This is a genomic window from Cellvibrio fibrivorans, from assembly GCF_031457055.1.
Lineage (GTDB): Bacteria > Pseudomonadota > Gammaproteobacteria > Pseudomonadales > Cellvibrionaceae > Cellvibrio > Cellvibrio fibrivorans.
In genome coordinates this window covers 115,343-230,685 of the sequence record NZ_JAVDVX010000004.1, presented here as the reverse complement: position 1 = coordinate 230,685, position 115,343 = coordinate 115,343, and the positions used below count along the sequence as shown (strand labels likewise).

The 115,343-nt window shown below is 49.1% G+C and carries 95 protein-coding genes (2 of these 95 running past the window's edge); 58 read left to right on the top strand and 37 right to left on the bottom strand.

Annotation, left to right across the window (positions count from 1 at the left end):
* A protein-coding gene (locus J2X05_RS12295; protein ID WP_310072849.1) for a TMEM43 family protein crosses the window boundary here: on the bottom strand, positions 1–855 show its 5' portion. The gene continues 330 nt to the left of window position 1, outside the view; only the first 855 of its 1,185 coding nucleotides appear in the window; its start codon is at positions 853–855; the stop codon falls past the left edge of the window.
* A 176-nt stretch (positions 856–1,031) separates the two neighbouring features.
* Here J2X05_RS12295 and J2X05_RS12290 point away from each other — a divergent pair, with 176 nt between their 5' ends.
* The 11 genes from J2X05_RS12290 to J2X05_RS12240 all read left to right on the top strand — a co-directional run bounded on the left by J2X05_RS12290 (position 1,032) and on the right by J2X05_RS12240 (position 10,617).
* A complete protein-coding gene (locus J2X05_RS12290) occupies positions 1,032–1,787 on the top strand; it encodes a thermostable hemolysin (RefSeq protein WP_310072847.1) in 756 nt (251 codons plus the stop codon).
* Positions 1,777–3,318, top strand: a complete 1,542-nt coding sequence (locus tag J2X05_RS12285) for an AMP-binding protein (protein ID WP_310072845.1) — start codon at positions 1,777–1,779, stop codon at positions 3,316–3,318. The genes J2X05_RS12290 and J2X05_RS12285 overlap by 11 nt, the downstream gene beginning before the upstream one ends.
* Positions 3,305–3,976 carry an iron-containing redox enzyme family protein gene (locus tag J2X05_RS12280; protein ID WP_310072843.1) on the top strand — a complete coding sequence of 224 codons (672 nt, stop codon included), beginning with the start codon at positions 3,305–3,307 and terminating at the stop codon, positions 3,974–3,976. Before J2X05_RS12285 ends, J2X05_RS12280 begins: the two co-directional genes overlap by 14 nt.
* Before the next feature lie 31 nt (positions 3,977–4,007).
* Positions 4,008–4,853, top strand: a complete 846-nt coding sequence (locus J2X05_RS12275) for an SDR family oxidoreductase (RefSeq protein ID WP_310072841.1) — start codon at positions 4,008–4,010, stop codon at positions 4,851–4,853.
* A gap of 10 nt (positions 4,854–4,863) precedes the next feature.
* Positions 4,864–5,550 carry a tetratricopeptide repeat protein gene (locus J2X05_RS12270; RefSeq protein WP_310072840.1) on the top strand — a complete coding sequence of 229 codons (687 nt, stop codon included), beginning with the start codon at positions 4,864–4,866 and terminating at the stop codon, positions 5,548–5,550.
* Between the two features lie 15 nt (positions 5,551–5,565).
* A complete protein-coding gene (locus J2X05_RS12265) occupies positions 5,566–6,225 on the top strand; it encodes a response regulator (RefSeq protein ID WP_310072838.1) in 660 nt (219 codons plus the stop codon).
* Positions 6,222–7,649 carry an ATP-binding protein gene (locus tag J2X05_RS12260; RefSeq protein ID WP_310072836.1) on the top strand — a complete coding sequence of 476 codons (1,428 nt, stop codon included), beginning with the start codon at positions 6,222–6,224 and terminating at the stop codon, positions 7,647–7,649. Before J2X05_RS12265 ends, J2X05_RS12260 begins: the two co-directional genes overlap by 4 nt.
* A 13-nt stretch (positions 7,650–7,662) precedes the next feature.
* A complete protein-coding gene (locus J2X05_RS12255) occupies positions 7,663–7,965 on the top strand; it encodes a cupredoxin domain-containing protein (protein ID WP_310072835.1) in 303 nt (100 codons plus the stop codon).
* Between the two features lies 1 nt (position 7,966).
* Complete coding sequence (locus J2X05_RS12250; RefSeq protein WP_310072833.1) at positions 7,967–8,788, top strand: FTR1 family protein; 822 nt, start codon at positions 7,967–7,969, stop codon at positions 8,786–8,788.
* Positions 8,781–9,479 carry a hypothetical protein gene (locus tag J2X05_RS12245; protein ID WP_310072831.1) on the top strand — a complete coding sequence of 233 codons (699 nt, stop codon included), beginning with the start codon at positions 8,781–8,783 and terminating at the stop codon, positions 9,477–9,479. Before J2X05_RS12250 ends, J2X05_RS12245 begins: the two co-directional genes overlap by 8 nt.
* Before the next feature lie 67 nt (positions 9,480–9,546).
* Positions 9,547–10,617, top strand: coding sequence for a polysaccharide deacetylase family protein (locus J2X05_RS12240; protein ID WP_310072828.1), 1,071 nt, complete (start codon positions 9,547–9,549; stop codon positions 10,615–10,617).
* Between the two features lie 93 nt (positions 10,618–10,710).
* On the opposite strand, the gene J2X05_RS12235 is transcribed toward J2X05_RS12240, so the two are convergent.
* From J2X05_RS12235 to J2X05_RS12205, 7 genes are all read right to left on the bottom strand, one after another.
* Positions 10,711–11,943: a DUF1552 domain-containing protein gene (locus J2X05_RS12235; RefSeq protein ID WP_310072827.1), complete on the bottom strand. Its 1,233-nt coding sequence runs from the start codon at positions 11,941–11,943 to the stop codon at positions 10,711–10,713.
* A gap of 41 nt (positions 11,944–11,984) precedes the next feature.
* Positions 11,985–14,219: a DUF1592 domain-containing protein gene (locus tag J2X05_RS12230; protein ID WP_310072825.1), complete on the bottom strand. Its 2,235-nt coding sequence runs from the start codon at positions 14,217–14,219 to the stop codon at positions 11,985–11,987.
* A gap of 415 nt (positions 14,220–14,634) precedes the next feature.
* The gene (locus J2X05_RS12225) at positions 14,635–15,942 is read right to left on the bottom strand and encodes a hypothetical protein (RefSeq protein ID WP_310072823.1); all 1,308 of its coding nucleotides are present in this window, start codon (positions 15,940–15,942) and stop codon (positions 14,635–14,637) included.
* Positions 15,932–16,492, bottom strand: coding sequence for a hypothetical protein (locus J2X05_RS12220; RefSeq protein WP_310072820.1), 561 nt, complete (start codon positions 16,490–16,492; stop codon positions 15,932–15,934). Before J2X05_RS12220 ends, J2X05_RS12225 begins: the two co-directional genes overlap by 11 nt.
* Positions 16,493–16,545: 53 nt before the next feature.
* Positions 16,546–17,340: a glucosaminidase domain-containing protein gene (locus J2X05_RS12215; RefSeq protein WP_310072819.1), complete on the bottom strand. Its 795-nt coding sequence runs from the start codon at positions 17,338–17,340 to the stop codon at positions 16,546–16,548.
* Positions 17,341–17,382: 42 nt separating this feature from the next.
* On the bottom strand, positions 17,383–18,069 hold the full coding sequence (locus J2X05_RS12210) for a replication protein P (RefSeq protein WP_310072818.1): 687 nt from the start codon (positions 18,067–18,069) through the stop codon (positions 17,383–17,385).
* The gene (locus J2X05_RS12205) at positions 17,981–19,153 is read right to left on the bottom strand and encodes a DnaT-like ssDNA-binding domain-containing protein (protein ID WP_310072816.1); all 1,173 of its coding nucleotides are present in this window, start codon (positions 19,151–19,153) and stop codon (positions 17,981–17,983) included. Before J2X05_RS12205 ends, J2X05_RS12210 begins: the two co-directional genes overlap by 89 nt.
* A gap of 573 nt (positions 19,154–19,726) precedes the next feature.
* Between J2X05_RS12205 and J2X05_RS12200 the strand changes: the two genes are divergently transcribed.
* Positions 19,727–20,077, top strand: coding sequence for a hypothetical protein (locus J2X05_RS12200; RefSeq protein ID WP_310072814.1), 351 nt, complete (start codon positions 19,727–19,729; stop codon positions 20,075–20,077).
* Positions 20,078–20,129: 52 nt separating this feature from the next.
* Entirely contained in the window at positions 20,130–20,924 is a 795-nt protein-coding gene (locus J2X05_RS12195; RefSeq protein ID WP_310072812.1) for a hypothetical protein, read from the top strand.
* Between the two features lie 82 nt (positions 20,925–21,006).
* Here the strand turns inward: J2X05_RS12195 and J2X05_RS12190 are convergent, their stop codons facing one another.
* Both J2X05_RS12190 and J2X05_RS12185 read right to left on the bottom strand, forming a co-directional pair.
* Positions 21,007–22,371 (bottom strand): sensor histidine kinase, encoded by a 1,365-nt coding sequence (locus J2X05_RS12190; RefSeq protein ID WP_310072810.1) that lies wholly within the window; start codon positions 22,369–22,371, stop codon positions 21,007–21,009.
* Positions 22,372–22,385: 14 nt separating this feature from the next.
* Positions 22,386–23,924 carry a DUF3369 domain-containing protein gene (locus tag J2X05_RS12185; RefSeq protein ID WP_310072807.1) on the bottom strand — a complete coding sequence of 513 codons (1,539 nt, stop codon included), beginning with the start codon at positions 23,922–23,924 and terminating at the stop codon, positions 22,386–22,388.
* Positions 23,925–24,179: 255 nt separating this feature from the next.
* On the opposite strand from J2X05_RS12185, the gene J2X05_RS12180 reads away from it, so the two are divergent.
* From J2X05_RS12180 to pepN, 9 genes are all read left to right on the top strand, one after another.
* Positions 24,180–26,225 carry a TonB-dependent receptor plug domain-containing protein gene (locus J2X05_RS12180; RefSeq protein WP_310072805.1) on the top strand — a complete coding sequence of 682 codons (2,046 nt, stop codon included), beginning with the start codon at positions 24,180–24,182 and terminating at the stop codon, positions 26,223–26,225.
* A 68-nt stretch (positions 26,226–26,293) separates the two neighbouring features.
* Positions 26,294–27,151, top strand: coding sequence for a MipA/OmpV family protein (locus tag J2X05_RS12175; protein ID WP_310072803.1), 858 nt, complete (start codon positions 26,294–26,296; stop codon positions 27,149–27,151).
* Between the two features lie 14 nt (positions 27,152–27,165).
* On the top strand, positions 27,166–27,603 hold the full coding sequence (locus tag J2X05_RS12170) for a DUF3019 domain-containing protein (protein ID WP_310072801.1): 438 nt from the start codon (positions 27,166–27,168) through the stop codon (positions 27,601–27,603).
* A 2-nt stretch (positions 27,604–27,605) separates the two neighbouring features.
* The gene (locus tag J2X05_RS12165; RefSeq protein WP_310072800.1) at positions 27,606–28,322 is read left to right on the top strand and encodes a response regulator; all 717 of its coding nucleotides are present in this window, start codon (positions 27,606–27,608) and stop codon (positions 28,320–28,322) included.
* A gap of 2 nt (positions 28,323–28,324) precedes the next feature.
* Positions 28,325–29,593, top strand: a complete 1,269-nt coding sequence (locus J2X05_RS12160) for an ATP-binding protein (RefSeq protein ID WP_310072798.1) — start codon at positions 28,325–28,327, stop codon at positions 29,591–29,593.
* Positions 29,594–29,823: 230 nt separating this feature from the next.
* Entirely contained in the window at positions 29,824–32,079 is a 2,256-nt protein-coding gene (locus J2X05_RS12155; protein ID WP_310072796.1) for a PDC sensor domain-containing protein, read from the top strand.
* Between the two features lie 40 nt (positions 32,080–32,119).
* Positions 32,120–33,073 (top strand): ligand-gated ion channel, encoded by a 954-nt coding sequence (locus J2X05_RS12150; protein ID WP_310072794.1) that lies wholly within the window; start codon positions 32,120–32,122, stop codon positions 33,071–33,073.
* Positions 33,074–33,379: 306 nt separating this feature from the next.
* Positions 33,380–34,240 carry a PEP-CTERM sorting domain-containing protein gene (locus J2X05_RS12145; protein ID WP_310072793.1) on the top strand — a complete coding sequence of 287 codons (861 nt, stop codon included), beginning with the start codon at positions 33,380–33,382 and terminating at the stop codon, positions 34,238–34,240.
* 166 nt (positions 34,241–34,406) lie between these two features.
* Positions 34,407–37,082: an aminopeptidase N gene (gene pepN / locus J2X05_RS12140; RefSeq protein WP_310072792.1), complete on the top strand. Its 2,676-nt coding sequence runs from the start codon at positions 34,407–34,409 to the stop codon at positions 37,080–37,082.
* Positions 37,083–37,198: 116 nt separating this feature from the next.
* On the opposite strand, the gene J2X05_RS12135 is transcribed toward pepN, so the two are convergent.
* Positions 37,199–38,008: a sulfurtransferase gene (locus J2X05_RS12135; protein ID WP_310072790.1), complete on the bottom strand. Its 810-nt coding sequence runs from the start codon at positions 38,006–38,008 to the stop codon at positions 37,199–37,201.
* 59 nt (positions 38,009–38,067) lie between these two features.
* Positions 38,068–39,087, bottom strand: coding sequence for a small ribosomal subunit biogenesis GTPase RsgA (gene rsgA / locus J2X05_RS12130; protein WP_310072789.1), 1,020 nt, complete (start codon positions 39,085–39,087; stop codon positions 38,068–38,070).
* 99 nt (positions 39,088–39,186) lie between these two features.
* Between rsgA and orn the strand changes: the two genes are divergently transcribed.
* Entirely contained in the window at positions 39,187–39,732 is a 546-nt protein-coding gene (orn, locus tag J2X05_RS12125; protein WP_310072788.1) for an oligoribonuclease, read from the top strand.
* 105 nt (positions 39,733–39,837) lie between these two features.
* Here the strand turns inward: orn and J2X05_RS12120 are convergent, their stop codons facing one another.
* From J2X05_RS12120 to J2X05_RS12110, 3 genes are all read right to left on the bottom strand, one after another.
* Positions 39,838–40,152: a peptidoglycan-binding domain-containing protein gene (locus J2X05_RS12120; RefSeq protein ID WP_310072786.1), complete on the bottom strand. Its 315-nt coding sequence runs from the start codon at positions 40,150–40,152 to the stop codon at positions 39,838–39,840.
* Positions 40,153–40,501: 349 nt separating this feature from the next.
* Positions 40,502–40,768 carry a hypothetical protein gene (locus J2X05_RS12115; RefSeq protein WP_310072785.1) on the bottom strand — a complete coding sequence of 89 codons (267 nt, stop codon included), beginning with the start codon at positions 40,766–40,768 and terminating at the stop codon, positions 40,502–40,504.
* A gap of 176 nt (positions 40,769–40,944) precedes the next feature.
* Positions 40,945–42,093: a diguanylate cyclase domain-containing protein gene (locus tag J2X05_RS12110; protein WP_310072783.1), complete on the bottom strand. Its 1,149-nt coding sequence runs from the start codon at positions 42,091–42,093 to the stop codon at positions 40,945–40,947.
* A 208-nt stretch (positions 42,094–42,301) separates the two neighbouring features.
* Here J2X05_RS12110 and J2X05_RS12105 point away from each other — a divergent pair, with 208 nt between their 5' ends.
* Positions 42,302–43,180 carry a transporter substrate-binding domain-containing protein gene (locus tag J2X05_RS12105; RefSeq protein ID WP_310072782.1) on the top strand — a complete coding sequence of 293 codons (879 nt, stop codon included), beginning with the start codon at positions 42,302–42,304 and terminating at the stop codon, positions 43,178–43,180.
* A gap of 158 nt (positions 43,181–43,338) precedes the next feature.
* Here the strand turns inward: J2X05_RS12105 and nudK are convergent, their stop codons facing one another.
* Positions 43,339–43,920, bottom strand: coding sequence for a GDP-mannose pyrophosphatase NudK (gene nudK / locus J2X05_RS12100; RefSeq protein ID WP_310072780.1), 582 nt, complete (start codon positions 43,918–43,920; stop codon positions 43,339–43,341).
* Between the two features lie 200 nt (positions 43,921–44,120).
* On the opposite strand from nudK, the gene J2X05_RS12095 reads away from it, so the two are divergent.
* The 4 genes from J2X05_RS12095 (at position 44,121) to J2X05_RS12080 (ending at position 48,659) form a co-directional block, all read left to right on the top strand.
* Positions 44,121–45,227, top strand: a complete 1,107-nt coding sequence (locus J2X05_RS12095; RefSeq protein WP_310072779.1) for an XdhC family protein — start codon at positions 44,121–44,123, stop codon at positions 45,225–45,227.
* On the top strand, positions 45,224–45,850 hold the full coding sequence (locus J2X05_RS12090) for a nucleotidyltransferase family protein (RefSeq protein WP_310072777.1): 627 nt from the start codon (positions 45,224–45,226) through the stop codon (positions 45,848–45,850). The genes J2X05_RS12095 and J2X05_RS12090 overlap by 4 nt, the downstream gene beginning before the upstream one ends.
* A 131-nt stretch (positions 45,851–45,981) precedes the next feature.
* Complete coding sequence (locus J2X05_RS12085) at positions 45,982–46,446, top strand: (2Fe-2S)-binding protein (protein WP_310072775.1); 465 nt, start codon at positions 45,982–45,984, stop codon at positions 46,444–46,446.
* The gene (locus J2X05_RS12080) at positions 46,446–48,659 is read left to right on the top strand and encodes a xanthine dehydrogenase family protein molybdopterin-binding subunit (RefSeq protein WP_310072774.1); all 2,214 of its coding nucleotides are present in this window, start codon (positions 46,446–46,448) and stop codon (positions 48,657–48,659) included. Before J2X05_RS12085 ends, J2X05_RS12080 begins: the two co-directional genes overlap by 1 nt.
* A gap of 70 nt (positions 48,660–48,729) precedes the next feature.
* Here J2X05_RS12080 and J2X05_RS12075 read toward each other — a convergent pair whose 3' ends face one another.
* The 5 genes from J2X05_RS12075 to J2X05_RS12055 all read right to left on the bottom strand — a co-directional run bounded on the left by J2X05_RS12075 (position 48,730) and on the right by J2X05_RS12055 (position 55,658).
* Positions 48,730–49,800, bottom strand: coding sequence for an SGNH/GDSL hydrolase family protein (locus J2X05_RS12075; RefSeq protein WP_310072773.1), 1,071 nt, complete (start codon positions 49,798–49,800; stop codon positions 48,730–48,732).
* A gap of 79 nt (positions 49,801–49,879) precedes the next feature.
* On the bottom strand, positions 49,880–50,758 hold the full coding sequence (locus J2X05_RS12070; protein WP_310072772.1) for a sugar phosphate isomerase/epimerase family protein: 879 nt from the start codon (positions 50,756–50,758) through the stop codon (positions 49,880–49,882).
* Positions 50,759–50,938: 180 nt separating this feature from the next.
* A complete protein-coding gene (locus J2X05_RS12065) occupies positions 50,939–52,672 on the bottom strand; it encodes a GMC oxidoreductase (RefSeq protein ID WP_310072770.1) in 1,734 nt (577 codons plus the stop codon).
* 63 nt (positions 52,673–52,735) lie between these two features.
* Positions 52,736–53,341 carry a gluconate 2-dehydrogenase subunit 3 family protein gene (locus J2X05_RS12060; protein ID WP_310072768.1) on the bottom strand — a complete coding sequence of 202 codons (606 nt, stop codon included), beginning with the start codon at positions 53,339–53,341 and terminating at the stop codon, positions 52,736–52,738.
* A gap of 286 nt (positions 53,342–53,627) precedes the next feature.
* A complete protein-coding gene (locus tag J2X05_RS12055) occupies positions 53,628–55,658 on the bottom strand; it encodes a glycoside hydrolase family 97 protein (protein ID WP_310072766.1) in 2,031 nt (676 codons plus the stop codon).
* A gap of 214 nt (positions 55,659–55,872) precedes the next feature.
* Here J2X05_RS12055 and J2X05_RS12050 point away from each other — a divergent pair, with 214 nt between their 5' ends.
* The 4 genes from J2X05_RS12050 (at position 55,873) to J2X05_RS12035 (ending at position 63,360) form a co-directional block, all read left to right on the top strand.
* Complete coding sequence (locus tag J2X05_RS12050; protein ID WP_310072764.1) at positions 55,873–56,907, top strand: LacI family DNA-binding transcriptional regulator; 1,035 nt, start codon at positions 55,873–55,875, stop codon at positions 56,905–56,907.
* 336 nt (positions 56,908–57,243) lie between these two features.
* Entirely contained in the window at positions 57,244–60,141 is a 2,898-nt protein-coding gene (locus tag J2X05_RS12045; RefSeq protein ID WP_310072762.1) for a TonB-dependent receptor, read from the top strand.
* Positions 60,142–60,305: 164 nt separating this feature from the next.
* Positions 60,306–61,823, top strand: a complete 1,518-nt coding sequence (locus tag J2X05_RS12040) for a tryptophan halogenase family protein (RefSeq protein ID WP_310072761.1) — start codon at positions 60,306–60,308, stop codon at positions 61,821–61,823.
* Positions 61,816–63,360 (top strand): tryptophan halogenase family protein, encoded by a 1,545-nt coding sequence (locus tag J2X05_RS12035; protein WP_310072760.1) that lies wholly within the window; start codon positions 61,816–61,818, stop codon positions 63,358–63,360. Before J2X05_RS12040 ends, J2X05_RS12035 begins: the two co-directional genes overlap by 8 nt.
* On the opposite strand, the gene J2X05_RS12030 is transcribed toward J2X05_RS12035, so the two are convergent.
* The 4 genes from J2X05_RS12030 to J2X05_RS12015 form a co-directional block, all read right to left on the bottom strand.
* Positions 63,340–64,068: an alpha/beta fold hydrolase gene (locus J2X05_RS12030; RefSeq protein ID WP_310072758.1), complete on the bottom strand. Its 729-nt coding sequence runs from the start codon at positions 64,066–64,068 to the stop codon at positions 63,340–63,342. The genes J2X05_RS12035 and J2X05_RS12030 overlap by 21 nt on opposite strands.
* A gap of 59 nt (positions 64,069–64,127) precedes the next feature.
* Positions 64,128–65,225, bottom strand: coding sequence for a DUF2817 domain-containing protein (locus J2X05_RS12025; protein WP_310072755.1), 1,098 nt, complete (start codon positions 65,223–65,225; stop codon positions 64,128–64,130).
* Between the two features lie 130 nt (positions 65,226–65,355).
* Positions 65,356–68,688 (bottom strand): ligand-binding sensor domain-containing diguanylate cyclase, encoded by a 3,333-nt coding sequence (locus J2X05_RS12020; protein WP_310072753.1) that lies wholly within the window; start codon positions 68,686–68,688, stop codon positions 65,356–65,358.
* A gap of 206 nt (positions 68,689–68,894) precedes the next feature.
* On the bottom strand, positions 68,895–70,799 hold the full coding sequence (locus J2X05_RS12015; RefSeq protein WP_310072751.1) for a sigma 54-interacting transcriptional regulator: 1,905 nt from the start codon (positions 70,797–70,799) through the stop codon (positions 68,895–68,897).
* 303 nt (positions 70,800–71,102) lie between these two features.
* Between J2X05_RS12015 and J2X05_RS12010 the strand changes: the two genes are divergently transcribed.
* The 7 genes from J2X05_RS12010 to J2X05_RS11980 are packed head-to-tail and all read left to right on the top strand — an operon-like array spanning position 71,103 to position 76,969.
* On the top strand, positions 71,103–71,585 hold the full coding sequence (locus J2X05_RS12010; protein ID WP_310072750.1) for an MSMEG_0572/Sll0783 family nitrogen starvation response protein: 483 nt from the start codon (positions 71,103–71,105) through the stop codon (positions 71,583–71,585).
* A gap of 59 nt (positions 71,586–71,644) precedes the next feature.
* Positions 71,645–72,682 carry a Nit6803 family nitrilase gene (locus J2X05_RS12005; RefSeq protein WP_310072747.1) on the top strand — a complete coding sequence of 346 codons (1,038 nt, stop codon included), beginning with the start codon at positions 71,645–71,647 and terminating at the stop codon, positions 72,680–72,682.
* A 12-nt stretch (positions 72,683–72,694) separates the two neighbouring features.
* Positions 72,695–73,819: an MSMEG_0568 family radical SAM protein gene (locus tag J2X05_RS12000; RefSeq protein WP_310072745.1), complete on the top strand. Its 1,125-nt coding sequence runs from the start codon at positions 72,695–72,697 to the stop codon at positions 73,817–73,819.
* Positions 73,794–74,336 (top strand): MSMEG_0567/Sll0786 family nitrogen starvation N-acetyltransferase, encoded by a 543-nt coding sequence (locus J2X05_RS11995; RefSeq protein ID WP_310072743.1) that lies wholly within the window; start codon positions 73,794–73,796, stop codon positions 74,334–74,336. Before J2X05_RS12000 ends, J2X05_RS11995 begins: the two co-directional genes overlap by 26 nt.
* Positions 74,337–74,346: 10 nt before the next feature.
* Positions 74,347–75,396: a sll0787 family AIR synthase-like protein gene (locus tag J2X05_RS11990; protein ID WP_310072741.1), complete on the top strand. Its 1,050-nt coding sequence runs from the start codon at positions 74,347–74,349 to the stop codon at positions 75,394–75,396.
* The gene (locus J2X05_RS11985) at positions 75,383–75,670 is read left to right on the top strand and encodes an MSMEG_0570 family nitrogen starvation response protein (protein ID WP_310072739.1); all 288 of its coding nucleotides are present in this window, start codon (positions 75,383–75,385) and stop codon (positions 75,668–75,670) included. The genes J2X05_RS11990 and J2X05_RS11985 overlap by 14 nt, the downstream gene beginning before the upstream one ends.
* A 21-nt stretch (positions 75,671–75,691) precedes the next feature.
* Positions 75,692–76,969 carry an MSMEG_0569 family flavin-dependent oxidoreductase gene (locus J2X05_RS11980; protein WP_310072737.1) on the top strand — a complete coding sequence of 426 codons (1,278 nt, stop codon included), beginning with the start codon at positions 75,692–75,694 and terminating at the stop codon, positions 76,967–76,969.
* A gap of 95 nt (positions 76,970–77,064) precedes the next feature.
* Here the strand turns inward: J2X05_RS11980 and J2X05_RS11975 are convergent, their stop codons facing one another.
* The 6 genes from J2X05_RS11975 to queG form a co-directional block, all read right to left on the bottom strand.
* A complete protein-coding gene (locus tag J2X05_RS11975) occupies positions 77,065–77,664 on the bottom strand; it encodes a GNAT family N-acetyltransferase (protein WP_310072736.1) in 600 nt (199 codons plus the stop codon).
* Between the two features lie 194 nt (positions 77,665–77,858).
* A complete protein-coding gene (locus J2X05_RS11970; RefSeq protein ID WP_310072733.1) occupies positions 77,859–78,074 on the bottom strand; it encodes a DUF4287 domain-containing protein in 216 nt (71 codons plus the stop codon).
* A gap of 123 nt (positions 78,075–78,197) precedes the next feature.
* Positions 78,198–78,596, bottom strand: coding sequence for a fosfomycin resistance glutathione transferase (fos, locus tag J2X05_RS11965; RefSeq protein WP_310072731.1), 399 nt, complete (start codon positions 78,594–78,596; stop codon positions 78,198–78,200).
* A gap of 3 nt (positions 78,597–78,599) precedes the next feature.
* Positions 78,600–78,974, bottom strand: a complete 375-nt coding sequence (locus J2X05_RS11960) for a RidA family protein (RefSeq protein WP_310072728.1) — start codon at positions 78,972–78,974, stop codon at positions 78,600–78,602.
* Between the two features lie 146 nt (positions 78,975–79,120).
* Positions 79,121–80,572, bottom strand: coding sequence for a decarboxylating NADP(+)-dependent phosphogluconate dehydrogenase (gene gnd / locus J2X05_RS11955; protein WP_310072726.1), 1,452 nt, complete (start codon positions 80,570–80,572; stop codon positions 79,121–79,123).
* Between the two features lie 247 nt (positions 80,573–80,819).
* On the bottom strand, positions 80,820–81,938 hold the full coding sequence (gene queG, locus J2X05_RS11950) for a tRNA epoxyqueuosine(34) reductase QueG (protein ID WP_310072725.1): 1,119 nt from the start codon (positions 81,936–81,938) through the stop codon (positions 80,820–80,822).
* A 132-nt stretch (positions 81,939–82,070) separates the two neighbouring features.
* On the opposite strand from queG, the gene J2X05_RS11945 reads away from it, so the two are divergent.
* A complete protein-coding gene (locus J2X05_RS11945) occupies positions 82,071–82,793 on the top strand; it encodes an SIMPL domain-containing protein (RefSeq protein ID WP_310072724.1) in 723 nt (240 codons plus the stop codon).
* 18 nt (positions 82,794–82,811) lie between these two features.
* Here J2X05_RS11945 and J2X05_RS11940 read toward each other — a convergent pair whose 3' ends face one another.
* The 5 genes from J2X05_RS11940 to J2X05_RS11920 form a co-directional block, all read right to left on the bottom strand.
* On the bottom strand, positions 82,812–83,537 hold the full coding sequence (locus J2X05_RS11940; protein WP_310072722.1) for a LytR/AlgR family response regulator transcription factor: 726 nt from the start codon (positions 83,535–83,537) through the stop codon (positions 82,812–82,814).
* Positions 83,538–83,575: 38 nt separating this feature from the next.
* Complete coding sequence (locus J2X05_RS11935) at positions 83,576–84,634, bottom strand: sensor histidine kinase (RefSeq protein WP_310072721.1); 1,059 nt, start codon at positions 84,632–84,634, stop codon at positions 83,576–83,578.
* The gene (locus tag J2X05_RS11930; protein WP_310072719.1) at positions 84,631–85,542 is read right to left on the bottom strand and encodes an alpha/beta fold hydrolase; all 912 of its coding nucleotides are present in this window, start codon (positions 85,540–85,542) and stop codon (positions 84,631–84,633) included. Before J2X05_RS11930 ends, J2X05_RS11935 begins: the two co-directional genes overlap by 4 nt.
* Positions 85,543–85,703: 161 nt before the next feature.
* On the bottom strand, positions 85,704–86,054 hold the full coding sequence (locus J2X05_RS11925; RefSeq protein ID WP_310072716.1) for a PilZ domain-containing protein: 351 nt from the start codon (positions 86,052–86,054) through the stop codon (positions 85,704–85,706).
* A 62-nt stretch (positions 86,055–86,116) separates the two neighbouring features.
* The gene (locus tag J2X05_RS11920; protein ID WP_310072715.1) at positions 86,117–87,934 is read right to left on the bottom strand and encodes a DUF1631 family protein; all 1,818 of its coding nucleotides are present in this window, start codon (positions 87,932–87,934) and stop codon (positions 86,117–86,119) included.
* Positions 87,935–88,141: 207 nt separating this feature from the next.
* Here J2X05_RS11920 and J2X05_RS11915 point away from each other — a divergent pair, with 207 nt between their 5' ends.
* From J2X05_RS11915 to J2X05_RS11900, 4 genes are all read left to right on the top strand, one after another.
* Positions 88,142–89,641, top strand: coding sequence for an NAD(P)H-hydrate dehydratase (locus tag J2X05_RS11915; RefSeq protein WP_310072713.1), 1,500 nt, complete (start codon positions 88,142–88,144; stop codon positions 89,639–89,641).
* Positions 89,642–89,655: 14 nt separating this feature from the next.
* Positions 89,656–90,132 carry a tRNA (adenosine(37)-N6)-threonylcarbamoyltransferase complex ATPase subunit type 1 TsaE gene (gene tsaE / locus J2X05_RS11910; protein WP_310072712.1) on the top strand — a complete coding sequence of 159 codons (477 nt, stop codon included), beginning with the start codon at positions 89,656–89,658 and terminating at the stop codon, positions 90,130–90,132.
* A 124-nt stretch (positions 90,133–90,256) separates the two neighbouring features.
* Entirely contained in the window at positions 90,257–92,473 is a 2,217-nt protein-coding gene (locus J2X05_RS11905) for an EAL domain-containing protein (RefSeq protein WP_310072711.1), read from the top strand.
* A gap of 123 nt (positions 92,474–92,596) precedes the next feature.
* A complete protein-coding gene (locus J2X05_RS11900; protein ID WP_310072708.1) occupies positions 92,597–93,058 on the top strand; it encodes a hypothetical protein in 462 nt (153 codons plus the stop codon).
* A 59-nt stretch (positions 93,059–93,117) separates the two neighbouring features.
* On the opposite strand, the gene traF is transcribed toward J2X05_RS11900, so the two are convergent.
* Complete coding sequence (gene traF / locus J2X05_RS11895) at positions 93,118–94,470, bottom strand: conjugal transfer protein TraF (RefSeq protein ID WP_310072706.1); 1,353 nt, start codon at positions 94,468–94,470, stop codon at positions 93,118–93,120.
* Positions 94,471–94,737: 267 nt separating this feature from the next.
* Between traF and J2X05_RS11890 the strand changes: the two genes are divergently transcribed.
* The 14 genes from J2X05_RS11890 to J2X05_RS11825 all read left to right on the top strand — a co-directional run.
* Entirely contained in the window at positions 94,738–96,435 is a 1,698-nt protein-coding gene (locus J2X05_RS11890; RefSeq protein WP_310072704.1) for an N-acetylmuramoyl-L-alanine amidase, read from the top strand.
* A gap of 25 nt (positions 96,436–96,460) precedes the next feature.
* Positions 96,461–98,356 carry a DNA mismatch repair endonuclease MutL gene (gene mutL, locus J2X05_RS11885; protein ID WP_310072703.1) on the top strand — a complete coding sequence of 632 codons (1,896 nt, stop codon included), beginning with the start codon at positions 96,461–96,463 and terminating at the stop codon, positions 98,354–98,356.
* Positions 98,357–98,361: 5 nt separating this feature from the next.
* Entirely contained in the window at positions 98,362–99,363 is a 1,002-nt protein-coding gene (gene miaA / locus J2X05_RS11880; RefSeq protein WP_310072702.1) for a tRNA (adenosine(37)-N6)-dimethylallyltransferase MiaA, read from the top strand.
* 117 nt (positions 99,364–99,480) lie between these two features.
* Entirely contained in the window at positions 99,481–99,747 is a 267-nt protein-coding gene (gene hfq / locus J2X05_RS11875; protein WP_039912679.1) for an RNA chaperone Hfq, read from the top strand.
* Between the two features lie 36 nt (positions 99,748–99,783).
* Positions 99,784–101,118: a ribosome rescue GTPase HflX gene (gene hflX, locus J2X05_RS11870; protein WP_310072699.1), complete on the top strand. Its 1,335-nt coding sequence runs from the start codon at positions 99,784–99,786 to the stop codon at positions 101,116–101,118.
* Between the two features lie 50 nt (positions 101,119–101,168).
* Positions 101,169–102,299, top strand: a complete 1,131-nt coding sequence (hflK, locus tag J2X05_RS11865) for an FtsH protease activity modulator HflK (protein ID WP_310072697.1) — start codon at positions 101,169–101,171, stop codon at positions 102,297–102,299.
* Positions 102,299–103,171 (top strand): protease modulator HflC, encoded by an 873-nt coding sequence (gene hflC / locus J2X05_RS11860; protein WP_310072695.1) that lies wholly within the window; start codon positions 102,299–102,301, stop codon positions 103,169–103,171. The genes hflK and hflC overlap by 1 nt, the downstream gene beginning before the upstream one ends.
* A 201-nt stretch (positions 103,172–103,372) precedes the next feature.
* A complete protein-coding gene (locus J2X05_RS11855) occupies positions 103,373–104,545 on the top strand; it encodes an ATP phosphoribosyltransferase regulatory subunit (protein WP_310072693.1) in 1,173 nt (390 codons plus the stop codon).
* A gap of 44 nt (positions 104,546–104,589) precedes the next feature.
* Positions 104,590–105,888 carry an adenylosuccinate synthase gene (locus J2X05_RS11850; protein ID WP_310072692.1) on the top strand — a complete coding sequence of 433 codons (1,299 nt, stop codon included), beginning with the start codon at positions 104,590–104,592 and terminating at the stop codon, positions 105,886–105,888.
* A gap of 342 nt (positions 105,889–106,230) precedes the next feature.
* Complete coding sequence (locus J2X05_RS11845) at positions 106,231–109,758, top strand: TonB-dependent receptor (RefSeq protein WP_310072689.1); 3,528 nt, start codon at positions 106,231–106,233, stop codon at positions 109,756–109,758.
* Between the two features lie 144 nt (positions 109,759–109,902).
* Complete coding sequence (locus J2X05_RS11840) at positions 109,903–111,447, top strand: tryptophan halogenase family protein (RefSeq protein WP_310072686.1); 1,545 nt, start codon at positions 109,903–109,905, stop codon at positions 111,445–111,447.
* Positions 111,444–112,910 (top strand): tryptophan 7-halogenase, encoded by a 1,467-nt coding sequence (locus J2X05_RS11835; protein WP_310072684.1) that lies wholly within the window; start codon positions 111,444–111,446, stop codon positions 112,908–112,910. Before J2X05_RS11840 ends, J2X05_RS11835 begins: the two co-directional genes overlap by 4 nt.
* Position 112,911: 1 nt before the next feature.
* Entirely contained in the window at positions 112,912–114,411 is a 1,500-nt protein-coding gene (locus J2X05_RS11830; RefSeq protein ID WP_310072682.1) for a tryptophan halogenase family protein, read from the top strand.
* Positions 114,411–115,343, top strand: partial view of a tryptophan 7-halogenase gene (locus J2X05_RS11825; RefSeq protein WP_310072679.1) — the 5' portion only. It continues 549 nt past the right edge of the window; 933 of the gene's 1,482 nt are visible here — the first part of the coding sequence; it begins with the start codon at positions 114,411–114,413; the stop codon falls past the right edge of the window. The genes J2X05_RS11830 and J2X05_RS11825 overlap by 1 nt, the downstream gene beginning before the upstream one ends.

Here is a 115,343-nt window from a genome sequence, read left to right as displayed (position 1 = left end):
CAAAGTTGCATTGTCGCTTTTGGCTTTTTCAAACATGGCATCTGCGGTATGCATGCCCGCTTGCAATAAGGCAATTGAACGTCCATTACTAGCGATATGTTCCGTGAGCGTTGTCCCCACGAGATCGCCGATCACACTATAGGTTTGTGCGGGAATATAACTAAATGAGATTTGTTGGTCGCCAATCTTGGGTTGCCGCTCATCCTTCCCGTAATAAAAGCCATCGCTGTTTTGCGCCACACCTTTTGGTAATTCAATGTTGCGTGGGATTACCAGGGTTTGAAAATTATTGATCTTATTTTTATGGGTTTCCGATAATTGGTATTGGCCAATACTAATCTGATCAGCTGTCCAAAGCTCAGATTGGTAACGCCATTTTTCCGGGTTTTGGTGGCCGGTAGGTTTTTTAAAAGCGGATGAGTCGATGTATTTTTCGGACCACACTTTTTCATAGCTATAAGTGGTGATGGTTTCCGTATCGCCACCCATATTTTTTTTCTCTTCGCTGTGCGATGTTTCTTCCCACTGATAGGTTTCCACTTTTCGCTGCAATTTCAATGCTTGCACACTCACAGGCAAGAGATTGTCGCTGAGTGTTTGTGTGCTAGTGGCTTCACCGGTTAGATGCACCAACTTGCCATTCATCTGCGGCGCTGCCTCCTGCGCATTAATGGAAACAACCAGACCCTGCGACTCCACCAGTGCTTTGTGAGTTTTGACTGCACGCCCTTCATTCCAGAACAGCAGGCATACACCAATAACAATAAACAGGATGCCGAACAGCAACCCTTTAATTGATGATCCAATTCGGCTAAACCAGGATGTGTGAGTTATTTCGGTAAATCTATCGCCCATGATGTTCTCCTTGCTTTCGTTATTATTAAGACTGGTTAACGGCTGCGTATTGTTAACAGCTTGATTGGCTTCAGGCAATTATTTTTCTTTTCTGGCGTAATTTCCCTGGCTTAATTTTCCCTTAAGTTTCTTTCCCTAATCTACATCCTAAGAAATCCCAAATCCGAGGATGCAGTATGAAAGATCTGTCCGCTACCCTACCTGAAGCCTCCATAGCTAGCTGGCATATGCCGCGCCTGCCGCAGATCCGCATTCCCCGTTTTGGGTTGCATACTCCCAGCTCACCTGAACGTGCAGTGGTTGAAGCTTATATTCACGACCGCTTTGCCGGCGTGCATCACGCCGAGGTTACTCATTTTCTGCCCAACCTTATCAGCCTGCGCTGCGGCGGTGAATATTCAGCGGCCGTGGGCTTGGCGCCCGCCGGTAACGGCAAGGTGTTTGCTGAACAATATTTGAATGCGCCGGTTGAACAGGTAATTAGCGAAAAACTCAGCATGCAAGTCGCACGCGATCAAATTATTGAAGTCGGCAATTTAGTGTCCACCTGGAAAGGCAGCAGCTTATTACTGTTTATAGTGATTGGTGAAGTGATGGAGCGCCTGGGTTATAACTATGTGATGTTTACGGGCACTCGCGAAGTCAAAGCGCTGCTCGCACGCTTGCGTTATTCACCCATCGTGCTGGCCGAAGCTGACCCCGCGAGATTGCCCGATGGTGGCGCCAGCTGGGGCAGCTATTACACCAACAATCCACAAGTCATGTTTGGTGATAACCGCCCGGCGATGGCCGCCGCACGCAAAAACCCAATGTATCGCGCAACCGTTGCTGCTATCAGCCGTCCGATTGAAAAAATCTGTGCGCAACTGCGTGCGGCCAACCAATTAACAGCGCTGGACACTGCACATTCTACGGAGCTGAATGATGAATAAAATTCTTGCCGCTATTTACCAGCACGCTAGTAGCACACCAGAAAAAATTGCGCTAACGGGCCAGACAACACAGCTCACTTATGCACAACTCGCTGCGCAGATTGATGAGTTGGCAACCTGGTTGAGCACACAGAATATTGGTCGCGCCGGTTTATGGGGCGAGAATTCCATCGAGTGGGTTGTTGCCGACCTCGCTGCTTGGAAAGCCGGCATAACCTTAGTGCCGCTGCCACGCTTTTTTTCTCGCACACAATTGCAACATGTGATTGCACAAGCGCAATTACCTTGCCTGTTAGTGTGTGGCGATATAGAGCAAATAACCGACATCAGCGAACGAAAAAATTCACCGCTTGCGTCAATTTATCTCGATCAACTAAATGTAACTGATACCACGGCGGCAATTACGTCGGTTGCCAAAATCACTTTTACTTCAGGCACAACGGGAACGCCCAAGGGTGTGTGTTTATCCACCTCCGCACTGGAAAACGTCACGCTGGCTCTGGCTGAAAGAATCTACTCCGGAATAAACACCAGCGACCTAAACACCCATCTAAATTTATTACCCTTAAGTACATTGCTGGAAAATGTCGCAGGCGTTTATGTTCCACTTTATCTCGGCAAACGCGTTGTCGTCTTGCCCGGTGCTGCACTGGGTTTGACCGGCAGCTCGCAATTATCCTTGCCAACTCTTTTACAAACGCTGCATCAATACCAGCCAAATAGTCTGATTGTGTTGCCGCAAATTTTGCAGGGTTTTGTTGCCGCGAGTGCACAGGGTTTTGGTTTACCTGCATCGCTGTGGTTTATTGCAGTAGGCGGTGCGCGCACACCGGTAGTACTAATTGAACAAGCGCGCGCAGTGAAAATCCCTGTGTATGAAGGTTATGGTTTGTCAGAATGCGCGTCGGTGGTGAGTTTGAATTCGCCCGTTGCAGACAAGATTGGCAGCGTGGGTAAAGCGCTGAATCATGTCGATATAAAAATTGATAATGGTGTAATTAAAGTGCGTGGCAATGTGTTTAACGGCTATCTCGGTCAAGCTGCGCAGACGCGAGACGAATGGCTGGACACAGGGGACTTGGGCTACATCGATGGCGAAGGATTTGTTTTTATCACCGGACGCCAAAAAAATCTGTTGATCAGCAGTTTCGGGCGCAATATCTCTCCCGAATGGATCGAAGCGGAATTGTCGCTGTGCAGGTCAATCGCACAGGTAATGGTGATTGGTGATTCACAACCTTTTTGCAGCGCGATAATCGTGCCCGCCTCCGTAGAAATTATTGCTGAGCAAATTGCGCAAGATATCCGCCGCATTAATCAACACTTGCCGGATTACGCGCGCGTGCAAAAATTTATTGTCGCCGCTGACCCCTTTACACCAGCCAACCAATTGCTTACCGACAATGGCCGTTTGCGCCGTGCAGCCATTCTTGGCCAGTACCTGAATGCGATTGCGGCAATTTATTCCGACACCACTACTCAGCCATCCTCTTCACAACAACCCTCAGGAGTTGTTTATGACATTTTTTGAACGCTTGCAAAACGAAACACAAGCTGAGCGCAATTATTTGTTAAGCGCTCCGATTATTCAACGTTGCATTGGCCTTGGCCAATTTAGCCTGGATGAATACCGCGAATTTCTAACCCAGGCTTATCACCATGTAAAACATACAGTTCCGTTATTGATGGCAGTAGGTAGCCGTTTGCCATCAGAAAAAGAACATTATCGCGAAGCCATTGCGGAATATATTGAAGAAGAGTTGGGTCATCAGGAGTGGATCTTAAATGATATCGCTGCCTGTGATGCAGACAAAGAAGCCGTGCGCAATGGCCGCCCCAATGCAGCGACGGAATTGATGGTCGCTTACGCTTACGACACCGTAATGCGCAACAACCCTATGGCCTTTTTTGGCATGGTGTTTGTGCTTGAAGGTACCAGCATTAATTTGGCAAGTCAGGCAGCCGATATTATCCAGAAGCATTTAGGTTTGCCGAACAAAGCTTTCTCCTATTTGCGTTCACACGGCAGCCTGGATTTGGAGCACATGGTGTTTTTTGAGAAATTAATGAACGGCCTGACTGAGCAAAAAGATCAGGAGGATATAGTTCATGCTGCAAAAATGTTTTTCACTCTCTACGGCAATATTTTCCGGTCGATTGAGCAGCAAACCATTGCACAAGCAGCATGATGAAAACGCCACTCGTACAGAGGAGCACACAATGAAACTCAAAGGTAAGCTCATTTTATTGACTGGTGCCAGCGGCGGCATAGGGCAAGCAATTGCACGGCGACTGGCAGCTCAGGGCGCGCGCCTGATTTTGGTAGGCCGATCAACACAGCAGCTGAATGCACTTGCGCGTGAATTACATGTACTGGTAAATGAAGGCTTTGTACTGCAAGCCGATATTACCAGCCGCAGCGGGCGCGACACCATCCGCACCGCGTTGCTCGCGCTTCAAGAACCCTTGGATGCGTTAATTAATTGTGCAGGAGTCAATTTATTTGGTCTGCTGGAAGATAACGATCCGGAAGCCATTGAACAGTTAATCAATACCAACGTTACCGCAACTATTTTGTTAACCCAGTTGGCGCTGCCTTTTTTAAATAAAGATTCCGGGCGCATCGTTAATATTGGTTCCAGTTTCGGCGGTTTGGGTTACCCCGGGTTTAGCGCTTACTGCGCAAGTAAATTTGCACTGCGCGGCTTTAGCGAAGCACTGCGGCGCGAATTAAGCGACAGTCAAATTCAAGTTGCACATCTGGCACCACGCGCCACAAACACCAATCTCAATAGCGATGCGGTTTATGCAATGAATCGCGAATTGGGAACAGCAATGGATGAGCCGGAAGTAGTCGCTGCGCAGGTGGAATTCATGTTGTCGGCCAAACGCATGCATGACCGCAACATCGGTTGGCCCGAGCGACTTTTTTTGCGCATTAATAGTCTATTTCCGCGCGTTATCGATAACGCCTTGCGCAGCCAATTACCCATTATCCGCCGCCATGCACAACCTGTATCGGCTTCTGCAACCGCAGACAATAACATTTCCATTCATTTATCCTGAAGGTACCACCATGAAAAATTCAACGATGAGAACTTTCTTTAAAACAATCACTTTACTGAAAGTCACCACACTGAAATTCATTGCACTCGCGGCACTCTCTTGTCTCGCATTAACTGGTTATGCCGAAGAGGCTGCCGATATCCAGAAATTGCAAACGCGCTGGGCGGAAATTAAATATCAAACCCCGGAAGCCGAGCAGGAAAAAGCATTTGCCAGTCTGGTTGTGGAAGCGGAACAGTTGCGCGCTGCCAATACCCGTGCGCCCTATTTGATCTGGGAGGCGATTATCCGCTCGACTTATGCTGGCGCTAAAGGTGGTTTGGGTGCGTTAGATCAGGTTAAGCAAGCAAAAAAATTACTGGAGCAAGCAATTAAAATGGACCCTGCGGCGATGAATGGCTCGGCCTATACCAGCCTCGGCTCGCTCTATTATCAAGTTCCGGGTTGGCCAGTGGGTTTTGGCGACCATAAAAAAGCCAAAGAATTATTGTTAAAAGGCTTGAGCTATAATCCTGATGGCATAGACTCCAATTACTTTTACGGCGATTATCTGTTGGAACAGAAAGATTATAAGAAGGCAATTGCCGCGTTTGAAAAAGCACTTAAGGCCGCACCTCGCCCGGGGCGTGAATCTGCTGATGCGGGGCGCAAAGGTGAAATTGCCGCAGCCATGGCCAAAGCGAAAAAACATTTATGATGGATTAATAAATCAATGCAAATATTGTTAGTCGAAGATGATGAACTGCTCGCGGAAGGTATAGTCAGTGCTTTATCGCGAGCAGGTTTTGCAGTGAATTGGTTGTCCACCGGCAAAGCAGCCTGTACGCAGGTGGTGGCAGAGCCGCCGGATATTATGTTGCTCGACCTCGGTTTGCCCGATATAGATGGCATCGAAGTTTTAAAAGTCGTGCGGCAAAAAAAATTGCCCACACAAGTGCTCATCCTCACCGCGCGCGATAGCACAAACGCCAAAGTCATTGGTCTGGATTCCGGTGCCGATGACTATCTCACCAAACCTTTTGAACTGGATGAATTACTTGCACGCTTGCGTGTTTTGGAGCGCCGTCTGGGTAACTCGTCATCATCACTAATTAATATTGGCCCGCTGAGTTTAAATACGGCACATCATGAAGTCTTGTTAGATGGCGCTGCGCTCGTGCTATCACGACGCGAATATATGTTGTTAAAAGCGCTGGTTGAACATGCCGGAGTTATCCAAACCCGCGAAGGACTGGAGGCAAAGTTGTATTCCTGGGGCGATGAAGTTGCCAGCAATGCAATTGAAGTTCACATCCACAATTTGCGCAAAAAATTACCCCCTAATTTTATTCGTACCCTACGCGGTATTGGCTATATGGTGCCGCGCCAATGAAATCCATTCGTGGATTTTTAGTCATAGTGTTATTAGCGATAGTCACACTCGCTAATTTTGCAGCGGCGTTGCGCGGTTATTTAGGCAGTATGGATGAAGCTGAACGTTTGTTTAACCAACGAATGCTGCAGCAAGTGGATTTATTAAATTACACCTTTCCGCAATGGCGCGAACAAACTAGCGCGCGTGCGGATGTTTTACTCTTTCCTGCACGCACCTCAGACGCAGAAGCTTCATTGGAATTTCAATGGGTCACTCAGGATGGAAAATTGTTGGCGCGATCAGCCGCCATGCCTGAGCAAGTAGTAGTGCCTTTGGTGGAAGGTTTTCGTTTTGTTAATTTTCATCACTATCGCTGGCATGTATTGGTAGCACCCAGCGCAGATCAAAAAAGTTGGTTTATTGTCGCGGAGCGCGCCGACCAGCGTTACCGATTGGCAGAGTCGATGATTTTACAGGCCGTTTACCCTATGGTGTTGGCTATTCCAATTATTGGCCTGATTATCTGGTGGGTACTCGGCGTCGGATTAAAACCCGTGACAAATTTAGCGCGCGAACTACGTCAGCGCGAAGCAACGGATTTGCGCTCGCTCGACCAGCAGGATATGCCCGCAGAACTTGTGCAGCTGGCACAATCGGCCAATGATTTATTGCGCCGCCTCGATGCTTCCTTTGCGCGCGAGAAACGTTTCTCGGGCGATGCAGCGCACGAGTTACGCACACCTATAGCCGCGTTAAAAATCCACTGTGAAAACTTACTTCATGAATTGCAACCGGAGCCAGCATCGGTAATAAAGTTAAAGCAGGGAATCGAGAGGATGAGTTATTTGGTTGAGCAAATTTTATTGCTCAACCGCACCGCCCCTGATCATTTTATGGGAACCTTTGAAGCGGTTAATTTAACCCAATTGGCAAAACAGGCGATTGTTGAGCAGAGTGATACGCTGGAATTAAAACACCATCATATAGAATTCAATGGCGATGAATGTTGGGTTTCCGGTGACCGCGCTGCATTGGCCAGCCTGTTGAATAATTTATTGGGCAATGCGATTAAATATACCCCCGATGGGGGACGAATTGCTATCAATACCTGGTTGCGTGGTCGGGATGTAGTGCTGGAGGTAATGGATAATGGACCGGGCATTCCCGATGGCGAACGCGAGCGGGTGTTTGATCGCTTTTATCGCTTGGGTGGTGATCGCCACAACTCAAAAACACCTGGTTGTGGGTTAGGCTTATCCATTGTGCGCCAGGTTGTCGATCTACATGCTGCCCATATTGCCTTAACGCAGTCGCGCTACGGTCAAGGTTTGCTGGTGATGGTAACCTTTGTTGCCAGCGCTGTAACAGATGCCGATGCAAAAAAAGCGAATCATAATAAATCACTTGATCACAAGGCCGCGACCAATGAAACCAATAATTAACTGCATAGCATTCATGTGTCTAATTTTCTGCGCTATTGTTCGCGCAGAAGTGCCGACCTTTACGATTGAAATACGCGACCATTTATTTTTTCCGTCCCAGCTGATTATTCCGGCGAATACCAAAGTGAAATTGATTGTCATTAATCGCGATGCCACGCCGGAAGAATTTGAAAGTTATGAACTCAACCGCGAAAAGGTCATTATGGGCGGTGCCAAAGCCATTATCTTTGTTGGCCCATTAGTGCCGGGCGACTATCCTTTTTTTGGGGAATTTAATCCAAAAACAGCTCAGGGCATTATTCGGGTGGAGAACTAATATGCTCGATGCCGTTTTGCTGATATTGCGCGAAGTGCTTGAGGCGGCGCTGATTCTCAGTTTGCTTTTAGCGCTCAGCAATAAATTGCAACTGAGTTACCGCTGGAGCTTTTTTGCGTTACTTGTCGGTGTTGCAGGCTCATGGCTGCTCGCGCATTACGCCTATGGCATTGCTGACGCGATAGATGGTGCCGGGCAAGAACTATTAAATGCTGCGCTTTATTGCGCTGTGATAATTAGTGTGATCCTGCTTGGTATGCTGATTTTACCGCTTGCATTTGCTCCGGCGAAAAACATCTCGCCTTCCCGTAATGTCGCTCCCAATCAGCACAGATTGCTCTACCTGTTGTTTATTATCATCTTTAGCTTTTCGCTGATGCGCGAAGGCGCCGAGATTTGGATTTACCTTTCTGCTTTCGATCATAAAGCCGAAGCCATGTCGTCTGCACTTATCGGAGCTGCCGTGGGTGCAGGCATAGGTATGAGTTTGGGCGCTATTATCTACTATGTATTTGCCTTTTTAAGCAGGAACTATTTTTTACCTATTTTTATCACTGTTATCACTTTGCTGGCAGGTGGTTTGTCAATGCAAGTCGCAAAGCAATTAATGCAAATTGGCTTACTTGACTCTGATGCTCCACTGTGGGACAGCTCATTTTTAGTCAATGAACACTCTTGGTTGGGCGAGTTACTTTATGCATTGGTGGGTTACGATTCCCGCCCTACACCGATTCAGGGAATTTTTTATCTGTTAACAATCACACCTATTTTATTTGCTTCTATTTGGCATGCATGGCGTTTGCGGGGCAATGCACATGAATAAATATGTTATCAGTAGTGCTCTCTTATTAACCGCATTTGGAGCGACTCAGGTTCATGCGGAGATGAACCGTGTATATCACCCCTATGTAGAGCAGAATGAACGCGAATTGGAATATGGTTTTGTCTTGCGCGACCTTGGCGGTGACGAGGTTTTATTAAATCGCGCAGGAATGGGCTATGCGTGGAACGATAAGCTATTTACGGAGGTGTATTTGTTGACCGAATCCCTCACCCATGAAGGAGAACAAATTCGCGGCTATGAAGCAGAAGTGAAATGGCAAATCACCGAACAGGGCGAGTACTGGGCAGACTGGGGCTTATTATTGGAAGCCGGTACCGCCAGGGATATCAACAGCCATGAATTTGCAGCAGGAATTTTGTGGGAAAAAGAATTGGCAAGCCGTTGGGTGGCAACCGCCAACGCGATAGCCGAATACGAATATGGCAGCGATATTGAAGATGAGTTTGAAACTGCCCTGCGTGGCCAGCTGCGCTACCGCTACAGCATTGCGTTTGAACCCGCGCTGGAGTTTTATCTGGATGATCAGGATTGGGCCGCAGGCCCCGCCTTGCTGGGCACAGTAAAATTTTCTGGTCGTAAACAAATGCGCTGGGAGTTGGGGTTGCTGTTTGGCCTGGATGCAGACACACCGGAAACCAGTTTGCGTGGTGGAATTGAATTTGAATTTTAACTATGGCTTTGCATTATAATTATTTCAACTTTATCGCAAGTTACGTACACGGGGTTATTTTTCTTTTATGAAGATTATTTTTTATTTAATCCTGTTATTGCCTGCATTGCTGCTTGCACATAGTAGTCAGGCTGCAGTCGTGATTTTGTACCACCACGTCAGCGATACTACACCCAAATCAACCAGTATCAGCCCCGCACATTTTGAGGCGCAGATGGATTATCTGGAAAAAAATGATTTCAAGATTGTGCCGCTGCCGGAACTCACTGAAAAATTGCGCAAGGGCGAAAGCCTTCCCGATAAAACTGTCGCGATCAGTTTTGATGATTCTTATGTGTCAGTGTATGACTCTGCGTTCCCCCGCTTAAAAAAACGTGGCTGGCCGTTCACTTTTTTTGTGAATACCGATTCGGTTGGTACCGGTAAAGTATTTGTCACTTGGGATCAGCTGCGTGAGATGTCAAAACACGGCGTCACTATTGCTAATCACACCACCCGGCACAGTCATTTGCCGCGCCGCGAAAAAAATGAAACGCTAAAGCAATGGCGTACACGTATCGCTGAGGAAATTTCCAGCGCGCAACAGAAAATTGAACAGGAAATTGGTAGGGCTCCTAACATACTAGCTTATCCTTTTGGTGAATATGATGTAGATGTACAACAGATTGCCAAAGAGCTGGGTTATATCGCTTTTGGACAACAGTCGGGTGCGCTCTATGAAAAAGGGGATTTACAATCTGTACCACGTTTTCCTTTTGGCGGCAGTTTTACCGAGCTCGATGATTTCATTATGAAAGTCAACACGCGTTCGATGCCGACAAAAACAGTGAATTTTTATAGCGATAAAAAAACACCGCAAGAAAATCTGATTGTAAAAGCGGGTGCTAAACCCTGGTTGGTGTTGGAGTTAGAAGATCCTGGCTTGCTGAAAAAAATAAATTGCTTCGCCACCGGACAGGGAGCAATCACCACTGAAATTATTGACAATAAACTCTGGGTGCAAGTGAAGCAGCCGCTCAAATCCGGGCGCACTCGCTACAACTGCACTGCCTATGCGGGCGAAAAAGGGCGATTTTTTTGGTATACCCAGCAATGGTTGGCAACCGATAAAAATGGCGAGTGGAGCTACAGCGATTAATTAATATTGTGCATCTCTCTATCTGTTTAAAATCGTTTGTCTGCAAAAAAAACGGAACCTATCAGGTTCCGTTTTTTATCATCCCACTGTCAATCAGACCACAACCCCGGGGATTGGACCTTGGGAGCTATAGGGCGCAATAATTCCATAAGCCCCTACAGCGAGCGCAACCGTGTCCATAATTTGCGTATGTTCAGCTGCTCTCAGGACTTGCCCCTTACGAATAGAACTGCCACCACCGGCGAACATAAACGGCGCGTTGATGCCGGTGTTATCACTGGTGTCGGCCATATTGGTCACTTGCACTACCAATGTGGAGTCTAATAAGGGGGCTCCGTTGATATCCGTGTTGGTTTGTAGTTGTTGGATTAAATGGGTGAGTCTTTGGCTTAAATAGGCGCGATAAGCCGTGTATTCAGCCGAACCCGGAAAGCCATTTGCCGCCTGCGCGTAAGAATAATTAAAGCCGGTAGCAACAAAGTCTTCCTCATCATTACCCATCAACATAGTAACTACGTGCGTCAATCCACATTTTATCGCCGTAACAGCGTTGTTTGTTTGTAACTCCCACAGGCGGGTGAATTGCTGACCGTCGTTAGGATTTATACTTCCTGTTGGCCAACTTTGCTGTTGCAAGTCGCAGTCAGGCCCAAAACCGCCGGGCGAAAGTTCTGCCTGCAATTCTGCTATTGCATCCTGATTTGCCTGCAAGCGCGTGCTTGCAAAATTACTTAACTGCTGTTGTAGCTGTTGCACTGCCCTCAAGTTAATACTGAGTTGTTTCTGTTGCTGATCAAACCCGGTACCGTAAAGCGACGACCCGGTGCGCAAGATTTCAAATGCGCGCGCTGGATCGGTAATTACCGGTGTTCGTGTCCAGCTGTTGATGGCGGACACAGAGGTATCGCGCGATAGCACGCCTAATTGAATGGATTTAAAGGGGGTGCTGCCACCGAGTACATCCCCTAATGCCAGGTCGATCGTTTTTGGCGCTCTGGTTAAACCGCCAAGTGCCGTTTGAGCAAGGCCGTGGCCATGACCGTTCATATCAGCACCGAAAAACACGCACTCATTTTTTACCGGTTCGAGCGGTGCTGAAGCGGGTTTTAAATTGAATGCTGCATCGGGTGAGACGCTCGTAGCACCGCGTGGGGCACCACCCGGTATAAAAACAAAAATAACATTTTTAACGGATGTCGCCGCTCGAGCGGCATTGGCGAATCCAACGCCTGCGGTTATCAAGCCGGTATTGATAAGTGGTGCAGAAGCCATCATTTTTAACAGCTGGCGACGTTTGTTGTGAAAATTTTTTTCTTGGGTTTTCATGATTCAAACCTTCCTTAAGTCACAAAGTGAATGTGTGAAAATTATTGGCTGCGATCTTTGCGATGGCGCACGGCGTGCAAGCTTCCTAAACGTTTCAGCAGCGCGCGAACGTTATTGCCGTTGCTGGTTAGCGCGTAGTCCAGACGATCTTTTTCACAGGCATAATCAGATTGTTCGGCAGTTGATAACCTTGTTGCTCCTGCTTTGGTTGGATCAAAATATTGTGTCCCCGTGCCGAACGCAGCGCGGAAGTTGTGTTCGACAAAGCAGTAGCGAACTGCATCCAGAGTAGAGATTTTTTGTGCAAGGTCTTCGGCATTCGCAAACGCAATACTGGCTCCATCGGTAGGGCTGGTAATTCCGGTAAAGACGCCTGCGGAATTAATGGGGACGTCATACATGTTGTGTGTGCGTCGGCGGCTGCCCGCATCCAGATTTTGATAGGCATAACCCACTTGTAAGAAAGGATTGTCTCGCCACTCTGGCGTATCTTGTAAGTTGTAGCTGTAGGCATTCTGGCACAGCAAGCGGTTGCGGATTGCTAGCGCAAGAACGTGTGACGAAGGTTCTGTCATAGAACTTTTGCTAGCAATAAAAGCGCCGCTGGTTAACAGGCCACCCTGGCGGATGTTGCTGGGGAAATTGATTTTAGCGAACTTGTCCTGATTAACGATGACACTACCCAAGCCATAAAAATTCACCAGGGTTTCGTTAACTATGCCGTAATTATTCGCCAATAATTTACTAAATGGTCCCGCTCCATCTAACGCAATATGATTGAAATACTCCTGCATTTCCATACGCATGGATTCATCAACTTTGGCATTGAAACCGCTAACCGTCACCGGGAACAGGTTGTTATTGGTTGCGCCCGCCTCCAGCCACTGGCTCGCGAACCTGCCAAAATGCGCGCGCGCGCTGGTTTTGCTGAGTAAACGATTAACTTCTGCTTCAATCGCCGCATCTGTTGTCAATCCGTCATTTTTTGCTGCGCTGAGTAACTCTGCATCGGGTGTACTCCCAGTAAATGTGAATGCGAGGAACGAGGCCAATTCGTAGGGCGTAAGCACATAGCTATCGTTGTCAATTGTTTGCGTGGGTAAGGTTGCGCCGGTATTGCCAGCACGAATATCGCTCACCGCTATCCCGGTTTCTTGACGATACAAAAATTGCGGAGAGGACAACGCGGTACTTAAAGCCAATTGCAAAGCCTGAGTAATCTGCTCAGTGGTAGTGGCATCAGAAAACAGGGAGCGGTATTCCTGAATTTCTATCGTGGTAGCAGGGCGACGGAAAATGTTCGTAAGCTTTTCTTGTGTAAATATGTCAGCACATTGTTGCGCCGTTAATCCGGAGCAATTCAGGAATCCCGAAAAGTTGGTCGCCGCGGCCCGGCTGGAAATTCGATTGGCCAGGCTCACAAAATTTCGTTGCACAGCTTTACTGATGATTTCCTGTGTGTTGTTTTCAAATCCGTTGACGTAAGTGTTGGCCAACAAAAAATCCAGGCTGCCAGGTAAATCGGTTGCGATGTTTACACCGGTGAGGTCGCGCACACTATTGCTGTACTCAGCGCGGGTTAACACGCGCAGCAGACGCGGCCCGTAGGTAATTTCGTTCGTGCAATTTGCCAGCGGCGGAACGGATGACGAGCTGGAAGAAATACTGCTGGAAGATCGCACACTGCTACTGGATGACGATATAGAACTGGAAGACTTCCGGCTGCTAGAAAAAATAACGGAGCTTGAAGATTTTATACTGCTGGAAGAGATTACTGAGCTGGACGATTTCAGGCTGCTGGAGGAAATGACTGAGCTTGATGATTTCATACTACTGGATGAGCTCATACTGCTAGCGCTTTTATTGCTGGATGCGCTAGAACTGGTTTTTCCAAGGCATTTAACACCATTCAGCAAAAACTCAGTCGGTTTGGTTAGAGTAGTGCCGCCGGGAAAGGATAGATTAAAACCAAAGTTAATTGATTGATTGGTGTTAATGTTGCCATTCCATGCTGCATTTTTAACGCGCACCGATTGCCCAGTCTGGGTGTAGGCGCCATTCCATAGTTGGGAAATTTTCTCTACATTGGAAAAATTCCACGCCAGTTCCCAGGTGGTTTTTGGGGCGCCGTAATTGACGATATCTACGCTGAGTGTTGCACCATTGCCCCAGTTAGAGTTGATAGAGTATTTGACTTCGCACTGCGCGTTTACATTGACGGTGTATGTCATCAATATTCCCGCTGCTGATAAGAGCGATAAACTTTTTAAATTCACAATTAAGCTCCTTGTTGAACTGCAATAAAGTAAGCCATTTTTTTGGCACGACGAATCCCTACCAGAATTGGCATGTGATCGAAAAAAATAGCTAAATGTTGGTTGATGGGCCGATCTTGTTATAAGTGTGATGCAGGTTTTAAAACTGAAAAAATATTTCTATTTATTATTGTTGGTGTGAGTTTAGGAGATTATTTTTTCCCCTCGCATTCAATTTTTTGCAATTAAATTTTGCACATGAAATTGTTGTTTTATAGGTGCTTAAATTAATCGCCGAATTCAACATTTTTTACGAAGAATACCGTATTGATGATTTGTTGAGTGTTTATAGAGGGCGGTGCAGGAGTTGTCAACAGTGGGTAGAGCGGTAAGTTTGAGGAAAAAATAAGGGCGACTTTAAAGTCGCCCTTATTTTTTAGTTGGGATTAATAGTGATGTTAATTTCGTCTTCGACCCTCTCGCCACTAGGGTTGAGAATGACATTGCCGCTTCCATCGCGCACTTCGGCAATTACATAAATAATTGCGGCAGCAGTAAGGTTAAGGTCGGTGTTTACACTGAGTTCACCTGACGAAGATATAGTAACTTTACTATCGTCAGTAATGTTGTTGTTGCGGTCATCAATCTTCCATACAACGTTATTCGTGTAATCATCTTTGGTGGAGTTATCAATATAAGTAGCAGTAAGATTCAGATTCAATTTGCTACCTTCCGACAAAGATAAATTTGAAGTGCCACCATTTTCATTTTCAATTTCAACAGATTTAAGTCTGCGTTCCGAAATGGTCAAATTCTTTGTGCCCTCTTCACCTCCGCAAGTACCTTTAAGCGTAACAATTTTACCGTTGGCGATGCCATTTCGCGCAGTAATTTTGGTGCCCTCGATTAGCAGTAGATCGCTAGGAGATGCAGTAATCGTGGAGTTATCAGTGATATCTATTGGGTTTGCCGGATCTGTGTAAATACCACTGACCTTAACGGTTGCAGTTTCCCCATCGCGGAGTTCAGTCACTGCAGGAGTCGTTGCGACTACGATTGTCGCTAATCCGTCGTCGACAGTAACGTTGAACTGGGGTGATGGTATTTCTTTGTTGTTGTTGTCAATGCCAGTGGCAACCAATGTAATTGTGCCGCTGTTAATAGTGCTTAGTATTCCTTTGGTGGCGTCTTTGAAACTCCCTAGATTGGCACCGCTGACAACTTTCCAAGTAATTGCATAGGGCAGAACCAATGTTTCGTCAAACGTTGCCTTTGCTACAAGCGTAAGATTCTGGCATTCATTAACTACATTGGACGTGGTCTCTATGGCTACACTTGTAAGATTTGCATCGGATACGGTAATGTCTTTAGGTGTAGCTTTCAGGCCTGCATACTCGGCAACTAATGTGAAATTACCTTTAACTCCGGCGGCAGTAAAATAGCCGTCTTTAATCTTGCCGATATTTTCTACGTCGGAATCCGTTATTTTCCAGGTGGCTTTTTTGGTTAGATTGATTTCTTTCCCATCTTTATCCACACCAATCAGTTCAAATTGATAAAAACTTTTGAAATGAACATAGCCGAGGTTTTCGGTGATTTTTATTTCAGTTACGCCGTTTTTACTCGCATCGACCGTTTGCGCAACACGTGCGCTGTCGCCATCACCGCCGCCGCAACCGCTTAAGCTGAATGCGCCCATGCTTACTAACAGAGCGAGTGAAAAATGTATTCCTTTAGAACGCATAGGTAACTCCCAGGCCGAGGCCATCAACACGTAAATTGTCATCGTTGTAGTAGCGCAGGTAATCGAGCGTCCAGTAGAAAGGTTTGCCTTCTATGACCTGATCCTGCAAGGAGATGCCATAACTGAAGTCAGAAAAGGTATCTTTGTTACGCCCGCTTTCTCCTAAAGCCGGCAAGTAAGTTTCGATCTCGGTCGATGCATAACCGAGCAAAATACTCACTTTCAAATCTTCTGGCTGTGTATCAGGGTTGGTCAGCGTGAGATAGATCCCGCTCTGCTGAGCGATTTCCAGTGTTAACTCATTGGCCTTGTCATCACTCATGGGTGCCGCGACCATGCCTTGTAAGCCGATACCATCGAGCAATCCATCGGTAAATTCGACATCCGCTTTAAGCTGGAACAATGAGGGCGAAAGTTTTTCGCTCGATGCTTTGACTTGGGTATAAACCCCTTGCCCCGACAGGTGAAATGCCACTGGGACATCGGCCTGCGCGCCCAAGCTGGCGAGGCCGCTTATTGCGCTGATAACTAGTGCCAATCGTTTACACATAAGTATTCCTTGCTGTGTGATGTTGTAGTGATTATTAGCGGTTTGGCTGCGCATTATTCCAGATTGTTACTGCGAATAACGGTGCGCAATTCATGAATATAGGCACTGCCGCGCCCGGAGTACTTACCCAATTCGGCCACCATCGCACTGCCGGTAAATTGTTGCGGTGCATCGCGTAACTGCGCGCGCAGCTGCCGCCAGGGGCGATAGGCGTTATGGGTGTTGATATTGTTGAAGTATGCCGTAATCGACTCTTCCACATTGTTAAATTTCTTAACTTCGTGTTTGGCGCCAGCGGGGCGCTTGCTGGGGACTATGCCGCAGCCGGGCTTGTAGCACCAGTGGCCAAACAAATTGTGCGCCTCTTCAGCAAAGCGTGAGGTGCCCCAGCCGGATTCTACCGCCGCCTGCGCCATCACCATTGCCGGTGGAATGACATCCACACGCAGCAATAAAATCTCCACGGCTTTGGCGTCATCCGGGTAGGTTTCATAAGTCACGTGAAATTTCTCACGCAGTTTTTCGAGGTTGCGTTTATTCACCCCGGAGATAGTTTGCGACGCATCCCATTCGGCTTTTATTTTTAATAAACGTTCACGGGATTTTAATAATTTTGCATTTTTTTCCGCGATCATCGGGCGCAGCATGTCCAGGAATTGCGCTTTGCGCTCGGGTGTTTGTTCGATCGCGGCGAAGTCGGGTAGCAGGGTGCTGCTGGTGAGTTCATCCTGATCCATAAAAAGCTGTTGTGCAGGGATGCTCGCCAGCGCGAGTACCAAGACCAAAGTGGCGAGTGGAAAGGCGACCAGTAAAAAGCCCAGTAGCCACTGCGAAGCGTTCTTGTTCATAAAACGGGTTATCCAAAAATTAACAATAAAATAGCGGGTGAGTTACAAATCGAGTTGTTTGCGCAACTCTTCCATACGTTTTGCGTTTTCTTCTTTGCTGAGCGGTCTTTCAATTGTCTCAGGCAGTGCTGGTACATTCGGTGCTGGCAAGGTAGCGCCATTCATTACCTGCTCACACAGTTTTAAATAGTGTCGCTCAAAAATCGGGAAGGCGACTTTTTCGGCGTTGGTGGTTAAAAAATACCAATCACTCGCACAGCCAGCGTGATACACCGCCGGGTGGCTCCATGCATAGGCCGCTTTAGGGCTGGGTGCGCGGCAGGCTTCTACATAAGCTTGATGTGCATCGACCAAACCGAATTTGCCTGGTTCGCCTTGGCAGGCGCGAATCATACGGTGCAACGTGGGTAAATACTCTGACTCTTCAATCACTTTGCGCGCACCGCGCAAAATTGTTTCCGGCGCAAATTGCGCGAGTGAATTCAACCAGAGGCGGCGCGCCTGATTGAGCAGTTCATTATCTTTAAATGCCGCGTAATACTGGTTGTGATAGTTGATGCGAAACAACGCAAACACCTGATTGATCGCATCGATATGGCCTTCGCCCGGCGCAGGCTGCTCGCGTTGTGATTGCGTTGAATCAGCTTGCCCAGCTGCGGTCGTTGAGTTGTTCTGCGAGGCTGCTATCTCTTGTGCGACCTGTTGAATGAGGGAGTTGCTGTCCTGCATGATTAACCTGCTGCGAATTGACGGTTGTTAATGCGTGTTGTTTGGCCCAGTGATATTTCACATGCTGCAAAAATTTGGTATTCCAGCTTGCATAAACCTGGTTGCTATCGCGCCAGAATAAAACGAATTCGGTCACTTGCTGTTGCGCAAATTTTAAATCGATATTGGCGAGCTTGAGTACATCGTAAACATCTTTGCCCGGCTGCCAATTGTCGGGAATGCGTTTGGGTTCGGTGTCGTGCTCCAGTGCCGAGTTGTAGCGCATCCACTGGCGTTTAACGTGCTGGATAAATTTGCTGTTCCAGGTGCGGCCAACGTCGCCGCGCTCTTGCCAATAGACCACAAATTCCGGGATGGAATCCTCCACAAACGCGAGGCTGATGTTGGCGTGTTTCACCAGTACTTCAAGCGCGTCTTTGCTCGGCCGCCACTGGCTGTGCATTGCTGTTTCCAAATCGCGATTTAAAAATTCCGTATCGCGTTCGCGCACTTGTCGCTCGCTCTCTTCGCGCTTTTGACGGGCGATTTGTGTTTCATGGCTGCGCCATTTGTGCAGCACATCTTTTAAAAACTTTGCACCCCATGAGTGACTGGTCTCGCCGCGCTCGCGCCAGTAAGTCACAAACTCCGGCACCTGCTGACGGACAAATTCCGCCGGGATATTGTGCTGGGCGATCTGCCGCAGCAATTCCTGATCCGGCTGCCAGTAGGGTGCGATCAAATTAGCACCGGTATTGATCGCGGGTGTCGCAACCACTGCATCGCTGCTGCCTCGGCCTACTTCATCAAACGCCAGCGTCAGGCGGCGGCTTTCTACATAGGGTGCGGACGCCAGCACAATGATGCCCTTATCCTTGAGGTTGCGGCTGATTCGCTGCACATCGTAATCCGTCCAAAACGGCATAGCGCGGCTGACCCAGGTTTCATCCAAATCCAGCCACTCGCGCCCGTTGGACGCTACAAGCGGTAAATAGGTCGCCATATCGCCCAAAATCGACAACATACACGCCTCCTCCAGCCCGATAGTGGCGGCGAGGGAAGGGGAAATCAGCAGCGGGCGTTCGGGAATCAGCGATGAACTCATGGCTCTCAGGTCGCAGTTGACCAAGTAACGGCAAAGGTGGGAATTGTAGGCGGATAGGGGGCAGTGTTCCAGTGAAACTAGCGTATCGATCAACCCTGTTGTGCTATATCCACATAGCTCATCACTGGGCAAGTATCTGATCTGTCTAGTGGCAAGTGGCCATTTTTATGTAGGACATCGGCGCTGAATTACCATTCGGTGATGCATTTCAAAAGCAGGATAAATTAAGCAAATAGGCATGTTGACCATATGGAATGGGGGGGGGTAGGATGCCTGCGCCTAGGTTAGGTAAACGATTACATACACAAATGGAGTGTGAAAATGGAAGTTAAATTTAGGCCTTATCCAAAGTACAGACAGTATGTCTTTTTTCTAATAAGAGGCGCTTTGTGCTTGCTCCCCTTATCAATTGTTCTCACGGTGATGCCTGTCAATGCTGCTTGGGTTTGTAAGATGGGTGAATCTTGCGCCATGATTGATAGGACATACTATTGGGAGCGAGTGTGTAAACCAACACAGCAATGTAATTGGGTGCCTGATGCGACGCCACCGCCACCGCCACCAGCTCCACCCGTGCCAGCACCACCAGCCCCACCAATCAAAACTGTAGAAGAAATTGAGCGAGAGGCGCATGTGAAGTTTTGTAAGGAGTTTCCTGCTGAAATTACGTTGGCTGTAGAACGATGTGAAAATGCTGCTATTGGCAGATACAGTATGGTGTTATCAACTGCGTGTTCCTCAGGTGTATATGATTTTAGCTTTAATATAAAAGATCGAGCGACTGTTTCAGTATCTATGGGGGTGTCGCCATCAGATTGCCGGGCAACCGCTGAGGGTGCGATGATGTATGCACGTAGTAGTTGTAAGTTAAGCGGTAATGAATATCGGCATGCGCTCGCTAAAAATTGCCAAGATGTGAATTAAATTTTCAAAGTACAATTTTTTATTGCGCCTCCTTTTGATGAGAGTATGAAACATGAGCAAGGTGATTCTGAAAAAAATTCCTATTGTTATGGTGCTCATCCCGGTTGTTTTTTTTGCGGCACTATTTGTAAATAGTTATAAGTCTTTCTTTAAGGGCGACGAAGGCCATGACGTAAAAAAAATGCCTATTCCTAGTGGGTCGTCGTCGGATCAGGCTCGATCGAGCGAAGTGCAAAATGTAAATTCGTTTAAGCGTAACGAGCAGGAGAAATGGAACCCAATGGGATCTGCAGCAGATGCAGCAGAAATTAAAAACTGGTTTGCGCAACGTGGTAACTTTAGTTTCATGGGGGATGAAAAATTAAATGACTATGCAACATATGATGATGCTACTTTAAATCAGCTCGGTGATGCAGGTGATTTAAGGGCATTGCACACGCTTGCTGATAGATCGAAAAATATTAAAGATTTTAAAAGCACGTTATATAAAGCGTCGGTTTGGGGTTCCACAGAAGCTCTCATCCGAATGGGGGCAATTAGTGAAGCTGATGATTTGGATAGCATGAGTGCTGAAAGTAGAAAGCAGATGATTATTGATGCCCTATCTTATTACGATGCTGCTCAATTGAGAGGTGATTGGTGGGGCAATATTGTGCGAGGTCAAAGTCTTTTAACGCGATATTCCCATGACTTAACCCAGCATGATAAAAGTATAATTCAATCTAATGCAAAAAAAATATATGCTGACATTCAACGTGAAAGAAATGAATTAGGACTCGGCGAATTTGATAACAGTGTTCCTGAATCGGTTATCAAATTTTATGAAGAAATGATCCGGCCTCTATAAAAATTCCTTTGATATCTAAATTTGCCGGGCTTTTTTCCTGCCTTTTTATTGGAAATCTAATACTGATTCACAAGTGCGGCCATCAGGCGCGGCAGGGAATCCCAATACTAAACCCCGCCCCTTGGCTCTGGTCCGCATCTATCACAATGTCCCCACCCAATTTCTGCGTCAATAAATTATAAACAATCGACAAACCCAAGCCCGAGCCGCCAGTGCGGCGCGCGGTGGTGAAAAAGGGTTCGAAAATTTTGGGGCGAATATCATCGGCGATGCCGCAGCCATTGTCGCGGTATTGAATTGTGATCTGTTCAGGTGTTTGGTTAAGTTCAATGCGAATTTGTTTGTCGGCGGTGTGATGGAAGGCGTGGTGGATGGAGTTGGTGATCAGGTTGGTGACAATTTGGGCAATGGCGCCGGGGTAGCTGTTGAGCGTTATATCTGCGCCTGGCAAGAGCACGCAATTGATGTGGTTTTTTTTCAGCAGGGGTTGCAGGCTTTTTAAGGTGAGGTCGATACAGCTGCGCAGTTCAAATTGTTCTTCTTCGTTGGCGGTGTGGATGGAGCCAGATAATTTAAAATTCTGCACTAGCGTTGCGGCGCGGGTGAGGTTGGTATTAATTAAGCCTAACCCATCTTCTAACCCTGCTAAAAATTGGGCGAATTCTTCTTCATTGAGCGCTTCATCTTTGTAAAGTTTTTGCACGCGTTTTAATTCACTGGCGCAATGGCTCGATGAAGTGACAGCAATACCGAGCGGAGTGTTAATTTCATGGGCGAGGCCAGAGACCAAACGGCCGAGCGAGGCGAGTTTTTCGCTCTCGATCAGTTTTGCCTGGGTGTGGTTTAAATTGCGCAGTGCATCTTGCAGGACATTGGTGCGGTCGTTAATTTTTTGTTCGAGCTGTTCGTTAATCTCTTTTAATTGCCGCTCGTAATCATTGCGCTGGGCGGCGCTAATTGCGCGGCCATAGGTGTCGGCCAAGGCACTGGCGAAGGCGATCTCTTCATTGCTCCACGTACGCATTTCACCTTGATGTTCGCAGCAGATAATGCCGAGCATTTCACCTCTGTGGCGAATCGGCGCATCGAGCATGGAGGTAATCCCGAATGGGATTAAATAACTCGTGCGAAATTCATTGGTGTTTTCATCGTGCTGGGCGTCGTGGGCAACCACGGCGCGCTCACTGTCCAGACTATTGAAGTAGCGTGGGAAATCCTTGCGGGCGAGGCATAAATCCGTATCCAGTTTACAGTCGTCGCCATCAATCAACATTTTGCCGCAAATAGCTTGTTTGTCTTCCGAGAGCAACCAGATGCCTGCGCGGCTGATTTGCAAACCCTGTGTTGCAGCCGAAAGGATCAATAGGCCTGCAGTTTGCAAATCGCCTTCGTCAATCATTGATGATTTGGATACATCGAGCAAAATATCGTAGAGCGTATTTTCCATAGTGAACGGCTGTATCAATGCTGGGGGTGATCGGGAAAGTGGTGGCGAATATCGCGGAAGTTGTCAAACAGTGATAGCGCAGCTTCAACCAGTGCCGGATCAAATTGTTTGCCGCTGCGTTCGCTCACATATTGGATGATGGCATTTTCTTGCCAGGGCTTTTTATAAGCACGCTCCGATCCAAGTGCATCAATCACATCGATAATGGCGACTATACGCCCCTCCAATGGAATGTCTGCACCTTTTAACCCGGAGGGATAGCCATTGCCATCCCAGTGTTCGTGGTGGCTCAACGCAATACGCGCTCCCATTTTGGCGATAGTGCGGGTGGAATCTTTTAGTAATTCGTAACCAATTTGCGCGTGGGTTTTCATCACCTCCCACTCAGTGTCATTCAATTTACCCGGTTTGTGCAAAATAGTTTCGGGTATGCCAATTTTACCAATGTCGTGCAGTGGCGATGCATGGCGCAGCATCTCCGCATATTCACTGCTTTGCCCCAGCTTCAACGCCATGAGTTCACACATGAGTGCAACGCGCCGCACATGGGAGCCGGTTTCCTTTGAACGCTGTTCAATGGCATCACCCAGTACCAGCAGCAATTCTTTTTGGGTTTCCTGGATGTGTTCGCGGCTGTGCAGGTTTTGGAAAATCAGGGTGATATTGGCGGCAAATAGTTTCAGTATTTCATCTTGCACGGCATTGTGTTCTTCGCGAAAGCGGGTGTAGAGCACGCTGCGGGTATTTTCATCGGTGTGGTAGTAACCAATAAATACGTCTTCTGTCACAGTTGGTTGCTGGCTCTCCAGCGTATCGATAATGGCCTGTTTAACATCGGCGGGTAGTATATCGGTATCCCATTGGGTGTTGAGTTTGACTTCATCGCCAGTAGCAGCAAGTAAAATTAATTCGGCATCACCAAATAAATCCACGTGCTGGCTGACCAAATACATTTCTGCAGTTTTGATGCCGAGCAGTTGCACTGTGTGGCTGAGAATGGCGTTACCAAATTGATACAGCGTTTGGCTGCGCAATACAGAATCCGATGCGGCGATCACTTTTTGCATGCCGCGTTTACTGGCTTCAATAGTCACTATGTCGCGGTAGGAGCGAATGGAGGAATAGACACAGGTTTTTAATTTGGTATCGGTTAATTCGGTTTTGCTTTTGTAATCGTTGATGTCGTAGGTGCGGATCACCGTCTCTTCAGGTGCCGTGCCCGGCTGGCCGGTGCGCAACACAATACGCGTGGCATGGTTCTGCAGGTCGTTACGAATTTGATGGATTAATTCCAGCCCGGCGTTATCGGTTTCCATAATTACATCGATAAAAGCCAGCGCAATATCGGGGTGATCCTGAAACAGGCGTAGACCTTCCTCTGCACTATAGGCATTGAGGAACTCTAGCGGTTGCTCATCAACCTGGGTATTTTTCAGCACCATTTGCGTCACTGCATGCACCTGTTGCTCGTCATCGATAATCGCGACTTTCCAGGGTTTGATCTGTACGCTTTTATGGGGTGCCAAAGGGCTTGCTGGCTTTAGAAATTTCATTGTTGTCCTTCCCTATTATTTACAGAGTATAGGTGCTACCTGAATTCGAGTGGCCGCTTCTTTAGATCGTTTTGATAATTCGTTTTCACAACCAATGGCGCTTTTGCAATAACTCCATATGCGTTTTAGTTCTTGTTACAGACTGATACAGACGCATGCGCTCTGTTACACCCAAGCTTGTCACCCGGCGTTAGGCTATGCGCGCTCATTCTCCATCAATAATAGCCGCTGCTATACGTTAAAAAGGAAACTGTCATGCGCTTCTCGCCCAACACCCTCTATGTCTTGATCTGTTCCCTTGTCGCCCTGCCTGTTGCAGCAAGTGATACTGCGCCCGCGCGCGCTGACACTGATGTTGAAGAAATGATCGTGCAGGGACGCAAAAGCGATTACTCGGTGATTACCGAAAATGCACAAAAAATTATCGATGTGCCCGGCTCCCTCGGCGACCCGCTGATGGCGGTATTCAGTTTGCCGGGGGTGATCAGTGAGGGTGATGGGGGCGGTGCGCCGGCCGTGCGCGGTTCATCGCCGAGCGACAACCGCTATCTGGTGGATGGCGCGCCCGCTGCTTATGTCTTCCATGCGTTTTCTACGTCAATCTTCAATGAAAATATCATTCAGGATTTCGAATTATTTTCGGCCGGTTTTGGCCCGCGCTATAGCAATGCGATCGGCGGGATTTTTGATATCAAATTGCGCGATCCAAAAGCCGCAGATATTTACACAAAAGTTGATCTTTCCCTGTTGCGTGCAGGTGTGTTTGTTGAAGGTGAACTGAGTGAAAACTCGGCGTTTTATTTGTCGGGCCGCAGCAGTTTGCTGCAGTATTTTTTTGATGGCGATGAGTTGGAAGAAGAGGAAGGCATTAAGGTGCAGGACGCACCCGAAGACACCGACTATCAATTCAAATACCAATACCGTTTAGGTGACGATCACAAGTTGACGCTGAGTGCGAATGGTGCGAGTGACCTGGCCGCCGCTGAATTCACCGAATTTTCGACCGAGGTGTTGGAAGAGCCTGATTTTGCCGGCGACGCAAAAATTAAAAACACCTTTAACAACCAAAGTCTGCGCTGGCAGTTTGCGGCCAGTGGCAGTAGTGAGTTGGATGTACAAATCGGCCACTACCAAAAAAATGACGATACCTTTTGGGGTGGGGAAAAATATTTTTTTAATATGATAGCTGAGGATGTTTACGCCTTGGCAAACTACGATTTTCTCGCGGGAAAATCTCATAGTATTTCTGTTGGTGCAGAAACCCACAGTACCGAATACAGTTACGATGCGCGTTTTATCAATTATGTGTGTACCGAGTTTGATCCTGATTGCGAATTGCGGCGCGGCGAATTAATTGTCGCTGAAGACGCGGTAACGATCAAAGAGCATTCTGCCTATATCAATGACCACTGGGCTATTACCGATGCCTTGGCCTTGGATCTGGGCGTGCAAACTCACTATAACGATTTTACTGAAGAGACCTTTACCCATCCCCGCGTGGCAATTGCATGGGAATTTATCGACAACTGGACGCTCAGCTCATCGGCGGGCAGTTACAATCGCCTGCCGGACATTGATAAAACATTTCCGCAAATTGGCAATACTGAATTGCAGTCGCCAACATCCAATCACTATACGCTCGGCATTAAACAGGAGTTGGCCAATGAGTGGAGTTGGTCGGTGACAACCTATTACAAAACCATGGATGAGTTACCGCTTGCCAGCGATACCAACGATAACACCCAGCCGTTTTACACCAACAATATTGAGGGTGAAGCTTACGGCGTGGATTTATTTATCAACAAAGGTTTAACCGATCGCTGGTACGGTTGGCTGGCAATTAGCGCCTCGCGCAGTACGCGCACTAATAAACTCACCGGAATCGAACGCGACTATTATCTGGATACACCATTGGTGGTGAACTGGGTAATGAATTACCAAATGAACGAATTATGGACAGTCGGCACACGTTTGACGGCGCAATCTGGCCGTGCAATTACCCCGATCATTGGCATTCAGCCCAATCCCTGGTTTGAGAATCGCATACTGCCGGTATACGGCGAACCCTATTCAGAAAACTTACCGGTTTATGCGCGTCTGGATCTGCGTTTTAAGCGCGAAATGACACTTTGGGGTTACTCAGGTACTTACAATATTGATATCCTCAACGCCCTTAATCGCCGCAATGTCACTGACCGCAACCTGGATTACAAACGCACCCAATCGCCACAGGACGTTAAGTTGGAAGATGAAGTGGGCATGGGGATTATTCCGGCAGTGGGCATGTCGCTCACGTTTTAGATTCTATGTTTTAAATTCTGTTTTTAATCTTTTTGAGTACAGGTTGTTAAATAGTTATGTGGATCAGGTTGCGCAGATTTGTTATCGGCAGTGTGGCGGTGATTGCAAGCCATGCGATTACTTGTGTTGCGGGCGATCTCTCCAGCGATGTGCGCAAAGGTGCATCTGGTCCTGACTCTGGCAACGGTGGTTATGTTGAGGTGGGGGCTGGCCTTAACACTTATACCAGCCCCATAGTGGGGTTGCCGGAAGGCAATAAAAAAGGTGAAGTGCACACCGAGATTTTTTTAGATATCAATGCGCGCTACCAATACAACGGTTGGTTTATGGAATTGTTTTCGCAAAGCCTCGAACAATTCACTATGGGCTACAATTTTTTCAATGGTAGCAACGCCTATAATAATGAAGGCAATTGCGCGCTGGATTGGGTCGCGCTCGCTGAACACGATGAAATGAGCGCGGATGAAAGTAACGATTATCGCGGCTTAAAAACCCGGCGCAGTGATTTTATGTCAGGCCCGCGCGCGACGGTTTATCTCGATAATTATATTGTGCAGTTGCATGCGCTTACTGATATTAGCCGCACCCATTACGGCGAGCTGTACTCGTTAAAGCTTGCGCGTCACTGGCAGTATCGCAACTGGAATTTTCACGGCATTGTCGGCGCGACCTATCGCTCGCGCGAAATTGCCGATTATTATTATTCCATCGATGCGAGCGAGGCATCGGAAAAATATCCTGAATACAATGCGCCCGCGGGCATGTCATATGTGACCGAATTGGGCGCAACTTATCCGCTCAGCGAAAAGTGGGTGTTTCGCGGTTTTATCCGGCGCATTGATCTGGACAGAAATGCCAATGACAGCCCGCTGATTCTGGATGATCGTAGTGAAATGATCGCCACTGCGATCAGCTACGTGTTTTAGTGACGGAGTTGCAAATGGATAATTGTGCAATTCGCCCACGCCCACCTGCACTGCGTTTTTGTTTTCGTGTGTGCCTGATGATTTTGTTATTGCTGTCTAACCGACTATGGGCTGCTGACCCTGCGCCTGCGCAAAAAGCGCAACTGCAATCCAAACCCAACCGCTGCGTCGCCTTGCACCAGGGGCAGGTTTGCTATCAGGATGTAGTGTTGTCTTGGCAGGTTGATCAAGCGAGTGAATACTGCCTCTATCAACAACACGCAGAACAGCCACTCCATTGCTGGCAATCCGTATCCTCGGGGCAATATAGCTACGCATTTGCCAGCGACACTTCAGTTAAACTGCAGCTAGTCAACGCGCAAACTAAGACCTTGGTGGCAGAAACACTGGTGGAGGTGGCTTGGGTTTACAAAGCCAATACCCGCCGCAAAACCCATTGGCGACTTTTTTAATTATGAATACAGAAGCCCAAGCCAGCATTTTATTAGTGGAAGATGACGCCTCGTTAGCTGAATGGATACTGCAGTATTTGCGTGGCCATAATTACCAGTTACAACATATTGACCGCGGTGACCAGGTGCTCGCCAGTGTTAAACAACAGCCGCCGGAATTAATCATTCTGGATGTGATGCTGCCCTACAAAAATGGTTTTGATCTCTGCCGCGAATTGCGCGCGTTTTATTCCGGGCCTATTTTAATGCTCACTGCGTGCGGTGAAGAAACGGATGAAATTCTCGGTTTGGAATTGGGCGCTAATGATTATTTAACCAAGCCGGTGCGCCCGCGCGTTTTGCTCGCACGTATTAAAGCCTTGCTGCGGCGCGAAGCTGTCGAACCGGTAGACGCTTTGGCACAGGAAGGTCTGTTACAGTTTGGGCAACTAAAAATCCTGCGCGATGCCAAAAGTGTTTTTTATCGCAACGAATTGATTCCGGTCACTGCCAATGAATTTGATGTGCTCTGGTTGTTGGCAAGCCGGGCTGGGCAAGTGATTCGTCGCGAGGCCTTGGTGACACAATTGCGCGGCATTGAATACGATGGTTTTGATCGCTCTATCGACATCCGCGTTTCGCGCCTGCGCAAAAAATTATTCGATAACACCGAGCAACCCTTTCGTATCAAAACCATTTGGGCGAAGGGATATTTATTTTCGCCCGAGGCCTGGGAATAATTGTGCAGCGTTTAACCCTGTCGTTGTTGTTAGTGGTGCTCACCGCGGTGGTAGGCCTCGGCTGGGGTATTGATCGCTGGTACAGCGCGCAATTTGCGGACGTGGAAGATCCCGAACTCAGTGCCTACAAAAATCTGGGGCGCGAATTAGCGCAGCTGATTGATACCGGTGTGCAGACTAATCAATGGTTGACCGCTTCGCATTTGCAGCCGCAGCTCACTGCGTACAGCGATTTTCCGCTGCCGGACGATGTAAAAAAACAATTTGAAACTGGCGAGCCACTGCTGCTGGAAACGGGCGATCAGCTTACGTTGCATTTTTATCTCAATAATCAACAGCAGGTTTTGTCGTTCGCACTGCCGGATGAATTGCATCAGGAAAACAACAATGCACTGCGCTGGTTGTTGACGCTGCTGTTTTACGGCGGTGTTATTGCAATGGTGTTGATCTGGTTGTACCCCTTATTGCGCCGTCTGGCGCTCTTGCGCAAATCGGCGCAGGCCTTTGGTGCGGGCGATTTGCAGGTGCGCATCGCCGCCGACAAACATTCTTATATCCAAACTATCGAGCAAGATTTTAATCGTATGGCGCAGCGCATTGAGCAGTTGGTCGCTGACAATAAATTATTATCGCGCGGCCTGTCGCATGATTTGCGCACACCCCTTGCGCGTTTGCGTTTTGGTCTTGATGTGTTGGAGGAGGCCGAGTTAACGCTTGAACAGCAACAAAATCTCGCGCATTTAAATCGCGATCTGGTAGCGATGGAGTCCCTGGTGGAAGCATTGCTGAATTATGCGCGTCTGGAGCAGGCGACTATTAGCTTTACCGCGCAGCCAATCCTGCTCGCACAATTTGTGACGCAATTGTGCGAGGATTTTTATCGCGCGCAGGTGGAGTTATTTATCGCCGTATCAGCGCAGAGTGCTTATACACGAGGTGAGCCTGAATATCTCGCCATGTTGGTGCACAACCTGGTACAAAATGCGCTGCGCTATGGCCGTGGGCGCGTGCAGCTCAGTGTGCTGCTGGTGGATGGCCTGTTGCAATTGCAAGTCGCAGACAACGGCTCCGGCATTCCCCCTGCCGAGCGCGAAAAAGTGCTCAAGCCTTTTTATCGCAGCGAGGGCAGCCATCACCAGGGGCGCGGTCACGGTTTGGGTTTGGCGATTGTGGAGCGCATTGCCCAGTGGCATGGGGCAGAGTTGTCCTTGACCGAATCGGCAGAATTGGGAGGCTTGAATGTCAGTGTCATTTTCGCCGGTGAACAATAAACTTTTCGGATCTACGTAACTATTTTCATCATTAGCACCAATATGGTGCCGTCTCCGCTACCTTTTTACTGCCTTTAAAAATTCCGCGCGTGTAATCGCGAGTAATAAGGATTCATGCTAAATTGCACCGCACAAACAGCCCCCCACAGATAAAGAATTACGCCTGCAGTGCGGACGCAGCCCCCATACAATATCAATACAAGCTCAATACAATAATAGGTTAGATGAATATGGAAAAGTTCGAGGCGCGTCAATTTACGGCCCGTTACAACAAAATCATGCTGTACACCTTTCTGGCAGTATTACTGGTTTCAGCCTTGCTCATTAGCATCCAGGCAATCAGTGAAGCAAAAAATAAAAATACGCAGTTGATTGAACAATTTAAAACCGAAGCGATTGCGATTGATAACCTGATCGTGCGTGTTACGGTTCTACTGGACTTAATGCAAAATAATGCGGAAGATTTTTTTCTCAATCCCCGCACCACCGCGAGCATTTATTTTAATGGACTTGCCGATGTAGGGACGAACGAATATGGGCTGGACAATATTCCAGCACCTTATTCAGTAGTGGATGCAGGTAACTTGACCGGTGAAGGTCACCTGGCTGCATTATCACCGACGATAAAAAACGAAATTGAAATGGCTTTCAATCTGAATAGCGATTTCAAATCCACCTTGAAAAGTGTGCCCAATGCCGCCTGGGTGTATTACACCTCAAAAAATAGATTTATCAATATCTACCCCTGGATACCCTCCACAGAATTTAAATTCACCGATAAACTTTATAAAAAAGAATTCTATACACTCGGTATTCCTGCAGCGAACCCGGATAAAACTATTTTTTGGACTTCCGTGTATTTGGATGAGGCGGGCAAGGGGGTTATGGTAACTGCGGCCAAGCCTGTTTATAACCGCGATGAATTTCTGGGGACTGTCGCGATTGATTTCACCCTGGAAGAGCTGGGTAATTATGTCAAAGCTTTTCGTCCTGAGTTGGGTGAGTTATCCATTATCAATGCCGGAGGGCAATTGCTCGCTCATACCAGGCTACCACTGACTGAAACGTCGGTTTTTAAAGACGCAATACCCGCCGGGGTTAATCTCGATGCGGTTGCACCAACCTGCGCTGATCTGCAATTAGTACAGCTTAACCAAGGCTACCAAATGGTTTGCATCCAACTAAAAAATGCGCCCTGGAAGCTTCTGTATATTGAAAAGAACCAGTCTTTTTTAAGCCGTATATTTTCGTCAATCGGGACTGTGTTTGTGGTGTTGTTAACCTCCTTAGGCATTTTGCTCTACTTCATTAAAAAAATTACGTTCCGCGAATTTATCTACCCTGCGGCGTCTTTGGTCCGGCATATTTCTAAACAAGGTGTAGGCGACAAGGCACCTAATCGGCGCGTGCCTGCTGCCTGGTTGCCGTGGTTTGCAAAAATCAGTGAAACCTTCCAGCAGAATAGAAACCTGATTAATGAAATTAAACAAAAAAATACTGAGCTGACCGACCTCAACATCGCCCTTGAGCGCTATATGCCCAAATTTATTCTTTTGGTAAGTTTGGATGAAGGCTGTGGCGCTACCAATATAGGGAGTTATTTTGCCAGCAGCCTGGCGAAAAACAGCATCGACAAAAAAACAGTGTATATGGAGTATCCGGCCAACTCGCACATGAGTGCGGCATTTGGCTATGATGAAAGTGAGCGGGTGCACAAGCATATAAATGGTTTTGATATTTGGAATGACTTTGATCTAGGCGAAGTGCCGGAAGAAGCCGAGTCTTCATTGTTAATGACGAAAATATTAAACCAGTATGCCAATATTGTTATGCATGCGACGGTGAAAGGGGATATCGACCATTTTATTGATGTTTATCTTGAGCCCTTGTTTCGCTATACCAAAGCCATAGTGGTGATGGTACCCAATTCCGATACCGCGGGTGAAAAAACGGCGGCAGTGGTGAAGAGTATCCAGCGCCATGTGCGCCAGGATCAAACTACGCTCTACACTATTTTGAATCGCGTAAATGAAAATCTTGAACTTGATGTAAAAGTAAATTTCGACATTCCCTATATTGCTGACTTGTCACCTGTTACCAGTGCAGCGTTTAGCATCCCTGAACCTGCGGCAAAAGCCATCAATGAAATTGTTGAGCGCATTGAGCGCGTGCATCAAATTTGTATATTTATTCCCACCACGATTAATATTGACCAGCCGTTTGATTCCTCCATTTACGTTAATAGGACCATGGTGTTTCTGGGGGAAAAATTTGGCGGTGCTACATCTTCGCAAGCGCGTGGCGTATGGAACAGCGATGACTCCGGTATTGTCAACGAGGTTGTCCATCTGGTGGTGTCCTACACCACAGAAGATGACCTCAACCGGTTTGCCAATGAAGTGATTGAATTTATAAAATTACTCAAAGATGAGCTGCAGCAGGAAGCCATGGCGCTGGAAATCAATAAAAAAATGATCCTGGTATAAGTCTATGCAGAAATTTAGCCGATTATTTACCCTAGTCTTTATGCTTTTTCTGTCTTGCAGTGCGAGGGCGGAAGAAGTTACTTATGCGAATGATAAACGTATTGAAATCCCGGTGGGGATTTACATCACCTCCTTGTATGACCTGGATATTCCGGCCAAAAAATTTACGGTGTCAGCCTGGATCTGGTCAACCTATGACCCGGCCTTGATGCCTGAGGATTACAAGTTCTACAACAAAATTGAAATCACCAATGCACGTACCTGGTCGATTATCGAGAACGAAAATTTCTCGATCAAAAACAGTGATGGCACCGTGCATACCATGACCAAGTTTACCGCCGAAATTAATCAGGACTGGGACGTAAAATACTTTCCGTTCGATAAACAAGAAGTCGCGATTCATATAGAAAGTATTGAGTTGGATTCAAAACAAATCGAATTTGTGCCGGATACTACCAACAGTATGGTGGGCGATGAATTGACCTTAACCGGTTGGAATATATTACCTATTGAAATCCGCGCCTTTGATTACAAATACCCCACCACCTTTGGAATCCAAAGCGGTGCAAAGGGTATCTATCCGCGCATGTCGTTTGTGGTTCCGATCGAGCGCTACGGTCACCGGATTTTCTGGACCTACTTTTTAGGTTTCTTTGTTTCCTACATCATTATCTGCATTTTGTATTTCTTTAGCGGCGAGCTGATTGAAAGCCGGGTGGGCTTGATCATGACCGCCTTGTTTGCCTGTGTGGGTAACAAATACACGGTGGATTTATTACTGCCCTCCAATGATGTCTTTACCCTGTCGGACCTGATACAGGTGGCCTCCTTTGTCATTGTTGGCGTTGGCCTGCTGAGCAGTGTGATGCTGGTGGTGCTGATGAAAAAGGGAATGGAGGCGCTCGCACAAAAAATCGATATTGTCATCACCTGGCTCGTTACCCTGGGGTACCCCGCCGTTATGGTTTACGGTGTTTCCAAAGCTTTGCAATAAAAGGCTCTGCAATAAAAGACGCTCCGCTAGCGCGCTCTTCCGGGCAGCCATCCTGAATTGGCTGCCCTGTGTCCGATTGCCCCGTATCTGTTTGCCAAAGGCAGTGTCGAGACTATTTACACGCTTCAAATTTTGGCGATAACGAATGTGACCTAAATCACTGTTTTTACTCAAACTTCCCAAAATGGTGCAAAAATTGCTGATTTAAGCGTCGCCGTAATGGCCACTACTTATTAAAACAAAATCTCTTACATACAAATACTATAAATACGGCATGAGACCTGACAATCAAATAAAGGTAATCATGTGATTAAACAACTTTTTACAACAGCGGTGATGGCATGTGCATTAACGTCCAGCGCTGTGTTTGCACTGCCGGTGGATTTGGGTAATGCAGGCAACTACACCCTTCTGGCTACCGGCACCAATGTGCACCACGGCATCCCCATGTACGGCAATCTGGAGTTAGGTTCAGAGGCCTATATCCACGGCAACGTGGGTTCGCGCAATACGTTGAATATGGCGCACGGTGCGGTGATTTATGGCGATGCGGATTTTGGCGGCCTCTATCAAAACCCGGGCTCTTCCATTGAAGGTGATGCCACGCAACAAGACTCCGCATTTTGGGATTCCCTGTACACCAACCTGAAAAGTGCCTCTATGGCTGCCAAAGCTCTTGGCGGTGCACATGCGGGCTACATTAACTCCACCCAAACTTTTCATTCGCAGGGCGATCTATCGGTATTCAGTATCACCGGCTTGAATTTAAGCGCGGGCCATAGTCTGACCCTGAAGGGCGACGCCGACGATGTGTTTATTATCAACGTGGATTATTTTGGTTTTATGTTGGGTGGTGGCGCCGCGATTATTCTCGATGGCCTGAGCGCTGAAAACGTATTGTTCAATATGCACGGCGCATTGAATAACGGCCACGTAAACGTAGCGGCAGGCACCATGCAAGGTACTTACATTTCTCCTGATGCCTATATGCAATTGGGTGATGGTTTGAATCTGGATGGCGTGCGCTTTTTGGGTGCCGGCATTTCCGGTAATTTACAAGCTGTGCGAGGCTTAACTCCACCTCCAGTCAGCGTTCCCGAGCCATCGGCACTGTTATTGTTGGGTATTGCTTTAATCGGTTTGGGAGTGAAGCGCAGTCGTCAGTAAAACGATTGTGTGAACGCTCAAAATGTGAGACTTCAGTGCTAAAAACCCGGAACTGGCTTCCGGGTTTTTTTATGGGCGCCATAAAATCCGCTATTATCCATTCGGTTCATTGCTTGTTTTTGTTTTCCCTTCCCCCAGCTGTATAGCGACGGAGCGTTTGAATAATATGAACCCTGCTAGTATCAAAAAATCTTGCGCGGTAATTCTGCTATTGTGCCCCCTGCTATTGGCAGCGTGTAACCAAACGCGTCAATTAGCGCCAGTAGCTTTGCAGCCTATTGCCCGCGCACCCCAGGCATCGCTTGAACAAGCTTATGCCGCGCAGCGCGCACAACAAATCACTCATGTCGACTACGAGCTGGCATTTACGCTGGATGAAACCAATGCCTTCTTCAGTGGTAAATCGATTATTCATTTTGAGTTGGTTGATAACAATAAAGCCCCCGTCACTGTCGATTTTAATAGCGGCACTATTAAATCAGTGCGCTTGAATGGCGAAGCTATTGAATGGCGCTACGAGCAATGGTTTATCGAATTTGCGCCGGAACTGTTTCGCGCCGGAAAAAATACATTGGAAATTGAATACCAGCGCCCCTACGCGACAGCGGGTGATGGCTTGCATCGCTTTAAAGATCCAGCGACAGGGAGGGTTTACCTTTACAGTAATTGTGAGCCCTACAACGCCAACAAAATGTATCCGCACTTTGATCAGCCGGATATGAAAGCGACTTATAAATTACTAGTCAATGTCCCGGCAGATTGGCAAGTTATCTCGGCTTTGCGCGAGCAAAAAATTACCCGCAACGGCGCGCAGCAATTATGGGAGTTTCCGCAAACTGCACGCATTCCCTCCTACATTTTTCCGCTTCACGCTGGCCCCTATCGCGTGTGGGAAGATAATTCCGGCAGCGTGCCCCTGCGCTTGTTTGCCCGCCAGGAATTGGCACAGTACGTCAATCCGCAGGAATGGTTTTTATTTACGCAACAAAGTTTTGGATTTTTCAATCAATATTTTGAACAGCCCTATCCCTTTGTGAAATACGACCAATTGGTAGTACCGGATTTTAATAGCAGTGCCATGGAAAATCTGGGCGCAGTGACTTTTAATGAATTCTTTATTAGCCGCGGTGTAAAAACCCGGGTGGAGCGCATGCGCCATGGCAATGTGATCGCCCACGAAATGGCGCATATGTGGTTTGGTAATTTGGTCACTATGGAGTGGTGGAATGGTTTGTGGTTGAACGAAAGTTTCGCGACTTATATGGCCTATTTGCAGCAAGCCAAAGCGAGTGAATTTGGCGCAAGTGTGTGGGATATTTTTTATTTCAACTACAAGCAGTTGGCCTACACCATGGACCAACAAGTTATTACTCATCCGATTGAGTTACCTGTGCTGAATACAGCAGAGGCGTTTACCAATTTTGATGCTATCACCTACGGCAAGGGTGCATCAGTATTAAAACAACTGGCACAGTTGGTGGGTGAAGAAAATTTCCGCCAAGGTGTCGCCAGTTATTTAAAAAAATACGCGTATCAAAATACGCAGCAAGATGATTTTATCAATGAGATTGCGCGTGCATCGGGAAGGGATTTATCCAGTTGGAGCTACACCTGGTTAGCGCAGGCGGGATTAAATAAAATCCAGGTGCAATATCAGTGCGATTCTACCAATACTTCTATTACTTCGCTGAAGCTCCAACAATCTTCACCAGTTGATTTCCCCGTATTGCGCGAGCAGCGGGTGCAGTTGGGTTTTTACAAAATCGATGCGGGCAAGGCGCAGTTAGTGAAGCGCTTGCCAGTCACTTACAGTGGTGCAGCGACTAGTGTTGATGCAGCAAAAGGCCTCGCATGCCCGGATCTGGTTTTTGCTAATCTGGATGATTGGGGTTATGTGCGGGTGGAGCTGGATCAAAAATCCCTGCAAGTGGTACGTGAAAAAATTCATTTATTTGACGCGAGCCTGCGCATTATGCTCTGGCAAAATTTGTGGGATGAAGTGATTGATTCGCGCATTTCACTGATTGATTTTTTGTCACTAGCGAAGCGGCACAGTGTGCAGGAAGCTCAGGTAGAGGTGGTGGCAGCAATCACCGCCAAATTAAAATTAGTGCGCGATTACCTGCAGTTAATGAATACACCAGAAAAAAATCTAGCCAGCGCACAGCAGCAATTGGAGCAATTTGTTTTCGCCAATATGAATGCCGCAGCTGCAGGTTCCGATGTGCAAAAGTTGTGGTTCGATAGCTATGTGTATTCTGCATCCAGTAACGACGCTTTGCCTTGGATGCGCGTGCAATTAATCGGTGATAAACATAAAAAACTCCCCGGTTTGGTATTGGATCAAGACCGTCGTTGGGCACTGTTGGTACGCTTGAATCAATACGAATACCAGGATTATCTCGCGCTGACTGCTGCTGAACAGAAAAAAGACGGTTCGGACATGGGGGTACAAATGGCATTGGCGAGTGAAGCGGTGCGCCCGCAGGCAGGTGTTAAAGAACGATGGTTGAACAACATTATCGCTCCTGAGCAAGAATATAAACTGGCCACTATGCGGTTGGTGATGGCCAATTATTTGCCATTTTCACAGGCGCAACTGCGCAGTGTTTATGTGCCTAAATTATTAGCGGCCTTGCCTGAGATGAGTAAAAATCGCTATGAGCGTTTTATGGCAGGTTTTTTCCGTGGAATCTTTTTACGCGGTTGTAGCGATGCATCGGTTGCTCTGCTAACACAAACGCGCGACCAGTCACTGCAATTACATCCGCTGACCTATCGTATGTTGCGTGTGGAAGTGCAGGAGGATGAGCGTTGCGTGGAGATGAAAAAATTGTTGTAACGCATTTATTGTAATTAGATTAATTTTCTCGTTCCCAAGCTCCAGCTGGGGAATGCATAAAAAAAGCCGCTGTTATCAGCGGCTTTTTTGCACATCAAAAAGCAATTTTTTTTGCCTTACGCTTGCGATACCGGCGTGGTCGGGTGGTTGCCCCACTCAGCCCAGGAGCCGTGGTAACCGCGAATATTTAATCCCACTGCTTTGCCCACTAAATAAGTAAAGCCCGAGCGATGGTGGCTTTGGCAGTGGGTGACAATTCTTTTGTCGGCGGTTAAACCCAGCGATGCCAAATACTCGCGTGCATCAGTGCGGATACGCAAGGCATTATTGCGATCCATTAAATTTGTCCACTCACAATTAATCGCACCGGGAATGTGGCCATTCTTTTGCGCCGTAATGCGTTCGCCGGTAAATTCTGCCGGACTTCGTGCATCCCATACGACAAAATCCGCGCGATCCAATTCGCCGAGAATGTCGGTAATTTCAATCACTACAATAGGGTCAATTTTTAAATCAACTTTTGTGGGCGTGAGCACGGGAATTTCTTTGGTGAGTGATTGGCCGGATGCAAGCCATGCGTGCAAACCGCCGTTCAAATAGGAATAGTGTTTGTGGCCAATGGCGTCGAGTGTCCAAATCATTCTGCCCGCCCAGCCGCCGCCTTCATCGTCGTACACAACAACGTGAGTGTCGGGTGTTAAACCCAAAAAGGAAAATACCCGATTGAGTGTTTCAATCGGCGCGATCTTGCCTGGCACCGGCGGTTGGCCGCTGAGGATTTTATGCGGCGGTACATGAATTGCACCATCGATATGGCCCTGCAAATAAGTTTGTTCGGCGCACATATCAATAATTAATAACTTGCTCGTCGGTTGTGCTAAAAGTGCAGCAAGTTGCGTGGGCTCAATCACAAAGGGAAGTGCCATGGAGTTACTCCTTTATAAGTATTAAAAATAAAATCAAGACCGATGCTGCTTGTTACTAATTAAGTCTCGTTGAGCGTTCGCAAAATATAACGGTATGAATCCATACGTGTTGCACTGATTGTGCCATCTTCCAGCGCTTTTAAAATGGCGCAGCCAGGTTCGTGGCGATGGGAGCAGTCGCGGAATTTACAGTGGCCGATAAAGGGTTTGAATTCGATAAACCCTTCCAGCACATCGCCTTCTTCCATATGCCACAGACCAAATTCGCGGATTCCGGGCGAATCGATCAAATGGCCACCGCCTGGGAAGTGCAAAAGCGTGGCGCTGGTAGTGGTGTGAGTGCCCTGTTGTCGTTCGGACAAATCGCCCACGCGCAAGTTCGATTCAGGCAAAAGCGCATTTATCAGTGAGGATTTACCTACACCCGATTGCCCCACAAACACGCTGGTGTAGTCGGCCAGGTACTCGCGCAACTCATCCAACCCGGTCTCGGTTTTGGTGGATACCATCAACACCGTATAACCCAGCTTGCGATAAGTGGTTTCCAAATAGGTGACTTTTTCGCGCGTGGTGTCATCAATACGGTCGATTTTATTGATCACCAATACCGGTTCGATATCGATGGCATTGGCGGCGACCAGATAGCGGTCAATCAAATTCGCATGAGGTTCGGGGTAGGGCGCGACCACAATCATAATGCGGTCGATATTCGCGGCCACGGTTTTCATATCGCCGTGTGGATCCGGGCGCTGCAGGGCGGAGTCGCGCGGCATAACCGCAACCACCACACCCATCGGGTTACCGGTGCGCCAGACCACTCTATCGCCAGTCACTAAAGAGCCGAGGTTGCTGCGGAAGTGGCAGCGCTGGTGTTGCCCCGCTTGCTCACCTTCAGTCGCCTCGACCACCACTTGGGTGCCGTAGTGGGTGATGATCAACCCCAGCTGCTCAGGCCCCAAATCGCTCTCATGCATTTGTTCATCGGTGACTTTGTCGCGTTTCGCCACGCGGGCGGTGCGTTCGTCCTGAATTTTGTCGATGCGCCATTGCTGGCGGCGGGTCAATTTGCGTTTGGTCATGCGTTGGTGAACTTGCCTGTGAGGTGGGTGATGTTTGGCTAGACTGGGTAATTACTTTAAGCTGCGGGCAATTGTGCCCTATTTACCGAGGAAAAACCCATGCTGAATGAAAACAACCTGATCTGGATCGATCTTGAAATGACCGGCCTCAATCCGGATACCGACGTGATTATCGAAATCGCCACCATAGTCACCGATGCCGACCTCAACATCCTCGCCGAAGGCCCCGTATTTGCCATCCATCAGCCTGACAGCATCATGTTAAATATGGACGAATGGAACACCAACCAACACGGTAAATCCGGCCTCACCCAGCGCGTGCGCGAGAGCAAAGTCAGCATTGAACAAGCCGAAGCGGAAACCATTAAATTCCTGGAGCAATGGGTTCCCAAAGGCAAATCACCCATTAGCGGCAACTCCATCTGCCAGGACCGCCGCTTTTTAGTGCGCGGCATGCCCAAATTGGAAGATTATTTCCACTACCGCAATTTAGACGTAAGCACCGTAAAAGAATTAGCCCGCCGCTGGAGACCGGATGTAATCGCCGGCGTGAAAAAATCCGGCGCACATTTAGCGTTGGATGATATTAAGGACTCGATTGCGGAACTGCAGCATTATCGGGCTACGTTTTTTAAGATGGAGTAAGCAGAAATTTTGTAAAACGCAGGCGACTTTTTAGTCGCCTTTTTTTATTTGCGTAATTTTTTACTGTATTGACATGTTCGCTAATGTCAGAGATTAATCATGCAATTATCGTGCTTCTGATTTTTTAATCTGCGTTTGATACCGCGAGGCATTAAGGTGCGGTTGATGCGCTGTCAAATAATGCAAAGTTCTCCCTTGTGGGTCGATTCTGGCGCTTGGAATAGCAATGCCCACATGATTTTTCTGAAAATTAAATATCGCCTGTGTGGTTTTTTCACCACAAATCCCATCGATTTTTAATAAAAAAGTGTTGCTCGCATGTTTTTTTGCGTAGGCATTTAACGCTGATTGCACGAACAAAACATCTTCCTGATTATTTACTCCACATCTTCCCACAGATGCACTTATCCCCATTTTCATGTTGCCTCCTTCACATTCAGAATTTATTTGTAAAAGGAGAATACCATTCAATTTTGCGCGATGAGTGCCGGTTACCGCACATTAGTCGGTTAATTTGGATGACAATTGTCTCAAAGGATTTTAAATTGCTAACAATTATAATTTTATGTAGATTGAGATGTCTTGGGCGAGTGATGAGACCAAAATTTAGTGGGCAATAAGTATTAAGTAAAATTTAGAGTTCAATGTGGAGTTACTGTCTTTAGAGCTGCATTTTCTTAAATGCATAATTCGTTCTATCACCGTAATTTTTTGTAATAGGCTGATTCGTTATACGATTTTTTTTGAAAAATTTATTATTCTAGAGCCATTATTCTCCGCCGCCGTCCCCTCCACCATCTCCCAAATCCCTGTCACTGCTTTTTCCACTGGAGTGAAAAACATCGCCTGAATCCCCCGAGCCACCATCGCCTCTGCGATTACTGTGGAATCGACGCACAAGCCATATCAGCAATATCAATAAAGCGGCAGAAAATAACAGGGGAAACATCACGCCTTTGACGATGTCTTGCGACATGAGTTCGCTTTGTGAATAGGCGATTGCCATGATAATCAATAACAGGATGGGTCTACGCATTGATACTACTCCTTGCCACCTACTGCTGAGGCGGCGGGTAACTGCGCTTGGTGCGCCCTACGGTCAATGTTTGAGCGGTCCTAGATTATCACTAAATCTTGCACTGGGGTGAATTACGCGACATTAACTATCACTCAAGTGGCTGGAAAAGCCTGGGCATTGCAGAGTTGAATTGTTTAATTCCCCAGCACCTGAAATCCGCTCTTGCCATTTTTCTTCACTTCGTACATAGCTGTGTCGGCTAGTTGTAGTAGTTGGTGTAGGTCGTTGCTGTGGGTAGGATAAATACTTACACCGATACTGGCGCCCAGTTGGTAATTGCTGTGCCCTATCTCGACCGGGCTGCAGCATTGCTGCAAAATTTTACTGGCAATTTGATTGGCGTGTTCAGCGTTTTCCAATTGTGTTGCGATAACGACAAACTCATCGCCACCGATGCGCGCGCAAATATCGGTACTGCGTGTGTTATCGACCAAGCGCTTGGCAATAATTTTTAACACTTCATCGCCCACTGTATGGCCAGCGGTATCGTTGATGGGTTTGAAATTATCCAGATCGATATAAATAACGGCGAGCATTTGGTGTGGGCGGGTGGCGAGTATCAGTGCCTGATCAAACAGTGTGGTCATGTAACGTTTGTTATTGAGCCCGGTGAGTGGGTCGTGATAAGCGAGATCGAGCGCGTAAATTTCGGCATCTTGCAAACGTTTCTGAAATTGCAATAACACCGCCGAAATTAAACTTAAATACAGCAGTACCGCCATGGCTGTGCCCAGTAAGAAACCGGGCGCGAGCCAAGTATCGGTAAAGCGCAATACTGGATAAGTAAGCCAGTGCAGTGCAAAACAGGCGCAAATAATAGCGACCCAAAGCATGACTTTGTGCGGAATGGTGTTGCGCTCACGGTAGGCGATAACAGCAAAAAATAGCAGCGCTGCTGCATTGAATAGTCCAACCCCCACAGAAAATAGCAGACGGCTGAATTCGGCAAGCCAGCTGCTGGTAAGCCATAGCATTATCAGCGCAACAAGGATCAAATAAGGCCGGGTGTAGTGTGGCAAACTAAAAAAGCGGAATGCGCCCAACAACAAAAAACATTTTTCCAGGCTAATAAAAAACGCATAGAGATGTTCGGCGGCATTAATGGTAAAGAGCGAGCCGGAAAAAGACAGCGCCAGGCGCGCGCAAAATCCCAAAAAAATGGCAACTCCCCAGCAACCGGCCCCGGCATTGGTGCGCGGAATACGGCTAAGCCATAACAGCAGCACGGCAAAACCGAAGTAGAGCGTGTAGCCGATAATGTTGACTGTTTCAAAGAGTGACATGTTCAATCCAGGTGTAGACAGTAGCGCTACTCAGGTGGTCAGTATAATGTGCCTGACATTTGTTGTTTTATATCCTCCTGCCATGAAATCTTTTCTTTTAAGACAAAAAAAAGCAAGTGCCCACAAAAACTGTGGCGCCGTAATAAGCAACTGCTAGCATTGTTTATAGTGAGTATTAATAACTACACCCACAAAGGGGGAGGACGTTATGAACGTCCGTACAGCGGTATTTTTGCTAACTTACGCTCTTTGTTGGCTGATGCCCCCTGCATTGGCCGAGGAGCCCATGCAGGTCAAATACTTGGGCAATAATGTTGATCTGGTGAGTGAGGATTATTACCTCGCACTGATTACGGCTGCACTTAATGCCACTGAATCGAGTCATGGCGCCTATCAACTGGTGTTTACCCAAGAGCCGCTAAGCTCCGAACGTAAACACGAATTATTGGTGGCGGGCGAAAAAATGAATGTGGATCGGCTGGTTGGTTTTCCTACCCAAAAAGGCGCGCGCGTGGGTTTGATTCGTGTGCCAGTGCCAGTGCTCAATGGTTTTATGGGTTACCGTGTTTTATTGATCCGCAAAGAAGACCAGTCGCGTTTTCGCAGTATTAAAACCCTCTCCGAGTTAGCCCAATTACCCATGGGGTTTGGTAAGGGCTGGGAGGGGCATGTGTACAAACACAATGGATTTTCAGTGGCCGAGCCTCTCACTATGACATCGCTGTTAAAAATGCTTGCAGGAAAACGCTATTTTTTTGTGCCACTGAGTGTGATTGAAATTGATGACCATTATGAAATTGAAGGTGCACGGGTAGAGAATCTGGTGCCCGAGCAAACGTTGCTGATCTATATGCCCTTGCCGGTTTATTTTTATGTTAGCCCGGAATATCCTGCACTGGCAGAGCGGCTTACGGTGGGTTTAACCTATATAAAAGAAAGTGGAAAAATGGATACGATTTTCAAAGAGCATTTCGGTGCGCGGTTGCATCGCTTGCGTTTATCCGAACGGACGCTGATTGAATTATCCAATCCCGATGACGACGGTAGTTTAGGAACGCCCAACCACGCACTCTTGCGCGAATTCTGATTTTGTCTACAAAATGGTGCGGTGACCACCAATCATTACAGCCTAAATATTTTTTCTGTCTCTGTAGAATCAATCTCCGGCTTCACCTTGATGAAGGTTTTGATTATTTATCTATCCTACGGTATCCAATCCATGGGAGCGCCATTAGCTGGCGGATTTTATGAACACAGATTATGTAATTTTGCATATTGCAGCAGCATAATTGTTTTTCCATCCATGATTTCGCCTGACTCAATCATGCGGTAAGCGGCATTAAGCTCGAGTTCCAGCACCTGGATATTTTCTTGTTCATGCTCCAATCCTCCCCCATCAGATACTTTCATATCATCGCTGTATTCGGCAATAAAAAAATATAGGATCTCTGTCACCGAACCTGGCGACATATAGGCTTGGAATATTTTTTTCACCTGATTAATTTTGTACCCGGTTTCTTCTTCGGCTTCTTTTCTGATGCAGTCCTCTGCATTGTCCTTATCCAATAAGCCGGCACAGGTTTCAATCAGCATGCCATCTCTATTGCCATTGACATAGGTGGGCAACCGAAATTGGCGGGTCAGTATGACAGTGCCTTTGGAGGAGTTGTAAAGCAGTATGGTTGAGCCATTGCCCCGGTCATAGGCTTCCCGATGTTGCTGTTCCCAGTCGCCATTGGGTTTTTGATATTCAAATGAATATTTGTTCAAGGTGTACCAATTATTTGAAAGAAGGGTTTTGCTGATATTTCTGATTTTGTCGGTCATAAGGGGCTTCCGGTGATGATTGTTGTAGGTGGCATTATGGTTTTATGGCAGCCACTCATTATGCCCAAAGTTAACTTCTGTGGATGCCAATTGTCATAGTGCTGTTTAGTTTTGTTAATCCCGCTTTCATTATCACCGCGCTGGTGGGATTATCTGTCGGCTCAGTAGTCCGATAACTGTAACAATACGGATGCCTGTTTATGTCCAATCATTTTTACCATCTGCTCGCTTCCTGGTTGCCGCTGAAAGATGAGGCCAATTGGGTTTTGGGCGCAGTGATTCATACGCGCGGTTCGGTGTATCGCAAAACCGGTGCGCTCATGTTGCTCAGCGATGCGGGGCATCAGTTAGGGTTATTAAGCGGCGGCTGTATAGAATCAGATTTGCTATTGCAAGCGCGCAAGGTGGTAGCTTTGGGTAAGTCGCGCCGTGTGGTTTACGACGCGGCGGATGACAGCAATATTGCCTGGCGCCTTGGTATAGGTTGCGGTGGCGCAGCGGAAATTTTGTTGCACCCCTGCCATGCGCGCAATGATTTTCTCCAATTACCTGCGGTGCTCGCTTGTTTGCAACAGCATCAGGCGTGCAATTATGCATTGCAACTTGATCAGGCGTACGCCGGTTTTACGCCGTGCCAGCGAAAATTTTCACAGCGTCAACACGGTAGTTTGCAATCCCCCCCAGTAGTGCTTGATAGCGCTGGCAGTGAAGAAAAAAATCTTGTCACCTTAATTAATCCACTGCCGCATTTATTAATCCTTGGCAGTGGTGTGGATGTTATTCCCCTGTGCCATTTGGCGCTGGTGATGGGGTGGCGGGTGACTTTGGCCGACCAGCGTTTAAATTCCAGTAAGCGCGAAAATTTTCCAGCAGGCATTACTGCGCTGAATGAATCGGTGGCGGAATTATCAAGCGATTTATTGCACCAAATCGATGGCGTCGTGATTGCCCATCACAATTTGCGATTGGATGCAGCGGCAGTTGCGGCGCTACAAACGCGCGAGCTGGTAAATCCGTACATAGGTTTGCTCGGCCCTGCCAAACGTAAGGCAGAAGTATTGGCGACAGCAGGACTGAACGAAGCACAATTGCGTTACGCTATCGCAGGGCCTATGGGTTTGGCGCTGGGAGGAGATTTACCTGAGAGTATTGCGCTATCGGTATTGGCTGAATGCCATGCAAAAGTCTTTGGTAGCAATGCGTTGCCTTTAAGTGAAATGGCTCAAGACGAAATGCAGATGCATTCTATTGTTTCCCGCGAAGCAGATGCGCCCATTATTTTATCGAACATGAGGGCATCCTTATGATGGCTGACAAGATAACAATCGATTGCCTGATATTAGCGGCCGGTAGCGCGAGCCGTTTTGGCGGATGCAAACAGTTGGCGGATTGGCAGGGGCGACCGTTGCTGGCCACCAGTATCGCCACTGCACGCACGCTTGAACCCGAGCGTATCTTTGTTGTAGGTGGAGCCTTTTATCCCCAGTTATTACAAGCGCAGCCAGAGCTGGAGGCAAAATCAAAAAGATTTACTGATCGCCCGATCGAATTGCTGGAATTTCCCGCGTGGAAATTGGGCGTGGGAAATTCGCTCGCATTTGGCATTAAACATTTGCAAAACAGTAATCCGGTATTGGTATTGTTGAGTGACCAGCCGTTAATCAGCGCGCAGGATTTGCGCAACTTATATCGCACCTGGTGTAAAAACCCGGACAAGATAGCTTGCGCGAGTTTTGCCAATACCTTGGGCGTTCCCGCGATTTTTCCGGCGCGCTTTAAAGCGCGGTTGTATGAGTGTCGTGGCGATCGCGGTGCAAAAAATTTGCTGTTGGGTTGTACCAAGCAAATTGTTCCTGTTGCTATGCCCTCTGCTGAGTTTGATATAGATACACCAGCCGATCTCACTACCTATTTGAAAAAAGCGATTTAACGAAAACCATTTAGTAATTATTCAAGATGTTTTTGAATTGATCGTCATTCCAGCGAAAGTAGGAGCCGCCGATCAGCGCAGCTAAATGTAACCGTTGCTTGCCGACTGAATTTATTGCAAAGGAGTTACCCATGATTTCGCTTACGATTAATGGTAAAAAACGCAAATTGGATATGGATCCGAGTACGCCTCTGCTCTGGGTGCTGCGCGACAAATTGCACATGACCGGCACCAAACTAGGGTGCGGCATGGCGCTTTGTGGAGCTTGCACAGTGCACATGAATGGCAGCCCGGTACGCTCCTGCAGCTTGCCCATTTCCGCTGCAGAGGGTGCAAAAATTGAAACCATCGAGGGCATAAATTCACCCGCGTTTCAAGCGGTGCAGCAAGCATGGCGCGAGCTGGATGTGGTGCAATGCGGTTATTGCCAGTCAGGACAAATCATGTCGGCTACTGCGCTATTGCAGACCAATAAAAACCCCACCGATGCAGATATCGATACTGCTATGAGTGGTAATCTTTGCCGCTGCGCAACCTATCACCGAATCCGCGGTGCGATCCATCAAGCCGCTGACAAATTGGGAGGTAAAGCCTGATGAACTTCCTCAAACGGCAAACTATCCAAGCGCAACAAAATTCTAGATCTTCAGCTCTATCGCGCCGCACTTTTTTACAAGCAGTAAGTGCCGGTGGTGGATTATTACTTGGCAGCGGTTTTCTTATTGGCAGTGCATCAGTTGCAGCGGCAGATAAATCAATAGCGGCTGCATCGACAACAGCAGCGGATGCTCCGGTATTTAATGCCTTTTTAAAAATTACCCCCGACAGCAAAGTCACCATGGTAGTAAAACATCTGGATATGGGGCAGGGCGTGAGTACTGGTTTAACCTCATTGGTTGCAGAAGAGTTGGATGCAAGTTGGGAGCAAATGCAGTGGGAATTTGCACCTGCAGATAATCACCGCTACAACAATTTATTTTGGGGGCCAACACAGGGTACTGGCGGTTCATCATCAATCGCCAACTCCTGGATGCAATTGCGTGAGGCGGGCGCGGCCGCGCGTGCCATGTTAGTTGCCGCCGCCGCCGCAGAGTGGAAAGTACCTGCGGAAGAAATTCGTGTGAGTAATGGAATCATTTCCCACGGCACGCGCAGCAGTAACTTCGGCGCTTTCGCTGCGAAAGCATCACTCTTGCCTGTACCACAAAAACCTGCAGTAAAAGATCCAAAAGATTTTCAATTAATTGGCAAAACCATTCCGCGCAAAGACAGTAATGAAAAAACCAGCGGTAAAGCAATCTATACACAGGATATCCAACTGCCCGGTATGCTGACTGCATTAGTTGCTTATCCACCGCAAGTGTTTGGCAAGGTTAAAAAAGTCAATGCAGCAAAAGCCAAAGCATCGCCCGGAGTGGTTGCCGTAGTGGAGTTTCCGCGTGGTGTTGCGGTGGTGGCCGAGAATTTTTGGGCGGCAAAAAAAGCGCGTGAGTTGTTAAAAATTGAATGGGATTTATCGGCCTGTGAAACCCGTAGCAGCGATGAATTATTTAAAGCCTGTCATGATGCAGCGAGTAAAACGGGTATCAGTGTAAAAAATGCGGGGGATGCCATTGCAGCCTTGGCCAAAGCAAAACAGGTCATAGAGGCAAAATACGAATTGCCCTATGTTACTCACGCGGCGATAGAACCGATTAACTGTGTTGTTAAAGTGGAAAAGAATAGCTGTGAACTCTGGTTCGCCTGCCAAATGCCCACGATAGATCAACAGCAAGTGGCGGCGGCTACGGGCATTAAACCCGAGCATGTAAAAATTAATACCCTCTATGCTGGTGGTAGTTTTGGTCGTCGCGCCTGCCCGAGTGACTATGTGGTGGATGCGGCAAATATCGCAAAACAAATTCCGGGGCGCGCCGTAAAAATGCTGTGGACGCGCGAAGATGAAATCCTCAACGCGCGCTACAGACCGATGGCGGTTCATCATATCCGCGGGGCAGTTTCGTCCCGGGGTAAGGTTGTTGCCTGGCAGCATCATGCTGTTGCGCAAGCAATTTTGCGCGGCACACCCTTTGAAGGATTTATCCAGGGTGAGGTGGACGGCACAGTTGCAGAAGGTATTGAGGACATGCATTACACAATTCCCAATCTGCAAGTGCAGGCCACCGAGATTCCCATTAAAGTTTCCACGCTCTGGTGGCGTTCTGTGGGGCACTCGGGCAATGCGTTTGTTGTTGAGACTTTTATTGATCAGCTCGCTAAGGCAGCAAATAAGGACCCGGTTGTTTTTCGCCGAAAGTTACTTGCCGATACACCGCGCGCATTGGGTGTATTAAATCTCGCGGCGGAAAAAAGTGCTTGGGGAAATTCATTACCCGAAGGTGTAGCGCGTGGTATTGCGGTGCACAAATCCTTTGGTACTTGGGTTGCGCAAGTTGCCGAAGTGCGTGTGAAAGACGATGGTAGTTTTAAAGTCGAGCGTGTTGTCTGCGCAGTGGATTGCGGTGTTGCCGTAAACCCCGATGTGATCCGCGCGCAAATGGAGGGCGGTATCGGCATGGGCTTAAGCGCAGCACTGGGCGAAGCCATTACCCTCAAAAAAGGTGTAGTGGAGCAATCCAACTTTCATAATTATCCGCTGCTGAGTATTGATGCAATGCCGAAAGTGGAAGTACACATAGTTCCTTCAGCTGAAATGCCATCGGGCGTCGGTGAGCCTGGGTTACCACCAATTGCTGGTGCGGTGGCGAATGCATTGTTTGCCGCCACAGGGAAACCGCTGACGAAATTACCGTTGGGAAATAAAGTGTAATTCTTTTAACCGGGTAAATAAAAACGCCGCTGGTTTTGCTCGCGGCGTTTTTTATTTTTTGCTTACACAACTACCAAGCTTTGTTTTTGCTCAAGTAATCAATCAACAAATCAGCGAGTAGCTTGTCGTCTTTTGCCGAGGGGTGCCAGTGGCAGCCTTGATAATCCAATCCACTGAAAATAATTGAATCCACTTTCTTTAAACCATCAGCTTTAAGCGTGGCGACTACGTTGCCCACCTGCGCAGCCAATTCTCCTTCCATCTTGTCTGATGCCATCAAAATAAAATGCGCTTTCGGATTTTTCGTGTGCAGCGTTTTAACCAGCTGCGTATATTTTTTCACATAATCCTGCTGCAATTCCTCACGTGTTTTCCAGCGTTCTCCGTCATTGAGTTTGGTAGAGAAATCATTGGTGCCCAAACCTATGACGATCACCTGCGGCTGCCAATTGCTTGCGTAAATATAATGGTTATTGTGCAATGTAAATGGATACAGGCCAATCAGGTTTTTATCGGGCGAGTGGCCATTGTAATTGCGCACTATGCCAAAGCCCGACGAGGCATTTATTTGATAGTCCGCATTAAAATGTTTTGCGGTCAGTGGGCCGAAAGCGAGTTGCGAGTTGGTGGTATTGAACAGTTCTTCATTGGTACATTCACGGCTGCTGGATGTGTTGCCGTAACCCACAGTAAATGAATCGCCGATAAATTCAATTTGGCGTTTGCGCTCTGGAAGTTTTGCGGCTTTGTCGTCGCTGTAGAACCCGAGGAAGCGACCAGTGGATGATTGCGTCTCGCTGATTTTTTCCAGCCTTACTTGATGTTTGCCGGGGGTTAAGTTAGGTACAACATAATCCTGTTTGCCGGGCTTTTTGATTGCGATCGGTGTTTGGCTATCAATAATCAGGTGAAAATTGTTTTGGTCATCATCAAATTTTATCGTTAGTGAATCGCCGTTAAAAGCAGTTTCAAAATAGATGGCAGGCCATGAATATTCATAGGCTTTATTTCCTGCCTCGTCACTGGTCACCAATACGCGGCTGCTGGTATGGGTGGGCAATTGCTGCAGTTCGGCGCTGTGTGCGCTCAGGCTAATCCAAGAAAGGCTAACTAATGCGATAGAAAAACGTGTCAGGTTCATGTTTGCTCCACTTTTTTTATTGTGGTTTCTAAAATAGAAAACGCCGCATGGCGGCGTTTTAATAAAATAAAAGGCAAAATTATTTGGTATCGGCGATAATTTTTTGCAAGCCTTTCAGTGACGCTTCTACGCTTTGCATTGGCGTCATACCTTCTGGATAGACTTCTTGCTCCACCACCAACCAGAGTGTGCCACCGACGGTTTTATTGGCTTCAAGCAATGCCTTCCAGTCAGTGGTGTCTTTACCGAGGATCGGGTTTTCTTTATTGCCTTCATCTGGCGCGGCTGCTTTGTAGTGAGTGGTAATAGTGCGACCAGGGTAAGCCTTAACAAAATCCACTGGATTTTTGCCCGCCACTTCTGTCCAACCCACATCTTGCTGCAGAATTACGCCGTGCGATGTGCCTTTGCCGATCACATCCCAAGGTGTTTTACCCATGTCGCCGAGCATTTCTGGTTTGTGATTGTGGTAGCCGGTGTGCATGCCATGGGGCGCTAATTTTTTCTGGATCACTTCCAGTTCGGCGGCAACTTCTTTGGCACCTTCTGGGGTAAATGCGCGTTTGTCCATTGGGATAATTAAATATTTGCAATCGATCGCTTTGTAGAAGGCAACCGTTGCATCAAAATTTTCGGGCGACAATTTATCAAAATGTACGTGTGCGCCTGAGGCTTTCAATCCGGTTTTTTCCAAAAAGGCTTTCAAGCCTTTTGGATCTTTTTCATAAGCGCCGAAGTTGCCAGCGAATTCCACACCGTTAAAGCCCATGGCTTTGAGTTTTTTCAATGTGCCTTCAAAATCTTTGGCGACATCATCTTTAATTGACCAGAGCTGCACGCTCAACTGTGGTGAGGTGGGCGCAATATCGGCGGCGAAAGTCGCTACACTGATACTCGCAATCGCGGCCATAGTGATGGCTTTTATTGCGTTGGCCATTATTGTTTTGGATAGCTTCATAGTGGTTTCCTTTTTTTATAACGAACGGGTTATGTGTTTTATAGTGCTGTAGTCGTCGTACTTGTGGTGGTGCTTTTTTACTAGGAACTCGTCATTCCTGCGAAAGCTGGAATCCAGAATGTTGATTTTATGGATACCCGCGTTCGCGGGTATGACGAAAGTATATTTTTCAGGATTTTCCTAAATCTTTCCGAGCTTCAATTGCTGCACTGCATAATCAGCGGCGCGCGCAGTGAGCGCCATATAAGTCAGTGATGGATTTTGCGAAGCGCAGGATGCCATGGAAGAACCATCGGTGACAAATAAGTTAGGTACATCATGTGCCTGATTCCAGCCGTTGAGTACCGAGGTTTTGGGATCTTTACCCATACGCGCTGTACCCATTTCATGAATGGCAAGGCCGGGGTGCCAATCTTTTTTCGCATCGATTTTTTTCGTTATATCTTTCACTCCAATGCCTTCCAGAATTTCAGCACAGGTGTCGGCGATATCTTCAAACATTTTCCAATCGTTTTCTGACAGGTCGCACTCAATATGTAATTGTGGAATGCCCCATTTATCTTTCAACGTCGGATGCAGGGAAACCTGATTTTCATAGCGCGGTAGCATTTCGCCTGAGCCGCCCAGATTGAATATCCAACTGCCTGCACTGCGGATTGCTTTTTTGTAGTCTGCACCAAAACCGTCTTGCTGACTAAATGTGTCCCAGCCTTGACGCATAGCACTGCCGGTGATCTGGTAGCCGCGCAGGAACTTGGGATTCATTTCGCTGTAGTTGGTAAAACGCGGCATCACCAAACCGGTGGGGCGACGGCCGGAATAATATTCTTCTTCAAAACCTTCCACGCGTCCGGATGCACCCGCGCCGTACAAATGGTCCATCAAATAATGGCCAAGTGCGCCGGATGAATTGGCGATACCGGTAGGGAAACTTTCGCTTTTTGAGTTCAGCATGATTTGTGTTGTGCCGAGGGTAGATGCGCACAGGAAAATCACTTTGGCAAAATATTCGCGCGTCTCCAGCGTGTCTGCATCAATCACCCGCACGCCGGTTGCGCGATTGGTTTTGGGGTCGTAAATAACACTGTGCACAACACTGTTAGTCGCGATAGTTAAATTATTGGTGGCCAATGCCGATGGCAAGGTTGAACTTTGGGTAGAAAAATAGGCGCCGAAGGAACAGCCTTTTTGGCATTCATTGCGCGTCTGGCATTGGATGCGCCCCTGTGCGGTGTGGTGTGGGGCTGGCACTGATAAATGTGCAGTGCGACCCATAATGAGTTTGCGCGTTTTCCATTTCTTTTCGATGCGCGCTTTCATTTCTTTTTCGACCGCGTTCATTTCAAACGGCGGTAAAAATTTACTGTCGGGCAATATCTCCAGATTTTCGGCTGAACCGCTAATGCCCGCATGGATTTCTACGTGGTCATACCACTTCTCAATATCCTTGTAGCGAATCGGCCAGTCTACGCCGTGGCCATCGCGCGCGTTGGCAGTAAAGTCATGTTCACTCCAGCGATAGGATTGACGATGCCACAAGAGAGATTTTCCACCTAATTGATTGCCGCGAATCCAATCGAAGGGTTTATCTTTGGGCGTGCTGTAGGGATAGTCTTTGTCGTTGCCAAAAAAATGTTTGGTGGCATCGTTAAAGGCGTAGCATTTTTGTTGCACGTAATGCTGTTCATCGACAATCGCTTTTTCGACTTTGCCGCGAAAAGGCATTTGCCAGGCTTTAACACCTTCGCCGACATAATCTTTGCGGTGTTCTACCGGGCGGCCGCGTTCGACCATTAATGTTTTCAGCCCTTTTTCAGTGAGTTCTTTAGCGGCCCAGCCACCGGAAATACCAGAGCCGACAACTATTGCATCAAAAATTTCGGTGCTTTTGATGATGTAAATATTTTTATCCATGGAGATGACTTCTTAAGAAATTAACGGGGCAACGAGGTTAAAGGTGATCAGGGGCAATTCCTGTTAATACGGGAGCGCCCAGGCTTTGCCCGTTTCTTTGAATTTAACATTACCCTTATAGCCGCCGGGGATGGCGAGGTAAGCCAATTCTTGCGTTGCCCCAATTTCCGAGGTGTAGTAACCGAAGGTCACCAGCGCTTTTAATTGTTTGAAGAAGGTGCGGTCATCGGCCGTGAAACCATCGGCTGCCTTTTCCATGTTGGTGAGTAGTTCGATTTGCTGTGTTTTGTTCGCGCTGATAAACGGTTTGCTGAAGCGCGTTTGTGCGGAATCATCGATGCGTTTCAATCCCGCTAGCAGCCCTTGCTGTTCTTCTTTGCTCGCGCAATAAACGGCAAAGTGATTGATAAAATCGTGTACGCCAGCGGCGATGGCGCCGGGAGTGTCAGTAGTGGGGATAATGATTTCACCCAGTTCGCGCACCAGTGCTAATTGGTCGGTGTTAAGCAGGGTCTTTTTGCTGCGCGTTAAATCCGTTGGTGGTGTAAAAGCGGCCAGCGCTGAGAGTGAATTAGCCGAGAGTACCAGGCCACAGGCGAGTGCAAGTTGTTTAATAGCGTCGCGGCGCGAAACACCGGTTGCGCCATTCGGTAGAGCGGGTAGGGTCATGTAAGCCTCGTGCTTATTGTATTGTTTTGGGGTTGTGCGCGGCCTTGGCGGTTGCTTCACCCGTTCTCTCCTGGGTGGGTGTATGGCTTTCCCTGCTGGGAGATGTGCTTTGAAGTCTAGTTGCTGATCCGGTTAAGAGGGGTCAATATTTGTAAATATGTAATCGATTGCAGATGCTTTTTACGCGAATTTTCTGCTTATTTGCACGGGTTAGAAGGCTTTGCTCACAAGTGCAATCTAACCCGAAAAATTAGGCATAAAGAAAGTAATTCTGTCCGCTAATCGACTAGCGTTTTTTTAGCCGTATAGCGGTACCTCCGCCTGGCTTTAAATCCAGTTGGAGTTGAGTCTTCACATTCACGCGCAGGCGGACAATCTCGTAGGACTCAGGATTGGTTTCCCAATCTGCATCTTTGCCGTCGCGATAGATCTGTGCCTCATAGTCAGCATCGGGCTGGAGAAAATCGAGTTTTACGCTGAGCGCGCGCGCTTTTTGGTTAGTGATAGCGCCCAGGTACCAGTCGGCGCTGTTTTTATCTTGTCGGGCGACCACCAGATATTCACCTATCTCGCCCTGCAAGGCCCGGCTCTCGCGCCAGTCAGTGGGCACATCGTCGATAAATTGAAAGGCGGGATGTCCTGCATAGTTTTCCGGCAAGTCTGCCACCATTTGCAATGGGCTGTAGATCACCACGTAGAGCGCCAGCTGGTTGGCGAGCGTCGACGGAACCCGGTTATTGGGGCGATATTTTTGGTAGTCGAAATTGAAGATTCCGGGGGTGAAATCAATGGGGCCGGAGAGGCCGCGAGTAAAGGGAATGATGGTGGTGTGATCGGGCAGGTTGCCGCTGTCAGGGCTACCGCCGTTGTACTCCATACCGCGCACGCACTCCCGGGTCATCAAGTTGGGATAGGTACGGCGCAGGCCAGTATCGGTGACGGTTTCATGGGCGTTAACCATCACCTGATGGCGCGCGGCGGTATCCACCAGTCGCTGGAAATGGTTCACCATGTATTGGCCGTGGTGCCACTGGTCACCGTCGATACGCTTACCCACGTAGCCCATTTTTACGCTGTGAATGCCAAGCTTTTGGTAGTAACCAAAGGCTGACTCCATTTGCTGCTCGTAATAGGTAACGCCCGCCGCAGTTTCGTGGTGACCGATGATGGCTACGCCTTTTTCTTTGCCGTAGCGCACTACCTCTTCCAAATTCAGCCCGTCTACGGGTTGATCAAAGATAAATGTCGGCGGGCGCTGCCACCATTCACCTTCCCATCCTTTATTCCAGCCTTCGATTAACAGGCCACTAATGTCGTGTTGCGCGGCGAAGTCGATATATTGTTTGGCCCGCGCTGTGGTGGCGCCCTGTTTGGGGCCCGGGCTCCAGTCCTTTTCCCCTATGTGCATTTCCCACCAGATGCCCATGTACTTTCCCGGTTTCAGGTAGCGCTCGGTATTGGCTAGCGCCTCGGGTGTGGGCGCTTCATTCAGGTTCAGCGTTAGGTGAGAGTTCAGCAGATCTATGGCTTTGGGCGCGATTTGAATACTGCGCCAGGGGGATTTCATGGGGGTGGAGGTGCGCACCTTGTCGCCGTTAGGCCAGGGTACCAAATCCACTTTCAGGGTTTTGCTGTTATCCCCCTGCAGGCGCAGGGTCATGCTCGCGTAGTTGACCAGCGCCGCCTCGTGAATCGCCAGCGCGTAGTGGCGCGCCTCCAGAGTAATTGGGGTGAAGGCCACATCGACCGAACTGAGTGCCGATTTGAGGTATTGATATTCCGGGCCCCAGTTGCGATAGGCGGGAAGCCACCAGGTGTGGCTGTTTTCGGCCAATACGAACTCAGTCAGCTCGTCCTCGATCACGAAATTCTTCAGGTGCGGCTGATCAGGTAGCTCGTAGCGCAGGCCAATACCATCGTTAAACGCGCGCATCACCAGATATAATCGCCGGGGCTTGGCGCTGGTTTCGCTAAGTTCCAGACGAAGCTCACGATAGTGCTCGCTGATGGTCTGTTGTTCTCCCCAGGGTTGCTGCCATTGCTGGTTTACCTCCTGCTCGCTGTGTTTATCGACCTTGAGTGCGCCAGCCAGAGGTTCTTGCCCTTTAAGCTTGAGCCCCAGGCGAGAGGGCTTTACTACCGATCTGTGTTGGTAGTTTAGGCTGTAGAACACCCCCTCCGGGCGCACCTCCAGCTGCACATCAAGGGAGTTATCGGGTGACCGCAACAGGTAGCTTTGAGTAGTGTCCGCCTGGCCAGGCAAGATCAAAAGGATCAGGGCCAGCCCCATAACAAGGTTGGAATACAGGTGTTTCATCGGAGCCTCTTGCACTGCATCGCAGTTGCCGTAAAGTAAAACGAGCGGTTTTTGCCACTAATTAAACCAGTGTTATTAAGTTGGGGCAAGTGCTTGAGATTGGTTTTTGGTCCGATTTACAACCGGTTGTATGGTGATTGCCCGGAAAACAAACTATGATGCCAATTTGGTGTAGCGGCAGGTTTCCGCTGAATTGCTCAACGAGTGGCTGGCGATGAAAAAAGAAACTACAACGATAAAAAAAACCGCGTTGAAAATGGTGGATCTGGCGAAAATGGCGGGGGTCTCCAAGTCAACTGTTTCGCGTGCATTGCAAAACAGTGAGCTGGTCAATTTGGAGACCCGCGAGAAAATTCAGGCGCTGGCCAAGGAGCATAACTATCGCCTGAATACCCAGGCGCGCAATTTTCGGCTCAAAGAATCCCTCACTATCGGCGTTGTTATTCCCTCGGCGGATGAAGCCCGCTGGCAAATTACTGATCCATTTTTCCTGGAATTATTGGGTTCCATCTCTTTTAGCCTGATTGAGCAAGGGCACGAAATGCTCCTGTCTGGCTTGAGCTTGCATGCGGTAGCCAGCGGCCACGACGGTTTGCGCAGGATCAACTGCGACGGCCTGATTGTGGCCGGTCAGGCGGATTGCCATGAGGACCTAAACCGCATTGCGGATGGCAATACACCGGTAGTGGTCTGGGGAGCCAAGTTGCCGGATCAGCGCTACTGCACTGTGGGCGGCGATAACCACTTGGGCGGGGCGTTGGCCACTCGTCATCTACTCGAGATAGGCCGCCAGCAAATTGCCATTATCGGCGATTGGTCGACCCCCGAAGGCCGGTTGCGTTATGAGGGGTACCACCAAACCTTGATGAATACTGGTCTGGCCCCGAACCCGGCGCTGGAAGTGGCATTAGGGGTTGGTCGCGACAGCCACCGGGAGGCGGCGCAGCGTCTCATCGCCAGCGGGCACAAATTTGATGGATTGTTTTGCTTGAGCGATGCCATAGCCATGGCGGCAATTAACTCGCTTACCGAGCATGGCCTCCGCGTACCGACCGATGTCGCGGTAGTTGGTTATGACGATATTTCCCTGGCCCGCTTTTACACCCCTTCGATTACCACTATCCGTCAGGATCGGGAGCAGGGTGGCCGGTTAATGGTGGAAAAGTTGCTCGCAATGATTGATGGTGAGCGGGTGGATTCCGGATTCCTACCCACCGATATCATCGTTCGCAATAGTACCCTGAGCTAGATTTCCCCCTTCCTGGATACTAAACGGCGCAGTTTTTACTGCGCCGTTTTTCGTTGCTTTCCCCTCTTTTTCCATGTGCAACACCTGCCTTAAGTTGCTATGCGATTTATTCTCAAATGACAACTAATGTAACCAATGTTATTTAGTGGCGCGTATTGCAACCGGTTGTTTCTGTCGGTAGCAAATTTTGAGTGGCTGTATTTGATTAAAATGTAACCTTTGGTAGCGAGCGCAAAAAAAATGGAACTTTTTTTGGCTTTCGTCCCTGAGTGTTCTAAATTACAACCGGTTGCAGAGATTTTCTTACAGCCTAAAAAAGCACAACTGGAGAGAGACATGAAACACAACCCCATATTCAAGCCCGCGATTTTGTCGTTAGCCGTGGCGACGGCTGCCGGAAGCACTGGTCTGGTCCATGCACAAAATTCCGACAATGAAACCACCTCGGACGTTGAAGAGGTGATGGTGACCGGTATCCGCGCAAGCTTGATGCGTGCACAGTCAATGAAGATGGAAAACGCCTCCATATCAGAGGCATTGGCGGCTGAGGACATTGGTAAGCTGCCAGACTCATCGATCGCAGAATCTTTGGCACGTTTGCCCGGTTTGGCGGGTGAGCGTAAAGGAGGGCGCGTGAGCGGTATCTCCGTGCGCGGCTTTAAAGAGGATTTTGTTGGCACCACCCTGAATGGTCGCGAACTGCTCGGTATTGGCGATAACCGCGGTGCTGAATACGATTTATACCCCTCTGAAATTATGTCTGGTGCAGTCATCTACAAATCTTCCGAAGCCAAATTGACCACTACCGGAATTGGCGGAACCGTGGATTTGCGTACGGCGCGCCCATTGGACTCTGCGCCCACGGTTACCCTGAACGGGTCTTACGAAGTGAATTCCCAGGGCTCGGATAACCCTGAGTTTGATGACAACGGCAATCGCTACGCCATAGGTTTTTCGCAAAAGTTTGCCGATGACACTATAGGTTTGGCGATGGCCTATGCCTCTACTGAATCGCCTACCAACCAGCGCAAGTACGGTGTTTGGGGTTATGACAAAAATGCGGCCAGCGACCGCTATGTGCCTTCGGGTCTGGACATTATGGCGATTTCATCGGTGCTGGAGCGCGATACCGTATCCGCGATTTTCCAGTACCGCCCCAATGAAGACCTGGACATAGTAATTGATGCCCTGGACATCGATTACAGCGATTACGGTGTGATTCGCGGATTTATCGAACCCTTCTCGGTCGGCAGTATTACAGCGGGTTCGGGCGAATTTGATGCGACCGGGGTTCAGGTCAATGCCAACCCTGTATTGCGTACCGACCCCAAAGAAATCCTCGGTGATTTGCAAACGGTGGGCGTAAACCTCAAGTACAAATTCAACGAAATCTGGTCATTCCATTTGGATGCTGCCGACAGTGAATCCAGCAAAACCGATACCCGTGGCGAAAGCTATGCCGGTCTGGGCCGCTCCGGCTCCCTGACCAATGCGCAATTAGGCTCGCGCAACTTTGAAATGAGTCAGGGCGGTGTCTACTTCACCGGCATTTCGGGCATGGATTTCAGCGACTTTAACAGTATCAAGCTGACCGGCCCGCAAGGGTGGGGTGGCTCCTTGGCCGCCGAGGCCGATGTCTTTGCCTCTAACGTGCAAAAGGCAGCCGGTGGTGGTGTTTATACCTACGAAAACGCGCAGGACGGCTTCCTCAATGCAGGGCGTTTCAGCGAAGACCTGACTACCGTGAAGGTCGAGCTTGCCGTTGAATTGGATACGAGTTTCCTGAGTGGTGTAACTTTTGGCGCCTATTTCAGTGATCGTGAAAAATCCAAAATTAACGATGGCTTCTTCGCCACTTCGCCCACCTATCCCTACGGAAATGGCACCGGAAAAGTGGATGAAGTTATTCCCGAGAAATATCGCTTCGGCCTTGCGGATCTGAGCTGGGCGGGCTTGGGTAAAGTGGTTGCCTATGATGGCTATGCCCCTTACAAAGACGGTTATTACTACCAAACCTCAGCGGCCGAGCTTGAGCCGGATCGCTTGGGTGATTCCTATGTGGTCACTGAAGAAGTGACCACCTTCTACGTGCAAGCGGATATCAATGCCGAAGTGAGCGGAATCAATCTGGTTGGTAATGCCGGGGTGCAGGTAGTGGATACCGACCAGGCTTCTACCGGCTACACCGGTCTGGTGGATGAAACCTTCAGTGTGGATCCAACACGCACCGCCGAGGGTGGGGCGAGCTACACCAAGGTGCTGCCCAGCTTGAACCTGAGTGCGGAAGTGGCTGAATCCCAATTTGTGCGCTTTGGGGCGTCCAAAACGATTAGCCGCGCGCGTATCGACCAAATGAAAGCCTCCGGTTTTGTGAAGTACGATCAGAACATCGATATTTTGCTTTCTACGGATTACACCGCGGACACGCCCTGGTCCAAGTTCCAGGGGGCGCCCAGCTTGCGGCCGTTAGAGTCCAATAATTTCGATCTGGCCTATGAAAAATACTTTGCGGATGATGGCTATATCTCCCTGACCTACTTCTACAAAGATCTGGTCAACTGGACGCGCGAAGGTCAGACGGTTATCGATTTTTCTAACGATGCAACCAACGGCGGAGCCAACTACTACATACCGGCGTTCCACAACAAAACCGTGCAGACCGATGGCACCTACGGCCCCAATGATGTGTTCCTGACGGCGGGTACTGTGGTTGCTCCTGCCCAATTTATGGGTTATTCATCGTCCTTTGAAGATGGTCTGAAAGGCACTGTGGATGGCTGGGAGCTGACTGCTAACGTGCCCTTGGGCTTGGTGAGCGATGCACTGGAAGGTTTCGGTTTTGCTGCGTCCAGCTCACTCATTGACGCCAAACTGGATGATGGTTCCGCCATTCCCGGTCAGTCGGATGAGGTTCACTCCCTAACCATCTACTATGCGACCGGTGGATTTGAAGTGCGTGTCGCGGGTACGGACCGGAGTGATTTCGCAACCTATCAGCGCGGTGGCAGTAACAAAATTGAAAATGCCAATCGCAAGGGTGTGCAACTGATTGACGCCCAAATCAGCTACGATTTCTCTGATTCCGATTGGGAGTCGCTGCATGGCTTGCGTCTGTCATTGCAAGGTACCAACCTGACCGATGAAGACGAAGAAGATGTAGGCGATCAGGGCATAGTCACTGCGCGCCGCGAATTTGGTCCAACCTATATGTTGAACGCCAACTACTCGTTTTAAAGCGCGATGATTAAAAAGGCCTTCCGGAGGAATCCGGGAGGCTTTTTTGTTGATGGGTGAGACTATTGCGATCTGCTGCGATAAAAGCGGCTATCTTTAGTGTGACTGGCTTGGTATTAACCCATAGCGACGCCGTTACGCGCAGCCTAAGGAATTGCGAACCAATGAATAAACCAATCCAAAAAATAGTTGTTGCAGGTGGCGGTACAGCGGGGTGGATGAGTGCTGCACTGTTAAAAAAAATGTTGCAGCAGCGCGTTGAAATTGAATTAGTTGAATCAGAGGAAATTGGTATCATCGGTGTGGGTGAGGCAACAATTCCGCCGATACAAACCTTCAATGCGGTACTGGGCTTGAATGAGGCAGAGTTTCTGCGCGAGACCCGGGCCACCATCAAAATGGCCATACGTTTCGATAACTGGAAGCAGCGCGGCGACAGCTACTTTCACACCTTCGGTGCGCCGGGAACTACCCTTGGCTACAGTTCATTCCAGCACTATTGGTTGCGCGCGCGTCAGCAGGGTTTGAGCTCCGCTGCGCTGTGGGAATTCGATTTAAATTACCTGTGTTGTAACGCAGGTGTGTTTGGGAAATTTAATAGCAAAGATCCGCTCTACCAACTCCCTTATGCTTATCATTTTGATTCTGCCCTCTATGGCCGCTATCTGCGCAAGTTGAGCGAGCAGGCTGGTGTGGTGCGCACCGAGGGGAAAATAAGTTCGGTAAAAATCAATCCGGATTCCGGCTTTGTTGAATCCTTGCAGATGGAAAATGGTCAGCAAATTGCGGGCGATTTATTTATCGATTGCAGCGGTATGCGCGGCTTACTGATTCAGGGCGCGCTGCGTACCGGTTACGAAGAGTGGGGACATTGGCTCCCCTGTGATCGCGCGCTGGCAGTTCCCTCGCAGCGCTTTGAAAAAACCTTGCCTTATACTCGCGCCATCGCCCATAAGGTGGGTTGGCAGTGGCGAATTCCACTGACCCACCGCAACGGCAATGGATTGGTTTATAGCTCGCAGTATTTAAGTGACGATGAAGCTGCGCATATCTTAATGAACAACCTTGATTCAGTTGCGCTTGCCGATCCCAAACCCATTCAGTTTAAAACCGGGCGGACACTGCAACAGTGGAATAAAAATGTTATTGCCGTTGGCCTGTCGAGCGGATTTTTGGAACCACTTGAATCCACCAGTATTCATTTAATCCAATCAGCCATAGTGCGCCTCGCCAAAAATTTTCCCAATGCAGGTTTCAGCGCTGCGCAGGTTAATGAATACAATCAGGACTCAAAACGCGAATACGAAACCGTGCGCGATTTTATTATTTTGCATTACCACTTGAACGAGCGTGACGATAACGACTTCTGGCGGTATTTACGCAACATGCCGATTCCGGAACGGCTCGCACACAAAATGGCGCTGTTTCGCGAGACTGGCTCAGTGGTCAATGATGCAGGCGATATTTTTCTCGATTCTTCCTGGCTGCAAGTCATGCTGGGGCAGGGAATCGTGCCGCGCGATTATCACCCCAGTGCTGATTTGCCTCCCGCCAGTGAATTGAGCGCGATGCTTGAGCAAATTGCGACGGCCAAGCGCAAGCCTCTTGCGCAATTGCCAACCCATGACGATTTTTTATTTCAGTATGCAGGCGTCACGCGCGAGGTGACCCAAGGTGGATAAACCATGGCGCATCCTAATCCTCGGTGGTGGTACCGCTGGTTGGATGGCAGCGAATTTATTTGCTAAACAATGGCCGAGTGAACAAGTCCAGATAACCTTAATCGAAGCGCCGGAAATTCCTATTATTGGTGTGGGCGAGGGCTCTACCCCCTCGTTGAAACGTTTTTTTAAAACGCTCGACATTCCCGAGCGCGAATGGATGCCGGAATGTCAGGCGACTTACAAAACCAATATTCGCTTTGTTGACTGGAGCCCCGCCTCCGGCGTGAGCGATTATTCGCACCCCTTTTATTCCCAACCGGATGTTTTTAACGAGCGCGCATTTTTTACCAATTGCCGCACACGTCGTCTGGGTCTGAATGTGGTAACGGAGCCTGAGCGGTTTTTTGTTAATGGTGAATTGGCGCGGCAAGGCAAAGCGCCGGTTGCACCAAAAAGTTTTCCCTTTCACATGGAATACGGCTATCACTTTGATTCGCAATTGCTCGGACGCTATCTGGCGCGGGTTGCTGCAGCGCGCGGTGTAGTGCATCGCCAGGCAACCTTCGCACAGGTGCTGCGCAATAACGCGGGTGATATTAGCGCGCTACAAACCCGCGCTGGCGATGTGATTGACGGTGATTTTTTTATCGACTGCACGGGCTTTGCCTCGCTGTTAATGCAACAGGGTTTGGGCGTGCCGTTTCGCTCTTACGCACAGCAATTGTTTAACGATAGCGCCGTGGTTATGCCCAGTGCCGCAGCGCAACATTTTCCGGTGGAGACCCGCTCTACAGCATTAACTGCAGGTTGGTGTTGGCATATTCCGCTGATGCACCGCAGCGGAAATGGTTATGTTTATAGCAGTCAATTTATTAGTAAAGATCAAGCGGAAGCAGAATTTCGCGCGCACCTGGGGGTGAGTGATTCGGCGCAGGAGTGCCGTCATCTGAAAATGCGTGTAGGGCAATTGGAGCAACACTGGGCCTACAATTGCGTTGGCTTGGGATTGTCGCAAGGGTTTATCGAACCGCTGGAAGCCACCGCATTACATTTGGTGCAATTGACGATTGAAGCTTTAATCGATGCGCTGGACCAGCATCAATTCACCTGTGGTGGGCGCGAACAATTTAATCGCACAGTGAATAATCATTTTGAAGGCGTGCGCGATTACATTCTCGCGCATTACAAACTCAACACGCGTGGGTTGGTTAATGGCGCGGGGGACGACGCAGGTTATTGGCGCGCGAACCGCGACAATAAACACATGCCCGAATCCTTGCTGCAATTATTGGATGTGTGGTTTCGCTGCGGTGATCTGGAGGCGGAATTTGCGCAACGAAAAATCAAACCCGCCTTCAATGCCGCATCCTGGCATTGTCTACTGGCAGGCTACGGGGCTTTCCCGCCGCTTGCGCCTAATCAGCCCGGGCTGGGCAAAGGTGATCTTTATCGCGAATGCGAAGTCGCTAATTTTGTTGAGGGCTGTGCGCTGAATTTTCCGCTACATAAAGCGCTGTTGATGAATGACAGAAAATTAACTGAGCCAGGCTCCTAATGCTTGGCAGAGCCAATCGGGATCGTCTATTGGTAAGTCGTGACCCGCATCCGGATGCAGCTGCAATGGCCAATTAAATCGCTGTGCGAGGTCTTTGCTTGCGTTGCAATTAACAAAGCGATCACCCGCGCTGGCGATAATCAATCCGCGCACCGTGCAACCTTGCTGCGGGCGAAATCGCGCAGCGGCACCCAGCATGCTAATGATGGTTGCGCGCGAAACCGGATGTTGCGTTTGAATCGCAAGCCACCGCTGCAAATGGGTATTGAAATTCACACGGTTATTACTGACATGACGCAACACCAGGTGTTCGCGCCAGCGAATGGGTAATAAGAGCGCAGCGATAATCGCCGGCCAGGCGCGCGGGCGCAAACGCCAGTGCAGGGGCTGATCGCCCGCACTTGAATTAATCAGAACTGTGCCGGCAAGCTCTTGCGGAAATTGCTGGGCCCAATTCAGCGCGATCATTCCTCCCATGGAAATGCCGATCACATAAACCGGTTGGGATATGTGTAATGCGCTGATTTGCGCGCGCGCGTAGTCGGTCATCTGCTGGATTGACGCCAGCGCTGGCTGCTGAAACTGGCTGCCGCAGCCGGGAAAATCAATGCAATGAATAGTCCAGTCACTGCCCAGTTTCTGGGGAAAGTCCATCCAGTGCGCCGCTTCGCGCGCAAGGCCGCGCAATAAAACCAAATGTTTTTTCACAATTCGATGCTCATTCAAAACTGCACTTTTCAGAACCGCACTTTTCAAAACCGCACTTTTCAAAACCACAGGCTCTTGGCCGTTTGATTTAATATCCCGGTTTGTTTTTCATCGGGCAACCAGTTGTGGTGATTGAGTGTGGCAGCCAACATAAAATCCAGCAACACAATATGGCGGCGCAGCACCCGCGTATGGCGATGCTGAATTTGTGGGTTAAATAATCCTGCCATGTTGAATAATTGGCGCGGACTTTTTTTCACCCACAGCCAGGAACCCATCTCTAATGTGAGCGGTAAAAAGTGCGCTTGGTTTTGCGCGCGCGACTGATAATAAAAATAATCCCATAAATCGCCATGGGATAAATAATGAATCGATTGTGGTTCAAATAGATAGGTGTGGTTTGGGTAACTGCGCTCCCACAGCATTTTCAATGCAACATAGTCGGCAATATTGCCTATTGGTTTCTTGCGATAGGCGTGCGGAAACCAAAGCCGGTCTTGCATGCCCAATCCTGAATGCAAATCGAGTACTGCCGCAAAAGGTCGATTAAAAACTTGTCGCTGGATTACTTGTTCCAGTGCGATATTTTCTGCTTCCATTTGCCCGCGTTTGCGCCCGCGATACCAGGGCAGAAACGGTCCGAGGCGATGGCCACCACCGAGCAGGGGCACGGGGCCTTCGGCGTCAATCGGCGCGTTGCGGTTTAGATCTACCCCATTACCATTGGCGCGCTGATTTAAATACATGCCAACCGGATTCATAATCGGCACAATTACTAATTGCAGTTGTTGCAACTGCTGCTGCAAACCTGCATCCCACTGCAAGCGCTCCAACAGCGTTTGTAGCCAGGCGATCAATACCTGGCTGCCAATCCGCTCAATGCCGTGAATTCCGCCAGTAAATAACATTGTAGGTGCGTTGGGTGCACGCGAACCGAGCGTAAGTGAATAGAGTGGAAACTCCATATTCTCGTAATACAATTTTGCTTCGCAGTTGGCGTGCAGAAGATTGTTGTGTTCGCGCATCAAGCGTTCAAGTTGTAGCAGTTCAGGAATTTTTTGTTTGAAATCTTTGCGTAATTCAGCGCTGCGCAATGAGGATGAGGTGATATCGCCCGTTGCGGTTACGTCAGGTGGCGTGTGGTTCAGGTTGGTCATGTGAATGCCGATGCGATAAATCCTTGGTTTCCCAAAGCATAGCGGTTTTTGGTGTGCTGGTTTTTTACAGTTTTGTGACGGCACAGGCGCACAAGAGCGGGAACGCCAGTTTAGACGGGATTGGGGGCAATCAATCCCACACTAATGATTTCTCGGTTGTTGAGATCACGGTTAATTCATTGTTCTCGATCATGGCTGGAAGATTGCTGCTGATGCGTAGATACAAACGGTCTTTATTAGTGTTGATAATCGTTTTGGCATTGGCAGCAATGCCAACACAGCGGTTGCGTCCCGATTTTTTTGCGGCGTAAAGCGCGCGGTCGGCGATATCGATCACTTGCTCCCAGGATAAGGTTGCAGGCTGCTCGGGCAAGAAGGGGAAGCTGGCATAACCCATCGAGCAGGTTTTTTTCAGGATGCCGCCATCGGGCAAGGTGAAATTATACTGCTCGATACTGTTGCGGATTCGCTCGGCCATAAGTGGTGCTTCATCGCGGTCGGCAAAGCGGCTCACAATTAAAAATTCTTCGCCGCCCCAGCGGACCACGCAATCGGATTCGCGACAGATTTTGGTCAGCACATCTGAAAGCTGAACCAATAATTGATCGCCTGCCGCATGGCCGTGCGTATCGTTAACGGATTTAAAAAAATCCACATCCAGAATAAAAAATGTGAGGTCGCGGGTATTTTTGCGCGGTTGGCGATCGGGTGTTGGCGGTGCGTATTCGCGCTGGACTTTGGCGATGTCCATCGGAATTAATTTTTGTAAGTAGCGGCGATTATTTAATCCAGTGAGTGGGTCGGACAAACTGATCGCTTCCAGCTGTGCGTAAGCACCTTCCAACTCAGCATTTTTATGCTGTAATTCAGCGGTGCGCTCGGCGACTTTCTGTTCCAACTCGCGGCTGATCTTGCGCGCGATCAGCACTTTTTGGTGTTGGCTGCGCACAAACAATAGCAGCATGCCGATGATGGTGGCGGCGTAAATACTGTAGGCCCACCAGGTTTTCCAGGGTGGTGGCAACACAGTCACCTGAATGCTGCGCCCTTGCTCGTTCCAGACGCCATCGTTATTACTGGCTTTCACCCGAAACTGATAAGTGCCTGCGGGCAAGTTGGTATAGAACGCCGTGCGTTGGTTACCAACCTCACGCCAATCATTATCAAAGCCTTCAAGTTTGTAAGCGTGCTGATTTTTTTCTGTATCGCGGTAATTTAGAGCGGCGAAACTAAATGAAATCATCGATTGGGTGTAATCCAGCGTGATGCTGTCGGTTTGGGTAATTACCTTTTCTAATAAGTTATCTGCACCATGAATCGCAACTTTCTGGGTGAATAAGCGGAAATCTGTAATCGCAACCGCAGGCGGTATTTTGTTTTGGTTGCTTTCGAGCTTATCAACATCAAAGAAATACAAGCCGTTGCGCGAACCAAATGCCAGCAGGCCCGAATGGGTTACCAACGCAGCGCCCGTGGCAATACCGCCAATTAGCTCGCCGTTAAAACGGGTGTAGTTTTTTACGGCGAGCGTATCCGGGTCAAAGCGTACTACACCGTTATTGGTGCCCAACCATAAAATTCCGTGGCGGTCTTCAATGATGGCGCGGATACCCTGATCGGCAAATCCGTGGCTGGTGTCGTAGCGGGTAAAATCGTCGGTGTCGGGGTGGTAGAGGTGAAGCCCCATATCGGTGCCAAACCATAGGCGCTTTTTACCATCTTCGCGAATGGCGAGCACTGAGCCATTGGCCAGGCTACGTGGATTATCGGCGTCGGGCAGGTAGCGTTTAAAGGTGCCGTCAGTGCGATTCAACAGATTTAAACCGTATGCGGTCCCGACCCAAAAGCGCCCTTGCGAATCTTCGTAGGATACCCAAACGACTGCGCTGGAAACGCTCTGTGGCCCGGTCTCACTGTGAGGATAAAAATGGTAAGTCCCGGTCTTGCGATCAAAATGGGTGAGACCGTTGTAATGGGTGCCGAACCAGAGGTTTTGCTGCCGGTCTTCATGAATATTCCACACCATCAAATCATTTAATTTGCGACCGGTTTGCTCGCCACGTTTACTTTGGTCCGGGTCCACCGGAAGTGTATCGAAGCGATCGGTGGTGGGATTGTATTGCTGTGCCCCCGCACCCCAGGTACCAAATAATAAATGGCCCCGGGAATCCATAGTGCCATTGAGTATGGCGGTGGTGCCTACGCGCGAATCTTCACCGGTGGTGTGCTGGTAGTGGGTAAATAAATCAGTGGTGGGATCAAAACGGGAAACACCATTGGAACCTATCCAGAGGTTGCCCTCTTTATCTTCCACCAGCGCTTCGACGTTATTGTCCATTGGCCCCTGGTTCGCGATGATCGATTTCTGATAAACGCGGATTGCTGCGCTGGAGCGATCATAAATATGTACACCTGAGGGATAGGTGCCTATCCAGAGGTCGCCAATCCGATCCTCATAAATACGGCGGATGGTATTGCTGGTTAGCTTGCCCGCACCACCGTCGCCCCGGTCAAACAGAATCCAGTTATCGTGCGGTTCGTTGTACAGGCTCAAGCCTCCGCCATCACTCCCCGTCCATATCCAACCATTGCGATCCACATAAATTTGCCAGGAAAAATTATTGGGTAGGCTGGTTGGGTCGTTGGCTTTGTGTTGGTAATGAGTGAATTGGTTTGTCACCCTATCCAAACGATAAATGCCGTTGTCGCTGCCCGCCCAGATTCTTCCTGAGTGATCCACTGCCACGGTCCTGATGCTGTTTTCCAGTGTGGATTTGGGGTTTTCCGGCTTGGGAATATGCAAGGTGATTTTTCTGCTTACCAGATCCAGCTGCGCTAAACCGGTATCCAACCCCAGCCAAATAAGATTGTCTTTCTCCACCACTATGTCATTGACCGGATTGCTTGGCAGGCCACCATTTTGCAGGGTTAACACTTCTACGTTGCCGTTGACCTGGTTGAGGATGCCAAAGCCGTTGGCAGTACCAATCAGGATATCGCCCGCAAGGCTTTCGGCAATCGCATTAATCGCCCCTCCCTCGTTCAGCAAGTTGCCTGGAATACTGACCGGCAGCAAAACCTCATGGTCGCGATCATAACGATACAGCCCCGAGCGGGTCGCCGCCCAAAGGGTTTGTTGTTTGTCCTCCAGCAATTCCAATACCTGATTGACTGGTTCTGTATCGGTCACATTCGCCGGGTCCTTGGCGGCGGGAATAGGCAAAAACTCGTAGCCATCGTAGCGCAAAAGCGCATTGCGCCCACCCAGCCAGATAAAGCCTTGGTAATCCTGAATAATTGATTCCACCTCACCCAGCGCAATATCCTGGTTTTGCATGATGTTGCGAAAGTGGATTTTTTTGGGGTAGTCAGATGCTGCGGCCGTATTGTCCGCATAGCTGGCAGGGATCAGCGCAAACTGCGCGATGGCAATTGTCAGGAGTAAAACCAAGCTCTTATTCATTTTTATGTCGTTAGCTGTAGTGGTGGGCGTCCTGCTAGCCGACCGCACACCTTGCATGTTCGGGCGCGGCTCTGTTTGGCTGAGCTGGTTTAGTTATAGCAGGTGCTAGCGGACTTGGTGGATTTTGTAAGGCGGGCGGTACAGTTTTGCCGCTGGGCTGCAGGCCTCAAAAAGGCGCAAGGCTAGTTAGGAGCCAATGATGCGTGTTATCGCTTCAGGCCCAGCCGTTTTATTCTCGATGCCAGGGTGGTGGGTTTTAGTTTCAGCAAAGCCGCTGCCCCATCATCGCCAAACAATTTCCAATCGCACTGCTCCAATGCTGCAAGCATGTTGCGCTTTACCCGCTCCTGCATTTCGTCATCGCCGATAATGCCTGTCTCACTTGGTAATTCTTTTGCGATGGTCATTTCGGTCGCGGATGCTGTGAGCGGCAGGTCGATGGTGACGCGACCCTGATGCGAAGTGATTGCCGCCCGTTCCATCACATTTTGCAGTTCGCGAATATTGCCCGGCCAGTTGTAAGTCAGCAGGGGTTTGAGATCGCTCTGCCGCAGCTTGCACTCTTTTTTGCTGAACTTTTGGCTCGCCTGCTCAAGAAAGTGAGTGGCAAGCAGAGTGATGTCGTTTCCGCGCTCGCGCAATGGGGGCGAGTGAATAGGGAATACATTCAGGCGAAAATATAAATCCTCGCGGAAGTGATGCGCCTCGGCTTCTTTTTTCAAATCTTTATTGGTGGCGGCGATGATGCGCACATCCACGTTGCGGGTCTTTTCTTCACCCACTCGCTCCAATTGCCCCTCTTGCAGTACACGCAATAATTTACTTTGTAGTTCGAGTGGAATTTCGCCCACTTCATCCAAAAATAAAGTCCCACCGTTGGCCAATTCAAAACGGCCAATGCGGTCGCGCACCGCGCCGGTAAATGCGCCGCGAATGTGGCCAAAAAATTCACTTTCAAATAATTCGTGCGGAATTGCGGCGCAGTTAACCCGAATCATTGGCTTGTCTTTGCGATTGCTGGCATCGTGAATCGCGCGCGCAATTAATTCTTTGCCGGTTCCCGATTCGCCGGTAATTAATACGTTGGCTTCTGTTTGCGCTACTAATTCAATTTGTTGGTGGATGCGTTTGATGGCGGTGCTTTCACCGATAATGCCGTGGTAGCGCTGCTCGATTAAGATTTCCTGTTGCAGGTAGGCGTTTTCATCTTCAAGGCGGGCTTTCAATTCACTCACTTCTTTTAACGCATCGCGCAATTGTTTTTCGGTTTCCATGCGCTGGCTAATATCGCGAAACACCACCACGGCGCCAATAATGCTGCCGCCAGAAATAATCGGGGTGCTGGTGAACTCAACCGGGAAGGGCGTGCCGTCCTGTTTCCAAAATACTTCCTGAATCCCTTCGTGCACCACGCCATCGCGAATGGCGGCATAGATAGGGCAGTCTTCAACCGGATAATGAGTTCCATCGTCGTGGGTGTGATGGTGTACATAGTGAATATTTTGCCCGAGCACATCGCCATCAGTGCGGCCCAGCAAACGTTTCGCGGCGGGGTTGATAAAAGTGCAAAGGCCGTTGGTGTCCACGCAATAAATGCCGTCGCCAACGGATGTGAGCATTAATAAATTATCGCGCTCGCCTTGCTGAAAAATCGATTGCAAATGTTTCCATTCCAGAATGCCGTTGCGGGCGAGGCGATCGGCATCGGCTTTATCGCGCTGGCGCTCTTCAGAATCAATATCTTTAATCGACACCACCAAATATTCGCGCCCTTTAATCACTGTGCGCGACGCCGATAGCTCCACCGGAATATGCATATCGTTTTTTAATCGACAGGGAATGCGTTTGCTTTTGGCGTGACCGCGCTGCAATGCCTCTTGCGTAAAAACGATTAACTGACCCAGTTCGCGTCCGTGGATGTAAGAGATGGGCATTTTCAGAATGTCTTGCCGATCAAACCCCAGCATCTGCGTGGCCGCGATATTGCAGTCGATATATTTGTTTTCCAGCGGGTCGAGCAGCATCAGCGGTTCGGGGCACTGCTCAAACGCGGCATTGCGCATCCAATAGGCGAGGCGGCCCCACTCTTCAGATGAATCAGCATCAAACATGAAGGTTTTCTCTTGGGTGAAGTGGCATATGGTTCTACTCAAGTGCGTAACTCAATGCTACGCACTTGAGTATTACTATGCAATTGCGTTGTGAATTTTTAAGCCCGTGTGTGCTCAGGTTCCTCAGTGCCTATATTTTTTCTGATTTAACTCATTGAATTGATTAAATAAAAAAGTTACATGCTCGCTTTCCGGTGTTTTCTTTCAAAGCTGGTACGCCTATCGCAATAGGGGTAGTACGACTTAACCGAAGTCGCTCAACCCAACCGCGTCTATCGCACTACCAACATTGAGGAAACAGCTATGCCAGTCGTGGATATCCCCCATTATCAAACCGGTGACTTTCTGGTCGATTACGAAGAAAAAGTGTTTGAGGATGTGCAAGCTGAACCCGGCGCAAAAGCGCTACTGACCTTTCATACCGTGGCCTTTGAAGGCTCGATTGGCCTGGTGAATTTGCTGCAAGCCAAACGCATTTTGCGCAAAGGCTTTGAAACCAAAATCCTGTTGTACGGCCCAGGCGTGTTGTTGGGGGTGCAGCGCGGTTTCCCAACACTGGGTGCGGAAGCTTTCCCCGGTCACCTCGCCTACAACGCGCAACTGAAAGCCTTTATGGCAGAAGGTGGCGAGGTCTACGCCTGCCGTTTTGCTTTGCAAGCGCTTTATGGGCAAACCGAAAAAGCCTTGATCGAAGGTATCCGTCCTATCAATCCGCTCGATGTGATGGATCTGCAATTGTTGATGCGACGTGAAAATGCGTTTGTTGTTCACACCTGGACGACCTGATTTTTTTGCTGATGTTTAACCTGTTCTTTCATTAACACTCAACACAATCAGGGTTACCTATGAACAAAGTCGTGGCTGCTGCCGTCCAGTGCAGCCCGGTGCTTTACTCCTGCGCCGGCACTGTAAATAAAATTTGCGAATTAATTGCAGATCTCGGCAAGCAAGGAGTCGAGCTGGCAGTGTTCGCAGAAACTCTGGTGCCTTACTACCCGTATTTTTCATTTATCCAGGCACCCTGCGCGATGGGCGCACAGCATTTGTTGCTGATGCAAGAATCGGTAGAGGTGCCCTCTATTTACACGCAGCAAATTTCTGCCGCTGCCAAAGCAGCAAAGATGGTGGTGTCTGTCGGCATCAACGAGCGCGATGGCGGTTCTATTTACAACGCGCAATTGTTGTTTGATGCCGATGGCGAGCTTGTGCAGCATCGCCGAAAAATTACACCGACGTTTCATGAGCGCATGGTGTGGGGGCAGGGCGATGGCGCTGGTTTGTGCGCAGTAGATACCGCCGTTGGCCGCGTGGGTTCGCTCGCTTGTTGGGAGCATTACAACCCGCTCGCGCGTTACGCGCTTATGGCGGACCGCGAACAAATTCACGTGAGCATGTTTCCCGGCTCATTAGTCGGTGAAATTTTTGCCGAACAAATTGAAGCTACGATTCGCCATCATGCTTTGGAGTCCGGTTGTTTTGTGGTGAATGCCACCGGTTGGTTAACGCCGGAGCAGCAAGCGCAAATTGTTGCTGATACCGGCGGGCCAATCGCTGCAATTAGCGGCGGCTGTTTTACCGCAATTGTTTCGCCAGAAGGAAAATTACTCGGCACGCCCTTGCGCAGCGATTCAGGTGAAGGCGCGTGCATCGCTGAATTGGATTTTAATCTCATCAACAAACGCAAACGCATGATGGATTCCGTGGGGCACTACAGTCGTCCCGAATTATTGAGCTTACTAATCGATAAAACACCAACAAGTCACACCCATCCATTGAAAAAACCCAGCGCAGCGAATGAGAAAAAATCGTCGGATGAAAGCGCTACGGGTTTAATGCTGGTGTCTGCTGTTGCAAATACTCATCTCTCCAGCGCAAGCAATTAGAGGATTCTGGTCATGGCACTGAGCAGTCAGCAATTAACGCAAATCCAAACTCAGGGGTTGCGTTGGGTCGATGAAAAAAATCTTGGCTTAACGCGCGCAGGCGGTGCCGGACCGACGGATCACAAGGCGTTCGATTTTGTGAGCCAGACCAGCATGATTCCCGTGTTTAACGAGCAGGTGAAGCGCTCACCGTTTAGTGCCAAAGCGGATGCGAATCACGAGCAGGTATTGATATTTGAAAACGAAAAATTAATTGCAAAAGCCGCTATGCCGGGGCGTCCGAAATTTTATGAATTAACGACGAGCGACGGTATTCCCTATTGGAAGATCGCCACCTTGCACAGTAAAGATGTGCTCGCGACTACCGTGTTGCAAGAGTGCGTACGCTATCGCAACCGCGATACCTCTTGTCAATTTTGCGCGATTGAAGAGTCGTTAAAAAACGGAAAAACCATCGCGCACAAAACACCAGAACAATTGGCCGAAGTTGCGCGCGCAGCGGTGGAGTTGGATGGCGTAACCCAAATGATTATGACCACCGGCACACCCAAAACATTGGATCGCGGTGCGGCAGTATTAGTCGAATCTGCACGAGCGGTGCGTGCGCTAGTGGATATTCCCATTCAAGCGCAATGCGAGCCGCCCGATGATGATGTGTGGTTTCAGCGATTGAAAGATGCCGGTGTGGACGCACTCGGAATGCATCTTGAAGCGGTGAGCGAACGCGTGCGCAAAAATATTATGCCGGGCAAAGCAACAGTGCCACTCAGCCGTTACATGTCGGCTTTTAAAGCGGCGGTTGCGGTATTTGGGCGCGGCAATGTCAGCACTTATATTCTTGCGGGCTTGGGCGATACCGAGGGTGAAATTATTGCGATGAGCAAACAATTAATTGAGCTCGGTGTATATCCCTTCGTGGTTCCGTTTGTGCCCGTCGCGGGTACGCCGCTGGAGCATCACCCTATGCCGAGTGCAGAAATGCTTGATCGCTTATTTCGCGAACTTGGTCCCGCACTGGTGCGTGCAGGTATTCAATCAGATTCACTTAAAGCAGGTTGCGCGAAGTGCGGTGCCTGCTCATCACTCAAAAGTTACGAACAGGAGGTGGCTCATGGCCCGGCTGCAGTATGCGTTTGATGACCAACAGTTTACCGATTTCCGCTCGCAACATATTCAAGTGAAAGTCGCGGAAAGCTCATGGGAGAAGCAGCGTTATTTTGCACTGCGTAAATCGGTGTTTGCGCAGGAGCAACAAATCCTGCCAGACAACGAACAAGACGGACAGGACTTTCGTGCGATTGCCATTGTTGCACTCGCAACTAACTGTGCAGTGGCCGATGACGTTGTGGGAGCGGTGCGTATTTACCAAGTCGATGATGAACACGACAATCTCTGGTTTGGCGGCCGCTTGTGTGTTGCACGCGCTTATCGCGGTCATCAATCCATCGGCAAAGCCTTGATTAATGAAGCGGTATCGCGCGCAAAAGATTCAGGTTGCACACGTTTTCTCGCCAACGTGCAGCCACAAAATGAAACTTATTTTCGCTCAGTGCATTGGCAAACCCTGGGCACTATTGAAGTGGCGGGGCGACCTCATGTGCGTATGCAAGCTGAGTTGGAGCAATATCCATTTATGCCAAGGCATTTGAGTTGAGGTGATGGTGATGAATAGCCTTGCAACCGTCAAAAACAAAAAATCCGCCTGCAGCAGTTGGGGGCATCACCAACAAAGTGAATTGGATTCGCTGTGCGACGAACTGCGTGCACTTCCAGAAATTTCTGCAAAAACAGCGATAAAAATTGCTGCCAGTTTTTGCGGCGACCAAACCGATTTGACACTTGAACAACGCTACGCAATGCCAGGTGATGATTGCGCTGCATTTAAAACGGCAGAGGGCTTTCAGCTGCTGGCGATGGAAGGCATGTTGCCGGATTTTGTGCGCAATGATCCGCGTTCAGCAGGTTGGTCGTCGGTGATGGTCAATATCAGCGATATAGCCGCAATGGGCGGCAGGCCAACCGCAATCGTCAATGCTTATTGGCATAGCGATGAAGAAGCCAGCGCAATTTTATTAAAACACATGAAGCGCGCCTGCGATGTGTTTGGAATTCATTTTGCGGGTGGCCACAGCAGCATTCAACCAGGTTTTACGCCGCACCTCGCAGTGGCGATTACCGGGCAGGCGAAAAAATTGCTGTCCTGCCATCACATCAAACCCGGTCAGCGTTTATTTATGTTGACGGATTTAACCGGCAGCTGGCACGGCGATTTGCCCTACTGGGGTTGCGTGCAAGGTAAAACACCGGAACAGATTCGCGCGCAGTGGAATGTACCGGCGGAATTGGCAGAGGCGGATTTAGCCGTTGCTGCAAAAGATATTAGCAACGGTGGTTTGCTTGGCACCTTGATCATGATGTTGGAATTAACCGGTTGCGGTGCCCTGTTGGATTTAAGTGCAATCCCGCGCCCTGAAGGGAATTTGTTGCGTTGGCTGCGCGCTTTTCAAAGCTTTGGTTTTTTGCTCGCGGTGGAACCAGAAAAAGTATCGGCTCTGCTGAATTATTTTCAGCACTCACATTTAAGTTGTGCGCCTATTGGGAGCTTCACCAGCGATGGAAAAATCCAACTCGACTACCTCGGCGCCACCGCCGAATTTTGGAATGTTAACCAACAACCACTGACCGCCATGGGAGGCAAGCATGCCCTCGGTTAATTTTAATGTGATCTGGCCCGACGGCGATAAAGTCACTTACTACTCGCCCTCCACCATAGTGCGTGAACATTTAACGGCGGGCAGCGAATACAGTCAGCGCGAATTTGATGAGCGCATTCAGGCTGCGCTCAACGCCGCTTCCGAGCGAGTGTATCAACGCTTTGGTTATTACTGCACTGCCGCCAGCGGTGAGCTGGAAAGAATCCAGTGCAAATTGCAATTTTTACGCGAGCAAGAAATTGCTGGCGATGTACGCGTCTCGCACGTTAATTAAATTATTGTTATAGGAAATAGTATGAACATGGCAGCAAATATTCACTCATCCCCACTGCGCAAACATCACAGCGCGATTGTTATAGGTGCTGGGCAGGCGGGGCTGTCCATGAGCTACTGTCTCTCACAGCAGGGAATCGACAATATTATTTTGGAAAAATCCAGCCAGGTTGCCGATAACTGGCGCAACCAGCGCTGGGATACCTTTTGTCTGGTCACACCCAATTGGCAATGCCAGTTGCCGGGATTTCCCTATCGGGGAAATGATCCGGATGGATTTATGGTAAAGGACGAAATCGTGGACTATTTGGAAAGCTATCGCGCTTTTTTCAATCCACAGATTATTTTTAACAGCCCGGTTATCTCGCTCAGTAAAAATGGCGAATTGTTTACCCTTGTTACGGCTGACACTATTTACACTGCCAATCAGGTGGTAATCGCTTGCGGCAGTTATCACGAGCCGCGTATTCCTACACTCGCCAAAAAAATGCCAGCACATATCGCGCATGTGCATTCCAATTTTTATAAAAACCCCGCCCAACTTCCACCGGGTGAAGTGATGGTAGTGGGCACTGGTCAATCGGGCTGCCAAATCGCTGAAGATTTGCATTTGGCTGGGCGCAAGGTGCATTTGTGCGTTGGCCCAGCGCCGCGCGTCAACCGTCGCTATCGCGGCAGGGATGTGGTGAATTGGCTAGACGATATGGGCTATTACACCACCACATTGGAAACCCATCCCGATGGAAAAAATGCAGTTCACTCCACCAATCACTACGTCACTGGTCGCGATGGTGGCCGCGATTTGAATCTGCGTATTTTTGCCGAGCAAGGCATGAAACTGTACGGCGTGTTAAAAGACACCGATGGTGAGCGCTTATTTTTTAAAGACGATTTAAAACAAAATCTGGATTACGCCGATCAAGTTGCTGCACGCATCGTAAAAAGTATTGAAGAATATATTCAGAAAAATGGCATTGCGGCTCCTGAGGACGACAATGTCCACAGCGACTATTTACCAGATATCGTGACCGAACTTGAACTTGCATCATCCGGTATTAACTCAGTGGTATGGTCTACCGGTTTCGCAATGCGTTTTGATTGGATTAATTTGCCGGTCTTTGATGAATCGGGTCACCCCAAACAAAAACGCGGCGTCACCGATACTGCCGGTTTGTATTTTATTGGTTTGAACTGGATGCACACCTGGGGCTCAGGCCGTTTTTATCAGGTCGGGCGCGATGCAGAATATTTAAGCGAAGTGATGGTTGCGCAACACAAGGATATGAAAGTCAGTGCGTGATGGTTACTGGGCGATATAATAAAAAGCCGAATCATTTCTGATTCGGCTTTTTGCTTCGTTATTAGATTTTATATCTGTGCGATTGCTTGGGCTTACTAGGCAGGACGGCTCATGTGGTATTCCAGATTCTTTTTAACGCAAGGCCATTCCTGATCAATAATCGAAAACACCACTGTATCCCGATAAACGCCTTCCGCATTCTTCTGGTGGTTGCGTAAAATCCCATCCTGCTTGGCGCCCAGCCGCGCAATCGCTGCGCGCGATGCGTGATTGTGCCAGTGAGTGCGAAATTCAACGGCAATTGCATCGAGCGTTTCAAGTGCATGAGTCAGCAGCAAATATTTGCATTCAGTATTGATACCGGTTCTTTGAAACGATTTTGCGTACCAGGTATAACCAATCTCCACACGCTTGTTCAGTGTGTCTGCATTGCAATAGCGTGTACTGCCGATAATTTTTTGCGTGGCATTATCAATCACCACAAATAACAACGCGCGGCCGTCACTCTGATCTTTAAACGCTTGATCAAGATAAGCACCAATAGAGTTGCTGCTGGGAACGGATGTGAACCACAAGTTCCATAATTCGCCATCGCTGGCGGCTGCAAGTAGTGCATCGGTATGCTCGCGTTTTAATGGAGCGAGGGTAACGAGATTTCCTTTTAATGTGGTTTCGTAAAGCCAGGGGTTGTTCATGGTATCCCTCTAATTTTATCGATGAATTATTTGTTGTGACTGTAGGTTGCCGGTGAGGAACGAACCGCAACATGACCATATGCCCGCAACCACCAATACCCAATTCGTGTGCTGTTATTCTTACGTGCAAATACAACAATGTGCCGTTTGTGATGGTGAGTGTTGCGGTTCGCAAGCTCACCAGCAACCTACGACTACAACGTTTCCTTATCCCGAAAATAAGCAACCAGCGCATTGGCGTGACCATGCCCTAGCCCATGTTCCTGCTTCAACCAATTAACCATCTCCATGTGCTTCATCTGCTTTTGCGCAGAGAGTTGCTTGAGCCAATACTCAATTGGATGGCCATATTTGGCTTCGATGGACGGGAAATAGGATGCAGGGCCTTTTACTTTTTCAGTGTTGGACATTGGAGTCTCCGAAAGTTTGATGATATGTATCAAGCTTGCTAAATCGCAAGTTTCATTACTAGTCGATTGAGCCGAAGATAATTCGACAGCTGGATTAGTTTTTATCAAAAAGAGGAATGACGGTTAAAACCACACCAACCCTTTGTAGGGGCTTTCTTTCAATGAGTCCAAACGGGTTTGCAAATTCCCACAGTGAATTTCCAATTTATGTCCGTCGGGATCAAGGAAATACAAAGAATCACCTTCGCTGGTGTTTTGCTTCCATTCAACCACTTTAGCTTCACGTAATTGCGCGGCGATTAGATTGAATTTATCTTCTGCGCAGTCGAGCGCAATATGCGAATAGTCCTGGCTGGGGATTGCTGTATCGCAAGATAAACAGAGCCATAAATCCCCCAAACTTAAATAAGCGCCTGCATCCCAACGGGCGAGGGGTTTAAAACCCAATAGCTGGATGTAAAAATCAAAAGAGGTATCAAGGTCGCCGACTGCAATAGTGATGTGATTTAAGCCGCGTAGCATGATTTATTTCACTGCAATTAATTCAATTTCAATTAAGTGTTCAGGGCTATAAAGGCGTGAAACTTGTACCCAGGTTGCCGCTGGAAATTGACCATTTACATAAAACGTTTTACGTTCAGGAATTTGTTGTTGCAGTGCTTCAATATCCAAGGCATAAATATTTTCTTTAATCACGTTCTGTGATGTCAGCTGGTAGCGGGCAAGAATTCCGCCAAGTTCTTTATAGCAAACACTTACCGCCTCCTGATAATTGGCGCCCCCGCAAGTCACCCCCGAGATGTGGTAAGTGTTTCCCGTTTGGGCAACTGCTGCGTAACCGATGTCTGATTCCCAAGAGTTAATTGTATGGCGTGTAATTTTGGTTGGAGCCGTTTGCATACAGCCTGCTAGCAGTAGTGTTGCAAATAAACAGATCATTATTGAACGCATAATTAAGCCTCGTTATTTGAATTAATGACGTTAAACAAAAAACCCGAACCATTTCTGATTCGGGTTTTGGTTTTTCTCTCACCACATCTAAAAACTTACACGTTGTAAGTCGATGATGAGGTGTGGCCGCCGCGGCCGGTCCAGTTAGTGTGGAAGAATTCACCGCGTGGTTTGTCGGTGCGCTCGTAGGTGTGCGCGCCGAAGTAATCGCGTTGTGCTTGCAGCAGGTTTGCTGGCAAGCGGGCAGTGCGATAGCCGTCGAAGTAGGTCAGGGCAGAAGTAATTGTTGGAGCAGGGATGCCGTTTACAATCGCCGCTGCAGCAACACGACGCCAGCCAGCTTGCGCTGCTTCTACGGTGTTTCTGAAATAATCGTCGAGCAACAAGTTGTTCAATTCAGGATTCTTGTCAAAAGCATCTTTGATATTGCTCAGGAAAGATGAGCGAATAATACAGCCGCCGCGCCACATCATGGCAATGCCACCGTAGTTCAAATGCCAGCCGTATTCTTTACCAGCTTCGCGCATTAACAAATAACCCTGGGTGTAAGAAATAATTTTTGATGCGAACAATGCATTGCGCAGATCATTGATGAACGCTTGTTTGTCACCGTCAAATTTAACCGCTGGGCCGCTGATTAGTTTGGATGCTTGAACGCGCTCGTCTTTTTGTGATGACAAGCAGCGTGCAAATACCGCTTCAGAAATCAGGGTGAGAGGCACGCCTAAATCCAGTGCGATAACTCCAGTCCACTTACCGGTACCTTTTTGGCCAGCGGTGTCGAGGATCTTCTCAACCAAGGCTTCGCCATTTTCTTTGTAGCCGAGAATGTCGCGGGTAATTTCAACCAAATAACTTTCGAGTTCTCCTTTGTTCCACTCGGCAAATACATCGTGCATTTCGTCGGTGCTCATGCCGAGCACTTCTTTCATGATTTGGTAGGCTTCACAAATCAATTGCATATCACCGTATTCAATACCGTTGTGCACCATTTTCACAAAGTGGCCTGCGCCTTTCTCACCCACCCAATCACAGCATGGGCTGTTGTCTGCAACTTTGGCGGAGATATTTTGGAAAATGTCTTTAACGTGTGGCCATGCCGCCGGTGAGCCGCCGGGCATAATCGATGGGCCAGTCAATGCGCCTTCTTCACCACCAGAAACGCCGGTGCCGATAAACAACAGGCCTTTGCTTTCAAGGTAAGCAGTGCGACGGTCGGTATCGGGGAAGTGGGTGTTGCCGCCGTCGATGATGATATCGCCAGCTTCAAGATGCGGAATGAGTTGTTCGATGAAATCGTCTACTGCTTTACCGGCTTTAACCATCAGCATAATTTTGCGTGGTTTGGCGAGTGACTGCACCAGCTCTTCAATCGAGCGGGCGCCGCGAATGGTTTTGCCTGCAGCGCGGCCAGCGATGAAGCTGTCTACTTTTTCAACTGAGCGGTTGTAAGCGGTAACTGTATAGCCTTTGCTAGCCATATTGAGGATGAGGTTTTCACCCATCACAGCCAAGCCAACCAAGCCTATATCGGAAAGTGGTTTCATAGTAGTAATAGCCTATCGTTGTGGTTGATGTCCTGACCCGCACGGACAATTCAACAGGACAGTTCCGGTCGCCAATGTCACCCGAATGCTGACCTGAAAAATTCCAGGGAGCAGTGATTGACCGATTTCTATGTAACGGCGCTGCTCTAACGGCTGCGCTCTTGAAGGGGTGCGTATTATTCCCGTTTGTGCGCCAAAAAAACAGCTGAAGAGGGAAAACTTATGGCTATTTTGGTGATTGTTTTGCTCAATTTGAGGGGCGTAACTGTTGGATCTTGCGTTTGCGGCGGCGATTGGGCTTGGCCTGCTGCGTTAAGGCCCAATCGATATGCTCCTGCACTAATGGGCTCGCAGTCCGTCTTTTTTCGGTTAATGAGGCCATGATGCGCTCCTCACTCGGAGCATTGCCCAAGCCCACCGCCAAGTTCCTTAGCCATCCCTCATAGCCAATCCGGCGGATCGCTGAGCCTTCGGTGCGGGTTAAAAATTCGTCTTCCGTCCAATTAAACAGATCGACCAAATCGCTATCGGCCAAACCGTGGCGCGGCAAAAAATCTGTCTCGCCAGTGAATTGCGCGTATTTATTCCAGGGGCAGATCGCTTGGCAGTCGTCGCAGCCGAATACGCGGTTGCCCATGGGTTCGCGGAACTCTTCGGGGATGCTGCCTTTGTTTTCGATGGTTAGATAGGAAATGCAGCGGCGCGCGTCCAGTTCATAGGGGCGCGGGAAGGCATCGGTGGGGCAGACTTTTAAACAGGCGGTGCATTCACCGCACTGATTGATTTGTTCGGGTTGATCAATCGGCAGCGGGACAAAGGTAAAAATCTCGCCGAGGAAAAACCAGCTGCCCACACCACTGTTGATGATCAGCGTGTGTTTGCCTGTCCAGCCCAAGCCGGCCTTTTCAGCGAGCGGACGCTCCATGACCGGGGCGCTATCGACAAAGGCGCGGTTTTGGCCTTTGAACGGATACTTCTCCGGCAGTGCATCATCGATTTTTTGTGCGAGCACGCTCAGGCGTTTGCGGATCAGCTTGTGGTAATCGCGCCCCAGCGCATAACGTGAAATATAGGCTTTGGTTGAGTCTTTGAGGATTTTTATCTGCTGCGTATCGCCGGGTAAATAATCCATCCGCACAGAGATCACGCGCACAGTGCCGGGTAATAATTCCGCCGGGCGTGAGCGTTTATTGCCGTGCGCGGCGAGCCACTCCATGCTGCCGTGATAGCCCCTGGCGAGCCACTCCTGCAAGCGGACTTCAGCATCCACCAGCTCGATATCGGCAATACCCACTTGCTGGAAGCCGAGTTCACGCCCCCAGAGTTTGATATTCGCGGTAAGTTGATGGAGATCGAGGTCTGGCATGGGCGGCTCATTAGCGGGTGAGTTGGGCATTTTGCCCGAAAATAGATCGGGTTACATTTTTAAACATTTGATTCGGGTGATATTCACCTTTGGCGGCTATAGTGGGGTCACATTTCCCATAGGAGTTTTGTTATGAAGTTAATGATGGTTATTACTGCCTTGCTGTTAAGTACGTGTGTTTGGGCAACCCCCTTACCTGCACAGCCTCACGTATACGTTGAAGGCTCTGCGGAGATAGAGGTCGAGCCGGATATGATGGCCTTTACGCTCAGTATCCAAACCGTCGATATTGATCTTGCCAAAGCGAAAGCCGACGTGGATGCGCGCTCGCGTTTGCTCATTGAAACCGTCAAAAAATTTGGTATCAAAGCCGATGATGTTGCCACTACCGCATTAAATATCCGCCCCGAATACGAATACAAAGAAAACCAACGTGTATTGACCGGCAACAATGTATCGCGTCAGGTGGATATCAATCTGCGCGATTTGAAAAAATATCCGGAGATGATGAAAGCTTTGGTCGATGCCAAAATTTCCGAGACCATCAATACCAATTTAACCCTAGCCGATAAAAAAGCCGTGGAAGAAAAAGTGCAAACTGCGGCAATGGATGATGCCAAAGCCCGCGCTGGTCGCTTGGCAAAATCGCAAGGGCAAACACTGGGTGCGCCCTGGTCTATTTCAGAATTTAATAATCGCGGCAATGAGCGCTGGGAATTGACACCCAATCGCCAGTTGATGGGAAGTTCTGCCAAAGAAGTGGGCGCTATGCGTATGGCCGATTCAGCGGAACCTTTTGAGCCGGGTGTAATGAAAATCAGTGCACAGGTGTATGTGGTTTATCTGTTGAAATAAATATCCGCCAGTGACGATTTAAAACTCCATTCTCTGTTTCAGCTCGCGTGCTTGTCGGCGCGAGCTGATTACTTCAGTTTTATCCTGCATCACAATCATTAAGCCATCGCCAATCCAGGGTTCTATGCGGACGATAAAATTCAAATTAATTATTTCCTGGCGATTCGCGCGAAAAAAGGTATTGGATTCAAGGCGTTCCTCCACATAATTTAGTGAGCGTGGCAATAGTGCACTTTGGCTATGGAAAAATACGCGCGCGTAATTTCCCTCAACTGCGATGCGGCTTATATCGCGGAATTTTACAAAGTGGCAGTGTTCGCCTTCGCGTATAAATACATGTTCCGGTGACGCCTGGTTGGGTGCGCGAGTGGTTTCCATTTTTGCATGCGGCCGGGCTGCGTTCGGTGCGATTTTTTCCAACGCGATTGCCAGCCGTTCTTGTGTTACCGGTTTTAGTAAATAGTCGAGCGCATTCACTTCAAATGCGCGCAACGCGTGTTGTTCATACGCAGTAGTAAAGATAACCTTGGGGGTGTAATCGCATTGTTCGAGCAAATCAAAACCGCTACCGTCAGGCAAGTGAATATCCAACAGCAGAAATTCCGGTTGTAACTCATTGACAAGCGCGAGTGCGGATTGAACATCACCCGCTTCCCCAATAACGTTACAGTGCGGATGCTCTGTTAACAAACCGCATAATTCTTTGCGTGCAAGGCGTGAGTCATCAACGATGATTATATTCATGCTAACTCTTCCAATTTTTTAGGGCGCGACACATTTTTTTACAATGGCATGCAGACTCGGGCGACAACGTGTTCACCGAGTTGCAATTCAAGTGTTGCCCGCTCGCCAAAGGCAATTGCCAGTCGTTCGCGCGCATTCGCAAGGCCAATGCCATTACCTTGGTGTAGCGCGGGTAATTCTGCAGCAGGGTTTTCCACCTCCAATTGCCATTCGCTGTCATTTAGTCGCTGTGCTCGCAGGCTCACCAAGCCACCAGTGCGACGACCGGCAATGCCATGTTTGATCGCATTTTCCACCAGTGTCTGCACAAGCAGTGGTGGCACTTTGGCATCCAGTAGCGAATCATCAATTGCAAATTCGTATTGCAAGCGCTGCTCAAATTGCAATGCTTCCAATGCGAGATACCCGCGCACCCAATCCAGTTCTTCGCGCAATGGCACGGTGGTATGCGCTTCAGCCTGCAATAAACCGCGCAGCAAGGTCGCTAAATCGGCCAAGCCTTTCCGCGCTGCGTGTGGATCCTCCAGAATTAATGCACGCAGGTTGTTGAGTGAATTAAATAAAAAATGGGAATTGATTTGGCTGCGCAAAAACTGTAATTCAATTTCGCGCAATTTCGCTTGGTCGCGCCAGTGGGCGATTTCTGTTTCGCGCCGTTTTTTAAATTCACTGCGCAATAAATACAGCATCGACCAGAGCGCTAACATAAATGCCGTATTAAACGTATATAAAACAAAACTGCTGGCGCTAAACGGGTGAATGCCGGCGCTGTGTTCTGGCGCTAGCGCGAAAACTGCATAAATCAGTAGGTGTAATACTATTTGTATCGTCAGTGCCGCAAGCGGAATCAACCAACCTAAATGCAGGCAGGTGCGCAAAAAAGTGAGCTGCGACTGTCCGCGCAAATAGAGTGCACGCAATTGGTGGCTGGTGAATAACAGCATAAATGATAGTGTGACAAAAATGCCGATTGCCGCGTTGGAAAAACTATTCCAGAGCACCGCAAAAATAATATTCAGCAGCAAATAGCTGCCCCAAAAAAAACCTTGCGCCAGCAGATACTGGCGCGGGTAGTTCGTAACGTGTCCTTGATTCATTTTGCGCTCAAAAATTCGCTTATTTGTTGGTTGACCCAATCGCCATCATCCCAGGTTAAGAAGTGGTAGCCAGTATCGGACAAACGTATATCAACATTTTTCAGTTTTGCATATTGCAGTTGATAAATTCCGGCTGTGCTGTCTTTGGTTGACCCGTAGGCTTTATATGCGGCCCACGCACCTAACACCAATGTGGGTTGTTTGATTGCGGCTATATCATTGCGCAGATCGGTGGTCATTAGGGCGATCATCGCTTGGGTGGTGGTTGCACGGTCGCTATTTTTACTCCACTCGATCAAAAGCGGTAAGCGCGCAGGATTATTGCTCATGCCCTGCATATTGGCTGTGGCATTTTTTTCATAATCTACCTGGCTTTGGTTGTTCATCATCACACGCATTTGCTCCGCTTGCGGGCGCATCAACTCGGCCGTCAAGGCCGGATTTTGAATGGCGGGATAAAACGGCAGCGCATCGACAATTACCAGCTTATCAACCAATTCCGGCGCCTTCAGCGTAAGCATCAAACTGAGTGTACCCCCTAAGCTGTGCCCCACCAGCGTGAGCTTTTTTAATTTATGCGTGTTGATATAAGCCAGGATCTCGTCGCGCATGGCGATTAAAAAATCCTGTTGCAAGCCGGGTTTTGCAGGATGACCAGCAAAGCCGGGCAATTGCAACAGATGACACTGGTAATTTTTTTGGAAGTGATCGCAGGTAGCGCGGAAGGTTTCCTTGCCGCTGTTAAGCCCGGGGATAAAAATCAGCGCCGGGCCACTGCCTTTGGTTTCAACGGAGAGTGAACCTTTGATTGGTAATGAGGTTTCACCATGGCTTTGGTTAGCTGACACCATGCAGACCAGTACGGCGATCATGACCGCCATAAGTCCACCATTTTTTTTACACAACATATATTGCTCCTTATCCTGAGGTTGGTTTGATTAACTCAACATCACTATATGAGCTGTGTAAAAAAGTGTGGGCGGGTTTCGTGACAGTGGTTGTGAGCCGTGGCTAGCGGTCAAAAAAAAGGGCGAGCGGTAGGGCAGTCAGTGTGGATTGTAACAACGGTTCAGTCCGCACAACTCTGCGCAATATATTCCTTCCATTTCACTATATCGGTGCCATCGGAATCAAACAGGCTGAGGCCAATTAGATAGTCGCCATCCTCATGGGGGCGGCACCATTTAACTTCAGTGACGAGCAAAAACTGGCGGTCACTGGCTTCATCGCGAATGCAGCAGCGCAGGATGATATCGGTAGCAACCGCTTCGTGGGCAATCGCACGCAAACCATTGGCGGAAATGTCCAGGCTTTTGCTCACCACCAGGGTTGGTTCGCCGTTGGCAGATGAGTCGAGCTCGATAATCACCGTGAGTTGATTATCGAGCCGGTATTCCTGGCGCTGATCATTATTATTCATAGGTTTTTCCATCGCACTGCTACCTATATGGGTGCCTGTTTATGGGTGCCTGGTTTTTTTATTTAAGAGACGTCGCGGCGCAAACCGCGAATCACTTTGGCCAACTGGTCTTCAAAATTGTCGCCGTTGCGCAAAATTTTTATCTGCTCTTCTACCATCAAGGTAATTAATTGTTCGCGGGTATATTCGGCCAGTTTGCGCCCGACTTGATCGGCAAAAATATATTTTCCGGTGGAGCTGATTATCACAGAGAGCTTCGCGCGCAATTTTTCGTCGGCATTTTGCTCGCTGTTGATCTCCAGCCAGGCACCGACTTGCAATTCACTTATACTCTGGCTGGCTTGCTGGTGTTTGGCAATAGTTGCTGCTGCTTGGGTTGCCGCTTGTTCAATGCGCAGGCGCTCGGCTTCGGCGGCTTGTTCGGCTTCGCGTCGCATTTTTTCATCGGCTAGAGCGCGCGCTTCCATCATGGCTTTGCGCGCAGCGGCGCGGCGCGCCTCAAGCTGTTCTTCTATACGCGCTTGCTCGGCGGCGCGCTCGACTTCGGCTGCGGCTGCAGCTGCTTGTTGTTGAGCGATGAGCGCGCGCACGACTTGTTCGGCTTTGTTTTTTTGCAGCAATAATTGCGCCTGCACACTGCGGTTGGCGCGTTCGATCAAGGACGGCAAGAGCGAGTAAATGATGGCAGCAAGGTCTTGTGCCAGTAGCGGGCGCGCAATACCGGTAGACAAACACAGGGCAAAATCCTTGGTGTTTTTATTCATCACCTTGCGCCCGGTGTGATCGACAAATAACAGTTGGTCGATGGCCGGATTTTTTAGCGCAAGTTTGCAGCGGATACTGTCTGCACCATCTCCATTAAAGATAATCCAGTCTCCAACATTAATACTGTCGGTCTGCTGCAACAGTGTTTTGGGAATGTGGGTGTGCATATCGCTCTGCCCGCCGGGATTGGCGAGTTCGGAAAACAGTGAACACTCTTGCGCTTGCTTTTGGATTGCGCTCATCAAGCAATGGTTTAATTGTTCGACCAATTGCACATAAGCTTGCGCGTTGCTGTTCGGGTATTGAAGGCTACGCTCCAATTCGGCGAGCACTAAGGGGATTTGGTCGTAGAGCAGTTGGTCGTCAACCTCAATCCCATCGCCAGAAAATAATTGCCCCAGCGCAGGTAAGAGGCGCTGCCAGCTTTTCCACAGGGGTAATTGCGATAGCTCGGCCGGATCAGTATTAAACGCCCAATATTGCAGTTCGCTTTTGAGCGTAATCGCGATAGCGTTGTGTAATTCGATGGGCAGTGGGCGCTCGGCCAGATTATGGTTGATGGCCTCGGCGACGCGCGCTTCAGCACTGATTAATTTCAGGTTGGCCAATTCGGTTTCGCACAGGCGTGCTTCAAGCATGGCAGCGCGCTTGTCTTCGGCGGCGAGCCAGTTGGTAAAGTCATCTAGCTGTTGCTGCAAGTTTGCGGCACCGGCGATTTGCTGCTCTTCACTAGCGGACCAATAAGTGGTGGCGAATGCCAACAAAGCGCTGAGTTTATCGAACAATTGCTGGTTAGGTTTGGAATCGCGCTTGCACCAATGGCTGGCGGGTGGTGTGATGGTAGAAAAAAACACGCGCAGCGGATGCTGTGCGCTGCAGTAAAATTCATCGTCCTTGGCGATCTGCGCGCACGCCGCGGATGTGAATTCGTCTAACAACGGTTGCAGGCGTGTATCCCAAGAATTGGTGTGGATAAATCCGCGCAACAATTCAGCCCCTAATTGCAGGCGCAGGCCAGCGGGATCGACCGATTCGGCCGCGGCGATACTGGCAAAGACTTCGCTCAGTTGCAGTGAGTCGCCGTCGATAATCGCTTGCAGGGTAAATTCAGACATGCAGTTCCGTGGTCGTAGAATAAGGCAGCAGTGGCATCAGTAAATAGAATCTCCTGCTCAATATAGTCAACTTGGCTGGGAGCTGCTGCATTTTCTCTGCCATTCCGGCAACGCCTTAACCCCCATCCAGACCGGCGAAGCCTTAACCCCATCCAGATAAGTTGCGTATAATCGCGCCCCATTCCTGCCCCCTACTGGTTGCGCTCCATGAAAATTACCGCTTCATCCCCCTTTCTTTACACCGCCAGTGAAGTTTATGCACTGGATGCAGCCGCGATCGCCGGTGGTATTCCCTCTATCCAGTTAATGAAGCGCGCGGGCCGGGCCGGGTTTGAGTTGCTGATCGAGCGCTTTCCTGCGCCGGAATTGATCAGTGTCTATTGCGGTGCGGGCAAAAATGGCGGCGATGGTTATGTGCTCGCGGCCTTGGCGGCACAGCGCAAGTTGCCGGTACAGGCGATCCAATTGACCGCTGCTGAAAAGCTAACCGGTGAGGCGCGTCAGGCCTATGATTTTGCCGTGCAAGAAGGCGTGAACATACTGCCGTTTGCCCAAGCAGCAGCACCAGCGAGTGGCGTGATAGTGGATGCCCTGCTCGGTATAGGTTTACGCGGCGCGCCAACCGCCGAGTTTGCGGCGGCGATTGCGCAGATTAACCAAACGGGTTTACCCGTGTTGGCGCTGGATATTCCCTCCGGCTTAAATGCCGATACCGGCGCGGTTGCCGGTGTTGTCGTGCAAGCACAAATCACCATCCCTTATATCGCTCTAAAGCGCGGATTACTGACTGGCCGTGGCCCGGCGGTCTGTGGTGAGTTAGACCTTGCTAATCTGGATATCCCCGCCGTTACTTATAATGAAGTTTCCCCCAGCGTAGAACGCTTGACCTTGGATGCGTTATTACCACTACTCGCACCGCGCGCTGCCGATGCCCACAAAGGCGATTTTGGCCATGTGATGGTGATTGGTGGCGATACTGGTTACGGCGGTGCTGCACTGATGGCGGCCGAGGCAGCGGCACGCACTGGCGCCGGCAAAGTTAGCGTGGCCACGCGCCCTGAACATGTGTCTGCCATTCTCGCGCGGCGTCCGGAAATTATGGCCTGTGGTGTGGTCTCCGGGCAGGAGCTTGAACCGCTGTTGGCACGTCCGACTCTGCTGGTCGTTGGCCCGGGTTTGGGGCGCACGCCTTGGTCGGAGCAGATGCTGCAACAGGCCATCAAATCCGGCTTGCCACTGGTATTGGATGCAGATGCGTTGAATATCCTCGCTGAAGGTCGTGTTGTTCCGGTTGCCGGTCATCAGCAACACAGTCCCTGGTTACTCACCCCTCATCCGGCAGAGGCCGCGCGTTTGCTCGGCATCACCACCGCTGAAGTGCAGGCTGATCGGTTTGCGGCGGTGCGGGCGATTAGCGCGCGCTATAACGCCAGCGTGATTTTAAAAGGGGCAGGCAGTTTGGTCGCTTCTGCCGATGGCCTGATTGGTGTAGTGACCGACGGCAACCCCGGCATGGCCAGCGGCGGTATGGGTGATGTGCTCTCCGGTATTTTGGGCGGTTTGGTGGCGCAGGGATTGAACGCGCATGATGCGGCGCGGTTGGGGGCTGTCATCCATGCTTGCGCAGCGGATCTGGCCGCTGAAGACCTCGGCCAGCGCAGCCTGCTGGCGACTGATTTGATCCCCTATCTTGGACAATTGCTCTAAGGTCAAAACCCTCTATGACAACCTATCTTGCCGTGCAGACCTATCTCGCAAATAACGAAACTGAAATGGTTGCTCTGGGTGAGCAGCTGGGGCGCGCTTTTAACCTGTATCCCGATGCGCTTACCGTACATTTGCTCGGTGATCTCGGCGCAGGCAAAACAACGCTCACACGCGGAATCCTGCGCGCTTTTGGTCATAACGGCGCGGTGAAGAGCCCAACCTACACTTTGGTCGAGGCCTATGAGTTTCCAGTGCGTACTGTTTACCACTTCGACCTCTATCGCCTCGGTGATGCGGAAGAGTTGGAGTACATGGGCATCCGCGATTATTTTGCCGCTAACACACTCTGTTTGATTGAGTGGCCAACGCGCGGTGCAGGCGTTTTACCCACGCCGGATCTGGTGGTTGATATCAGTGTCGCTGGCGAAGGGCGCCGCATTGAAGTGCGCACTGACTCTGCTGACCTGGCCAGATTGCTTCCCTCCGCCTGATGTTTTCTTATCCCCCCATACACTCCGGTTCATTGTTCAATTGGTGAAAAATTCATTCATGCCCTAGGCTTAGTGGATCTTTCCTGTGTGACCAATCGGAATACCATTAATCGAGTGTTAAAGGATGTACCTGAGTCATCGACTTCCGGCGGGCAGCGCCAGTGTTTTTTTATTCTTGTGTTTATTGCTTGCGCCCACCGTTTACGCCTATGAGCCTCCGCCCCAAATTTTATTTGGCGGTGATCTTGCTTATCCTCCGCTGGAGTGGATGGAAAAAAATCAAGTCAATGGGTTTAACGTTGATCTGGCGCGCGAGGTCGCTCGAGTTGGCGGCAGCAAGGCGGAGCATCACCTGGGCAACTGGCCGGATACCATGCGTGCGCTGGAACAAGGGCATCTGGATGTAGTGCCTATGTACTATTCACTGGAGCGCTCGCGCAAGTTTATCTTTACCCAGGCTTACCTCTATTCCTCGCATGCGATTTATGCGCTGCCCACCACTGCGCGCGTATCATCGATTGGCGATCTCACTGATAAAAAAGTGGCGGTAGAAGAGGAATCTTTCGCCCATCAGCAGCTGCGCCATCTGGCGAAAAAGCCGGACTTGGTGCTGACCTCGAATACACTCTCAGCGATAGAGTCGGTCATGCAGGGCAGTGCCGATTACGCAGTACTGTCCAGCCTGGCGGCCGATAATTTATTGCGTCAGCACGAGTGGGAATTGGCGCGGATGGGGCCGCCATTTTGGTCGCGTGGTTACGCATTTGCAGTCGATAAAAATAAACCGGAATTGGCAGAATGGCTGCAGGATTCCCTGAGTACCGCCATTGCCAATGGCAATTACCAAACGCTTTACCAAAAATGGCAAAACGATCTGGAGCCAGCGCAAGCCGACAACCGTTGGCTGCCATTTTTTTCCAGCGCATTTGCGCTGTTGTTGGCGGCATTCGTACTGGGCGGCAGCTGGTATTGGAGTTTAAAACGCAAGGTGGAGCAGCGCACACAGGAGTTGAGCGAAGCGCTGGCGCAGCGCGCAATTGCCGAACAGGAATTGCTCCGCGTTGCCCATTATGATGCACAGACTGGCCTTGCCAAGCTGCCATATTTTATCGATCAGCTGGATGATTATTTTCACGCTCATCAACAGCCGGTTAAACAAGAAAAAGAAATCCTGGTAATAAAACTCGCTGATCTCGATGTGATTGTGCGTACTTTCGGGTTTGCGCGCGCGGAAATGATTGTGAGCGCATTTGCGAATCATCTGCTCAAATTGGACGATGCTTTGGCCGCTTATTTAGGGCGCGGTGTATTTGCGTTGTTCATTAATAAGAGTAACGCGCTCGAATTATTCGATCGCCTGAGCAGCGCTATGGCCGTATCAGACCCGGGATTAAATTCGCAATTTGTCGGCGGTTCGGCCTACTGGCCAGAGCATGGACGCTCAGCGGGGAAATTAATGCGGCACGCCGAAACTGCACTGGCGATGAGCGAATTACGCCGCCGCCGCTGGCTCGCTTATGAAGCAGCGATGGAACCCAGCCGTGTTGATTTGGATATTATTTCAATTTTTATCGACGGCAATGTGCAGGGTATTTTCCCTGTGTTTCAACCGCAATTGGATTTGCGCTCAGGAAAAATTACCTCAGCCGAAGTGTTAGTGCGCTGGCAGCATCCGCGCTTAGGTTTGGTGCCACCCAATGTATTTATTCCGCTGCTGGAAAATTCCGGCTTGATCGAGCAAGTGACTGAGCAGATGATCGACGAAGCAGTACGTGTGGCGGTAATCTTGCGCGAACGCGATTTGCCCTGTTGCATTAGCATCAATATTGCCGCCTATGATTTAATTGAAACCAATCTTGCCGGTATCGTAAGTCAGGCACTCGTGCGTTATCAGGGGTTATCCAGCGATATTAAATTAGAACTCACCGAGACCTCGGTTGCGTCAGATCCGCAGCGCGTAAAACAAGTGCTTACGCAAATGAGCGAGTTGGGTATCTATGCCTCAGTCGATGATTTTGGTACTGGCTATTCATCGCTCTCCTATTTAAGTATGTTCCCCATTCGCGAATTAAAAATCGACCGCACTTTTGTCAGCGATATGCTCGGCAATCCGCGCAACCACAGCATAGTGCGCTCGACGATTTTAATGGCGCGCGAGTTGGGTTTGGTAACTGTCGCCGAAGGTGTGGAAGATGACCAGACATTGCAAATGCTGAAAAAAGACGGCTGCGATATCGCCCAGGGTTATGTTATTGCGCGGCCATTGCCAGAGGCAGAATTTATCGAATTTATGCGCGCCCACGCGGCGCAGGTATTTGATATGAGCCAATTTATGAAATAGGGTTTCACCAGTAAAGCTGGAGGGTTCTCTGCTCGAAAAGTTTTGTTAAATCTCCTCGCTATAAACGCGCGCTCCCTATAATTCCCCACTCCGAATTCACTATTAATAACCAGAGAAATCATCATGACCACTGAATTTCAGGCATTGTGCAATAGCATTGGCAATGAGGTGGCGCGTTTGCTGCCGGAATTTTTACAAGTACCTGAAGATTTCAATATCGCGCGCGGCAATTGTGCGCTGGCCATTATGAATGCGGCGGGTGAATCTTATGGCCGTTTGTTTGGAGACTTTCCACCGCGCCAGCGCGAGTCGGCAATGGTCGTGTGGAAAAAGGCCAATCAAGTCTGGCTCACCGGTTTTGCTACCGGCACCTTTGAGAAGCTGGCGTATGCTGGCCAAATCGATGAAGAAAAATATGGTTTGGCGCGCCCGGAATATATTGGCTGGCTCGGTGGGCTTGAAGCGCGCACCGCAAGTGGTGAGCGTTTGGTGGTAGCCTTCAGCGGTGTGCGCGGAGAGCAGGATCAGGGAATTTTGCGCAAAGCGGCAGAAAATTTAAAAAGTTTTTCGATTGTTGATTGCTAAAAACAAATCGTTGGTGAGTGGCTGCAGGCTACTTGCCAACGAGTGTGGTGTTTTTTTTGTTAGAACGTCCAACCTAACTGCAAGCCTCCACTGCGATAATCTCCACCGCTGGCATAGGCGATATCCACCACAAAACGCTTCCACCGATAACCGAGGCCGCCACCGATTAAATTATCGCGCAGGCCGGTTTGGTCGCTGCGATAACCAGCGCGCAGCGCAAGCGAGTCCCATAATACATATTCCGCTCCCAAGCTTAACTCTTGCGTTCCCGTTTCATTTGCCATGGGTTTTGCCTCGCCTAAATCGTAATCCAATCCCACACTGAATTTTTCATTCACATAACCAACACCGAGGCGCGAGCGCGAGCTGAGCGTGACACTAAGATCAGGCGCTGGTTCGCCGGTAACGGGATCGGGTTCCTGGGTAGTGGTAAAACTTTTTTCAAATGCATCCTTGAGTGTAAGGCTGACGCGGTAGCGCTCCTTGATGATGGCGGCTACACCGAAATCCGCGTTTAGCGTGATATGGGTTGCCTGGGTGTCCGAAAACTCATCGACCCCTTCTTCGGCGGAATCCAAGCTGTCATTAAAGTCGGCGGTATCGCGAAACGCATCGACACGCATCAATTTGGGGGTGATGCCGACAGCGAATGTGTAGTCTCGCCACTCAAATTGTTTTGCCATTGCCATGCCCCATTCGCTGATGGCAAGCGCGCTGATATCGGCATTGGAAGTAAGTGTACTGGTGGGGTCGATTAGCTGGCCATTGGAGTTAATCAATTGCGGATATTGCGCCGCAACTATGGCGGGGTCAGCACCAGCGGCGACCTGATTCATGGAGTCGATATAGTCATCGAGCAGCGCGCTATCGGCATCGGTGACATTGGCAAGGCCGCCGCCGATCAGACGTGTGCCGAAATAAAATGCACCGCCCTCACGGTTGCTGGGTTCGCTGATAGTGAAGCCGATAAAACTGTCGATATTCAAATCCTGGTTGGCGATATCGCCCAGCGCATCGCTCAGGTCTTGTGCAGAAGCAGCGACTTGTCCAGCACTCTCTGTAGTGGGTGCGGCATTAAACGCGTTAATTGCGCTGCTAAGTTGTGTGTCCAGCTCATCGTCAATTGCGTCAACTGCCGCTTCGGTTGCATCGGAGACTTGCACGACAATACTGGGTAAATAGACCCTGCCATCGCGTCCAGCTTCCTCTTCTTTATCGTGAAAGGCGAGCAGGGCGGGATTGTAAAATGCTGCCTGTGCATGGCTGCCAATCGCTGTGGCAGATCCTCCCATCGCCAGCGCGCGGGAATCATATACGCCATAGCTGATCGCCATGCCGGGCATACTCATCAAGGTTAAGCAGGTAGCGGCAAGCGGGTGACGAAGCAGGTTGATGCGAGTGGTTGATGGCATAGCGGGCACCGATAAGAGTTTTTTGTGTCGCCATAATGCAGAGGCTGGCTTGAGTATAGCCGTGCTTGGTTCACAGAATCGGGGTAAATCCGGCGAGTTTTGCACTGTTCAATCACTGATCATTTTGGCGATTAAGCTAGAGCGAAAACAGGGTTTTGCGGTAAAGTGCGAACTTGTGCCAAATAGGGCGCTCTTATCGATGGCGCCTGCGGTGATACACCCAAGTCTCGCCCATAAATACAATTGTTGATGTTATTGAGATCGCGTATGGTTTTTTTCCGCTGGCTGAGTGCAATTTGCTGCTTGGGCATGGTGTTGGTTGCCCAAGTCGCCCAGTCGGCGACGGTTAATGGTGTTCGTGTTTGGCGCGCGCCCGACCACACCCGTATCGTGTTGGATCTGGATGCCCCGGTGCAACACAGTCTCACTCTCGCAGGCAATCCTGACCGCATTATTCTCGATGTCCCCAACAGCAAGTTGTTGGGCGATTTAGTCAAGCTGCCACTTGCCGATACGCCAGTGACCGTCATTCGCAGCTACGTGCACAACAAAACCGATTTGCGCTTGGTGCTGGATTTAAAAGCCAAGGTCGCGCCCAACAGTTTTTCGCTTAAAGCCAGCGCCGGTATGCACGATCGTTTGGTGATCGACTTGTACGATGAAGTTGCTCCCGCTGTGACCGCCACATTACCAGCAGCACCAGCGACAACCGCGCCAGCATCCAACAATAAACCGGTTGTGACCCAGCAGGTCGCCAAACCGTCCAAGGCGCCCTCAGGGTCGCAAACGGCTCCTTCTGCACCAACTACAACTACTACCGCCCAACCGTTCGCGCGTGCAGATTTGAGTGGCAAGCGTTTTATCGTGATTGCGGTTGATGCCGGTCACGGTGGTGAAGACCCTGGTGCTATGGGGCCGAATCGCATTCGCGAAAAAGAAGTGACGCTCTCCATCGCCAAAGAATTGGTCGCAGCGATTAATGCGCAACCGGGTTTTACCGGAAAATTAACCCGCACCGGTGATTATTTTATTCCTCTCAAAAAACGCCGCGATCTTGCGCGTAACATGAAAGCGGATTTGTTTGTTTCCATTCACGCCGATGCTTTTACTAAAGCGAGCGCGCGCGGAGCCTCGGTATTCGCGCTCTCACAAAATGGTGCGACTTCTGAAACTGCACGCTTTTTAGCGCAGCGTGAAAACGAATCGGATTTGATTGGCGGGGTGGGTGATATCAGCCTCGACGATAAAGATCAGGTATTGGCTGGTGTGTTGGTGGATTTGTCGATGACGGCAACGCTGAACTCCAGTCTGCAAGTCGGCCATCATGTATTGAATTCCATGGGCGGCATTGCACATCTGCATAAACGCCATGTCGAGCAAGCGGGTTTTATGGTGCTCAAATCGCCGGATGTGCCCTCGATTTTGGTGGAGACGGGTTTTATTTCCAACCCCGAAGAAGCGCGTAAATTAGCGACACCAGCGTATCGCAAACAAATGGCGCAATCGGTATTTAAAGGGATTAAACAACATTTTTATCAGCATCCACCGGCGGGCACTTATGTTGCAGCGCAATTGGAGTCAGGTGCGATTAAAGATTTCGAACGGCAACACACAGTCGCAGCGGGTGATAGTTTATCGGCGATTGCGGCGCGTTACGGTGTGAGTTCGCAGCGGTTGATGCAGTACAACAATTTGCGCAGCACTACGGTGAAATTGGGGCAGACGTTAAAAATTCCAGGGGGCGGCAGTAATGCTGTTGCTGCTACCACTGTTGCCAGCCAACCAGTCGCTCGCCCAACCTATACACCATCGGCGCTGCCGCGCCAGCATCGCGTAGTGGCGGGTGATACTTTATCGCGTATTGCTGTGCGTTATGGCGTTACTGTGCCGCAGCTTATTAAACACAACAATATGAAAAATCCTACCGTAAAAATTGGCCAGACCCTCAAAATTCCAACGTCCTGATTGATTCAGGCTACCGGTTTTCCCCATGCGAAAAATTAAATTGCTCAGCCCACGCCTCGCCAACCAGATTGCTGCTGGTGAGGTAGTGGAGCGCCCCTCTTCAGTGATTAAAGAATTGTTGGAGAATTCGCTCGACGCCGGTGCGACGCGCTTGGAAATCGATGTGGAAGAGGGCGGCATTAAATTAATGCGCGTGCGCGATAACGGTGGTGGTATCGATAAAGACGATTTGCCGCTCGCGCTCAGCCGCCACGCCACCAGCAAAATTTATGAACTGGATGATCTCGAAGCGGTTGCGACCTTAGGTTTTCGCGGCGAAGCACTGGCGAGTATCAGTTCGGTTGCACGCCTTGCGTTGATCAGCAGCACCAATGAAGATAGTGCAGGCTGGCAAGTGGTTGCCGAAGGGCGCGATATGGAAACGCAATTGTCACCTGCACCACACCCGCGCGGCACTACCGTTGAAGTGCGCGATTTATTTTTTAACACACCTGCACGGCGTAAATTTTTGCGCACCGATAAAACGGAATACACCCATCTCGAAGATGTTGTAAAACGTTTGGCGCTTTCGCGCTTTGATGTCGCGTTTAATTTGCGTCACAACGGACGCGCAATTTATTCCTGGCGCGCGGGTGATTCGCAGCTTGAGCAGGAGCGTCGTGTTGCGCAAGTGTGCGGCCCGGCATTTATGGAAAATGCAGTGCATATTGAAATGGAGCGCAGTGGTTTGCGCCTGTGGGGCTGGGTGGCGCAGCCGACGTTTTCACGCAGCCAGGCCGACCTGCAACATTTTTACGTGAATGGCCGCGCGATTCGCGACAAGCTTGTCAGCCACGCCGTGCGCCAGGCCTATCAGGACGTGTTGTATCACGGCCGTCATCCGGCGTTTGTGTTGTATCTGGAGTTGGATCCATCAACCGTTGATGTAAATGTGCATCCCACCAAACACGAAGTGCGCTTTCGCGATAATCGCAGTGTGCACGATTTTATTTATTCGAGTTTGCATCACGCCTTGGCGAAAGTTCGCCCGGAAGATACCTTGGCAAAACGCGAATCGAGTGAAGGCGCCGATGAAGCTGGGGGTGTAAATCCGTTTGCACTTTCATCGACTCGGCCAATTCAAGGTATTGCCGCCGGTGAGTTTAAAGGGCAGGAAAGTATGGGCTTTCGTGCAGTATCCGCCAGTAATAACTATGCATCCGGTTATCAATCCAATTATCAGCCAGCTGTGGTTAATCCCGGTGCCGTGCGCGAGCAAATGGCGAGCTATGGCGAATTGCATCGCCCTGCGAATCCTACAGCAACTTATGCGATGCCTGATTCCGGCAGCGAGGATATTCCACCGCTGGGCTATGCCATCGCGCAACTCAAAGGAATTTATATTCTCGCGGAAAATGCACAGGGTTTAATTGTGGTGGATATGCATGCGGCGCACGAGCGCATCACCTATGAGCGTATGAAAGAATCCTTCGCCTGCGGGGGTATCCAAACCCAGCCACTGTTAGTGCCCGAGAGTATTGCTGTAAGCCAAAAAGAAGCTGACTGCGCTGAAAATTTTTACGATATTTTTAAATCGCTCGGTTTTGAATTGCAGCGCGCTGGGCCAGAGACTTTATTGATCCGCCAATTGCCGGTAATTTTAAATCGCGCCAAAGTCGAACAATTGGTGCGCGATGTACTGTCGGATTTAATCGAGCATGGCAGCAGTGAGCGTATCCAGCATCACATTAACGAAATTCTCGGCACCATGGCCTGCCACGGTTCAGTGCGCGCCAATCGCAAACTGACAATTCCCGAAATGAATGCACTATTGCGTGATATGGAAGCGACCGAGCGCAGCGGCCAATGCAATCACGGTCGCCCAACTTGGTTGCTGCAATCGCTTGATGAACTCGACAAAATGTTTATGCGCGGACAATAGTGAACATGAACAGTTCTGCGCAAAAACTACCCGTGATTTTTTTGATGGGGCCAACTGCCTCAGGCAAAACCGATCTTGCTATCGCCTTGCGCCAACATTTGCCGATTGAACTAATCAGTGTGGATTCTGCGTTGGTCTATCGCGGTATGGATATCGGCTCAGCCAAGCCCTCGGCACAAGAGCAGGCCTTGGCGCCGCACCGCCTGATTGATATTCGCGATCCTGCGGAGCCTTATTCTGTGGCCGATTTTTTGGTGGACGCTGAGCGCGAAATTGCGGCAATTCACGCGCAGGGGAGAATTCCTCTGCTGGTCGGCGGCACTATGCTGTACTTTCGCGCGCTGCTGGATGGCTTGGCTGAAATGCCTGCGGCAGATGCAGAGGTACGCGCGCAGATTGAGCGCGAGGCGGAGGAGTTTGGCTGGTCGCATATCCATGCGCAGCTCGCGTTGGTTGATCCGGAAACCGCTGCGGAAATTCATCCCAACCACTCACAGCGAGTCAGTCGCGCGTTGGAAGTGTATCGCGTGAGCGGTAAAACCATGGCGCAGTTGCGCGAGGTTCAGCGTCAACCTTCAGCACAACAATCGTTTTGCGAGCGTTACAATGTTTGCCAAATTGCCATAGCGCCGCGTGATCGCGTCATCTTGCATCAGCGTATAGCTAACCGGTTCGAAAAAATGCTCGCCAGTGGTTTGGTTGATGAAGTGAAGTTCTTGCATCAGCGCGGGGATTTACATCCGGATTTGCCTGCGATACGTGCGGTGGGGTATCGCCAAGTGTGGGATTATCTCGATGGGCGCTTGAATTACAGCGAGATGATAGAGCGCGGAATTATTGCAACGCGGCAATTAGCCAAGCGCCAATCCACCTGGCTGCGCGGTTGGTCGACAACACCAAATAGTGAACTACACTGGGTATACACTGAGACTGAGCAGGGAATTTCACTTACAAAGGAAGAAATTGTGCGTTGCGCCTTGAATTTTATAGGGTCCGCAGCCATATAATGCCTACGTGAGAACCCTAGTCAGATTTTCATGCTTTCTTCCACCCTCTCCTTACTGGATGTACTAGGTGTCTCGGGTGGGTAATTACTATAATTTTATTGTCCCTAGGAGATAAACATGTCAAAAGGGCATAGCTTACAAGACCCTTACCTGAACGTTCTGCGTAAAGAACGTGTACCTGTATCCATTTACTTGGTAAATGGAATTAAATTACAAGGTCAGGTTGAGTCATTTGATCAGTTTGTCGTGCTGTTGAAAAACACCGTAAGCCAAATGGTTTACAAGCATGCAATCTCCACTGTAGTACCATCACGCGCAGTACGTGTACCTCTGCTGAACGAAGCAGGTGGTATCGAAGGCGAAGAAGACGAGCAAGCCGAGTAATTTATCAAATCATTGATACAACCTCGAGGCCGCTAATTGTTTTTTGATCGCCCTGAATCGGGTGAACTGGCTGTGCTGGTTCACCTGAATTTATCTCACGGCCAAGATGCCGAAGATCCCCGCGAATTTGAAGAGCTGGTATTGTCCGCAGGTGGTGATCCTGTTGCCTTTCTTACCAGTGGTTCACGCATTATTCCTACCGCTAAATTTCTGATCAGTACTGGCAAGCTCCAGGAGTTGGCCGATCTGGTTGCTGAGCACAAAGCCGAACTGGTGATTTTTAATCACACTCTTACTCCCAGTCAGGAGCGCAATCTGGAAAAAGTACTCCAGTGCCGTGTGCTTGATCGCACCGGTTTGATTCTGGATATTTTCGCCCAGCGCGCGCGTACCTTTGAGGGTAAATTGCAAGTGGAGTTGGCGCAGTTGCGTCATACGGCCACACGCTTGATTCGCGGCTGGACCCATCTTGAGCGCCAAAAAGGTGGTATAGGTTTACGTGGCCCCGGCGAAACCCAGCTTGAGACAGATCGCCGATTGTTGCGTAACCGTATCAGTATGATCGAGCAGCGCTTGGAAAAAGTGCGTTCGCAGCGCGAACAGGGGCGCCGCTCCCGCCAGCGCGCTGCAATTCCTACTGTATCTTTGGTGGGTTATACCAACGCCGGTAAATCTACCCTGTTTAACCGCATAACCGGTTCAGATGTGTATGCGGTGGATAAATTGTTTGCCACGCTCGACCCCACTATGCGTCGCATTGAGTTGTCCGATATAGGTGCCGTCGTTATGGCGGATACCGTAGGCTTTATCAGCCACCTTCCCCATAAATTGGTTGAAGCCTTTCGTGCGACATTGGAAGAAGCGAGTAACTCAACTTTGCTCTTGCATGTGATAGATTCCGCAGCGGAAGAGCGGATGCGCAATACGGAACAAGTTGAGTTGGTGTTGGAAGAGATAGGTGCGGCTGATTTGCCGCAGTTGCGGGTGTACAACAAAATCGATTTGCTTGCCGATGCCGAGCCGCAAATTGATCGCGATGATACCGGCAAACCCATAGCCGTGTGGCTATCAGCGCAAACCGGTGCCGGTTGCGAGTTGTTGGCTGAAGCCATCTCTGAATTGTTAGGCAAAGAAGTTGTTAATGGTTGTTTGGTGTTAACTCCCACTCAAGGGCGTTTGCGCGCTATGCTCTACGCCCAGCAGGCAGTTGTAGAAGAAAATTATCGCGAAGATGGCGCCAGCCTCTTGCGAATACGCCTGCCCAAAAGTGATTTATTGCGAATTCTCAGTGCCGCTTCCCTGGCTTTTGAGGATTTGACTTGGGATGATCAGGCTTTACCTGTGCCCGATGATTTATCGGGGGAGTTGTAAACGCACGAATCATCCCCAATACAGCTTTACTTTCTACGTGGAGAAAAACTATGGCCTGGAATGAACCGGGAAAAGATAAAGACCCTTGGGGTGGACGTGATAGCGGCAAAAATAATGATGGCCCGCCAGATCTCGATGAAGCCTTTAAAAAGCTGCAAGACAAGCTAAACGGTATTTTTGGTGGCGGATCAGGTGGCGGTAAATCATCTGGTGGCGCCAATTTTGGCCCTCTGTTTGCTGTAGCTGCCATCATCGCTGCCGTGTTTTATGTTGGCGCCGGTGTTTATCAGGTGGATGCCAAAGAGCGTGCTGTGGTGCTGAAATTTGGTGCTTTCTCCGAAATCAAAACAGAAGGTTTGAATTGGAATGCGCCTTTGATTACCGAGGTGTATATCGTCAACGTGACCGGCGAGCGGCAGTATCCTTCGCGCGGTTTGATGCTGACCGAAGATGAGAGCATCGTTGAATTGCCAATCACTGTGCAGTTCAACGTCTCTGATGTGCGCGCCTATGTGCTCAACGTAAAAGACCCTGAAGTGAGCCTGCGCCATGCAACTGATTCGGCTGTGCGCCATGTAATTGGTTCTACCGAATTGAATCAGGTTTTGTCCGAAGGTCGTCAGGCGATTGCGGCAGAAGTGAAACAGCGTTTGCAGACTTACATGGATTCTTATGGTGCAGGTATTCAGGTAAATACTGTGAATATCCAGGATGCTCGTCCTCCCGAGGAGGTTCGCTCCGCATTTGATGATGTGATCAAAGCGAAAGAAGATGAGGCTCGCTTGAAAAACCAGGCGCAGGCCTATGCCAACGGCATCATCCCGGAAGCGCGCGGCCGCGCCCAGCGTATGATCGAAGAGGCTGAAGCCTACAAAGCAGAAGTTATTGCTCGCGCGGAAGGTGAGACAGATCGTTTTGAAAACTTGCTGACTGAATACAAGCGCGCACCTGAAGTGACCCGTCAACGTCTCTATCTCGAAACCATGGAGAGCGTGATGAAAAACTCCTCCAAAGTGATGGTGGATGTCGAAGGTGGCAACAATATGTTGTATCTACCGCTTGATCGCATGGGGTCGCGTACGCCAGTGGCTGAGCCACAAGTGCAAGCAGATAGTTTCAACAGTCGGGCTACCCAGACGCTTGAGTCACCCAAGCCCCTTGTTCGTCGGGAGGTTCGCTAATGTCTACTAAAGGTTTTGTTTCAATCATTGCATTGATTGTTGGATTGTTGCTCGCATTCAATTCTATTTATGTCGTTACTGAGTACCAGCGCGCCATTATGTTGGAGTTCGGTCGTATGGTTCAGGCTGACATCAAGCCTGGTTTACATTTTAAAAAGCCATGGGCCAAAGTGAGTAAATTCGATGGTCGTTTGCTGACGGCCGATATGACCCCCGAAAGTTTCTTTACCGTGGAACAGAAGCGTCTTGTGGTTGACTCTTACATCAAATGGCAAATTAAAGATGTGGAAACCTACTACAAAGCCACCGGAGGAGATGAGGCTACTGCAGAGAGCCGCCTTGCCCAACGTGTAGCGGACGGTTTGCGTAACCAGTTTGGTCGCCGCACCCTGCACGATGTGGTTTCCGGCAAGCGTGATGAGTTGATGAGTGAGATCACTGCCAGCATCAATGTTGATGCAATGAAATTGCTCGGTATTGAAGTCAAGGATATTCGTGTAAAACGCATCGATTTCCCGCCCGAAGCTAGTCAATCTGTGTTCGCCCGTATGGCCGCTGACCGCGAAAAAGAAGCGCGTGAATATCGCTCGCAAGGTAAGGAGCAGGCTGAAGTGATTGGTGCAGATGCCGATAAACAGCGCGCTGTACTGGAAGCTAATGCCTATCGCGACGCAGAGCGCATTCGCGGTGATGGCGATGCCAAAGCAGCTGCAATCTTCGCTGAGGCTTACAGTAAAGATCCTGAGTTCTACAGCTTTGTACGCAGCCTAAATGCTTATCGGCTCAGCTTTAGTGGTAAGGATGATTTGATGGTGGTTGATCCACAGAGTGATTTCTTCCGGTACCTGAAAGATCCAAAGGGTAAAAACTAAGCTCTGATCCGTTAGCAAGTCGCCCGCGGTGCGGGCGATTTTTTCGTACGGCTGATCTTATTGCGATTAGCCTACAAATCCTCCGGCAAACAGTGTTAAAATGCCGTAACCGAGCCAGCCGCTCGGTTTTTTTATGCGTGCTTGCCAGATGCTTTACCTCTAAAGTGCGCATTTAACCCTGCATTTAACCTAGAGTCGCTTATGACCTACGCTGATCGTTGGCTATTACCGGACGGAGTGGAGGAAATTCTCCCCGCCGAGGCCAAAGCCATAGATAGTTTGCGTCGCCGCTTGCTGGATCTGTACAGCACTTGGGGCTACGACATGGTGATCCCGCCACTGTTGGAATACACCGATTCACTGCTGATTGGTTTGGGGCGCGATGTTGATCTGCTCACCTTTAAAGTCACCGACCAGTTAAGTGGCCGCACCTTGGGTATTCGCGCCGATATCACCCCGCAAACCGCGCGTATGGATGCCCATAGTTTTAACCGCACCGGCGCCAATCGCCTGTGTTATGCCGGTCATGTGGTTCATACCCGGCCCAAAAATCCGCTTGCAACCCGCACCCCTATCCAAGCTGGGCTTGAGTTTTACGGTGAGCCGGGTGTTGCGGCTGATATCGAAGTTGTTTCACTTCTGTTGGAGTCATTGCAAGTGGCGGGGCTCCCGCGCTTACATATTGATTTAGGCCATGTCGGTATTTATCGCGCGATCGCTGCGGATGCCAGTTTGACCAAGGGACAAGAAGATACTTTTTTTGAGTTGTTGCAGCGCAAGGCAAGCACTGAAATTCGCGCGTGGGTCGATGCCAATATTGCCGATCCGGCAAAAGCACAGTTGTTTTTAAGCTTGCCAAGGTTAGCGGGCAATAAATCCGTTTTGCAGAAAGCGCGTGACTTGTTCAGTGGAGTGAAAGCGGCGCAAGCTGCAGTTGATCAACTGGATGAAGTTGCGCGGGTTATCGAACAGCGCTATCCCGCCGCTGAGCTGTATTTTGATCTGGGCGAGTTGCGCGGTTATCACTACTTAACCGGTCTGGTATTTGCGGCCTTTGCGCCAGGTTATGGCAATCCTATTGCCAGCGGCGGCCGTTATGATCATATCGGTGAAGTGTTTGGTCGCGCGCGTCCGGCAACCGGTTTTGCGGTCGATATTACCGCTATTAGCAAACTGGGTTTGCTCAACAAGGTTGGGGTGCCCGCCATTGCGGTTATTGAAACCGGTAATACGCAGCAGTGGGAGATGATGCAAAACCTACGCAGTCAAGGGCAGCGCATTATCGCAGTTAGCGAAGGCGCCAACCTGGCAGAGCTGGGCTGCGATCGCCAATTATTGTTACAGGATGGTCGCTACAAGGTCGTAGCGCTTTAATCAGTCAGTTTTCTTTTTATCCAGCACAGAGAGTTAAACCAGTCATGGGCAAGAACGTCGTGGTATTGGGCACCCAATGGGGTGACGAAGGTAAAGGCAAGATCGTGGATTTGTTGACCGATCAGGTCTCCCTGGTGACGCGTTTTCAAGGTGGCCACAATGCGGGGCACACTCTGGTGATCGACGGCAAAAAGACCGTTCTTCACTTGATCCCTTCAGGCATCTTGCGCGAAGGAGTCACCTGTCTGATTGGCAATGGCGTTGTGCTATCGCCTGAGGCTTTGCTCAAAGAAATCAAAGGCTTGGAAGATACTGGTGTTTCGGTACGCAAAAATTTGCGTTTGTCTCCCGCTTGCCCACTGATTCTTCCCTATCACGTTGCGTTGGATCAGGCGCGTGAGCTGGCGCGCGGAGATGCAAAAATTGGCACTACAGGTCGCGGCATTGGTCCAGCCTATGAAGATAAGGTTGCGCGTCGTGGCCTGCGCTTGGGAGATCTGGTCGATCTGCAAAGTTTCGCTGTTAAGCTCAAAGAAATTCTCAGCTACCACAACTTTGTATTGACCAACTACTTCAAGGTCGAAGCCGTTGATTTCAACAAGGTACTGGCAGACTGCAAACTCTGGGCGGAGCAGTTGTTGCCGATGATGGCTGATGTGACCGAGTTACTTCACACTGCTCGCGAGCAGGGTGAAAGCATCCTGTTTGAAGGTGCGCAGGGGTCGCTGTTGGACATCGATCATGGTACCTATCCCTTTGTAACCTCATCTAATACCACCGCTGGTGGCACTGCTACCGGTTCCGGTTTTGGCCCCCTCTATCTTGATTACGTGCTGGGAATCACCAAAGCCTACACCACCCGCGTTGGTTCAGGCCCCTTCCCGACTGAATTGAGTTGTGAGATTGGTGAATATCTGGGCAAAAAAGGCCACGAATTTGGCGCAACCACTGGTCGCAAACGTCGCTGTGGCTGGTTCGATGCTGTAGCTGTGCGCCATGCCAACCGTATCAACAGTGTTACTGGTATTTGCCTCACCAAGCTTGACGTGCTTGATGGACTTGAAACCGTAAAAATCTGCATTGGTTATCAGGATGCTAAAGGCAATTCTATCATTGGCATGCCCTATGACGCCGATGGTTGGGCTGGCATTAAACCAATCTATGAAGAAATGCCAGGTTGGAGCGAATCTACTGTGGGTGCTCAAACTCTGGAAGAGCTTCCAGCCAATGCACGTGCCTACATCAATCGCCTTGAGGTGTTGATCAAGGCGCCAATCGATATCATTTCCACAGGTCCTGACCGGATCGAAACTATCGTCTTGCGTCATCCATTCTTGGCATAAAATCCCGAATTTTTGTCGTCAAAAAGCCCGCTTTTCGAAGCGGGCTTTTTTTATTTGCGAAACTTCAAATCAAGGGTAATTGATAATCTCTGTTTCAATTGATAGCGCTGTCAATTCATCTTGCGATGGATCATTTATTATTCTGTTATGACTTATAGTCAGATTGACACATTAATCATCATAGGCGTAGGATATGAGTATCTTGCTTTCTTTTGCTTACAAGTATGCAAGATCAGCTCTAACAGCAAAACCTTGATCTACACTTGAGGAGTTTTGGTTTCTTCCTGAAATACAAAACAATATAAAAATCACCTAAAGATAAATTTAACAAAGGGGTTGGCTATGGTTTTCCATAAAAATCAAAAAACCGCACAACAACAGGGCGTTAAGTTCAAAAAATCCATGTTGGCTATGTGCATCATGGCACTGAGTGCACCTTCTTTTGCGCAAGATACAACAGAAGAAAAAGATGCCAGTGTTGAGGAAATTGTTGTAACTGGTGTGCGTGCTAACTTGCAAAACGCGCAGGATGTTAAAAGAAGCTCGGATACCTTCGTAGATGCTATTTCGGCAGAAGACATCGGCTCCTTACCAGATCGTAGCGTACTGGAGGCGATGCAACGTATTCCTGGTGTATCAATCGAACGTTTTGCTGCCGCAAACGACCCTGACCATTTCGGGGTTGAAGGTTCAGGTGCTGTAATTCGCGGTATGTCCGCTACTCGTTCAGAATTCAACGGTCGCGATTCGTTCACAGCCAACTCAGGGCGCGGTTTGAGCTTTCAAGACGTTCCACCAGAGTTGATGGCTGGCGTTCAGGTGTTTAAAAACCAATCAGCTGATATGGTAGAAGGTGGCATTGGCGGTACAGTGAACTTGATTACTCGCAAGCCTTTCGATTCGAATGATCGCGTTATGGCATTTAACGTTGACTATTCGTATGGTGATTTGGCCGAAGAGTGGACACCTACTTTTTCTGGTCTTTACAGCGATCGCTGGGAAACGGAGGCGGGAGAGTTTGGCTTTTTAATCAACGCATCAAAATCATCTTTGAAGGGTATTTCCCATGGTATTCAGTCGGATGCTTATGTTGAATATCGCGACGACTATAGCGACTTTCCTCGCGCTTTGTCTGCACCAGGTGCCGGGCATGCCGGGCCGAATGATATAGCTGGAGCGGAGCGTTTTGCGGAAGCTGGCCGCTCTGTTTGGATGCCTCAAGGCTCGAACGCTACCATGAAATTTGATGATCGTGATCGTCAAGGCTTGGCTACTGCCTTGCAGTGGGAAAACCCCGAAGATACCTTTCTGGCCACTGTGCAGTTTATGCGTTCAGATGCTGAGTTGGCTTGGACAGAAAATGCTATTAAATACCAGTCTGGTTACGAGCGTCGTCAAGCACTTCCTCTGCAAGGCACCGAGTACGAGTTTGACGATGACGGCTTATTTCAGGGTGGTGTTATCACTCAGGATGGGCGCTTCAGTGATGGCGGCTGGCGCTCTGCTGACCCAGATAATCCGGCTGCGCTGCGTTTGCCTCACGCCGCCAGCTGGGCTAACCCTGCTGTCGCACAGTTTGGTTCTCGCTTCCAGACTGATAACCGTTATAAGAGTACTCGCACGGTAATCGATGACTTTGCCACTAACTTCAAGTGGACTCCAAGCGACAATTTTGAATTGAGTTTAGATTTGCAGTACATCAAGGCCAATACCGAAGATGATGATGTGACTGTAATGATGGCAACTCACGCCATTCAGGATTTCGATGTGTCAGGCAGTACGCCTCGCCTCACACTGATCGAACCATGGCATGGTATTCGCGATAACAATATGGCCGTAGATAGCAATGCCTTGGTAGTGGAGGGTAGCGAGGGCACTGGCCCATTTGGCGCTGCGGGTGCGGGTGTGTTGGTTGGCGGTAAGGCGCTGCCAGGCTTTTCAAATGACCCTGCCGGCGATTCTAACTGGTTCCAAGATCCGACTTCATACTGGTGGCAGTCGGCGATGGACCATTACGAGCGCTCAGAAGGTGACTCTAAAGCGGCTCGCTTGGATGGAATTTACACCTTCGACGATGACGCTGGTTTTATAAAAGCAGTTAGATCAGGTATACGCCATGCAAATCGCGAGCAAACCGTTCGTTCAACAGCCTACAACTGGGGTCAATTAACTCCTATTTGGGCGCAGCCGTTTGATCAAATCGGCTGGGCGGATACTCCAATTGTCTCTGAGATAAGTGGTCAGTGGGAAGAGGTGGATTGGTCGGATTTCCATGGTGGTGGCGTTATTACTATCCCAGGAAATACGATGCTTCATCCTTCAGATGCGCTGGTTAAGTCCATCGTAAAAGAACAACGTGAGTTGCCGACGGGTGGTAGTGGCAATCTTTGGGAAAATGCTGCTGATCGTCCAGGCACTACCGGTTCTTATTTCCTGCCGTCAGAAGTCTTTATTACCGAAGAGACCAATCAGGCTGCCTACGTGCGCGTTGATTTTGGGTCGGAGGATTATTCCTATCGATTTGACGGAAACTTCGGCTTACGCTACGTAAACTTTGAGCGCGTTGCCACTGGTTCGGTACAGTACCCCGACGTTCTCCCTCGCGATCTTCCTCCTGCAGGTGCCCCAGACCCGCGCAACACTGCGGCGCACCTGGCCTACCTCGAGGGTAAAAGAAACGAGTTGTTAGCAGCGGCAGCAAGTAACCCTGCATACAATCCTCCGCCGTTAAGTGCTACGCCCACTGCTGAGGAGATTTCAGCTCGTCGTTCGTATGACAATGCATTCATCAAGACGGATTATGATGCTGCAACGAAGTACGCCGGTGACATTGGTAACTTCCTCTCGCCAACTGAACTTGGGTTTGGTAACAACGGTGCATCTATCGAGGACTCAGTCCATGACTATGATGCATGGTTGCCGAGCTTTAATTTGAAAGTGGAGTTAACTGATGACCTGTTGGTACGTTTTGGTGCTTCAAAGGCAATCGCAATGCCTGACATGGACTTGGTGCGCAATACTACCAGTCTGCGAGCGTTTGAAACTACTCGAGCTGTGTTGACTGATACGTCGGTAACTCCACCTTCAACGACGCTTGTTGGCGGAGCTATTAACACTTGGGCGGGCAGTTCTGGTAACCCTTATTTGAATCCAATGGAGTCTAAGCAGTACGATGCCTCTCTGGAGTGGTATTTTGCCAATGTAGGGTCTTTGACATTATCGTTGTTCAAGAAAGATCTGACCAACTTCTTTGTGAACGGTGCATTTGATCGTGTCTACACCAACCCAACATCTGGCGTGACGCAGACTGCGACAGTCGAGGGTACCATCAATAACGGTGAGGGCGAGTTGGAAGGGTTTGAGCTTGCGTATCAGCAATTCTACGACATGTTGCCAGCTCCTTTTGATGGTCTTGGTTTGCAAGTGACCTACAGCTATATTGATTCCAAAGCTATTCCCAATTCAGGAAGCCTTGATCCAGATAATGGTGGTGATATAGATACAGGTGCGCGTGTAGATCTTTCTGGCCTGCCATTACAGGGGCAATCGAAAGACACGTTCAATATCGTGGGTATGTACGATAAGGATGCTATTTCATTGCGTTTGGCCTATAACTGGCGTTCACGCTACTTGTTGACTACCCGTGACGTAATCAGTCGTTATCCTCTGTGGAATGATGATTCTGGCTTCCTTGACGGTTCAGCGTTCTACAAGCTTAACGATAATTTGACAGTAGGTTTGCAGTTTACCAACCTGTTGAATACCCAAACTGAAACTATCATGATTCTCGATGGCAAAGGTTTGGAGGCTGGTCGCTCATGGTTTGTCAATGACAGACGTGTAGCGCTGTTGTTGAAGGGTACGTTCTAAGTTTTAATACGCTAGGAGAAGCGCGCAACGGAAGTTGTGCGCTTTTTTTTATTCCAAATCTTTGCATTTGTATCCCCCGATGATCCGATTTGACAGTTCCAGTCTATTATTCTGGAATAGTGCTTTGGGTTAGAGAGTTCTTCCATGTTTAATGAACTAAAAAAAATAATAATTTTGGGTGGTGGTACAGCTGGCTGGATGACAGCGGCAGCTTGTGCAAAATTTCTGCCTGAGAACTATCAAGTTGTCTTGGTCGAATCCGAGCAAATTGGTACCGTTGGTGTTGGCGAAGCGACTATTCCCCATATTCGTTATTTCAATAATATGTTGGGTATTGAAGAGCGGGCGTTTCTTTCAGCGGTTAAGGCTACATATAAGCTAGGAATTCAATTTATCGATTGGGGTTCATTAGGGGCTGCTTATATCCACCCATTTGGTTCGCACGGTTACCCTGTAGGGAGTATTGATTTTCATCACTACTGGTTGTCCGCTATGGCTTCAGGTGTGGCACCGGCATTTGATCAGTTTTCCCTTGCCGTGGTGATGGCAGAAAAAAAACGTTTTGCTTTTCCTGAAACCAACGCAATTAATGGCAAGAATGCATTCAGTTACGCGTATCACATAGACGCCGGACGTTATGCAAAGTTTCTGCGAAAATATGCAGAGGAGCGTAACGTCGTTCGTATTGAGGGGCGCTTGTCTCACGTAATGACCGATGCCACTAGCGGTGCCATTTCAAGTTTGCAAATGGATTCCGGCGCAACTGTAGAAGGGGATTTTTTTATTGATTGCTCGGGGTTTCGCGCAATCTTATTGGCCGAAAAACTATCAGTACCTTTTGATGACTGGTCAAACTGGCTGCTTTGCGATAGAGCTGTCGCCGTTCCTTGTGAGCGTGTAGAACCGCCAAAACCTTATACCGTTGCCCATGCCAAGCCTTGGGGGTGGCGATGGAGAATCCCGCTTCAGCATCGCACGGGTAACGGAATGGTGTATTCCAGTTCGGCGATCACTGATGAAGATGCCTTGCAAAACTTATTGACTAATCTTGATGGTTACCCGCTGGCGGATCCAAATTTCTTGAAGTTTACTGCTGGAAGACGAAAAAAAAATTGGGAAAAAAATTGCATTGCAATCGGCTTGTCTAGTGGGTTTCTTGAACCACTGGAATCAACCAGTATCTATCTCATTCAGCAGGGAATTCTAAAGTTTCTCGAGTATTTTCCGGGGACGGGTGATCTGTCTACATTGCGTGATGCTTATAATAAGGAAATGGAAACCGAGTATGTCCGGATTCGCGATTTTTTAATTCTGCATTATAAAATAACCAAGCGTAATGACTCAGAGTTCTGGCGTTACTGCCAGAATATGGCACTGCCTGAGTCACTTGAACGTAGTATTGAATTGTTCCGAGCTACCGGGCATGTAGAACGTTATCAAAATGGTCTTTTTATGTCGCCGAGTTGGCTTGCTGTATATCTTGGGCAGGGAGTTGGTAAAGTCAATTTCGATACTCGTGTTCTTAATTATCCCGACGCCTTTGTGCTCGGTGAAATGCAAAAGATGCGGGAAAAGCTGGAATTGCAGGTGCAGGCGATGCCTATGACAAATGATGTTTTGGAAGCAGAGCTAAGCGCGACTGGTATTAACCAGCAGCCCGTTGCTGCAAGTCTTTACGGTGTGGTATGAGGGGACTTGAGTCGGTATTGGTGTTAGGCAATTCGTGGCATTCATTGCTCGTCGCCTGCTCGTTAAAAAAGAAAATCGCTAACCTGAAAGTAACCCTGAGTTACAACGAGCTGAAGACCAATGGTGCGGTCAGTGTCAGGCGAGAGCTTTCAAGTTTGTTATCTGTGCTGGAGCTCACTCAGGAATCATTGCTGAGACTATGTGACGGTACTTATTTTTTAGCTCATCATATTGTCGATGAGTCATATGGACGAGAATTCTATTGGTCGGTTGATGATTACGGTATATCAGATGAGGTTCAGGATTTTCATCAGCTTTTTGAGCGTTTTCTGTGGCCGGAAGCCAGATATGATGATTTTTGTGTAACTGCCCAATTATCAAAATATGGGAAAGTAATTGATTTGCAGCGGCATGTATCGGCGGCTGGTGCGCAAAAAAAAGAGCAGAATTACTCCGGGTTACACTTAAATATAATTCCGTTTACCCGACTACTGCTTCGCTATGCGACATACCTCGGCATTACAGTTGTAAATGAAGTTACCGCGCCTTGCAAAGAAAAAAATGAGGCAGTGAAAGGGGAGGCTTTGGATTCAGCTGGTGCGCGTCACACTGCTGATTTCGTTATAGATGCATCCTATATTCAGGAGGGTATTTCCAGCGAGCCCAATCAAGAGGTTCATGACTGGACTCATTATTTTGGAAATCAGTACGCTACTCGTCTGTTTGTTGCTAACGATTTTAATCCGAATCCAACTTCAAGTCTTGTGTTTAGTTCTGATAGTCTTGTCAACGCAATACCCTTGCGCACGGGGGTTTCTTACGAATACCTTGGCAATAAAATCGTGCTTGACAAATTTTTAACTCAGTCGCCGCATTCAGCGGCGAAAAAAACGCTGCGGCAAAATACATACGGTTGCCTCTGTCGGCCTTGGCAGGGCCGCAAATTGGCTCTTGGCCTTGCTGCCGCTCGTCCTGGCAACTTGTTAGTATCTGAGTTGGATTTGCTTATGCAAGAGCTGGCGCTATTGATTGGACTCTGGCCTTCTGTCCCATTCCAACCGAGCCTTGCGCAAGAGTACAACCGCCTTGCAAACACCTTATATTGTTCGGTTAGGGATATGCATTTGCTAGGCTATTGGTTGATTCAAGGTGGCGAACTGTCCGATCTACAATCTCTTCCGACCGAATTACGCAAGGAGGTAGAAGTATTTATAGCATCCTCGCGACTACCTCACCGCGATGAGCGATACCCAGCTACGGCAGAATGGATTTCATTACTCATGGGGCTAAAAAAATGGCCAATCCACTTTCCGCCGTTAAGGCTTGAACGAGCTGACAATGAGTTCCCGGATTTTTTCCAAAGCATTCTCAATAAGGTTCGGGAGATTGTAGCCAATGCTCCCCAACAGGTAGCGCATATCAATGACCTGTTGCGCAGTCAAAATAATCATGCGGAGCGCTAATATGGCCACCAATAATGCTCGGATGGTGATCTTGGGTGGCGGTACAGCAGGGTGGATGACCGCGGCTGCACTCGCGAAAAAATTTTCGGGTATGCCCTTATCTTTAAGGCTAATCGAAAGCGAAGAGCTCGGGACTGTAGGAGTTGGAGAATCCACCATTCCTCACATCCGTCACTTTAACCAGTTTTTGGGTATTGATGAGGCAGATTTCGTTCGTGCAACTAAAGCAACATTCAAATTGGGTATCCAATTTCGTAATTGGGGTGAGCTTGGTGAGGAATATATTCATCCCTTTGGCTCAGTAGGATTCGATATAAATGGTGTTGAATTCCAACATTTCTGGGTGAGTGCTTATCAATCGGGCAATGCGGCTTCGTTCGACGATTATTCCGTAGCCGCTGCTGCAATTAAAAAAAATCGTTTTGCCTATCCACAATCCGATGATACAGGTTGGCGAGGCAGCTACAACTACGCGTTTCATTTTGATGCAGCACTTTACGCAAGTTATTTACGACGTTACGCCGAAGATCGTTCGGTAGTGCGTCTGGAAGGAAAAGTTAAACACACTGAGTGTGATCCAGTAACAGGGAATATTTGTTCACTGCATTTGGAGTCAGGCGAGGTTGTTGAGGCCGATTTTTTTGTTGATTGCACAGGCTTTCGTGCGCTGTTAATCAACGGTTCTTTGGGGGCCGAATTTGAATCATGGGCACATTGGCTGCCGTGCGATCGCGCTCTCGCAATGCCCTCCACCAAAGTGGTTGGACTAAGCCCTTATACCCGAGCAACCGCCCATTCTGCAGGCTGGTGTTGGCAAATACCTTTACAGCATCGTGTTGGTAATGGTTGTGTGTATGCGAGCGAATTTATGCAGGATGATCTGGCATACCAACACTTGTTATCCCAGCTCGAAGGGGCTGCTTTGCTTGAGGAACCGCGCAAGTTTCGTTTTGTGGCGGGTATGCGTCAGCAGCAGTGGCGAAAAAATTGTGTTGCGATTGGTCTCTCTGGAGGATTTTTGGAGCCTTTGGAGTCGACCAGTATTTATCTTATCCAAGTCGGTATAAAAGCGTTGCTCGATTTATTTTCTCCTCGAGCCGATCAGCAATTGTTGCAGCACGAATTCAATGCGCGAGTCACCGCAGAATATGTGCGTATTCGCGATTTTATAATCATGCATTATGCCGAAACTCGACGTGACGACTCCGCTTTTTGGCGCTATTGCCAAACGATGAGCCTGCCAGATTCTCTTGTGCAGCGACAAAATATATTTCAGCAGGTTGGTCATGTGGATCATCTGCAATATGGTGTTTATGCAGCAGTTTGTATCGGCCAGGGTGTTATTCCTCAGCATTTTGACCCGCGGGTAGGTGGATATTCGGAGGCTACAGTTGCGGGGTATTTGGCGAGGATGCGCAACGAAATAGCTCAATTAGTTGATGAGATGCCGAGCGCCGAGTTATTTATAAATCATCTGCTGAACAACGAGGAGCATAGTTGATGGCAGAAAAAATATATGACGTTGCGATAGTGGGTAGCCCCAGTGATTGTTGGACACTGGCGCTCTTGCTGGCGAAACAGCTAAATATGCTCAACCCGAGAATAGTTGTTATCAGCTTTGCGGAAGGTGTAAATGAGGCCGTAATCGTTTCAGCTTCGCCGTCTATTCGGCGATTTCATCAGTTGTTAGGTATCAGTGCAAAAGAATTAGTGCGCCGATCAATTGCCCGTCCGTTGTTGGGTATTGATATTTCAGCTGAAGAACCTGCCCGCTATTTTTTTCACTCATATGGATCTAGCCTGGCTGGATCTGCGGAAGTGGATTGGTCAATTATGGCTTCACTACTTGCCTATGGTGACTTCCACCAGGCCGAGCTTTCGCTGGCCGCAACTATGGCGCGCGCTGGCAAATTTATCGATCCAGAGCGGGTGCCTCATGATATTTATCAATCGCTCGGTGTGGGTTTGCAATTACACTTGGCAAGTTATGTTGACCTGTTGCGAGAGCGGGCTTTGGCTCTGGGAGTGACCGAGTGCAGGGCGCAAACGGTAACTCCCGCAGGTGACAGCTCTGCAACTCATATCGATTTTCTGCGACTGGACCAGCAGCGAGATGTTGCTGCGAAACTTTTTATTGATCTCTCATCTGCAGGTTTATCAAGGGATGATAGTGAATCGTTGACGTCGGTAAATATTACTTGCAGGCAATATAACGGCATTGAAAATGGTGGTGGAGCCTTGGCTCACATGCGGGTGCGCGGCCGACGTTTTTTTTCGCGTACGCATATTGAATCAACATTTTGCATGCGCCTTTACGCATTTCAGCAAGAGGGCACCCAGACTCAGAATAACGATAACAATTTTGCAATTAATAATGTGCGGGAACTTTGTCTGGATTTATCCGGAGTAAAAACTGAACAGAAGAGTAAATTT

Excerpts from the sequence above, each read along its gene's own strand:
- J2X05_RS12290 (WP_310072847.1), top strand. The coding sequence starts at position 1,032 with ATGAAAGATCTGTCCGCTACCCTACCTGAAGCCTCCATAGCTAGCTGG.
- J2X05_RS12285 (WP_310072845.1), top strand. The coding sequence starts at position 1,777 with ATGATGAATAAAATTCTTGCCGCTATTTACCAGCACGCTAGTAGCACA.
- J2X05_RS12280 (WP_310072843.1), top strand. The coding sequence starts at position 3,305 with ATGACATTTTTTGAACGCTTGCAAAACGAAACACAAGCTGAGCGCAAT.
- J2X05_RS12275 (WP_310072841.1), top strand. The coding sequence starts at position 4,008 with ATGAAACTCAAAGGTAAGCTCATTTTATTGACTGGTGCCAGCGGCGGC.
- J2X05_RS12270 (WP_310072840.1), top strand. The coding sequence starts at position 4,864 with ATGAAAAATTCAACGATGAGAACTTTCTTTAAAACAATCACTTTACTG.
- J2X05_RS12265 (WP_310072838.1), top strand. The coding sequence starts at position 5,566 with ATGCAAATATTGTTAGTCGAAGATGATGAACTGCTCGCGGAAGGTATA.
- J2X05_RS12260 (WP_310072836.1), top strand. The coding sequence starts at position 6,222 with ATGAAATCCATTCGTGGATTTTTAGTCATAGTGTTATTAGCGATAGTC.
- J2X05_RS12255 (WP_310072835.1), top strand. The coding sequence starts at position 7,663 with ATGTGTCTAATTTTCTGCGCTATTGTTCGCGCAGAAGTGCCGACCTTT.
- J2X05_RS12250 (WP_310072833.1), top strand. The coding sequence starts at position 7,967 with ATGCTCGATGCCGTTTTGCTGATATTGCGCGAAGTGCTTGAGGCGGCG.
- J2X05_RS12245 (WP_310072831.1), top strand. The coding sequence starts at position 8,781 with ATGAATAAATATGTTATCAGTAGTGCTCTCTTATTAACCGCATTTGGA.
- J2X05_RS12240 (WP_310072828.1), top strand. The coding sequence starts at position 9,547 with ATGAAGATTATTTTTTATTTAATCCTGTTATTGCCTGCATTGCTGCTT.
- J2X05_RS12235 (WP_310072827.1), bottom strand. The coding sequence starts at position 11,943 with ATGAAAACCCAAGAAAAAAATTTTCACAACAAACGTCGCCAGCTGTTA.
- J2X05_RS12225 (WP_310072823.1), bottom strand. The coding sequence starts at position 15,942 with ATGCGTTCTAAAGGAATACATTTTTCACTCGCTCTGTTAGTAAGCATG.
- J2X05_RS12220 (WP_310072820.1), bottom strand. The coding sequence starts at position 16,492 with ATGTGTAAACGATTGGCACTAGTTATCAGCGCAATAAGCGGCCTCGCC.
- J2X05_RS12215 (WP_310072819.1), bottom strand. The coding sequence starts at position 17,340 with ATGAACAAGAACGCTTCGCAGTGGCTACTGGGCTTTTTACTGGTCGCC.
- J2X05_RS12210 (WP_310072818.1), bottom strand. The coding sequence starts at position 18,069 with ATGCAGGACAGCAACTCCCTCATTCAACAGGTCGCACAAGAGATAGCA.
- J2X05_RS12205 (WP_310072816.1), bottom strand. The coding sequence starts at position 19,153 with ATGAGTTCATCGCTGATTCCCGAACGCCCGCTGCTGATTTCCCCTTCC.
- J2X05_RS12195 (WP_310072812.1), top strand. The coding sequence starts at position 20,130 with ATGAGCAAGGTGATTCTGAAAAAAATTCCTATTGTTATGGTGCTCATC.
- J2X05_RS12190 (WP_310072810.1), bottom strand. The coding sequence starts at position 22,371 with ATGGAAAATACGCTCTACGATATTTTGCTCGATGTATCCAAATCATCA.
- J2X05_RS12185 (WP_310072807.1), bottom strand. The coding sequence starts at position 23,924 with ATGAAATTTCTAAAGCCAGCAAGCCCTTTGGCACCCCATAAAAGCGTA.
- J2X05_RS12180 (WP_310072805.1), top strand. The coding sequence starts at position 24,180 with ATGCGCTTCTCGCCCAACACCCTCTATGTCTTGATCTGTTCCCTTGTC.
- J2X05_RS12170 (WP_310072801.1), top strand. The coding sequence starts at position 27,166 with ATGGATAATTGTGCAATTCGCCCACGCCCACCTGCACTGCGTTTTTGT.
- J2X05_RS12165 (WP_310072800.1), top strand. The coding sequence starts at position 27,606 with ATGAATACAGAAGCCCAAGCCAGCATTTTATTAGTGGAAGATGACGCC.
- J2X05_RS12155 (WP_310072796.1), top strand. The coding sequence starts at position 29,824 with ATGGAAAAGTTCGAGGCGCGTCAATTTACGGCCCGTTACAACAAAATC.
- J2X05_RS12150 (WP_310072794.1), top strand. The coding sequence starts at position 32,120 with ATGCTTTTTCTGTCTTGCAGTGCGAGGGCGGAAGAAGTTACTTATGCG.
- pepN (WP_310072792.1), top strand. The coding sequence starts at position 34,407 with ATGAACCCTGCTAGTATCAAAAAATCTTGCGCGGTAATTCTGCTATTG.
- J2X05_RS12135 (WP_310072790.1), bottom strand. The coding sequence starts at position 38,008 with ATGGCACTTCCCTTTGTGATTGAGCCCACGCAACTTGCTGCACTTTTA.
- rsgA (WP_310072789.1), bottom strand. The coding sequence starts at position 39,087 with ATGACCAAACGCAAATTGACCCGCCGCCAGCAATGGCGCATCGACAAA.
- orn (WP_310072788.1), top strand. The coding sequence starts at position 39,187 with ATGCTGAATGAAAACAACCTGATCTGGATCGATCTTGAAATGACCGGC.
- J2X05_RS12120 (WP_310072786.1), bottom strand. The coding sequence starts at position 40,152 with ATGAAAATGGGGATAAGTGCATCTGTGGGAAGATGTGGAGTAAATAAT.
- J2X05_RS12115 (WP_310072785.1), bottom strand. The coding sequence starts at position 40,768 with ATGCGTAGACCCATCCTGTTATTGATTATCATGGCAATCGCCTATTCA.
- J2X05_RS12110 (WP_310072783.1), bottom strand. The coding sequence starts at position 42,093 with ATGTCACTCTTTGAAACAGTCAACATTATCGGCTACACGCTCTACTTC.
- J2X05_RS12105 (WP_310072782.1), top strand. The coding sequence starts at position 42,302 with ATGAACGTCCGTACAGCGGTATTTTTGCTAACTTACGCTCTTTGTTGG.
- nudK (WP_310072780.1), bottom strand. The coding sequence starts at position 43,920 with ATGACCGACAAAATCAGAAATATCAGCAAAACCCTTCTTTCAAATAAT.
- J2X05_RS12095 (WP_310072779.1), top strand. The coding sequence starts at position 44,121 with ATGTCCAATCATTTTTACCATCTGCTCGCTTCCTGGTTGCCGCTGAAA.
- J2X05_RS12090 (WP_310072777.1), top strand. The coding sequence starts at position 45,224 with ATGATGGCTGACAAGATAACAATCGATTGCCTGATATTAGCGGCCGGT.
- J2X05_RS12085 (WP_310072775.1), top strand. The coding sequence starts at position 45,982 with ATGATTTCGCTTACGATTAATGGTAAAAAACGCAAATTGGATATGGAT.
- J2X05_RS12080 (WP_310072774.1), top strand. The coding sequence starts at position 46,446 with ATGAACTTCCTCAAACGGCAAACTATCCAAGCGCAACAAAATTCTAGA.
- J2X05_RS12075 (WP_310072773.1), bottom strand. The coding sequence starts at position 49,800 with ATGAACCTGACACGTTTTTCTATCGCATTAGTTAGCCTTTCTTGGATT.
- J2X05_RS12070 (WP_310072772.1), bottom strand. The coding sequence starts at position 50,758 with ATGAAGCTATCCAAAACAATAATGGCCAACGCAATAAAAGCCATCACT.
- J2X05_RS12065 (WP_310072770.1), bottom strand. The coding sequence starts at position 52,672 with ATGGATAAAAATATTTACATCATCAAAAGCACCGAAATTTTTGATGCA.
- J2X05_RS12060 (WP_310072768.1), bottom strand. The coding sequence starts at position 53,341 with ATGACCCTACCCGCTCTACCGAATGGCGCAACCGGTGTTTCGCGCCGC.
- J2X05_RS12055 (WP_310072766.1), bottom strand. The coding sequence starts at position 55,658 with ATGAAACACCTGTATTCCAACCTTGTTATGGGGCTGGCCCTGATCCTT.
- J2X05_RS12050 (WP_310072764.1), top strand. The coding sequence starts at position 55,873 with ATGAAAAAAGAAACTACAACGATAAAAAAAACCGCGTTGAAAATGGTG.
- J2X05_RS12045 (WP_310072762.1), top strand. The coding sequence starts at position 57,244 with ATGAAACACAACCCCATATTCAAGCCCGCGATTTTGTCGTTAGCCGTG.
- J2X05_RS12040 (WP_310072761.1), top strand. The coding sequence starts at position 60,306 with ATGAATAAACCAATCCAAAAAATAGTTGTTGCAGGTGGCGGTACAGCG.
- J2X05_RS12025 (WP_310072755.1), bottom strand. The coding sequence starts at position 65,225 with ATGACCAACCTGAACCACACGCCACCTGACGTAACCGCAACGGGCGAT.
- J2X05_RS12020 (WP_310072753.1), bottom strand. The coding sequence starts at position 68,688 with ATGAATAAGAGCTTGGTTTTACTCCTGACAATTGCCATCGCGCAGTTT.
- J2X05_RS12015 (WP_310072751.1), bottom strand. The coding sequence starts at position 70,799 with ATGTTTGATGCTGATTCATCTGAAGAGTGGGGCCGCCTCGCCTATTGG.
- J2X05_RS12010 (WP_310072750.1), top strand. The coding sequence starts at position 71,103 with ATGCCAGTCGTGGATATCCCCCATTATCAAACCGGTGACTTTCTGGTC.
- J2X05_RS12005 (WP_310072747.1), top strand. The coding sequence starts at position 71,645 with ATGAACAAAGTCGTGGCTGCTGCCGTCCAGTGCAGCCCGGTGCTTTAC.
- J2X05_RS12000 (WP_310072745.1), top strand. The coding sequence starts at position 72,695 with ATGGCACTGAGCAGTCAGCAATTAACGCAAATCCAAACTCAGGGGTTG.
- J2X05_RS11995 (WP_310072743.1), top strand. The coding sequence starts at position 73,794 with ATGGCCCGGCTGCAGTATGCGTTTGATGACCAACAGTTTACCGATTTC.
- J2X05_RS11990 (WP_310072741.1), top strand. The coding sequence starts at position 74,347 with ATGAATAGCCTTGCAACCGTCAAAAACAAAAAATCCGCCTGCAGCAGT.
- J2X05_RS11985 (WP_310072739.1), top strand. The coding sequence starts at position 75,383 with ATGCCCTCGGTTAATTTTAATGTGATCTGGCCCGACGGCGATAAAGTC.
- J2X05_RS11980 (WP_310072737.1), top strand. The coding sequence starts at position 75,692 with ATGAACATGGCAGCAAATATTCACTCATCCCCACTGCGCAAACATCAC.
- J2X05_RS11975 (WP_310072736.1), bottom strand. The coding sequence starts at position 77,664 with ATGAACAACCCCTGGCTTTACGAAACCACATTAAAAGGAAATCTCGTT.
- J2X05_RS11970 (WP_310072733.1), bottom strand. The coding sequence starts at position 78,074 with ATGTCCAACACTGAAAAAGTAAAAGGCCCTGCATCCTATTTCCCGTCC.
- fos (WP_310072731.1), bottom strand. The coding sequence starts at position 78,596 with ATGCTACGCGGCTTAAATCACATCACTATTGCAGTCGGCGACCTTGAT.
- J2X05_RS11960 (WP_310072728.1), bottom strand. The coding sequence starts at position 78,974 with ATGCAAACGGCTCCAACCAAAATTACACGCCATACAATTAACTCTTGG.
- gnd (WP_310072726.1), bottom strand. The coding sequence starts at position 80,572 with ATGAAACCACTTTCCGATATAGGCTTGGTTGGCTTGGCTGTGATGGGT.
- queG (WP_310072725.1), bottom strand. The coding sequence starts at position 81,938 with ATGCCAGACCTCGATCTCCATCAACTTACCGCGAATATCAAACTCTGG.
- J2X05_RS11945 (WP_310072724.1), top strand. The coding sequence starts at position 82,071 with ATGAAGTTAATGATGGTTATTACTGCCTTGCTGTTAAGTACGTGTGTT.
- J2X05_RS11940 (WP_310072722.1), bottom strand. The coding sequence starts at position 83,537 with ATGAATATAATCATCGTTGATGACTCACGCCTTGCACGCAAAGAATTA.
- J2X05_RS11935 (WP_310072721.1), bottom strand. The coding sequence starts at position 84,634 with ATGAATCAAGGACACGTTACGAACTACCCGCGCCAGTATCTGCTGGCG.
- J2X05_RS11930 (WP_310072719.1), bottom strand. The coding sequence starts at position 85,542 with ATGTTGTGTAAAAAAAATGGTGGACTTATGGCGGTCATGATCGCCGTA.
- J2X05_RS11925 (WP_310072716.1), bottom strand. The coding sequence starts at position 86,054 with ATGAATAATAATGATCAGCGCCAGGAATACCGGCTCGATAATCAACTC.
- J2X05_RS11920 (WP_310072715.1), bottom strand. The coding sequence starts at position 87,934 with ATGTCTGAATTTACCCTGCAAGCGATTATCGACGGCGACTCACTGCAA.
- J2X05_RS11915 (WP_310072713.1), top strand. The coding sequence starts at position 88,142 with ATGAAAATTACCGCTTCATCCCCCTTTCTTTACACCGCCAGTGAAGTT.
- tsaE (WP_310072712.1), top strand. The coding sequence starts at position 89,656 with ATGACAACCTATCTTGCCGTGCAGACCTATCTCGCAAATAACGAAACT.
- J2X05_RS11905 (WP_310072711.1), top strand. The coding sequence starts at position 90,257 with ATGTACCTGAGTCATCGACTTCCGGCGGGCAGCGCCAGTGTTTTTTTA.
- J2X05_RS11900 (WP_310072708.1), top strand. The coding sequence starts at position 92,597 with ATGACCACTGAATTTCAGGCATTGTGCAATAGCATTGGCAATGAGGTG.
- traF (WP_310072706.1), bottom strand. The coding sequence starts at position 94,470 with ATGCCATCAACCACTCGCATCAACCTGCTTCGTCACCCGCTTGCCGCT.
- J2X05_RS11890 (WP_310072704.1), top strand. The coding sequence starts at position 94,738 with ATGGTTTTTTTCCGCTGGCTGAGTGCAATTTGCTGCTTGGGCATGGTG.
- mutL (WP_310072703.1), top strand. The coding sequence starts at position 96,461 with ATGCGAAAAATTAAATTGCTCAGCCCACGCCTCGCCAACCAGATTGCT.
- miaA (WP_310072702.1), top strand. The coding sequence starts at position 98,362 with ATGAACAGTTCTGCGCAAAAACTACCCGTGATTTTTTTGATGGGGCCA.
- hfq (WP_039912679.1), top strand. The coding sequence starts at position 99,481 with ATGTCAAAAGGGCATAGCTTACAAGACCCTTACCTGAACGTTCTGCGT.
- hflK (WP_310072697.1), top strand. The coding sequence starts at position 101,169 with ATGGCCTGGAATGAACCGGGAAAAGATAAAGACCCTTGGGGTGGACGT.
- hflC (WP_310072695.1), top strand. The coding sequence starts at position 102,299 with ATGTCTACTAAAGGTTTTGTTTCAATCATTGCATTGATTGTTGGATTG.
- J2X05_RS11855 (WP_310072693.1), top strand. The coding sequence starts at position 103,373 with ATGACCTACGCTGATCGTTGGCTATTACCGGACGGAGTGGAGGAAATT.
- J2X05_RS11850 (WP_310072692.1), top strand. The coding sequence starts at position 104,590 with ATGGGCAAGAACGTCGTGGTATTGGGCACCCAATGGGGTGACGAAGGT.
- J2X05_RS11845 (WP_310072689.1), top strand. The coding sequence starts at position 106,231 with ATGGTTTTCCATAAAAATCAAAAAACCGCACAACAACAGGGCGTTAAG.
- J2X05_RS11840 (WP_310072686.1), top strand. The coding sequence starts at position 109,903 with ATGTTTAATGAACTAAAAAAAATAATAATTTTGGGTGGTGGTACAGCT.
- J2X05_RS11835 (WP_310072684.1), top strand. The coding sequence starts at position 111,444 with ATGAGGGGACTTGAGTCGGTATTGGTGTTAGGCAATTCGTGGCATTCA.
- J2X05_RS11830 (WP_310072682.1), top strand. The coding sequence starts at position 112,912 with ATGGCCACCAATAATGCTCGGATGGTGATCTTGGGTGGCGGTACAGCA.